The 115,343-nt window shown below is 62.0% G+C and carries 103 protein-coding genes (2 of these 103 only partly in view); 59 read left to right on the top strand and 44 right to left on the bottom strand.

What is annotated here, in order from left to right:
- The 3 genes from AC1DWZ_RS08685 to AC1DWZ_RS08675 all read left to right on the top strand — a co-directional run.
- Positions 1-217, top strand: partial view of a PAS domain-containing protein gene (locus AC1DWZ_RS08685; RefSeq protein WP_477168482.1) — the final stretch only. 287 nt of this gene lie to the left of the window's left edge; 217 of the gene's 504 nt are visible here — the last part of the coding sequence; its start codon lies beyond the left edge, outside the window; its stop codon occupies positions 215-217.
- A 184-nt stretch (positions 218-401) separates the two neighbouring features.
- Positions 402-2,084 (top strand): methyl-accepting chemotaxis protein, encoded by a 1,683-nt coding sequence (locus tag AC1DWZ_RS08680; protein WP_477168481.1) that lies wholly within the window; start codon positions 402-404, stop codon positions 2,082-2,084.
- 210 nt (positions 2,085-2,294) lie between these two features.
- Positions 2,295-3,977 carry a methyl-accepting chemotaxis protein gene (locus AC1DWZ_RS08675; protein WP_477168480.1) on the top strand — a complete coding sequence of 561 codons (1,683 nt, stop codon included), beginning with the start codon at positions 2,295-2,297 and terminating at the stop codon, positions 3,975-3,977.
- Here the strand turns inward: AC1DWZ_RS08675 and msrP are convergent.
- From msrP to AC1DWZ_RS08655, 4 genes are all read right to left on the bottom strand, one after another.
- Positions 3,974-4,951, bottom strand: a complete 978-nt coding sequence (gene msrP / locus AC1DWZ_RS08670) for a protein-methionine-sulfoxide reductase catalytic subunit MsrP (protein WP_477168479.1) — start codon at positions 4,949-4,951, stop codon at positions 3,974-3,976. The genes AC1DWZ_RS08675 and msrP overlap by 4 nt on opposite strands.
- 167 nt (positions 4,952-5,118) lie before the next feature.
- The gene (locus tag AC1DWZ_RS08665; protein WP_477168478.1) at positions 5,119-5,589 is read right to left on the bottom strand and encodes a Dps family protein; all 471 of its coding nucleotides are present in this window, start codon (positions 5,587-5,589) and stop codon (positions 5,119-5,121) included.
- Between the two features lie 141 nt (positions 5,590-5,730).
- Entirely contained in the window at positions 5,731-6,933 is a 1,203-nt protein-coding gene (locus AC1DWZ_RS08660; protein ID WP_477168477.1) for an aspartate transaminase, read from the bottom strand.
- 121 nt (positions 6,934-7,054) lie between these two features.
- On the bottom strand, positions 7,055-7,948 hold the full coding sequence (locus AC1DWZ_RS08655; RefSeq protein ID WP_477168476.1) for a DMT family transporter: 894 nt from the start codon (positions 7,946-7,948) through the stop codon (positions 7,055-7,057).
- A gap of 111 nt (positions 7,949-8,059) precedes the next feature.
- Here AC1DWZ_RS08655 and AC1DWZ_RS08650 point away from each other — a divergent pair, with 111 nt between their 5' ends.
- The 3 genes from AC1DWZ_RS08650 to AC1DWZ_RS08640 all read left to right on the top strand — a co-directional run bounded on the left by AC1DWZ_RS08650 (position 8,060) and on the right by AC1DWZ_RS08640 (position 11,748).
- On the top strand, positions 8,060-9,499 hold the full coding sequence (locus AC1DWZ_RS08650) for an aminotransferase-like domain-containing protein (RefSeq protein WP_477168475.1): 1,440 nt from the start codon (positions 8,060-8,062) through the stop codon (positions 9,497-9,499).
- A 148-nt stretch (positions 9,500-9,647) separates the two neighbouring features.
- Positions 9,648-10,562: an EAL domain-containing protein gene (locus AC1DWZ_RS08645; RefSeq protein ID WP_477168474.1), complete on the top strand. Its 915-nt coding sequence runs from the start codon at positions 9,648-9,650 to the stop codon at positions 10,560-10,562.
- Between the two features lie 115 nt (positions 10,563-10,677).
- On the top strand, positions 10,678-11,748 hold the full coding sequence (locus AC1DWZ_RS08640) for a patatin-like phospholipase family protein (RefSeq protein ID WP_477168473.1): 1,071 nt from the start codon (positions 10,678-10,680) through the stop codon (positions 11,746-11,748).
- Here the strand turns inward: AC1DWZ_RS08640 and AC1DWZ_RS08635 are convergent.
- Together AC1DWZ_RS08635 and AC1DWZ_RS08630 are read right to left on the bottom strand one after the other, a co-directional pair.
- The gene (locus AC1DWZ_RS08635; RefSeq protein WP_477168472.1) at positions 11,729-12,514 is read right to left on the bottom strand and encodes a hypothetical protein; all 786 of its coding nucleotides are present in this window, start codon (positions 12,512-12,514) and stop codon (positions 11,729-11,731) included. The two genes, AC1DWZ_RS08640 and AC1DWZ_RS08635, sit on opposite strands and share 20 nt — an antisense overlap.
- 90 nt (positions 12,515-12,604) lie before the next feature.
- The gene (locus AC1DWZ_RS08630; protein WP_477168471.1) at positions 12,605-13,339 is read right to left on the bottom strand and encodes a TerC family protein; all 735 of its coding nucleotides are present in this window, start codon (positions 13,337-13,339) and stop codon (positions 12,605-12,607) included.
- A gap of 315 nt (positions 13,340-13,654) precedes the next feature.
- Here AC1DWZ_RS08630 and AC1DWZ_RS08625 point away from each other — a divergent pair, with 315 nt between their 5' ends.
- Entirely contained in the window at positions 13,655-14,533 is an 879-nt protein-coding gene (locus AC1DWZ_RS08625; protein WP_477168470.1) for a DUF2189 domain-containing protein, read from the top strand.
- On the opposite strand, the gene AC1DWZ_RS08620 is transcribed toward AC1DWZ_RS08625, so the two are convergent.
- Both AC1DWZ_RS08620 and AC1DWZ_RS08615 read right to left on the bottom strand, forming a co-directional pair.
- Positions 14,514-16,217: a SulP family inorganic anion transporter gene (locus tag AC1DWZ_RS08620; protein WP_477169489.1), complete on the bottom strand. Its 1,704-nt coding sequence runs from the start codon at positions 16,215-16,217 to the stop codon at positions 14,514-14,516. The genes AC1DWZ_RS08625 and AC1DWZ_RS08620 overlap by 20 nt on opposite strands.
- Positions 16,218-16,339: 122 nt before the next feature.
- A complete protein-coding gene (locus AC1DWZ_RS08615) occupies positions 16,340-17,041 on the bottom strand; it encodes a helix-turn-helix transcriptional regulator (protein ID WP_477168469.1) in 702 nt (233 codons plus the stop codon).
- A gap of 100 nt (positions 17,042-17,141) precedes the next feature.
- On the opposite strand from AC1DWZ_RS08615, the gene AC1DWZ_RS08610 reads away from it, so the two are divergent.
- Positions 17,142-17,882, top strand: a complete 741-nt coding sequence (locus AC1DWZ_RS08610) for a glutathione S-transferase family protein (protein ID WP_477168468.1) — start codon at positions 17,142-17,144, stop codon at positions 17,880-17,882.
- A 136-nt stretch (positions 17,883-18,018) separates the two neighbouring features.
- Positions 18,019-20,142 carry an excinuclease ABC subunit UvrB gene (uvrB, locus tag AC1DWZ_RS08605; RefSeq protein WP_477169488.1) on the top strand — a complete coding sequence of 708 codons (2,124 nt, stop codon included), beginning with the start codon at positions 18,019-18,021 and terminating at the stop codon, positions 20,140-20,142.
- 14 nt (positions 20,143-20,156) lie between these two features.
- Here the strand turns inward: uvrB and AC1DWZ_RS08600 are convergent, their stop codons facing one another.
- The 5 genes from AC1DWZ_RS08600 to AC1DWZ_RS08580 all read right to left on the bottom strand — a co-directional run bounded on the left by AC1DWZ_RS08600 (position 20,157) and on the right by AC1DWZ_RS08580 (position 28,119).
- Positions 20,157-21,302, bottom strand: a complete 1,146-nt coding sequence (locus AC1DWZ_RS08600) for an ABC transporter permease (protein ID WP_477168467.1) — start codon at positions 21,300-21,302, stop codon at positions 20,157-20,159.
- Between the two features lie 3 nt (positions 21,303-21,305).
- Positions 21,306-24,098, bottom strand: coding sequence for a ribosome-associated ATPase/putative transporter RbbA (rbbA, locus tag AC1DWZ_RS08595; RefSeq protein ID WP_477169487.1), 2,793 nt, complete (start codon positions 24,096-24,098; stop codon positions 21,306-21,308).
- Between the two features lie 5 nt (positions 24,099-24,103).
- A complete protein-coding gene (locus AC1DWZ_RS08590) occupies positions 24,104-25,117 on the bottom strand; it encodes an HlyD family secretion protein (RefSeq protein WP_477168466.1) in 1,014 nt (337 codons plus the stop codon).
- 116 nt (positions 25,118-25,233) lie between these two features.
- A complete protein-coding gene (gene ettA / locus AC1DWZ_RS08585; RefSeq protein WP_477168465.1) occupies positions 25,234-26,910 on the bottom strand; it encodes an energy-dependent translational throttle protein EttA in 1,677 nt (558 codons plus the stop codon).
- A 99-nt stretch (positions 26,911-27,009) separates the two neighbouring features.
- Complete coding sequence (locus AC1DWZ_RS08580) at positions 27,010-28,119, bottom strand: hypothetical protein (RefSeq protein ID WP_477168464.1); 1,110 nt, start codon at positions 28,117-28,119, stop codon at positions 27,010-27,012.
- A 206-nt stretch (positions 28,120-28,325) separates the two neighbouring features.
- Between AC1DWZ_RS08580 and AC1DWZ_RS08575 the strand changes: the two genes are divergently transcribed.
- From AC1DWZ_RS08575 to AC1DWZ_RS08550, 6 genes are all read left to right on the top strand, one after another.
- Positions 28,326-29,195: a hypothetical protein gene (locus AC1DWZ_RS08575; RefSeq protein WP_477168463.1), complete on the top strand. Its 870-nt coding sequence runs from the start codon at positions 28,326-28,328 to the stop codon at positions 29,193-29,195.
- A 68-nt stretch (positions 29,196-29,263) separates the two neighbouring features.
- Positions 29,264-30,184 (top strand): DMT family transporter, encoded by a 921-nt coding sequence (locus tag AC1DWZ_RS08570; protein WP_477168462.1) that lies wholly within the window; start codon positions 29,264-29,266, stop codon positions 30,182-30,184.
- Between the two features lie 96 nt (positions 30,185-30,280).
- Positions 30,281-30,661, top strand: a complete 381-nt coding sequence (locus AC1DWZ_RS08565) for a hypothetical protein (protein ID WP_477168461.1) — start codon at positions 30,281-30,283, stop codon at positions 30,659-30,661.
- Between the two features lie 117 nt (positions 30,662-30,778).
- Complete coding sequence (locus AC1DWZ_RS08560) at positions 30,779-32,356, top strand: DNA-3-methyladenine glycosylase 2 family protein (protein WP_477168460.1); 1,578 nt, start codon at positions 30,779-30,781, stop codon at positions 32,354-32,356.
- A complete protein-coding gene (gene ogt / locus AC1DWZ_RS08555) occupies positions 32,349-32,876 on the top strand; it encodes a methylated-DNA--[protein]-cysteine S-methyltransferase (RefSeq protein ID WP_477168459.1) in 528 nt (175 codons plus the stop codon). Before AC1DWZ_RS08560 ends, ogt begins: the two co-directional genes overlap by 8 nt.
- A 30-nt stretch (positions 32,877-32,906) precedes the next feature.
- Positions 32,907-33,722 (top strand): isocitrate lyase/PEP mutase family protein, encoded by an 816-nt coding sequence (locus AC1DWZ_RS08550; protein ID WP_477168458.1) that lies wholly within the window; start codon positions 32,907-32,909, stop codon positions 33,720-33,722.
- A 98-nt stretch (positions 33,723-33,820) separates the two neighbouring features.
- On the opposite strand, the gene AC1DWZ_RS08545 is transcribed toward AC1DWZ_RS08550, so the two are convergent.
- A complete protein-coding gene (locus AC1DWZ_RS08545) occupies positions 33,821-35,446 on the bottom strand; it encodes an MFS transporter (RefSeq protein ID WP_477168457.1) in 1,626 nt (541 codons plus the stop codon).
- A gap of 214 nt (positions 35,447-35,660) precedes the next feature.
- Between AC1DWZ_RS08545 and AC1DWZ_RS08540 the strand changes: the two genes are divergently transcribed.
- Positions 35,661-39,431, top strand: a complete 3,771-nt coding sequence (locus tag AC1DWZ_RS08540; protein ID WP_477168456.1) for a sodium:solute symporter family transporter — start codon at positions 35,661-35,663, stop codon at positions 39,429-39,431.
- Here AC1DWZ_RS08540 and AC1DWZ_RS08535 read toward each other — a convergent pair.
- Entirely contained in the window at positions 39,397-39,678 is a 282-nt protein-coding gene (locus AC1DWZ_RS08535; RefSeq protein WP_477168455.1) for a hypothetical protein, read from the bottom strand. The genes AC1DWZ_RS08540 and AC1DWZ_RS08535 overlap by 35 nt on opposite strands.
- A gap of 292 nt (positions 39,679-39,970) precedes the next feature.
- Between AC1DWZ_RS08535 and AC1DWZ_RS08530 the strand changes: the two genes are divergently transcribed.
- On the top strand, positions 39,971-40,849 hold the full coding sequence (locus tag AC1DWZ_RS08530; RefSeq protein ID WP_477168454.1) for a sugar phosphate isomerase/epimerase family protein: 879 nt from the start codon (positions 39,971-39,973) through the stop codon (positions 40,847-40,849).
- 142 nt (positions 40,850-40,991) lie between these two features.
- On the opposite strand, the gene AC1DWZ_RS08525 is transcribed toward AC1DWZ_RS08530, so the two are convergent.
- On the bottom strand, positions 40,992-41,420 hold the full coding sequence (locus AC1DWZ_RS08525; RefSeq protein WP_477168453.1) for an organic hydroperoxide resistance protein: 429 nt from the start codon (positions 41,418-41,420) through the stop codon (positions 40,992-40,994).
- Positions 41,421-41,698: 278 nt separating this feature from the next.
- Between AC1DWZ_RS08525 and AC1DWZ_RS08520 the strand changes: the two genes are divergently transcribed.
- Positions 41,699-42,163, top strand: a complete 465-nt coding sequence (locus AC1DWZ_RS08520; RefSeq protein WP_477168452.1) for a MarR family winged helix-turn-helix transcriptional regulator — start codon at positions 41,699-41,701, stop codon at positions 42,161-42,163.
- 30 nt (positions 42,164-42,193) lie between these two features.
- Here the strand turns inward: AC1DWZ_RS08520 and AC1DWZ_RS08515 are convergent, their stop codons facing one another.
- Positions 42,194-42,943 (bottom strand): response regulator transcription factor, encoded by a 750-nt coding sequence (locus tag AC1DWZ_RS08515; protein ID WP_477168451.1) that lies wholly within the window; start codon positions 42,941-42,943, stop codon positions 42,194-42,196.
- 300 nt (positions 42,944-43,243) lie between these two features.
- Between AC1DWZ_RS08515 and AC1DWZ_RS08510 the strand changes: the two genes are divergently transcribed.
- From AC1DWZ_RS08510 to AC1DWZ_RS08475, 8 genes are all read left to right on the top strand, one after another.
- Positions 43,244-45,010, top strand: coding sequence for an ATP-binding SpoIIE family protein phosphatase (locus AC1DWZ_RS08510; protein WP_477168450.1), 1,767 nt, complete (start codon positions 43,244-43,246; stop codon positions 45,008-45,010).
- 3 nt (positions 45,011-45,013) lie between these two features.
- Positions 45,014-45,349 carry an STAS domain-containing protein gene (locus tag AC1DWZ_RS08505; protein WP_477168449.1) on the top strand — a complete coding sequence of 112 codons (336 nt, stop codon included), beginning with the start codon at positions 45,014-45,016 and terminating at the stop codon, positions 45,347-45,349.
- Between the two features lie 31 nt (positions 45,350-45,380).
- Entirely contained in the window at positions 45,381-46,190 is an 810-nt protein-coding gene (locus tag AC1DWZ_RS08500; RefSeq protein WP_477168448.1) for an MlaE family ABC transporter permease, read from the top strand.
- A 4-nt stretch (positions 46,191-46,194) separates the two neighbouring features.
- Positions 46,195-47,055 (top strand): ABC transporter ATP-binding protein, encoded by an 861-nt coding sequence (locus AC1DWZ_RS08495; RefSeq protein WP_477168447.1) that lies wholly within the window; start codon positions 46,195-46,197, stop codon positions 47,053-47,055.
- Positions 47,056-47,079: 24 nt separating this feature from the next.
- Entirely contained in the window at positions 47,080-48,099 is a 1,020-nt protein-coding gene (locus tag AC1DWZ_RS08490; protein WP_477168446.1) for an MlaD family protein, read from the top strand.
- Positions 48,096-48,707 carry an ABC-type transport auxiliary lipoprotein family protein gene (locus AC1DWZ_RS08485; protein WP_477168445.1) on the top strand — a complete coding sequence of 204 codons (612 nt, stop codon included), beginning with the start codon at positions 48,096-48,098 and terminating at the stop codon, positions 48,705-48,707. The genes AC1DWZ_RS08490 and AC1DWZ_RS08485 overlap by 4 nt, the downstream gene beginning before the upstream one ends.
- Positions 48,708-48,829: 122 nt before the next feature.
- Positions 48,830-49,309, top strand: a complete 480-nt coding sequence (locus AC1DWZ_RS08480) for a peptidylprolyl isomerase (RefSeq protein ID WP_477168444.1) — start codon at positions 48,830-48,832, stop codon at positions 49,307-49,309.
- 189 nt (positions 49,310-49,498) lie between these two features.
- Positions 49,499-49,744: a hypothetical protein gene (locus AC1DWZ_RS08475; RefSeq protein WP_477168443.1), complete on the top strand. Its 246-nt coding sequence runs from the start codon at positions 49,499-49,501 to the stop codon at positions 49,742-49,744.
- 7 nt (positions 49,745-49,751) lie between these two features.
- On the opposite strand, the gene AC1DWZ_RS08470 is transcribed toward AC1DWZ_RS08475, so the two are convergent.
- A complete protein-coding gene (locus AC1DWZ_RS08470; RefSeq protein ID WP_477168442.1) occupies positions 49,752-50,447 on the bottom strand; it encodes a substrate-binding periplasmic protein in 696 nt (231 codons plus the stop codon).
- 429 nt (positions 50,448-50,876) lie between these two features.
- Between AC1DWZ_RS08470 and AC1DWZ_RS08465 the strand changes: the two genes are divergently transcribed.
- A complete protein-coding gene (locus tag AC1DWZ_RS08465; RefSeq protein WP_477168441.1) occupies positions 50,877-52,835 on the top strand; it encodes a sensor histidine kinase in 1,959 nt (652 codons plus the stop codon).
- A gap of 21 nt (positions 52,836-52,856) precedes the next feature.
- On the opposite strand, the gene AC1DWZ_RS08460 is transcribed toward AC1DWZ_RS08465, so the two are convergent.
- The 3 genes from AC1DWZ_RS08460 to AC1DWZ_RS08450 all read right to left on the bottom strand — a co-directional run bounded on the left by AC1DWZ_RS08460 (position 52,857) and on the right by AC1DWZ_RS08450 (position 55,692).
- Entirely contained in the window at positions 52,857-54,026 is a 1,170-nt protein-coding gene (locus AC1DWZ_RS08460; protein WP_477168440.1) for a hypothetical protein, read from the bottom strand.
- A gap of 253 nt (positions 54,027-54,279) precedes the next feature.
- Positions 54,280-55,122 carry an EamA family transporter gene (locus AC1DWZ_RS08455; RefSeq protein WP_477168439.1) on the bottom strand — a complete coding sequence of 281 codons (843 nt, stop codon included), beginning with the start codon at positions 55,120-55,122 and terminating at the stop codon, positions 54,280-54,282.
- 126 nt (positions 55,123-55,248) lie between these two features.
- Positions 55,249-55,692 carry a CreA family protein gene (locus AC1DWZ_RS08450; RefSeq protein WP_477168438.1) on the bottom strand — a complete coding sequence of 148 codons (444 nt, stop codon included), beginning with the start codon at positions 55,690-55,692 and terminating at the stop codon, positions 55,249-55,251.
- Between the two features lie 263 nt (positions 55,693-55,955).
- Here AC1DWZ_RS08450 and AC1DWZ_RS08445 point away from each other — a divergent pair, with 263 nt between their 5' ends.
- Positions 55,956-56,495, top strand: coding sequence for a superoxide dismutase family protein (locus tag AC1DWZ_RS08445; protein ID WP_477168437.1), 540 nt, complete (start codon positions 55,956-55,958; stop codon positions 56,493-56,495).
- A 173-nt stretch (positions 56,496-56,668) separates the two neighbouring features.
- Positions 56,669-59,029 carry a diguanylate cyclase domain-containing protein gene (locus AC1DWZ_RS08440; protein ID WP_477168436.1) on the top strand — a complete coding sequence of 787 codons (2,361 nt, stop codon included), beginning with the start codon at positions 56,669-56,671 and terminating at the stop codon, positions 59,027-59,029.
- Here the strand turns inward: AC1DWZ_RS08440 and ftsY are convergent.
- The 3 genes from ftsY to dapF are packed head-to-tail and all read right to left on the bottom strand — an operon-like array spanning position 58,993 to position 62,135.
- Positions 58,993-59,931 (bottom strand): signal recognition particle-docking protein FtsY, encoded by a 939-nt coding sequence (gene ftsY / locus AC1DWZ_RS08435; protein ID WP_477168435.1) that lies wholly within the window; start codon positions 59,929-59,931, stop codon positions 58,993-58,995. The two genes, AC1DWZ_RS08440 and ftsY, sit on opposite strands and share 37 nt — an antisense overlap.
- A 25-nt stretch (positions 59,932-59,956) precedes the next feature.
- Complete coding sequence (gene mtaB / locus AC1DWZ_RS08430; protein WP_477168434.1) at positions 59,957-61,264, bottom strand: tRNA (N(6)-L-threonylcarbamoyladenosine(37)-C(2))-methylthiotransferase MtaB; 1,308 nt, start codon at positions 61,262-61,264, stop codon at positions 59,957-59,959.
- The gene (gene dapF, locus AC1DWZ_RS08425; RefSeq protein WP_477168433.1) at positions 61,257-62,135 is read right to left on the bottom strand and encodes a diaminopimelate epimerase; all 879 of its coding nucleotides are present in this window, start codon (positions 62,133-62,135) and stop codon (positions 61,257-61,259) included. Before dapF ends, mtaB begins: the two co-directional genes overlap by 8 nt.
- Positions 62,136-62,398: 263 nt before the next feature.
- On the opposite strand from dapF, the gene rpsT reads away from it, so the two are divergent.
- The 6 genes from rpsT to gyrB all read left to right on the top strand — a co-directional run bounded on the left by rpsT (position 62,399) and on the right by gyrB (position 70,484).
- A complete protein-coding gene (rpsT, locus tag AC1DWZ_RS08420) occupies positions 62,399-62,662 on the top strand; it encodes a 30S ribosomal protein S20 (protein WP_298681810.1) in 264 nt (87 codons plus the stop codon).
- A 672-nt stretch (positions 62,663-63,334) separates the two neighbouring features.
- Positions 63,335-63,763: a rhodanese-like domain-containing protein gene (locus AC1DWZ_RS08415; protein ID WP_477168432.1), complete on the top strand. Its 429-nt coding sequence runs from the start codon at positions 63,335-63,337 to the stop codon at positions 63,761-63,763.
- A 59-nt stretch (positions 63,764-63,822) separates the two neighbouring features.
- Positions 63,823-65,250, top strand: a complete 1,428-nt coding sequence (dnaA, locus tag AC1DWZ_RS08410; protein ID WP_477169486.1) for a chromosomal replication initiator protein DnaA — start codon at positions 63,823-63,825, stop codon at positions 65,248-65,250.
- A gap of 320 nt (positions 65,251-65,570) precedes the next feature.
- Positions 65,571-66,689, top strand: a complete 1,119-nt coding sequence (gene dnaN, locus AC1DWZ_RS08405; protein WP_477168431.1) for a DNA polymerase III subunit beta — start codon at positions 65,571-65,573, stop codon at positions 66,687-66,689.
- A gap of 4 nt (positions 66,690-66,693) precedes the next feature.
- Complete coding sequence (gene recF / locus AC1DWZ_RS08400; RefSeq protein ID WP_477168430.1) at positions 66,694-67,992, top strand: DNA replication/repair protein RecF; 1,299 nt, start codon at positions 66,694-66,696, stop codon at positions 67,990-67,992.
- Between the two features lie 62 nt (positions 67,993-68,054).
- Positions 68,055-70,484, top strand: coding sequence for a DNA topoisomerase (ATP-hydrolyzing) subunit B (gene gyrB, locus AC1DWZ_RS08395; RefSeq protein ID WP_477168429.1), 2,430 nt, complete (start codon positions 68,055-68,057; stop codon positions 70,482-70,484).
- Between the two features lie 36 nt (positions 70,485-70,520).
- Here the strand turns inward: gyrB and AC1DWZ_RS08390 are convergent, their stop codons facing one another.
- The 3 genes from AC1DWZ_RS08390 to AC1DWZ_RS08380 all read right to left on the bottom strand — a co-directional run bounded on the left by AC1DWZ_RS08390 (position 70,521) and on the right by AC1DWZ_RS08380 (position 72,724).
- Positions 70,521-71,054: a GNAT family N-acetyltransferase gene (locus tag AC1DWZ_RS08390; protein ID WP_477168428.1), complete on the bottom strand. Its 534-nt coding sequence runs from the start codon at positions 71,052-71,054 to the stop codon at positions 70,521-70,523.
- 252 nt (positions 71,055-71,306) lie between these two features.
- A complete protein-coding gene (locus AC1DWZ_RS08385) occupies positions 71,307-71,975 on the bottom strand; it encodes a hypothetical protein (protein ID WP_477168427.1) in 669 nt (222 codons plus the stop codon).
- A gap of 335 nt (positions 71,976-72,310) precedes the next feature.
- Positions 72,311-72,724, bottom strand: coding sequence for a GFA family protein (locus tag AC1DWZ_RS08380; protein WP_477168426.1), 414 nt, complete (start codon positions 72,722-72,724; stop codon positions 72,311-72,313).
- A gap of 149 nt (positions 72,725-72,873) precedes the next feature.
- Here AC1DWZ_RS08380 and AC1DWZ_RS08375 point away from each other — a divergent pair, with 149 nt between their 5' ends.
- On the top strand, positions 72,874-73,383 hold the full coding sequence (locus AC1DWZ_RS08375; protein WP_477168425.1) for an N-acetyltransferase family protein: 510 nt from the start codon (positions 72,874-72,876) through the stop codon (positions 73,381-73,383).
- A gap of 11 nt (positions 73,384-73,394) precedes the next feature.
- On the top strand, positions 73,395-73,796 hold the full coding sequence (locus tag AC1DWZ_RS08370) for a hypothetical protein (protein ID WP_477168424.1): 402 nt from the start codon (positions 73,395-73,397) through the stop codon (positions 73,794-73,796).
- Here AC1DWZ_RS08370 and AC1DWZ_RS08365 read toward each other — a convergent pair.
- Together AC1DWZ_RS08365 and AC1DWZ_RS08360 are read right to left on the bottom strand one after the other, a co-directional pair.
- Positions 73,782-74,441, bottom strand: a complete 660-nt coding sequence (locus AC1DWZ_RS08365; protein ID WP_477168423.1) for a hypothetical protein — start codon at positions 74,439-74,441, stop codon at positions 73,782-73,784. The genes AC1DWZ_RS08370 and AC1DWZ_RS08365 overlap by 15 nt on opposite strands.
- The gene (locus AC1DWZ_RS08360; RefSeq protein ID WP_477168422.1) at positions 74,438-75,283 is read right to left on the bottom strand and encodes a GGDEF domain-containing protein; all 846 of its coding nucleotides are present in this window, start codon (positions 75,281-75,283) and stop codon (positions 74,438-74,440) included. The genes AC1DWZ_RS08365 and AC1DWZ_RS08360 overlap by 4 nt, the downstream gene beginning before the upstream one ends.
- 274 nt (positions 75,284-75,557) lie before the next feature.
- On the opposite strand from AC1DWZ_RS08360, the gene purE reads away from it, so the two are divergent.
- Both purE and AC1DWZ_RS08350 read left to right on the top strand, forming a co-directional pair.
- Positions 75,558-76,091 (top strand): 5-(carboxyamino)imidazole ribonucleotide mutase, encoded by a 534-nt coding sequence (purE, locus tag AC1DWZ_RS08355; RefSeq protein WP_477168421.1) that lies wholly within the window; start codon positions 75,558-75,560, stop codon positions 76,089-76,091.
- A 5-nt stretch (positions 76,092-76,096) separates the two neighbouring features.
- A complete protein-coding gene (locus AC1DWZ_RS08350; RefSeq protein WP_477168420.1) occupies positions 76,097-77,185 on the top strand; it encodes a 5-(carboxyamino)imidazole ribonucleotide synthase in 1,089 nt (362 codons plus the stop codon).
- A gap of 217 nt (positions 77,186-77,402) precedes the next feature.
- Here the strand turns inward: AC1DWZ_RS08350 and AC1DWZ_RS08345 are convergent, their stop codons facing one another.
- The 5 genes from AC1DWZ_RS08345 to AC1DWZ_RS08325 form a co-directional block, all read right to left on the bottom strand.
- Positions 77,403-78,410 carry an ABC transporter substrate-binding protein gene (locus tag AC1DWZ_RS08345; RefSeq protein WP_477168419.1) on the bottom strand — a complete coding sequence of 336 codons (1,008 nt, stop codon included), beginning with the start codon at positions 78,408-78,410 and terminating at the stop codon, positions 77,403-77,405.
- 54 nt (positions 78,411-78,464) lie between these two features.
- The gene (locus AC1DWZ_RS08340) at positions 78,465-79,220 is read right to left on the bottom strand and encodes an ABC transporter permease (protein ID WP_477168418.1); all 756 of its coding nucleotides are present in this window, start codon (positions 79,218-79,220) and stop codon (positions 78,465-78,467) included.
- 200 nt (positions 79,221-79,420) lie between these two features.
- Positions 79,421-80,521: an ABC transporter permease gene (locus tag AC1DWZ_RS08335; protein ID WP_477168417.1), complete on the bottom strand. Its 1,101-nt coding sequence runs from the start codon at positions 80,519-80,521 to the stop codon at positions 79,421-79,423.
- Complete coding sequence (locus AC1DWZ_RS08330; RefSeq protein WP_477168416.1) at positions 80,518-81,312, bottom strand: ABC transporter ATP-binding protein; 795 nt, start codon at positions 81,310-81,312, stop codon at positions 80,518-80,520. Before AC1DWZ_RS08330 ends, AC1DWZ_RS08335 begins: the two co-directional genes overlap by 4 nt.
- Before the next feature lie 165 nt (positions 81,313-81,477).
- Positions 81,478-82,716 carry a Zn-dependent hydrolase gene (locus AC1DWZ_RS08325; protein WP_477168415.1) on the bottom strand — a complete coding sequence of 413 codons (1,239 nt, stop codon included), beginning with the start codon at positions 82,714-82,716 and terminating at the stop codon, positions 81,478-81,480.
- 461 nt (positions 82,717-83,177) lie between these two features.
- Between AC1DWZ_RS08325 and AC1DWZ_RS08320 the strand changes: the two genes are divergently transcribed.
- Positions 83,178-85,919, top strand: coding sequence for a beta strand repeat-containing protein (locus AC1DWZ_RS08320; RefSeq protein ID WP_477168414.1), 2,742 nt, complete (start codon positions 83,178-83,180; stop codon positions 85,917-85,919).
- Positions 85,920-85,948: 29 nt separating this feature from the next.
- On the opposite strand, the gene AC1DWZ_RS08315 is transcribed toward AC1DWZ_RS08320, so the two are convergent.
- From AC1DWZ_RS08315 to AC1DWZ_RS08280, 8 genes are all read right to left on the bottom strand, one after another.
- Positions 85,949-87,229, bottom strand: coding sequence for an amidohydrolase family protein (locus tag AC1DWZ_RS08315; protein WP_477168413.1), 1,281 nt, complete (start codon positions 87,227-87,229; stop codon positions 85,949-85,951).
- 16 nt (positions 87,230-87,245) lie between these two features.
- Positions 87,246-88,184, bottom strand: a complete 939-nt coding sequence (locus AC1DWZ_RS08310) for an ABC transporter permease (RefSeq protein ID WP_477168412.1) — start codon at positions 88,182-88,184, stop codon at positions 87,246-87,248.
- Between the two features lie 3 nt (positions 88,185-88,187).
- Positions 88,188-89,237 carry an ABC transporter permease gene (locus AC1DWZ_RS08305; RefSeq protein WP_477168411.1) on the bottom strand — a complete coding sequence of 350 codons (1,050 nt, stop codon included), beginning with the start codon at positions 89,235-89,237 and terminating at the stop codon, positions 88,188-88,190.
- Complete coding sequence (locus tag AC1DWZ_RS08300; protein ID WP_477168410.1) at positions 89,227-90,786, bottom strand: ABC transporter ATP-binding protein; 1,560 nt, start codon at positions 90,784-90,786, stop codon at positions 89,227-89,229. Before AC1DWZ_RS08300 ends, AC1DWZ_RS08305 begins: the two co-directional genes overlap by 11 nt.
- Entirely contained in the window at positions 90,786-91,796 is a 1,011-nt protein-coding gene (locus AC1DWZ_RS08295) for a BMP family protein (protein WP_477168409.1), read from the bottom strand. The genes AC1DWZ_RS08300 and AC1DWZ_RS08295 overlap by 1 nt, the downstream gene beginning before the upstream one ends.
- A 212-nt stretch (positions 91,797-92,008) precedes the next feature.
- A complete protein-coding gene (locus AC1DWZ_RS08290) occupies positions 92,009-93,712 on the bottom strand; it encodes an ATP-binding protein (RefSeq protein ID WP_477168408.1) in 1,704 nt (567 codons plus the stop codon).
- A 257-nt stretch (positions 93,713-93,969) separates the two neighbouring features.
- Positions 93,970-95,262, bottom strand: a complete 1,293-nt coding sequence (preA, locus tag AC1DWZ_RS08285) for an NAD-dependent dihydropyrimidine dehydrogenase subunit PreA (protein ID WP_477168407.1) — start codon at positions 95,260-95,262, stop codon at positions 93,970-93,972.
- A 141-nt stretch (positions 95,263-95,403) separates the two neighbouring features.
- Positions 95,404-96,762, bottom strand: coding sequence for an NAD(P)-dependent oxidoreductase (locus AC1DWZ_RS08280; RefSeq protein WP_477168406.1), 1,359 nt, complete (start codon positions 96,760-96,762; stop codon positions 95,404-95,406).
- A 339-nt stretch (positions 96,763-97,101) separates the two neighbouring features.
- Between AC1DWZ_RS08280 and AC1DWZ_RS08275 the strand changes: the two genes are divergently transcribed.
- From AC1DWZ_RS08275 to AC1DWZ_RS08195, 17 genes are all read left to right on the top strand, one after another.
- A complete protein-coding gene (locus AC1DWZ_RS08275) occupies positions 97,102-97,305 on the top strand; it encodes a DUF1127 domain-containing protein (protein ID WP_477168405.1) in 204 nt (67 codons plus the stop codon).
- Between the two features lie 155 nt (positions 97,306-97,460).
- Positions 97,461-98,453: an ABC transporter substrate-binding protein gene (locus AC1DWZ_RS08270; RefSeq protein ID WP_477168404.1), complete on the top strand. Its 993-nt coding sequence runs from the start codon at positions 97,461-97,463 to the stop codon at positions 98,451-98,453.
- A gap of 208 nt (positions 98,454-98,661) precedes the next feature.
- Complete coding sequence (locus AC1DWZ_RS08265) at positions 98,662-99,648, top strand: ABC transporter permease subunit (protein WP_477168403.1); 987 nt, start codon at positions 98,662-98,664, stop codon at positions 99,646-99,648.
- Entirely contained in the window at positions 99,645-100,436 is a 792-nt protein-coding gene (locus AC1DWZ_RS08260; RefSeq protein ID WP_477168402.1) for an ATP-binding cassette domain-containing protein, read from the top strand. Before AC1DWZ_RS08265 ends, AC1DWZ_RS08260 begins: the two co-directional genes overlap by 4 nt.
- Positions 100,433-101,551 carry a hypothetical protein gene (locus AC1DWZ_RS08255; protein WP_477168401.1) on the top strand — a complete coding sequence of 373 codons (1,119 nt, stop codon included), beginning with the start codon at positions 100,433-100,435 and terminating at the stop codon, positions 101,549-101,551. Before AC1DWZ_RS08260 ends, AC1DWZ_RS08255 begins: the two co-directional genes overlap by 4 nt.
- Before the next feature lie 10 nt (positions 101,552-101,561).
- Complete coding sequence (locus AC1DWZ_RS08250) at positions 101,562-102,557, top strand: LacI family DNA-binding transcriptional regulator (RefSeq protein ID WP_477168400.1); 996 nt, start codon at positions 101,562-101,564, stop codon at positions 102,555-102,557.
- A gap of 12 nt (positions 102,558-102,569) precedes the next feature.
- Positions 102,570-103,790 (top strand): AGE family epimerase/isomerase, encoded by a 1,221-nt coding sequence (locus AC1DWZ_RS08245; RefSeq protein WP_477168399.1) that lies wholly within the window; start codon positions 102,570-102,572, stop codon positions 103,788-103,790.
- Between the two features lie 303 nt (positions 103,791-104,093).
- Positions 104,094-104,774: a TetR family transcriptional regulator C-terminal domain-containing protein gene (locus AC1DWZ_RS08240; protein ID WP_477168398.1), complete on the top strand. Its 681-nt coding sequence runs from the start codon at positions 104,094-104,096 to the stop codon at positions 104,772-104,774.
- A 10-nt stretch (positions 104,775-104,784) separates the two neighbouring features.
- On the top strand, positions 104,785-105,348 hold the full coding sequence (locus AC1DWZ_RS08235) for an NAD(P)H oxidoreductase (protein ID WP_477168397.1): 564 nt from the start codon (positions 104,785-104,787) through the stop codon (positions 105,346-105,348).
- 179 nt (positions 105,349-105,527) lie between these two features.
- Positions 105,528-106,151, top strand: coding sequence for a LysE family translocator (locus AC1DWZ_RS08230; RefSeq protein ID WP_477168396.1), 624 nt, complete (start codon positions 105,528-105,530; stop codon positions 106,149-106,151).
- A gap of 5 nt (positions 106,152-106,156) precedes the next feature.
- The gene (locus AC1DWZ_RS08225) at positions 106,157-106,528 is read left to right on the top strand and encodes a Rap1a family protein (protein WP_477168395.1); all 372 of its coding nucleotides are present in this window, start codon (positions 106,157-106,159) and stop codon (positions 106,526-106,528) included.
- On the top strand, positions 106,518-107,483 hold the full coding sequence (locus AC1DWZ_RS08220; protein ID WP_477168394.1) for a DMT family transporter: 966 nt from the start codon (positions 106,518-106,520) through the stop codon (positions 107,481-107,483). Before AC1DWZ_RS08225 ends, AC1DWZ_RS08220 begins: the two co-directional genes overlap by 11 nt.
- Positions 107,484-107,613: 130 nt before the next feature.
- The gene (locus tag AC1DWZ_RS08215; RefSeq protein WP_477168393.1) at positions 107,614-108,048 is read left to right on the top strand and encodes a hypothetical protein; all 435 of its coding nucleotides are present in this window, start codon (positions 107,614-107,616) and stop codon (positions 108,046-108,048) included.
- A 66-nt stretch (positions 108,049-108,114) separates the two neighbouring features.
- Positions 108,115-109,017: an AraC family transcriptional regulator gene (locus tag AC1DWZ_RS08210; protein WP_477168392.1), complete on the top strand. Its 903-nt coding sequence runs from the start codon at positions 108,115-108,117 to the stop codon at positions 109,015-109,017.
- 171 nt (positions 109,018-109,188) lie between these two features.
- Positions 109,189-109,521, top strand: coding sequence for a hypothetical protein (locus tag AC1DWZ_RS08205; protein ID WP_477168391.1), 333 nt, complete (start codon positions 109,189-109,191; stop codon positions 109,519-109,521).
- 84 nt (positions 109,522-109,605) lie between these two features.
- A complete protein-coding gene (locus AC1DWZ_RS08200; protein ID WP_477168390.1) occupies positions 109,606-110,295 on the top strand; it encodes a helix-turn-helix transcriptional regulator in 690 nt (229 codons plus the stop codon).
- Between the two features lie 68 nt (positions 110,296-110,363).
- Positions 110,364-110,879: an SRPBCC family protein gene (locus AC1DWZ_RS08195; protein ID WP_477168389.1), complete on the top strand. Its 516-nt coding sequence runs from the start codon at positions 110,364-110,366 to the stop codon at positions 110,877-110,879.
- Positions 110,880-110,882: 3 nt separating this feature from the next.
- Here AC1DWZ_RS08195 and hydA read toward each other — a convergent pair whose 3' ends face one another.
- Positions 110,883-112,343: a dihydropyrimidinase gene (gene hydA, locus AC1DWZ_RS08190; protein ID WP_477168388.1), complete on the bottom strand. Its 1,461-nt coding sequence runs from the start codon at positions 112,341-112,343 to the stop codon at positions 110,883-110,885.
- An 852-nt stretch (positions 112,344-113,195) separates the two neighbouring features.
- On the opposite strand from hydA, the gene AC1DWZ_RS08185 reads away from it, so the two are divergent.
- Both AC1DWZ_RS08185 and AC1DWZ_RS08180 read left to right on the top strand, forming a co-directional pair.
- The gene (locus tag AC1DWZ_RS08185; RefSeq protein WP_477168387.1) at positions 113,196-113,867 is read left to right on the top strand and encodes a PadR family transcriptional regulator; all 672 of its coding nucleotides are present in this window, start codon (positions 113,196-113,198) and stop codon (positions 113,865-113,867) included.
- 86 nt (positions 113,868-113,953) lie between these two features.
- On the top strand, positions 113,954-114,274 hold the full coding sequence (locus tag AC1DWZ_RS08180) for a DUF2218 domain-containing protein (RefSeq protein WP_477168386.1): 321 nt from the start codon (positions 113,954-113,956) through the stop codon (positions 114,272-114,274).
- A 78-nt stretch (positions 114,275-114,352) separates the two neighbouring features.
- On the opposite strand, the gene AC1DWZ_RS08175 is transcribed toward AC1DWZ_RS08180, so the two are convergent.
- Positions 114,353-115,343, bottom strand: partial view of an adenylate/guanylate cyclase domain-containing protein gene (locus tag AC1DWZ_RS08175; RefSeq protein WP_477168385.1) — the 3' portion only. It continues 113 nt past the right edge of the window; only the last 991 of its 1,104 coding nucleotides appear in the window; the start codon falls outside the window, past its right edge — the gene reads right to left on this strand; it ends in the stop codon at positions 114,353-114,355.

The following is a 115,343-nucleotide window of genomic DNA, read 5'->3' as shown; positions in this document are numbered from 1 at the left end:
GCACGAGGTTTATGAAGATCAATATGAACTCGACCAGACGCTGGGCAATTTCCAGCGCCTGCTCGACACAAGCGCGCCGGTTTATGGGCGCACCGAGAACACCTTCCTGCCGATCGGCACCAGCCAGTTCGCCTGGGCGATCTTCCCGCTCTCGGATGATGGCGTGACCATCACCCACGCCTTGGGCATCGAGGATTACACCGCGCTCCGTCGCTGATATTGAATGCCCTTGCCAGGCCTCAACGCGCATTCCACCCGAATTCGCAAAAAGATGGATCTGAAATGAATTCATTCAGGCCTTGGTAACATGTCCACCCTATTGTCGTGGGAATATATTCCAATTCGCGCGGTCCAATGACGTGCGATTTCCGGCCTTGCCGGACGACCTTCAGGAGTGACTCATGCTGGCCAACACAAAAATCTTTGTCCGCTTAATCGCCTTGCTGGTGCTGATGTTGGTCCTTATGGGCGGTATCGCCGGTGTCGGCTTCAAGGGAATCTCGGACATCGAAAGCGAGTTGAGCACGGTCTATCTCGACCGCGTGATCCCGATGCAACAATTGCGCAAGATCTCGAACGACTATTTCAATGTCCGTATCCAGGTCATGGCGGCGGTGAGTACGACCGATACGCAGGTCATCGCGGACGCTACCCGGCAAATCGAAGCGTTGGTCGCAGAGTCTGACAAGGAATGGCAGGCTTATATAGCAACCTTCCTGACGCCAGACGAAAAGCGCCTCGTTGCAGACGCAATGGCGAAATTTGCCAGCTATGACGATGTGCGCGGCAAGGTCCTGGCAGCACTCAAGGCAGGCGATTTCGATGGTGGCCGAGCCCTGGCAAAAAGCGAGGGCGGCCCGGCTCTCGCAGCTCTGATGGGTGCCTTGGATAAACTCAGCTCCTTGCAGGTCGATGTCGCCGCGACGGAATATTCAGACGCGCAGGATGTGTCTGCCCGCAACAAGATAACCTTGCTGGGCGGCTTCGGCATGGCCTTGCTCTTGGGCAGTCTTGGCGCCTTCGTCATCGCCCGGTCCATCACCAAGCCCTTGCAGAACATCATCGGCGTCATGGGGGAACTGACCACCGGCAATCTCAATACCGAAATCAGCGGCAGCCATCGCAAGGATGAAGTAGGTGACGTATCCCGGGCGGTCGTGATCTTCAAGGACGGCTTGCTGGAAACGCAGCGCCTGCGCGCGGAACAGGAAATAGCCAAGAAGCAGGCGGAAGAAAATAGGCATAAAGCGATGATCGGCATGGCGGACCGCTTCGAGGCGACCGTCGGCAATGTCCTGGGCGCCGTCACGGATTCAGCCAGCAAACTTCAGGTGACCGCCCAGACAATGTCGGCAACTGCCGAAGAGACAGCGCGCCAATCGTCGGCCGTCGCCGCTGCCTCCGAACAGACGACTTTGAATGTCCAGACAGTGGCATCCGCAGCCGAGGAACTTTCAGCATCGATTTCCGAAATTAGTTCACAGGTCAATGAATCCAATCGGGTCGTCAGCGGCGCTGTCACCCAGGTCAATGATACGAACGCCAATGTCAGGAATCTGGCCGATGCCGCGCAGAAGATCGGCGCGGTCGTGCAATTGATCAACGACATCGCCGGGCAAACGAATTTGCTCGCTCTCAATGCCACCATCGAAGCCGCGCGCGCTGGCGAGGCCGGGCGAGGCTTCGCAGTGGTGGCGTCCGAGGTAAAAGCCCTGGCAACACAGACCTCAAGTGCCACGGAAGAAATCGCCGGCCAGATACGCTCGATCCAGGACGCATCGAATGGATCGGCGCAGGCGATCCTCGGGATCACGCAAACGATCAGGCGGGTGAGCGAGATTTCGACGGCGATCGCATCCGCCGTCGAAGAGCAGGGGGCTGCAACGCAGGAAATATCACGCAGCGTTCAGCAGGCCGCACAAGGCACCACCGAAGTATCGGCCAACATATCAAACGTTACGACAGCTGCGCGGCAAACCGGCCTGGCTGCCAGCGATCTGCTCGTCTCCGCCGGCGAACTCTCCAAGAATGGTGTGCTGCTCAAGCAGCAAGTTGGCGAGTTCCTGCGCGAGGTCCGCGGCTAGCAGCTCATCATCGCCGCGGCGCGGAAATTTGGCACGGCCGAAGCGTCAGTGCGGCCCTTTTTGCCTGGATCGGTAAAATAGATGGATTTGAGATGAACCCATTTAGCCCTTGGTAATAATTCCACATTATGATTGTGGGAATAAAGTCCGAGCGCCTTCCGCGCGCGCCCTTAGCGGCCCGCGGTTTGGTATTAAAGTGGAGAGTAGATCATGCTCGCCAACACAAAGGTCTTTGTCCGCCTGATTGCCTTGCTGGTGCTGATGCTGATCCTCATGGGCGGCATCGCTGGTGTCGGCCTGAAAGGACTTTCGGATATCGAGGCCGGTTTGCAGACCGTCTACAATGATCGCGTCATCCCGATGCAGCAATTGCGGACCATCACCAACGCCTATTTCAATGTCCGCATCCTGGTCGTGAGCACGGTTAACACGACTGATCCTGCGGTCGTCACCGAGAACACGCAGAAGATCAACGCCCTCGTGGCGGCCGGCTACAAGGAATGGCAGGCCTATATCGCGACTTTCCTCACGGATGAGGAAAAGGCGCTGGTCGCAGATGCGACGGCCAAATTTGCCACCTATGACGAGGTCCGCGGCAGGGTCCTGGGGGCTCTCAATGCCGGCGATTTCGAGGGTGGCCGGAAACTGGCCAAGAGCGAAGGCGGACCGGCTTTGGCCGCCCTGATGGGAGCACTCGATAAGCTGAGTGCGCTGCAGGTCAATGTCGCGGCGCAGGAATTCGCCGACGCACAGGAGCTGTCCTCCTGGGACAAGATGACCCTGCTGGGTGGCTTTGGCCTCGCGCTGGTGCTTGGCAGTCTCGGCGCCTTTGTCATCGCCCGCTCCATCACCAAGCCACTGCAAAACATCATCGGCGTCATGCGGGAGCTGACGGCCGGCAATCTCAATGCCGAAGTCAGCGGTGGCAAGCGCAAGGACGAAGTAGGCGACGTGTCGCGCGCGGTAGCGATCTTCAAGGATGGATTGCTGGAAACGCAGCGCCTGCGGCAGGAACAAGAGGATGCCAAGAAACAGGCAGAGGAAAATCGCCGCAAGGCGATGATCGGCTTGGCCGATCGGTTCGAGGCCACTGTCGGCAATGTGCTGAGCGCCGTCACCGATTCCGCCACCAAGCTGCAGGCAACCGCCCAGACCATGTCGGCAACCGCCGAAGAAACCGCCCGGCAATCGGGCGCGGTCGCGACAGCTTCGGAACAGACCACCGCCAATGTGCAGACGGTGGCATCGGCTGCGGAGGAACTCTCGGCCTCGATCGTCGAGATCAGCTCCCAGGTCAATGAATCCACGCGCATCGTCACGGGTGCCGTCAATCAGGTGAATGACACGAACAAGAGCGTACAAAGCCTTGCGGACGCCGCGCAGAAGATCGGCGCGGTCGTGCAACTGATCAACGATATCGCCGGGCAGACCAATCTGCTGGCCTTGAATGCGACGATCGAAGCGGCGCGCGCTGGCGAGGCCGGCAAGGGCTTYGCCGTGGTGGCCTCGGAAGTGAAAGCCCTGGCCACACAGACCTCGCGCGCAACGGACGAAATTGCCGGACAGGTCCGCTCGATCCAGGACGCCTCGGCCGGATCCGCCCACGCCATTGCCGGTATCACGGACACGATCAACCGGGTCAACGAGATATCGACCGCGATCGCGTCAGCGGTCGAGGAACAAGGTGCGGCGACACAGGAGATTTCCCGCAGCGTCCAGCAGGCCGCCCAGGGCACTACTGAAGTGTCGGCCAATATCTCAAGTGTCACCACGGCCGCCCGTGAAACCGGGGTTGCTGCTTCGGACCTGCTGGTATCTGCCGGTGAACTCTCGAAGAACGGCACACTGCTGAAGCAGCAGGTCGAGGACTTCTTGCGCGAGGTCCGCAGCTAGTAGAAATAGTTCCGGTCGTTGAGGTCGGGATAGAGGCTGGCCACGTAATCGCCATAGCCGTTGAAGATCTGTGTCGGCACCCGTTCGCCCGAACCCAGCACGCGTTCCGATTCCTGGCTCCAGCGCGGATGCGAGAAGGCCGGATTGACGTTGGCATAGAAGCCATACTCGCTGCTCTGCAGTGCCTGCCACAATCCCACCGGCTGTTCATCGGTGAAAGTGATGCGCTGGATGCCCTTGGCGGATTTGAAGCCATACTTCCAGGGCAGCGCGATGCGGAACGGGGCACCGTTCTGCTTGGGCAGCGCCTTGCCGTAGACGCCCGTCACAACGAAGGCGAGTTCGTTGGTGGCTTCCGCCAGCGTGAGACCTTCGAGATAGGGCCAGGGATAGATGGGGTCACCCTGGCCGGGCGCCACATCGGCGTTCATGAAGCTTTCAAAACGCAGGAACTTGGCGCCGGATTGCGGCTGCGCCAGCTTGACCAGGGAGGCCAGCGCGAAACCGCTCCATGGCACGGCCATCGACCAGGCTTCGACACAGCGATGGCGGTAGTTGCGCTCCTCGAGCGGCATCTGCTTCAGAAGATCGTCGATGGCGATGGTCTGCGGCTTGTCGATCAGGCCGTCGATGGTGATCGCCCAGGGACGGATCGGCAATGCTTGTGCCGCGTCCTTGATGTCCTTCGAGGTGCCGAATTCATAATAATTGTTGTAGGAGGTGGCGTCGGCCTCCGGCGTCAGGTCGCGGTCGAGCGTGAACTTTTCATTGCGCTTCACCGGATAGAGGCTGGCCGAGGGGTCCGGCGTCAGATCGCCTTCCGCAGCCGCCTTTTTCTCGCAGGCAAGGAGCGCCGGGGCGAACATGGCGCCAGCCGCCCCAATCAGGAAGCGCCGCCGGTTGCGGAAGACATGCTCGGGCGTCAGTGCCGATTCCTTCAGCTCCCAGCCACGGTTTTTCCGGATCCACATCATCTTTCTCCCTGAAGCATCACGCCCGCCCGACAGACCTGCCCGACAGGTCGGTCTAGAGGTGATACGCGCGAGGCACGGGATAGATTACAGCCGATCGGCCGGCCGAACAAAGAAAGACCGGCGCCGGATTGGCCGGCGCCGGTCCTAAATCATTGAAATACCAGGACTTACTTGCTGAGCAGCGCGCGCAGCATCCAGGCATTCTTTTCATGAAGCTGCATGCGCTGCGTGAGGAGGTCCGCAGTCGGCTCGTCGCCGGCCTTGTCGGCCGCGGGGAAGATGCTGCGCGCAGTCTTCGAGATCTGCTCCTGGCCGGAGACCAGCTGCTTGATCATGTCTTCGGCGGAAGGGACACCCTGCTCTTCCTTGATCGAGGAGAGTTTCGAATAGGCGGCATAGGTGCCTGGCGCCGGATAGCCCAAGGCACGGATGCGTTCGGCGATGAGGTCGACCGCGAGCGCCAGTTCCGTGTACTGCCCCTCGAACATCAAATGCAGCGTGTTGAACATCGGGCCTTCGACGTTCCAATGGAAATTATGGGTCTTGAGGTAAAGCGTGTAGGTGTCCGCCAGCAGACGCGACAGGCCATCGGCGATGGCCTTGCGGTCCTTCTTGGAGATGCCGATATCGATTTCCATGTGCATGACCCTTGATTGGTTTTTAGAAGCTAAATTTGGCCCTAAGCCCCGGCGATCGCAAGGCTTTAGAATGGGTCTAAACGATGAAATTCTCTGCCGCGGTTGATCGATTGGCTCGATCAGCCGCGGCAGATTTGTAGATTACTTCAACTTTTCACAGGCCCGGATGATGCGCGTGCAGGCGTCTTTCAGGGCCTCGGTCGAGGTGGCGTAGGAAATGCGGAAATGGGGGCTGAGGCCGAAGGCTGAGCCCTGCACGGCTGCGACACCTTCCGATTCAAGCAGATAGGTTACAAAATCGTCGTCGGTCGCGATGCGCTTGCCTTCCGGCGTGGTCTTACCGATGGCGCCGGCGCAGGACGGATAGACGTAGAACGCCCCTTCCGGCTTGTGGCAATGGAGGCCCTTCGCCTTGTTCAGCATCTCGACCACCATGTCGCGGCGTTCCTTGAACGAGACATTGTGCTTGGCGATGAAATCCTGCGGGCCGTTCAGGGCTTCGACCGCCGCTGCCTGGCTGATCGAGGACGGGTTCGAGGTCGATTGCGACTGGATCTTGGCAATCGCCTTGATGAGATTGGCAGGTCCCCCCGCGTACCCAATGCGCCAACCGGTCATGCAATATGATTTCGAGACGCCGTTCATGGTCAGCGTGCGGTCGTAGAGCTTGGGCTCGACCTCGGCCAGGGTTGCGAACTCGAAATCGTCATAGACGAGATGTTCGTACATGTCGTCGGTCAGCACCCACACATGTGGATGCTTCAACAGCACGTCGGCAAGCGCCCGCAATTCCTTGGCGGTATAGGCGGCACCGGTCGGGTTGCTGGGCGAGTTGAGGATCAGCCACTTGGTCTTGGGCGTGATCGCTGCTTCCAGCATTTCCGGCTGCAGCTTGAACTGATGATTCTGGCCGCATTCGACGGCGACCGGCGTGCCTTCGGCGAGATGCACGATGTCCGGATAGGAAACCCAATAGGGTGCCGGAATGATCACTTCATCGCCCGGGTTCACGGTGGCGATGAGTGCGTTGTAGAGTACCTGCTTGCCGCCGGTGCCGACCGTGATCTGGTCGATCTTGTAGTCGAGATTGTTCTCGCGCTTGAACTTGGCGATGATCGCCTTCTTCAGCGCATCGGTCCCATCGACATTGGTGTATTTGGTGTCGCCCGCATTGATGGCCTTGATCGCCGCCTGCTTGATATTGTCCGGCGTATCGAAATCCGGCTCGCCGGCACCCAGGCCGATGATGTCGCGGCCCTGCGCTTTCAGTTCGCGCGCCTTCATGGTCACGGCGATGGTGGGCGACGGTTTGATACGGTCGAGGCGGTCGGCGAGGAAAGCCATTCTGGGTCACCTTTGGGTGGGTCAAACGAGGCTGGAAAATCGGGCGGGAAGATAGCCCCCGCCCCCAACCCCCGCAACCCCCGCGAATGCAAACCAGCAATGCCTGCCGACCGGCAACGTTTCAGGCGTAGCGGCGCGCTTTCGCCACCGAAATTGTCACCATGACACTTCCCAGAAGCAGCCCCCAGCCAACCTCTTCGCCTAAAAAAGCGGCAGCGAGGCCAAGACCGATAAACGGCTGGAACAGCTGGATCTGGCTGACTCGTGCCGTTCCGCCCAGGACCAGGCCGCGGTACCAGAACAGGAAGCCGATGAACATCGAGAACAGGGTGACGTAGCCCAGGCCGATCCAGGCTGATCCGGGAACGGTTCCAGGTGCCGCCGGCCAGGCGAGGATCATCGCCGGCAGGCTCAAGGGCAGGCTGACGATGAGGGCCCATGAAATGACCGCGGCAGGTGGCATCTTCTGCGACAGTCGCGCCCCTTCCGCATAGCCGATGCCGGTGGCGATGACGGCGCCCACCATCAGGAGATCGGCACTGCCGAACTGGCCACCTCCTTCATAGACCACATAGCAGGCGACCGAGAGCGCGCCGAACACCGCCCAGAACCAGAAGAGCGCACGTGGCCGCACCGTGCCGATGATGGCGCCGACCAGGCAGGTGGCGAGCGGGATGAGGCCAACGAACAGGATGCCATGGCTCGCCGGCACGTAGCGCAAAGCAAGGCCGGTCAGCACCGGAAAGGCGATGACGACACAGAGACCGACCAGGGCGAGACGCAGGAGGTCGCGGCGGCTCGGCGGGGCCTGGCGTGTGGCCAGCAGCCACAAACCACCCAGAACAGCTGCACCCACGGCACGCGCCGCACTGACGAACCACGGATCGAGCGCCAGGACGGCAGCCCGCGTCGCCGGTAGCGAGCCGCCGAAAATGGCAACGCCGATGGCGCCGTAGATGAGGCCGCGGGTCACTGGCGTGAGGAACGGGGTGGCTGGCAAGGCAGTATCGGTCATGCGGGCGGATCCTTGGTGAATGTCGCCCGATCCTCGCAAACGGGGGCTGGCCAGGACAGGCACACATCCGATACAATCTGCCAATCTATACCAGCACAAATACCAATACAGATGGATCTCGACCTCAGCACGGAAACCGGCACCCTCACGCAGCGCATCGCCCAGGCGCTGGGCCGCCGCATGGCAAGCGGCGCGCTGGGGGCTGGTGAACGCCTGCCGTCCGTCCGGCGCCTCGCGGACCGGCTGGCGGTCAGCCCCTTCACCATCGTCGCGGCCTATGACCGGCTGGTGGCGGATGGGTTGGTGCTGGCCAGGGCGAAGTCCGGCTTCTTTGTGGCGCCACGCGCTGCCGTGGCACGGCCCTTGACGCTAGATCCGCTCCCCAGTGCCCGGACTGGTGTCAACCCGATCTGGATGATGCGCCGGTCGCTGACCCTCGATCCGCAGCAGCCCAAACCCGGTTGTGGCTGGCTGCCCCAGGATTGGCTGCCGGAGGCGGCCCTGCGCGCTGCCCTCCGGGCCTTGGCGCGGGCGCCGGAGACAGGTCTCCTTGATTATGGCGTGCCGCTGGGCTTCCGGCCGCTGCGCGAGTTGCTGGCGCGGCGCATGAACGAGCTGGAAATTCCGGCAGCCCCCGAACATGTGCTGCTGATGGACGGTGCCAGCCAGACCATCGATCTGGTGTGCCGCTATCTCATCGAACCGGGTGATGCGGTCCTGGTCGACGATCCGGGCTATTTCAACTTCCACGCCGCCGTGCGCGCCCAGCGCGGGACGCTGCTTTCCGTGCCGATGACCGAGACCGGCCCTGATCTTGCCGTCCTCGAAGAGCTCGCCATAAAGCACCGGCCGAAGCTTTATCTGACCAATGCCGGCCTCCAGAACCCGACCGGCGCGCGGTTGGGACTTGCCACCGCGCACCGGCTGCTGGCACTGGCGCAGCGCCATGATTTCCGCATTCTCGAAGACGACATCTTCCGTGATTTCGAAGCGCGGCCGGGCTTGCGCCTCGCTGCCCTCGATGGACTGCAGCGCGTCATCCATATGGGCAGCTTTTCAAAGACCCTGTCGGCGGCAACCCGGATCGGCTTTCTGAGCACCGATCCGGCAACGCTGGCCGATCTCATCGACCTCAAGCTCGCCATGAGCTTTGGCAACAATGAACTGTCGGCGCAGCTGGTCTATCGGCTGCTCAGCGACGGATCCTACCGCAAGCATGTCGGCGCCATCCGCGACCGGCTGGCCCGCACGCGCTTCCAGGTCGGGAGGAAGCTGACCAGCCTCGGCTTCAAGCCCTGGCTGGGCACCCAGGCGGATGGTGGCGAAGGGATGTTCCTGTGGCTGGAATTGCCTCAATCCGTGCGTCGGGGCCGGAATGCCGGTTGGCACAATGCCGAGGATCTGGCGGTCCTGGCCCAGGACCAGGGGATCGTCCTGGCTCCCGGCAATGTCTTCAGCCCACAGGCCGCCTGGCCCCGGCACCTGCGCTTTAATGTGGCGCAAAGCCTGGACCCCCGGATCTATACTTTCCTAAAAGCGCAGTTTTCCTGAACCGATAGTTTCCTGGCCGGTATGTTCCAGGCCTGATACCACCTTGGCGGTATTCAGTGACGTTTTTTAGTCACCCTTGACCATTTGTACTTGTATCCGTCACTTTGCGCCTGGGGACGATACACAATTCGCAGGTCCGGAAGTAGCAATGTCAGGTCGACTGAAGCTGAAGCTGCTGGTGTTTGTGATCGCTTTCGTGCTTGGCATGGCGGCGCCCCTCATCGGTCCCCACCCCAATATGCTGCTGGCCTTCGGTGCCATGATCGGCGTCATTCTCGGCCTGGTCGCCGCCATGGCGGTCGAGCGGCCGGAGCCGCTTGCCAAACAATTCACCCGTGCGATCGAGGAAGGCGGCCTCTCCATGGCCTACCAGCCGATCGTGACGCTGGATGCCAACCACACCGTCATTGGCGCCGAACCGCTGCTGCGCTGGACGACACAGGTCGGCGATGCGATCTCGCCCGGCGACTTCCTGCCTATGGCCAAGGCGATGGGCCTCGCACCCGTTCTCAACCAGCGCATCCTCGATATGGTGCTGGCCGATCTCGGGCCCGTGTTGAAAGGCGAACGCGAAATCTGCGTGACCCTCAATCTGGAACCTGATGAGTTCGCCGACCTCACCAAACGCGAAGCGCTGGCGGCCCGGGTGACGGCAGCCGGCATCCCGCCGCACCGGATCGCCATCGAGATGAACGAGATCGATGCCGCCGACCGGCAGATCCGTCCCGCGATCTGGGACATGAAGCAGCGCGGCTTCCGCATCTCGATCGACGATTTCGGTATCGGCGGCGGGGACAGCGAATATCTCTCCTCGCTCAACCCCGATCTCATCAAGCTCAACCGGCGCTTCGTGGCGCTCTCGGGGAATGGCGGGCCGGTTGCTGGATTGGTCGCCGAACTCGTGCGCCTGGCCAAGAAATGCAATGCCCGCATCGTCCTGGTCGGCATCGAAAGCCCCGATGTGGCACGCCGCGCCAGCGCCTTGGGCGCCGATCTCGGCCAGGGCTTCTATTGGCACAAACCCATGCCGGCCAAGGAATTCCTGGATCTGCTGCGCGGCTAGACGGCCGCACCCGCCAAGCCCTCAAATCCGGGCCTTTCATTAAATATAAACCATCCTTGGGGATCATGGCCGGCGCGCTGGTGATGACATCCGCGCCGCGCCCCGAAGGTTCCCGATGAACGTCAAGATTGCAGCGCCCGCAACACCGACCGCAACGCCCCGGATTCACAAGCCGGGCGTGAAGCGGATCAGCCTTGCCTTGCAGGGCGGCGGCTCGCATGGCGCCTTCACCTGGGGCGTCATGCACCGGCTGATCAGCGAGCCCCGGATCTATATCGACGGATTGAGCGGGACCAGCGCCGGCGGCATGAATGCCGCAGTCTTTGCCGACGGATTCCTGAAGGGCAAGCGCCAAGGCGCCATTGATGCGCTGCAGGCCTTCTGGATGGGTGTCTCGGCCCTTAATCCGATCCCGCGCGCCATCCCGCGCGGTATCCCGGGCGTGTCCGAAGGTTGGGACGTCGACAAGGATCCGACCTTCATGTGGTTGGATTTCACCACGCGCCTGTTCGCACCCCGGCAGGTGAATCCGATGCGGCTCGATCCGCTGGGCGACCTGCTGTCAGACCTCGTCGATTTCGACAATCTGCGCAATCATCCGGAAGTGAAATTGTTCGTCACCGCATCCAACGTGCGCACCTGCCGTTCGCGCACCTTCCGCACGCCGGAGATGTCGGTGAAGGCGCTGATGGCCTCCGCCTGCCTGCCCTTGATGTTCGAGGCGGTCGAGGTCGATGGCGAGTTCTATTGGGATGGCGGCTATCTCGGCAATCCGGCGATCCATCCGCTCATCCACGAATGCGACAGCTCCGATGTGGTGATCGTGCAGATCAACCCGATGAACCGGCCGGACGTACCGGTCACGGCCCGCGACATCCTCAACCGCATCAATGAAATGACCTTCAATGCCAGCCTGGTGCGCGAGATGGAGGGTTTTGCCACCCTCACCCGGCTCATCGAGAATGGCGAATTGCAGAACGACCGCTACACCGCCGTTCGCTTCCATGAAATCAGCGCCGAAGCGGAACTGGCCGATATGGGCTCGCTCAGCAAGATGAACACCGAGCGCGCCTTCCTCGAACATCTCCATCAGCTCGGCTATGAAACCGCCGACAAATGGATCACCCAGAATTTCGAGCGCATCGGCTGGGAAAGCACCATCGATCTCAACGAGCGGTTTGGCTGAGCATCGCTATAGGCTGCCCACCACAATCGACACCACCGCTGGCCTTGATCCTGGCCAGTCTCGCCGCCGCGTCACCGGGCACGTCGGCTTCGATCGGCCATATGATTTCCGGTGCCACTACGTGGTCTTCGCCGGTGGCGCTCAAACCATCAAAGATCGGCCCAGCGACGCAATAAGCCCACACCCGCGGGCGCTCCCTGCTGCCATAGCCGACGACGAAGATGTTCCCGATCATGATGCCGGTTCCGACATAGCTGGGGTTTGGCGTCGCCCAGTCGACCTGGTAGGTCTGGTCGGTCTTGCGGATCGTGACTGAGCCCGAATAGCGCGTCAGGTTGTTGTTGAGGCCCAAGGTGATCGCATATGTCCCATTGAGCCCGGTAGGACCCGACAGGTCCTCGCGCCCGTGGCTGCCGGTGTAATTGCCGAATCCGTTCCAGATTCCTTCGAGACGACCACCCGTGACGCGATAAAGGACGATACCCAGCCCCTCGCCTGGCGGCGCCATGATCCCGCCGATGACGTTGTCCAGCTGCAAGGCATAGCCCTCGCTGGCCGCCTTGCCGTCAGGTAGCCAATGGACTGAGAGGGCGTCATTGGCGCGGTCGATGTCGAGGCTGCCGCCATAGGGGCCAGTGGCCGGGTCGAGCCCATTGAACAGATATGACCCGCTGAGTTCCTGCGCCCACAGTGCGGTCGGCATGGCCATCAGCCAGACGGCGGCAGCGGCAATAGCGCACGCCTTTTTCAGATATGTGAACGGCATCGGCGGTCGCACGGGCTGCCCTTGCTGTTGCGCGGTCCAAACCTTGCGGAGTGGCGTGAACGAAGTCAAGCAAGAGCAATCCGGTTCGACTCAGGCCTTCGCCTTCTTCTTCCTGGCCCAGAGATTCAGGAACTCGACCAGCGCGGAGAAGGCGATGGCGAAGTAGAGATAGGCTTTCGGGATGTGGAAGTGCAGGCCTTCGCCGAGCAACGCCACGCCGATCAGGAGCAGGAACGAGAGGCACAGCATTTTCACAGTCGGATGTTCGTCAACGAAATTGCCGACCGGGCCGGCCGCCAGGATCATGACGATCATCGCGGCAACGACGGCCGCCACCATGACCGAGAGATGGTCCGCCATGCCGACGGCCGTGATGACGCTGTCCAGCGAGAACACGATATCGAGAATGGCGATCTGCACGATGGCCGCCGCCAGGCTGAGATATTTGCCGCTCTTGGCGCCGCCCTCGCCGCCTTCGATATGGTGATGGATTTCGGTCGTCGCCTTGGCCAGCAGGAAGAGGCCGCCGCCCAGCAGGATGACATCGCGCCAGGAGAGGTCATAGACCAGTTCCGGGCCGAACCAGTCGATGGTCAGGATCGGGGCCGTGAGGCCGGCCACCCAGGCGATCGAAGCCAGCAGCAGCAGCCGCGTACCCAGCGCCAGCAGCAGGCCGATACGGCGCGCCAGCATCTGCTTGCTGGGCGCACAGCGGCTGGCCACGATCTGCACGAATAGAAGATTATCGATGCCAAGCACGATTTCCAGCGCCGCAAGCGTCAAGAAACTGAGGATCACGGCGGGGTCGGTCAGAAGCTCAAGCATGTGGCTGAATATCCCTGATTGACATGATTTCCCCGCACCAGCCCCGTTTTCCGGGGGGCGCGAAATGACCGGCAAGAGATGGGAAAGCCACGCGGAAAAGTCAATGCTGCCCAGAACGAAAGGCATAGGCCGGAACAAAAGGCATAGGATTGCGAGCATAGGGGAACGAAAGACATCGGCCACCATTTCGCGTATGGTGCTGATGTTAGCGTTGCACCAATGGGTCGCGGTCTTCACATGTCCGGCGTCCGCATTCGGCACCTGCCATGTCCAGCAATCCCGGCCCTTCGTCCGCGATGATCGAGGAGGCAGATAATGGCTACGACGATCCGCAATCCCCTGGAATGGGGCTGGGACCAGGTCAGGCATGCAGCACACGCCCTGGAAACCCTGGAAGAATCCGCAACCCGACCCCATGACGATGTCGCCGCATCTCCGCCCATTGTGCGCCCCATCGCCGTCAGCGATTTCCGCGAGATTTTCCAAAAAGCATTTGCCGATTTCGGCGCCTACCGGACCGATGTATTTTTCCTGTGCATCATCTATCCGGTGATCGGCATCATGATGGCCCGGGTTGCCTTCGGCTATGACATGCTGCCGCTATTATTTCCGATGGCATCGGGTTTTGCCTTGGTGGGTCCCTTCGCCGGCATTGGCCTCTACGAGATGAGCCGGCAGCGCGAAATGGGCGTCAACGTCACCTGGCGCAATGCTTTTGCCGTCTTCCGCTCACCGGCGCTGGGCAGCATCGTGCTTCTGGGGCTCATGCTGGTCGCCGTGTTCGTGTTGTGGATCGCCACCGCAGCAACATTGCACACCGCCATCCTGGGGCCAGAGCAGCCACTCTCCATGGCAGGCTTCGCCCATGACATCTTCATGACGCAGGCCGGCTGGACCATGATTGTGGTCGGATGCGGTGTCGGCTTCCTGTTTGCTTGCCTGGCGTTAGCCGTGAGCGTGGTGTCGTTTCCGTTGCTGCTCGACCGCGATGTCGGGTTGGGGACCGCAATTGAGACCTCGTTCCGCGCCGTGGCGGTGAACCCGGTGCCGATGGCGGTCTGGGGCATCATCGTGGCGGCGAGCCTGGTGCTCGGGTCGATCCCCTTCTTTGCCGGCCTCATCATCGTCATGCCGGTTTTGGGGCACGCGACCTGGCACCTCTACCGCAAGATGGTCACGCGGAAGGCTGGATAGCCGGTGGCTGGATAGCCTTGCGCGCGGCGGCGAGTGCCGCGGCGAGGTTGGCAGAAAACCGCACCGCGGGCCTGGTGACGCCGAACGATTTCAGCGTGCGCCTGACGGGGGCGGCTGCGGCCGCGATGACGATATAGGCGCCGCGCTTATGTGCCTTGTGCACGAAGGCCTCGATCGTCGCGGCAGCGGTTGAATCGAGCATCGGCACGGCATCGAAATCGAAGATGACGGCTTTGGGCTGCTCGCCGATGCGGTCAAGGGCAGCCGCCACGCTGGCTGCTGCGCCGAAGAAGAAGGCGCCCGAGATCCGGCAGATGACGATGTCGCGGTCGGTTCCCTGTGCCGGTTGATAGCGCGTGCGCTCGACGCCGTCTGCCTGGTCTTCATTGAGCAAGGGCGTTGCCGTCTCGACCGCCACGGCCTGTGCCAGGCGATGCAGCATCAAGAGCGCGCTCAGGCAGAAGCCGGTCAGGATGCCGTTCATGAGGTTGTTGAAGATGGTGACCAGGAAAGTCGCCATCAGCACCAGCGCATCGGCACGCGACGCCCGCAGCAAGGCGGCAAAGGCCGGCTTCTCCGCCATGTTCCACGCGACCGTGGCGAGCACCCCGGCAAGTGCCGCCAGCGGAATGTAGGACGCAAGTGGTGCCGCCAGGACCATGAAAGCCAGCAGGAACAGCGCGTGGAGCATGCCGGAGACGGGACCACGCGCGCCGGCACGCACATTCGTCGCCGTCCGCGCAATCGTGCCGGTGACGCAGATGCCGCCGAACAAAGCGGAGGCAATATTGGCGACACCCTGTGCGACCAGCTCGCAGTTCGAACGATGGCGCCGCCCGGTCATGCTGTCGGCAACGACGGCCGAGAGCAGGCTTTCGATGCTGCCGAGCAGTGCAAAGGACAGCGCAGCGGGCAGCATTTCGACAATGCGATCATAGCTGATGGGCGGCAGTTGCGGCCAGGGCAGGATGTGCGGGATGCCGCCGAAGCGCGTGCCGATGGTCTCGACCGGCAAGCCCAGGAGGGCAGCACCCACGGATGCAGCGGTGACGCCGATCAGCAGGCCCGGCCAACGCGGCCGGTAGCGGCGCAGGGCCACGATGAGCAGGATCGTCAGCAAGGCCAGCGCACAGGCGGCCATGTTGATGCTGGGCAAGGCCAGTACCAGGGCCGGCACCTTGTCAATAAGCTCGCCCGGCTCGCCACCCGGCATCGCCAGGCCAAGAAGATCCTTGATCTGGCTGGCGAAGATGATGACCGCAATACCCGCCGTGAAACCGACCGTCACCGGATAGGGGATGTATTTGACGAAGGTGCCGAGCCGCAGCAGACCGGTTGCCAGCAGGATGACGCCCGACATCAGCACCGCGAGCAGCAGGCCATCGACCCCATGCACCGTCACCGTGGCTGCCACCAGCACGATGAAGGCGCCCGCTGGCCCCCCAATCTGGAAGCGGCTGCCGCCGAGCAGCGAGACGATGAAACCGCCGACGATCGCCGTATAGAGGCCCCGATCCGGCGTGACGCCGCTGGCGACCGCAATCGCCATGGAGAGCGGCAGCGCCACGATGGCAACCGTCAGGCCGGCAATGGCATCGGTTCGGATGTCGGCCAGCCCATAGCCTTCGCGCAGCACCGTCGCCAGCTTCGGCGTGAAGAGTTCAACGAAACTGGGCTTATGCACTGTGTTCAAGGGCGGCTTTCGCGGGGTGGCTGGGTTTTGCAGGCCGGAGCTGTATCTACACTTATTTGGTGTTGAAGATAGATGTCAAGCAGCATCCTGACGCAGGGCGTCGCCGCATGAATTCATGAACCGGGGGTCGGCACCTGATAATGGAGCGTCTTGCGCCATTTGACGCGGAGCGCCGCGGGACGTTCGGGAATGCGTTCGTCGAGCACGGTCACGGCGTGGATGCGGTCGGTACGGAAATGGCGGAAATCCTGCCGGAGCTCGCACCAGCCCACCAGCATGCGCACGGTTTCAAGATAGCCGATGGTGACCGGCCAGACCGTGCGGTTGGTGGCGCGGTCCTGTTCATCGCGGTAATCCAGCAGTACCTTGTTGCCGCTATGGATCGCCGCACGCACGGAGGCCATATCGACCCGGTCGACCGGCATGTTGCGGCCAGGCGCCGTCAGGCTGGCAGGATCCAGCACAATGGGGCGCAGGCGCTCAGGGACAGCGGCGGCGATCTTTGCCAGAAGATCCTGGGCCGCCCGCGCCAGGGTCGGATCGCCACGGCCGGTAACCCATTGCGCGCCGATGACCGCTGCCTCGATCTCGTCGGCGGTCAGCATCAACGGCGGCAGGTCGAAACCGCCTTCCAGCACATAACCCACCCCCGCCTCGCCGCGGATCGGCACGCGCTGGGCCATCAGGGTGGCAATATCCCGGTAGATCGAGCGTTTGGACGTCTCCAGCTCGGCCGCAATGGCGTCCGCCGTCAGCGGTTTCCGGTGACGGCGCAGGATCTGGATGATCTGGAAGAGCCGGTCGGCCCGCCGCATGACTTTTTCCTACCCGTTTCGTTCGCTGCTGACACTAGGCTGGCAGCAGGGTGGCAGTAAAGAGAAGGCATCGCAACGCCCGCTCAAGAGGACATCAGCCATGTTGAAGCCGACCGCCCCCATCACTCTCTTCGCCTTCGGCCCGGCCTTTGATCTGCCGGAAGGCAGCCCCTATGTCATGAAGACGGAAACCCAGCTCCAGATGGCTGGCCTGCCCTACCAAAAGGACTTCACCGGCTTTGCCGCAGCGCCCAAGCGCAAGCTGCCCTATATCAAGGACGGCACCACCATCGTGCCGGATTCGACCTTCATCCGGCAGCATCTGGAATGGACCTACAATGTCGATTTCGATGCCGGGTTGGATGTCCGCGAGCGGGCACTGGCCTGGGCCGTGGAGCGCATGCTGGAAGATCATCTGGGATGGACATCGGTGAAGTCGCGCTGGCTCGACCCGGTCAATTTCGCCAAGGGCCCGGCCCATTTCTTCGATGGTGCTCCGGCGGAGATCCGCGAGCAGCTGAAGGCCGACACGCAGGCGAAGATCGTGCGCAACCTCGATGGCCACGGTATCGGCCGGCATTCGGACGAGGATATCCTGTTCCTCGGCACCCGCTCGCTCTACAGCTTTGCGCAGCTGCTGGGGGACAAGCCCTATCTGATGGGCGACAGACCGTGCGGCACCGATGCCACCGCCTTCGGCCTCCTCGCCCATATCATGAACCCGTTCTTCGACACGGACCTGTGCAAGGCGGCGGAGGCTCATGCCAATCTGCGGCCCTATGTCGACCGGATGATGGCACGCTATTACCCCCAGCATCACCGGGAACAACAGGCGGCCTAGGAGACTTGAAGAAGAGGGGTGGAGATCATATCTCTACCCCTCTTTCCCTCTTTGTTCTATAACCGGGCGCATGAAACCGCAGCAATCAGATCCCGTCATTGAGGAACGCCCGATCGGCGCCACCGAGCAGCTGCCGATGAAGCCGTTCAAGCTCGTCTCCGATTACGTCCCGGCCGGCGACCAGCCGCAGGCAATTGCCGAACTGATCGCCGGCGTCAACGCGCAGGAGCGCGACCAGGTGCTGCTCGGCGTCACCGGGTCGGGCAAGACCTTCACCATTGCCCATGTGATCCAGTCGGTGCAGCGCCCGGCTTTGGTGCTGGCACCCAACAAGACATTGGCGGCGCAGCTTTACGGAGAGATGAAAAGCTTCTTTCCCGAGAACGCGGTCGAGTATTTCGTCAGCTACTACGATTACTACCAGCCGGAAGCCTATGTGCCCCGGACCGATACCTATATCGAAAAGGAAAGCTCGCTCAACGAACAGATCGACCGGATGCGCCATTCGGCGACGCGCGCTTTGTTTGAGCGGCGGGACGTGATCATCGTCGCCTCCGTCTCCTGCATCTACGGTATCGGTGCGCCGGAAACCTATTCCACCATGACCATCACCTTGAAGCCCGGCGACAGCGTCGACTTCAACGCGCTGGTGCGGCGCCTCATCGAACTTCAATACAAGCGCAACGAGACAGCGTTTTACCGCGGCACGTTCCGCATCAAGGGCGATGTCCTCGAACTCTTCCCGGCCCATTTGGAAGACCGGGCCTGGCGCCTCTCCTTGTTCGGCGACGAGATCGAGACCATTGTCGAGTTCGACCCGCTCACAGGCCAGAAAAGCGCGGACCTCGCCGAGATCAAGATCTACGCCAACAGCCATTACGTGACGCCGAAGCCCACGCTCCATCAGGCCGTGAAGCTGATCCGCGAGGAGTTGAAGGTGCGCCTCAAGCAGTTTGAGGCGGACGGGAAATTGCTGGAGGCGCAGCGACTGGAGCAGCGCGTCAATTTCGACATGGAAATGATCGAGGCCACGGGGGTCTGTGCCGGCATCGAAAACTATTCGCGCTATTTGACCGGCCGCAACCCCGGTGAGCCGCCGCCGACATTGTTCGAATATCTGCCGGCCGATGCTCTCCTCATCGCCGATGAAAGCCATGTCTCGATCCCGCAGATCGGTGGCATGTTCAAGGGCGATTGGCATCGGAAATCGACGCTCTCCGAATATGGCTTCCGCCTGCCCTCCTGCACCGACAACCGGCCGCTGAAGTTCGAGGAATGGGAGCAGATGCGCCCACAGACCATCGAGGTCTCGGCGACACCCGGCAAATGGGAGTTGGAGCAGACCGGCGGCGCCTTCATCGAGCAGGTCATTCGCCCGACCGGTCTTATCGACCCGGTCTGCATCATCCGTCCGACCGAAACCCAGGTCGATGATGTGACGGCCGAGTGCAAGGAATGTGCCCGCAAGGGCCAACGCGTCCTCATCACCACACTGACCAAGCGCATGGCGGAGGATCTCACCGAATATCTGCACGAAGCCGGTGTGCGCGTGCGTTACATCCATTCCGATGTCGAGACCCTGGAACGCATCGAGATTATCCGCGATCTTCGGCTCGGTGCCTTCGACGTGCTGGTCGGCATCAACCTCTTGCGCGAAGGGCTCGATATTCCGGAATGCGCCCTGGTGTGCATCCTCGATGCCGACAAGGAAGGTTTCCTGCGCTCGCGCACCTCTCTCGTGCAGACCATCGGCCGCGCAGCACGCAATATCGATGGCCGCGTGCTGCTCTACGCCGACAAGATGACCGACAGCCTCGAATATGCGCTCGCTGAAACCAATCGGCGGCGCGAGAAGCAGCAGGCCTATAACGCCGCCAACGGCATCACGCCGGAATCGATCAAGAAGAATATCGGCGACATCATGGGTTCGGTCTATGAATCCGACCATGTGACTGTCGATACCGGTGTGCTCGGCGACAAGCATCTGCTCGGCCACAATCTCAAAGCAACCCTGGCCGAGCTGGAAAAGAGGATGCGCAATGCCGCCGGCAATCTCGAATTCGAGGAAGCCGCGCGCTACCGCGACGAGATCAAGCGGCTGGAAGCCATCGATCTCGAAATTCCCATCACCACCAGCGGCATCAAAGGCGGGCTCGATGCCGCCGGCAAACCTCTGCCGGAACGCCCCCGCGCCCGTTCGACCGCCGGAAGGCCGGGTGAATCCCCAAAGTTCAAGGACAAGGCAAAGCGGCGCAAATAGGCCAGCCTGCTGCCTCAGCTTTGCCTGGCCAGCATCGCCTTGAAGCGCCGCAGAGCCAGCGCCAGGAAGACGGCCCCCTGTGCAGCAATGATCAAGAGCTGCGGCCAGATGATATCGAGGCCGGCACCGCGATAGAGCACGGCCTGCGATACCGCCACGAAATGTGTGGAAGGCAGCGCCTTCATCGCGACCTGAAAGAACTGCGGCATGGATTCCACCGGTGTCGTGGCGCCGGACAGCAGATTCATCACCACGAAGCAGGGAATAGCCATCAGGCCGAACTGCGGCATGGAATTGGCGACCGTCGCCAGCAACACGCCAAGGGCCGTGGTGGCAAACAGATAAATGGCGGTTGCCAGCAAGAACACAGCCGTCGATCCCAGCACCGGAACGCCAAGGAACATTTTCACGACAAAATGCAAGGAGAGCGCGACGGCGACCAGGATGACCAAGCCATTGGCCCAGATCTTGGCAGCGGCAATTTCGCTCGATGTTATAGGCATCACCAGAAGGTGCTCGATGGTACCTCGCTCGCGCTCGCGGATCACCGCGGCACCTACCAGGATGATGGAGAGAATGGTGACATTCTGGACCACCTGCATCACCGACATGAACCAGGCGGAATCGAGATTGGGGTTAAAGTAGGCACGGATCACGACCTCGACCAAGGGCGTCGCAACGGCGCTTCGCTGCCCGAGAAAGGCTGTGACCTCGCGGTCGATGATTTCGCTGATATAGTTGGTGCCGATGCCGGCCTGGGTCATGGCGGTGGCATCGACCGCAAGGCCGATGGTGGGCCGCCGGCCCGCAGCCAGATCGGCTTCCATCCCCGGCGGCAGATCGAGGGCGAAGGTGAACGTACCACGATCGAGACCAAGCTCGACCGAGCTACGGTCAATCTCTTGTGGCTTCAGAAAGTAAGGCGGCTGCAGGGCCTGCACGATGCGGCGCGAGAGTTGCGAGCCGTCGCCGTCCACCACCGCGACGGCAGCATTGCGCACCTCGGTCCGCACGCCGTGCGCCACGGAGTAGATCGAGAAGGTGAAGGAGAAAACCATCAACCCCAGCAGCACTGGATCACGGGCAAGTGCCGCCAGTTCCTTAAGGCCGAGGCGGTAGACGTTTTTGAGCCAGAGGCCGAGGCCGGAGGATCGCTGCATCGCCTACGCCTCCTGCTTTGAGACGCAGAGGCGCGCGAGAACCAGGAACAGGACCGCAAAGCCTGCCAAGGCCAGATATTCCTGGGTGAATGCGGAAAACTCCAGATCCTTGGTAAACACACCCAGACTGACGGTCTGATACCAGGATGCCGGAAAGCCAAGCCCGATCCATTTGGCCACACCTTCCAGGGTCGCTGTGGGGTAAAGCAAGCCGGAGAAGTTCACTGCCGGAATGATCGCGAGGATCGCCGCCGCAAAAATAGCTGCTACCTGGCTGGAGCAGAAGGCGGAAATCAGCAGGCCAAAGCTCGTAACCGCCGCCTGATAGAGCGGGACAGCCAGCAGCAGGGCGAACAGACTGCCCTTGGGATAGATGCCAAAGACCGGGATGGCCGTGAGTGTCATCAGCAGGAAGGCCAGGCAGCCGATGCCGATATAGGGCAGCTGCTTGCCAATGAGATATTCGCCGATGCCGGCTGGCGAAGCGTAAAGGTTGGCAATCGTGCCCAGCTCCTTTTCCCGCACAACGCCAAGGGCAGTCAGCATCGCCGGAATCAGAATCAGCAGCAGCATCATGATGCCGGGCACGATGGCAACGACGCTTTTGAAATCCTGATTGTAGCGGAAGCGAGGCGCCAGGTCGTAAGCGGTCGGGTCGGGAAATTTGCCAATGGTCTGGCGCGCTTGCTCCAACGCCTGCTTCAGCGCGATGCCTTGGACATAGCCGCGCGCCGTCTCGGCCCGGAACGGAAAACTACCGTCGATGAAGACGCCAACCTGCGGGCTGCGACCTTGCAGTAGATCGCGGCCGAAATCTGGCGGGATCTCGATCGCCACTTGGATATCGCCCGCGCGCAAGCGCTGATCGAGCGCATTGAAATCATCGATTGGCGCCTGCTCCCTGAAATAGGGCGAGCCGCCGAACCCTTCCATGATTGTTCGGCTTTCCAGGGACCGGTCCCGGTCGAGGACCGCATAGCGTAGATTTTCGACATCGAAGGACAGGCCGAAGCCGAAGCTCACCATCAGAAAGAGCGGTGCCAGCAGGGCAAAGGCGAGGCGAATCGGATCGCGCCGCAGCTCCAGTGCCTCGCGCCGCGCAAAGACGCCGATGCGGGACAACGAGGCTGCCCGCGGCGACCCAGGCGACAATCGTTCTGGCGACAGTTGCTCGGGCGATGCCTGCTCGGACGGCATCTCAGGCACCATCATACCGGCTGGCGCAGGTCGCTCCGCCGCCTCAATCAGCCTGACAAAAGCTTCTTCGAGGTCCCCGTCGCCATGGGCCGCCGCGAGCTCGGCTGGAACACCTACCGCCAGGGTGCGACCGCGATGCATGAAGGAGATGCGATCGCAGCGCGCCGCTTCGTTCATGAAGTGAGTCGAAATAAAGATGGTAACGCCCTCGTCCCGCGACAACTTGCCAATCTGGTGCCAGAAAGCATCGCGCGCTTCCGGATCGACGCCAGAGGTCGGCTCGTCGAGGATCAACACCTTGGGCTTGTGCAGGCAGGCCGCGGCAAGTTGCAGCCGCTGGCGCTGGCCCAGCGACAGATCGCCCGGCATGCGGTCGGCAATGGCGACAAGATCAAAGCGCGTCATGGCATCGCGCAACCGCGCGGGAATGTACGCCGCCGGCACCTGATAGAGGCGTGCATGCAGCGTCAGATTGGCTCTGACGGACAGTTCCTCGTAAAGGGAAAAGCTCTGCGACATGTATCCGATATCGAGCCGTGTCGTCCGGTCCTGGGCTGCCACCGGCCGGCCCAGCAATTTGGCGTCACCGCTGCTGGCCGGCAGCAAGCCGGTCAGCATCTTCATGGTCGTCGTCTTGCCGCAGCCGTTGGAACCAAGAAAACCGAAGATCTCGCCGGCTTCGATGCGGAAGCTCACCCGGTCCACCGCCACGAAATCGCCGAAGCGGCAGGTGAGATCCTGTGCCTCAATGGCCGGCGGGCCGTCATGCTGCTGGCGTGGTGGAAGCTGCATGTCGCCCGCAGGCAATTCCGTGGTCGCGATGCCGGCGCGGTGACGCAGCACGACGAAAGCCTGTTCCAAGGTCTGCGTCGCTGTCTCGGCAAGAATGGACCCGGTGGGCCCCGCCGCCAGCAGGCGTCCGCCGTCAAGGGCGATCAGTTGATCGAAGCGCATCGCCTCTTCCATATAGGCGGTGGCGGTGATGAGCGTGAGCATCGGCCGATCGGCGCGGATCTCGTCGATCAGCTGCCAGAACTGCCGCCGCGAAAGAGGATCGACGCCCGTCGTCGGTTCGTCGAGGATGAGGAGATCCGGATCATGTACAAGAGCACAGCAAAGACCCAATTTTTGCTTCATGCCGCCGGACAATTTGCCGGCCGGGCGATCGGAAAATGGGGCAAGTCCCGTCGCCTGCAGCAGGCGCGCTCGGCGCTGCGCCGTTTGCGTCGCGTTTAAGCCGAACAGGCCAGCGAAGAAGTCGATATTTTCACGCACGGAGAGGGTGGGATAGAGATTCTTACCCAGGCCCTGCGGCATATAGGCGATACGCTCGGCAATGGCGTTGCGATGCTTGGCCACCTGCATGTCACCACCCAGCACGGTGACCGTTCCCTGCTGGATCTTGCGCGTGCCCGCCATAAGCGACAGCAAGGTCGATTTGCCGACGCCATCGGGGCCGATGATCGCCACCGAACTGCCTGACGGTACCGTGAGGCCGATCTCGCTGAGCGCGAAATGCTTATTGGGACGGTGATAAACCCCCGCCAGTTCGACCGCGACCGCTAGACCTGCCTCCAATCGTGTCGACTGGCCCGGCATCGCCGTCACAGGTTGGTACTGGTGGTTGCCGTGCTCGATTCCGGCGGCAGCCTGGGCGTGAGGAAATCGGGCCAGCTCACAGCTGTTTCGACCTTGAGATAGGCGTTGCCGGTAAGGCCTGCTTTGACATAGTCGCGATACCTCACCAGCAGGTCATGGGCGATGGCCACCTTGATGCGGTAAGTGAGCTTGTCACGCTCGGTCTTGGTCTCGACGAATTTGGGCGTGAACTGGGCCTCGGCCGCCACGAAGCTGACCGTGGCCGGGATGACGAATTCGGGTGCCGCGTCGAGCACGATGCGCGCCTCGGAGCCGATGCCCACGCGCCCGGCAACCGCGGTTGGGAAGAACACCACCATATGCACATCAGCAAGATCGAGCAGCGTTGCCACCTGGCCGCCGGCCGCCAGCACCTCGCCCGCTTTCACCAGCCGGTACTCGACCCGGCCGTCCGTGGGTGCCTTCAATTCCATATCGGCCAAGATGGCCTCCAGCCGCTGCACGCGTGCCGCTGCCGCCAGCGTTGCTGCCTTGGCGTCTTCCACGCCCGCGATGGCGCCTTTGAGCGACGCCGCAGCGACATCGCGCTGGGCGTGGCGTCGCTCGACCTCGGCCACCGAGCCCGCATTCTTGGTCTGCAGGGTATTGGCACGCGTGAGCTCGATTTCGGCAAGCTTGAGGTCCGCTTCACGAATGCCGATCTCAGCCTGGGCCTGGCCGATGCCCTCCTCGGCCTGGCGCTGCCCCGCTTTCGCCTCAGCCAGTTCCGCCAATAGTTCGGCGGTGTCCATGCGGGCGATCACCGCCCCCTTGGTCACGAAATCGCCTTCATCGGCCAGGATCTCGGCAACACGGCCGGCATATTTGGTGGCGACGGACACGCGCTCGACTTCGATCCGCCCATTGGCGACGGCAAGGCCGCTCAGGGCGATCTCGCTCTGGTGTTGCTGCCAGAACATGTAACCGGCCACACCGCCCCCCAGCAGGATCAGACCGGCGATGACATAGGTGAAGCGCATGGAAAACCGCCTGTCTCGAACAAGGAAGCAAGGTTGGGATTGAAACCTTATCTTCTCATGCCCAGGACGGGCGGTCAGCATATTGATCCAGATCAAATACCGGCCTTTGCCGGCAATCAGGCCCGGATCAGCGGCTTGTATTTGATGCGGTGTGGCTGATCGGCATCGGTGCCGAGGCGCTTGTGGCGATCGGCCTCGTAATCCTGGTAATTCCCTTCGAACCATTCGACATGGCTGTCGCCTTCGAAGGCGAGGATATGTGTCGCGATACGGTCGAGGAACCAGCGATCGTGGCTGACCACGACCACGCAGCCGGCAAATTCCAGCAGCGCTTCTTCAAGTGCCCGCAACGTATCGACGTCAAGATCGTTGGTCGGTTCATCGAGCAGCAGGACGTTGGCGCCGCCTTTGAGCATCTTGGCGAGATGCACACGGTTGCGTTCGCCGCCGGAGAGTTGGCCAACCTTCTTCTGCTGGTCGGTGCCCTTGAAATTGAATCCGGCGACATAGGTGCGGCTCGGCATCTTGCGCTTGCCGAGCTCGATTTCATCATGTCCGTTGGAGATTTCCTCCCACACCGTCTTGCCGTCGTTGAGGCTGTCGCGCGACTGGTCGATGTAACCCAGCTTCACCGTCTCACCCACTTTGAACGAGCCGCCATCGGCCTTCTCGATGCCGGTGATCATGCGGAACAAGGTGGTCTTGCCGGCGCCGTTCGGGCCGATGACACCGACGATGCCGCCCGGCGGCAGGCGGAAGGAAAGATCCTCAATGAGCAGCTTCTCGCCGAAGCCCTTGTTGAGATGTTCAGCCTGGATGACGAGATCGCCAAGGCGGGGTCCGGCCGGGATATAAATCTGCGCCGTATCCTGCGACTTTTCGTTCTGCTGGGCGAGCAAGGCTTCATAGGCCGTGACGCGGGCCTTCGATTTCGCCTGGCGCGCCTTCGGTCCCTGGCGGATCCATTCCAATTCCCGGTCGAGCGTGCGCTGGCGCGAGCTCTCAGATTTCGATTCCTGCTCCAGACGCTTCGATTTCTGCTCCAGCCAGCCGGAGTAATTGCCTTCGAAGGGGATGGTCTGGCCGCGGTCGAGTTCCAGGATCCAACCAGCCACATTGTCGAGAAAGTAGCGGTCGTGGGTCACGGCCACGACCATGCCCTTATAGCTTTCCAGGAAATGCTCCAGCCAGGCCACGGACTCGGCGTCCAAATGGTTGGTCGGTTCGTCGAGGAGCAGCATGTCCGGGTTGGAGAGCAGCAGACGGCAGAGCGCCACGCGGCGGCGCTCACCACCCGAAAGCTTGGTCACGTCGGAATCGCCCGGCGGGCAACGGAGGGCATCCATGGCGATCTCGACCGTGCGCTGGATATCCCAGGCATCGGCGGCATCGATCTTTTCCTGCAACTCGGCCTGCTTGGCGAGCAGCGTGTCGAAATCCGCGTCCGGATCGGCCATGGCATTGGAGACCGCTTCGAAATCCTCGAGCAGTTTTGCGGTGGCACCAACGCCTTCCATGACGTTGCCGAGCACGTCCTTCTTGGGGTCGAGCTCCGGCTCCTGCGCCAGGTAGCCGACCGTGACACCGTCCGCGGCCCATGCCTCGCCGTTAAATTCCTTGTCGATGCCGGCCATCATCTTCAGTAGGGTCGATTTACCCGACCCGTTATGGCCAAGCACACCGATCTTGGCGCCGGGCAGGAAGGACAGCCACACATTGTCCAGGACCTTCTTGCCGCCCGGATAGACCTTGGAAAGGCCCTTCATCACGTAAATATATTGATACGCCGCCATTTTTTAAGCTCCGACCCACTTTGTTCCAACTGCCCACAAGGGGCTTTGGCGCCTTCTTAGACGATTGAGGCGGGTGGCGGAAGGGGTGCTTGTGCGGCCTCAGGGCAAGTACCAGGACTTGAATACGGCCGCGCTGTCGTCGGGCGGCAGGGTCAACGTGCTGCGATAAAGACTCAACGACACCCGGCAGCCGGTTTCCGGGGCAAGATTCGGGTCCGCCGTCTGCTCGAGCAGCGCACCATCGGGTCCCATCTTTTTGACGATCTCTTCAAAGAGTGCATCTGTGCGTGCCTTTTCCGGCAAGGGGCGCGCCGGATCGGCACTTTCGAAGATATCGGCCAGCAGGTCCGGTTCATGGCGACGCAAATCTGCGGGAATGAGTGCGACGGCGCGCTCGGCGCCCGGGACGGCACCTCCGCTCAGAAAAGCGTAGCAAGCTGCCTGATCCTGGGCCGCGACACTTTCGGCCGCGGCGAGCATATGCTGGATTAACGCGTTGACGGCCCGATCATCCGCATAGGGGACATATTTTGCCCGAAGGCCGCCGAGCCAGTTGATACCCGTCAACCTGATTTGCTCGACTGGCATGCCTTGCGCCGCGGCGTGCTGCAGCTTATCGATCAATGCGGAGAATTGCTCAGGCTCACGCAGCTTGATGACCTGAAAGACACGCAGTTCAAGCAGATCTTGTTCAATGCCCGCCGCATCAATGGCAACGCCGCTGGCGGCAAATTTTTCGCCATTGACGATCTCCGTGACGGCACCACTGGCCATTAGCTCATCGTTGCTGGGGACCCATAGTTTACCGGGCGCCATGGCAACCGCCTTGGCTGCGAAATCGTCGAGCAGCTGGACTTTGTAAAGCATCTGCCAATGCTGGACGTCGAGCAGACCCGTTTGAGGAATCTCATAATTCGTGTACCCCAGCTTCGCACCATCGCGCAGATAGCGGTTGATCCCGCCAGACACCACGATCGTACAGGCTGCGCCGCAGTTTCGCGGCACATAGGTATCGAGCCCGGCTTGATGAATAAGGTCGGCAATCTTCCAGGCCTCCTTGAGCAGCCCACCACGCCCGACATTGACATGCACCATGCGCAGACCGGGATTTGCTTCGAGGGCATGGGCGAAATCGGCAGCGATTCCCTTTCCGATCATGCCGGCAAGGTCGATCTCCTCGGCATTCAAGACCCGGATGGTCCATTCCATGGCCGGAGCATTGGTATTCTGAGCAGCGGCACTGCCGGATCCAGCAACAGCGCATAGAACAACGAATGCCAAGAGCCTCAAGCACCTTGCAAACACAGCTTGCATCCTCCAAGAATGGAACTAAAGAGGAACAAACGCTACCATTCCGACTACGAACCATCAATTAAATTATTTATGCGAGTTCATCATTTTTTCTGGAGACCTGCGTGCAGCGACTTGGAATGCTGGATAGCCTGTTTGCAACGATGACCCTACCCATGCGTCGTTATCGCGTGGCGGCACCTCTCGCGGCAGCGACATCGGTCGCCTTGCTGGCGTGTGTTTTCTGGTTCGACGACTGCGCCGTCTTCGGCTATCCGATCGACTATGCCGTGATCGGCATGAGACTGCCGTACACTGTCTTCAAGGACCATGGATGGAGCGGCCTCGCCGTTTGGGTCGCAAGCGCCTTCCTGTTTTCGGCCGCCTTGGCATTTTGGAGCATCGCACTTTACGAAGGGGCGGCGCTTCACCTGGGGCGGGTCGCCCTTCTAAAGCGGAGCTTGCCGTTCTTTGCCGCAAATCTTGTCGTGCCGACTCTTTATGTGCCTGTCGCCGCCACCGTCTATTGCGGCATCATCGAGGAGACGATGCTCGGCAATGATCGGTATGGATTTACCTCGCTGGGCGACATCTCTCGAGAGCTGTTCAGCATCGCAGGGATCCTTGCCATACCGCTAACCTGGCTCTTTCTGCGTCTGGCGCTGTGGCCAACGATGATCCTCTTGACGGGTTGGCGCGGTGCTTTGCGCCGGAGCTGGGCGGCTGGACGCGGTCTCTCTCTGCGCATTCTATGTCACATTGCGGTCATGGCATTCGCGATGGCGAAGATCTTCGATATGCTGTCGTTCCTGTTCTACCGGCTGCAATTTGCCCTTATCGACTATGCCGCTTTCGATACCATGATACTGGTGGCGATCAGCAGCATCGGCATCGTCTGCACGATCCTGCTGGGATATTGGGTCAGCGCTCTGATGGTGCTGCATATGCCACGCGATCTCTCGGCAGGCGAACCATCGCCGCCTGATCCGATCTAGAAGATCGGGGCTGTTATGGGCGGCTCGGCCCCGCTATGCTGCCGGGCGCCCTTCATCCCGGATCACCCATGTCCCCCCAGCCTATTCCTAACGAACGCCCCACCCAAAAGCCCCTGCTCGGCATTGCTCTCATGTTGGGCGCCATGGGAATTCTGCCGTTTCTCGATGTGGTCGCCAAAACGCTCGGCCAGCAGAGCGTGCCGGTGGTGGAGATCGTCTGGGCGCGTTTGTTCTTTGGCATGCTGATCACGCTGCCGGTCGCCTGGAAGGTCGTTGGCGTCAAGGGCCTGGTACCGGACCCCTTCTGGATGCATACGATGCGCGGGATTTTCCTGTGCAGTGCCACTTTCTTCTTTTTCTGGGGTCTCAAATTCCTGCCCATCGCCGATACGCTGGCGATCTTTTTCGTGCAGCCGCTCATCGTCACCATGCTCTCTCCGGTGATGCTGGGCGAGAAGGTCGGTATCCGGCGCTGGAGTGCCGTCGTGGTCGGCTTCATCGGCACGCTGATCATCATCAGGCCCGGCTTCCAGGAGTTCAACCCGGGCATGTTGATGGCACTCACCGCCGGCACGTCGCTTGCCATCTACATGCTGCTCACGCGCAAGATTTCCGGCCGGGCCAATGCCATGGTGACGACCTTTCACACCAATGTCGTAGGCTCGCTGATCACGACAGTCGCGGTCCTGTTCTTCTGGCAGCCGCCGACCCTGGAGCAATGGCTGCTGTTTCCGCTCCTCGGCCTCATCGCGACGATCGGGCATTCCCTCATCGTCAAAGCCTATGACCATGCCGAGGCATCGCTGCTGGCGCCCTTAGCCTATGCCGAGATGATCATGGCCGTCGTTGCCGGCTGGTATTTCTTCGGCGATTTTCCCGACCGCTGGACCTTCGTCGGTGTCGGCATCCTCATCGCCTGTGCCATCTACATTTCCTATCGCGAACGCGTGCGCAAATTGCCGCCGGGAATTTCGGGCGAGCATTCGTAACGCCTTTGTCGCAAGCGCACATTCATCTTGCTGGTCGCGTTTTAATTGTCTAAATTTGACAATAGGAATTTTTAACGTGTGCCTTTGGGGAATAGAATGGCGTTTGTGCGTATGATGAAGCCGCTGCTGGCGCTGGCTGCTGCGGTATCTCTACTTGCGGCCTGCGCAGGTGGTCCCGGCGACCTGCAATATCCGGCTGGCAAGACACTTAAGATCACGAAAGAAGTCTGGTCATATTATCAGGCATATCTCGGGACACTCGGTGGCACCATGCCCGGCGTCTTCCTGGTGGCCATGGATGGCGATGTCGGCCGAGGTGCCCGGTACATGTATTGCCCGCCGAAATATGATCGTTGCGCGCCCAAAGGCGGCGGTGCGATCAATGAAACCAATCGGATGTGCAAGAAAGACCATTTGACCTGTGTGCTGTTTGCCCGCGATTCACACATTGTGGTGCCCTACAAAATCATCGACTGATAAACAGCGGCGACATCGGTCGACGCCGTCCAGTTGCCCCCATCCAATTGACCCCGTCCAATTGACCATGTCCGAAAACCGCGAGCGTCGTGCGCGGGGCAGTGGCATGATCGGGACATGGACCATCTGACACGCGACATCGGCACAAGCGGCCGGACCGACATATCCAGGCCAAAGACATCCGGGCCGGAGGCGATGCCCCTGGACCCGGAAGCCTGCTACCGTGCGCTCGCTTCGCGCGACGCGCGGTTCGATGGAAGGATCTTCGTCGGCGTGACCTCGACCGGGATCTATTGCCGGCCCATCTGCCCGGCGCCCAGCGCCAAGTTCAAGAATTGCCGCTTCTTTCCATCCGCGGCAGCGGCACAGGAAGCAGGCTTCCGCCCCTGCCTGCGCTGCCGGCCCGAAACGGCGCCGGATCTCGGCGCCTGGCACGGCACGTCGAATACTGTGACGCGGGGCCTCGCCCTGATCGCCGAGGGCGCGTTGGATGGCGATGACAGTTTGGTCGATCATCTGGCTGCGCGCCTCGGGCTCGGCGAGCGGCAATTGCGGCGGTTGTTCAAGGAACATCTCGGCGCCTCGCCCATCGCCGTCGCCCAAACGCGTCGCGTGCTGTTCGCCAAGCAGCTGATCCACGATACCAGGTTGCCGATGGCGGAGATTGCATTGGCCGCCGGCTTCGGCAGCGTGCGCCGCTTCAATGAGACCTTCCAGCAGCTCTATCAACGGCCGCCCTCGGCATTGCGCCGCAAAGCGGTGACGGCATTGGCACAGGGATCGGTCGCGGTGAGCGGTGTCGTCGTGCGGCTGCGTTACCGGCCGCCCTATGACTGGCCGTTCATGCTGTCTTATCTCAAGGCACGGGCCATTCCAGGCATCGAATATGTGGCGGATGATTGCTATGCGCGGAGCGTTGCGCTGGACGAAAAATTCGGCAGCATCGAGATCCGCCACGAACCGGCGCAGAACAGCCTGGCGGTGACGATCCGCTTCCCCTGCGTCCGCGCCTTGCCGGCGATCATCGCGCGTATCCGGCGTGTGTTCGATCTTGGCGCCGATGTCGCCACGATCGGCGCGCATCTTTCGCAGGACGCGTGCTTGGCACCCCTCGTCGCCGCGCGCCCCGGCTTGCGTGCCCCGGGCGGCTGGGATGGATTCGAGCTTGCCATGCGCGCGATCCTGGGCCAGCAGGTGACGGTCACGGCGGGTCGACAGCTGGCCGGCAAGCTGGTCCAGCTGTGCGGTACTCCCCTGCCCGCTGCATCTCGCGGCGATCCGGCTTTGACCATGACCTTCCCGACACCGGCACAGGTGGCTGCCGCCGACCTCAGCACACTCGGCATGCCGGGCGCCAGGCGCCGGGCCTTGGCCAACATGGCGCTTGCGGCGTTGCAGGATGCCGACCTGTTCCGCGCCGGCGGCAGCATTGAGGAGACCATCGCCAAGCTATGTGCGATCAAGGGGATCGGCGATTGGACCGCGCATTATATCGCCCTCCGCGTGGTGCGGGAAACCGATGCCTTTCCTGCAAGCGATATCGGCATCCTGCGGGGTGCGACGCTGCCTGGTCGTACCCGGCCAACACCCAAGGAACTGTTGCAGATGGCCGACATGTGGCGACCCTGGCGCGCTTATGCAGCACAACATCTCTGGGCTGCCGATGAAGCCTTGCTGGAGCAGAAGAATGCGTAAAGCCGAACCTGCCATCCTCCAGATCGATCGTATTGCGACGCCGATCGGCGAACTGGTCCTTATTGCCGATGCCAAGGGATATCTCCGTGCCATCGACTGGCAGGACCATGAAAAGCGCATGCTGCAGCAGCTCGGCCGCTATTGCGGCAAGGCCGGCTACGTCTTGCAGGATAAACGCAACCCAGGCGGGCTCTCCACCACGATGCGCGCCTATTTCAAGGGCGATCTTGGCATCCTCGACCAGATCAAGGTCGAAACCGGCGGCACCGATTTCCAGCAGAAGATCTGGCGTGAACTGCGCCGCATCCCCTGCGGCAAAACCATTTCCTATGCCGAACTGGCCAGGCGCATCGGCAAGCCGCAGGCGATCCGTGCCGCCGGCACCGCCAATGGCGCCAACCCGGTCAGCATCGTGGTGCCCTGCCACCGCGTTATCGGCGCCGACGGCTCCCTGACTGGCTATGGCGGTGGCCTCCATCGCAAGCAATGGCTGCTTGAACACGAAGGCGCGATCGGCTGAAATCCCGCCACACATCAACAGGAGCTCATCATGGCGCCGCGTCCAGACGCTGCTGCGATCTTTCACCAACTGCATCGCAGCCCAGAGATCTTGAAACTCGCCAACGCCTGGGATGCTGGGTCGGCACGCCTCTTTGAAAGCCTGGGCGCCAAGGCAATCGCCACGACCAGTGCCGGCTTTGCCTGGGCGCTTGGCTATCCCGACGGCGATGTGCTGCCGCTGGAACAGCTCGCCGACAGCGTGGCGCTGATAGCCCGGGCGATCCAGGTGCCACTGTCCGTCGACATGGAGAGCGGCTTCGGGCGCGACGCTGCTGCGGTCGGCGAGGCGGTCGCACGAATCATCAATGTCGGCGCCATCGGCATCAATATCGAGGACGGCTCCAGCCCACCGGAGCTGCTCGCCGGCAAGATCGCCGCGGCGCGGGCGGCCGGTCAGCGCCTGGGAATCGACCTTTTCATCAATGCCCGTACCGATGTCTATCTGCGCGGCCTCGTGCCCGCGGGCGGGCGCGTCACAGAGACGCTCAAGCGGGCGAAGATCTATCGCGACGCCGGTGCCAGCGGCATTTTCGTGCCGGGCATCGTGATCCCGGACGAGATCAGATCGGTCGCCAGTGCCATCGACCTGCCGATGAATGTGCTTGCCTGGACGGGACTGCCGCCGGCCGCAGAGCTTGCCAAATTGGGTGTCCGGCGCCTGTCGGCCGGGTCGGGCATTGCCGAGGCAGTGTGGGGTCGTGCGGCCGAACTGGCCAAGGCCTTCCTGCAGGACGGCGCATCCGATCCCCTGTCCGAGGGCGCCATGGATTACGGCGCCATCAACACCCTCACCAAGATCGCATAGAACGCCAGATAAGAAGAGGGCCCGGCCKTGCGGCAGGGCCCGGAGGGGGAACTTCTTGCACAAACGCTGGCAGCAAAACTACCAGCGCTGCGCAGGATCTAGTCTTCGATCGTTGTCGTGTGTTTCTGGCGCAGGAACAGCACGCCGATCACCAGCGTCATCACGGCGACTGTGATCGGATACCATAGTCCCTGATAGATATTGCCCGAGGCAGACACCATCGCTGTCGCCAGCAAGGGAAGCATGCCGCCAAACCAGCCGTTGCCAATGTGGTAAGGCAATGACATCGAGGTATAGCGGATCTTGGTCGGGAATAACTCAACCAGATAAGCGGCAATCGGGCCATATACCATGGTGACGTAGATCATCATGATCGCCAGGATGAGTACAACCATCGGCTTGTTCATTTGCGCTTCGTCGGCCTTTGCCGGGTAGCCGGCATCGGTCAGAGCCTGCTTGTAAGCATCGACGTTGAAGCCTTGCAGCACGGTCGTGCCGATCGTGGTCTGCACGACCTGACCTTCCACCGCAGGGATCGATTCGAACGACAGGCCGGCTTTGGTCAAGAAGTCCTTGGCCTTGTCGCATTCCGTGAACGACGACCAGGGGCCGACAAAGATGTGGAAATTGCAGTCGGTGGCGGCAACCTGGATCGACGTCTTGGACTGGAATTCCTCGAGCCCCGGATTAGCATAATGTGTCAATCCCTGGAACAGCGGGAAATAGGTCAATGCCGCGATCAGACAGCCGGCCAAGATAATCTTGAGACGGCCGATACGATCCGACAGTGCCCCGAAGATGACGAAGAACGGCGTACCTATAAGCAGCGAGATCGCGATCAGCATGTAGGCGATCTGGCCATCCACCTTCAACGTGATCGTCAGGAAGAACAGGGCGTAGAACTGGCCCGTGTACCAGACAACACCCTGACCTGCGGTGGCGCCGAGCAAAGCAAGCAAGACGTACTTGTTGTTGGGATAACGCAGGAAGCTGTCGGTCAGCGGCGACTTCGACCCCTTGCCTTCTGCCTTCATCTTCTGGAACACCGGTGATTCATTGAGCTTCATCCGGATATAAACCGAGAAGAGCAACAGGATCAGTGAAACCAGGAACGGAATACGCCAGCCCCAGCTCGCAAACTCCTCGGCTGTGAAGATGCCGGAGAAGCGGCAAATACCAATGACCAGCAACGACAGGAAGAAACCAAGCGTGGCAGTGGTTTGAATCCAACTGGTCGCATAGCCGCGGCGATTGTCGGACGCGTGCTCGGCCACATAGGTGGCAGCGCCGCCGTATTCGCCACCAAGCGCCAGGCCCTGCAGCAGGCGCAACGACACCAGCAACAATGGGGCCAACCAGCCGATAGTCTCAAAGGTCGGCAGCAGACCAACGGCAAATGTCGAGAAACCCATGACCAGGATGGTTACGAGAAAAGTATACTTGCGGCCGACCAGATCGCCGATGCGGCCGAAGAAGATTGCGCCGAACGGACGAACCAGGAAGCCTGCCGCATACGTTGCGAAGGCCGCGAGCAGGGCGGCCGTCGCATTTTCCTTGGGGAAGAACAGGACGGCAAAGAACGGGGCTAATGTTGCGTACAGATAGAAATCGTACCATTCGAATACGGTGCCCAACGACGATGCGAACACAACCTTTCGAACTTCTGCGGGCGGAACCGATGCCGTGACGCTGCCGCGCCCCATAGCTGCATCTTGAGTGCTCATGCTCTACTCTCCCCTTTTGTTGCCGACCCCGTGCCGTGTTGCCGGCATCTTTTCGGGTCCCCATGACTTTGATCCAGCACGCGACCGACCTGGACTCGCACCAGATTCCAGGATTCCTCTTAAGCCCGTCCTTGTCCGAATTGACCCCAGACTTTGGTCGTAGCGACCTTGGCCCAATGGACATGCCCTTGAAGCCCATGCATTAATTGCCGGAATGTCGCAGAGCAGCCTCATCCTCCTTCTCTCGCTGGCCTATCTCGGCCTGCTCTTCGTGATCGCCCATGCTGGCGAGCGGCATGCGATCAACTGGTCGCGCGGCCGACTGGGACCGCTCATCTATGCGCTGTCGCTGGCGATCTATTGTACGTCCTGGACTTTTTACGGATCGGTCGGGCGCGCAGTCAGCAATGGGCTCGATTTCGCCTTGATCTATGTCGGGCCTGCCTTGGTGATCGTGCTGGCCTGGCCGGTAATGGTGCGCATTGTTGCACTTGCGAAGCAGCAGAACGTGACCTCGATCGCCGACATCCTCGGTGCCCGCTATGGCCGCAGCCGGGCGGTGGCCGTGATCGCGACGCTGATCGCGGTGATGGGCGCCATGCCCTATATCGCGCTCCAGCTTCAGGCCGTGTCATTCAGCTTCGAGGCCTTGTCGGGCACCGTCACCCTGCCCACCGCAGCCGGTGCACCACCAGTGCCGCTCTGGCAGGACACCGCCCTCATCGTCACCTTGTTGATGGCGGCCTTCACCATCCTGTTCGGCGTGCGGCATGTGGAAGCGAGCGAACAGCATCGCGGCATGATGCTGGCCATCGCCATCGAAAGCCTGGTGAAGCTCTGCGCCTTGCTGGCAGGTGGCATCTTCATCGTCTGGGGCATCTTCGACGGGCCCAGCGCCCTCCTCGCCCAGGCGCGCGACATCCCGGCCGCAACCCACATGCTCAACCCGCAGCCGAATGCCAACTGGCTGGCGCTTACCGTCCTGTCCGGCTTTGCCTTCCTCTGCCTGCCGCGGCAATTCCATGTGGCCGTGGTCGAGCACAATCATCCAAAGAGCCTGATGACGGCACGCTGGATGTTTCCGCTCTATCTGGTCTTGATCAACCTCTTCGTCGTGCCGATCGCCATGGCTGGCCTCGTCAAGCTCGATGCCGGCCATGTGCCGGACTTCTTCGTACTCAATCTCCCGCTCTCGGCAGGGGCGGATTGGCTGACCGCCTTCATCTTCATTGGCGGCCTCTCTGCATCGACCAGCATGGTGGCGGTGGCCTGCATGGCGCTCTCCGGCATGGTCGGCAATGAACTGGTGATGCCCTGGCTGCTGCGTCGCCGACAAGAGGAAGGCGCCAATCTCGGCCAGCTGGGCCTGCTGGTCCGGCGCCTTGCGGTCGTCGTCATCCTGCTCGCGGCCTACGCCTATTACCGCACCATCGCGGGCCTCTTGCCGCTGGTGACGATCGGCCTCATCTCCTTCTGTGCCGTTGCCAATTTCGCGCCACCCTTGCTGCTTGGCCTTTACTGGCGCCGCGCTCATCGCCACGGTGTGATCGCAGGCTTGCTTGGCGGCTTTGCGGTCTGGTTCTGGGCCATCCTGTGGCCGACCATCCAGCCCACAGAGGCCTCGACCCTGCCACCCTGGGGACCGCTCGTCTGGTTCGATCCGCTGTTGCGCGGCTTCGTCACGGCGATGGCGGTCAACATCGCCTTGCTGGTGGTGGGCTCGCTGCTGGCCAAGCCCATGGCCCGCGACCGGCAACAAGCAGAGGCCTTTGTCGGCGACGACAGAGCCAAGGATCGCAGCAAGCCGGTCTCGCCGGCACGCACCGAGCTTGACCAATTGATGGAGCTGGCAGCCCGCTTCATCGGCATCGAGCGCGCGGAAGAGGCGTTCCGCGAACTGACGCTATCCGGCGCTGCCGCGGTCGAGTTCACCGAACGGCTGCTCTCCGGCACGATCGGTGCCGCGTCCGCCCGTGTCGTCGTCACCACGGCAAGGCGCAAGGGCCTGTGGATGCCAGGCTCGATCCGCGACATGCTGGACGAAGCCACCGCCGCCATCCGCTACAATGCCGATCTCCTGCGTCGCACACTGGATCATATGGGATTGGGCCTTGCTGTGTTCGATGCTACCGGCAAGCTGGAGGTCTGGAACGAACGCTTTGCGATCCTCAGTGGGCTGGACCGTGACCAGCTTTCGGTCGGTGTCAACATTGCCACATTGCCGGCACATATTCCCTCGCTCGCAGCAGCCCTCGGCACCGATCAGATCGCCATGCGCGAACTCAAGCTCGCCGACGGATCGGTGACGGAGTTGCGCGTCGATCCGTTGCTGGGGGGCGGTGTCATCGTCACCGCCAACGACGTGACGGCCCGGGTGCGCACTGCCGAGGCTCTACGTGACAGCGAGCGGCGCACCCGCATTGTGACCGACAATGTGCCGGTGCTGATCGCCTATATCGACCGCGACGAGACCTATCGCTTCACCAACCGTCCCTATCAGGCATCGCTGAAGGGCGGCGCCGGAGCAACCGAGGGCCGTCACGTGAGCGAAGTGCTGGGCGCCGCGCGCTATCAGCAGTTGAAGCCCCATATCGATGCGGTGCTGGCGGGCCAGGAGCAGGTGTTCGAGATCGACTTCCCGACCAACGATGCCAAGATCGAGGTGGCACGCGGCACCTACATCCCACATGTCGATGAAAGCGGGCAGGTGCTGGGCTTCTTCCTGCTCTATGTCGACATCACCGAACGACGCCGGGCGGAAGAAGCTTTACGGAATGCCAATGAAGGTCTGGAGCGGCGCGTTGCCACCCGCACCGCCGAATTGGAAGCTGCCCGTGCCCGCGCCGAGGATGCCAATATCGACAAGACGCGCTTCATTGCCGCCGCCAGCCACGATCTGCTGCAGCCCTTGCATGCCGCAAGACTATTCGTGGCAGCCTTGGCGGAACGTCATGTCGCCGATGAATTGGTGGCCAAGGTGGATCTCGGTCTCTCGTCGGTAGAGGCGCTGCTGGATGCGCTTCTCGACATTGCCAAGCTCGATGCGGGTGCCATCAAGCCGGAACCGCGCAGCATTCCGCTGGGGCCGTTGCTGCAATCGCTGGCCGACGCTTTTGCACCGCTGGCCGAACGCAGCGACATCGAATTGCGCGTGGTGAACAGCCATGCCTGGGTCATGACCGACCCGGCCCTGTTGCGCCGTGTGCTGCAGAATTATCTGTCGAACGCCATTCGCTATGGCCGTGGCAGCGTGCGGCGGCCTCGCGTCGTGATGGGATGCAGGCATGTCAGCGATAAAAGCGGTGGCAACAAGATCCGTATCATGGTGCGCGACAATGGCCCAGGCATCGCCGCCAACCAGCAGACCAACATCTATCAGGAATTCATCCGCCTGAAGCCGGCCAGCGTCGGTGGCGAACGTGGGCTGGGACTGGGCCTCGCCATCGTCGACCGCATCGCCCGCATGCTGGGCCATGAGCGCGGTCTGGTCTCGGCACCGGGCAAAGGTGCGGCCTTCACCATCGATCTGCCGCTGGCCATGGCCGACATCGCGCGGCCCAAGGATGTGGAGCCCGACCAGGCACGCACCGGCGCCTTGGCGCGGGCACCCTTCGTCATTTGCGTTGACGATGAGGAACAGGTACGCGAGGGGATGGAAGTCCTGCTGCAAAGCTGGGGCTGCGATGTCATCACCGCAGCCAGCGCCGATCTTGCTTTGGCAGCCTCAGCCGGACGCGTGGAACGGCCAGACCTGCTGCTGATCGACCTTCATCTGGGCGACGACCAGCCGGACGGCATCCTGGAAATCGGCAAGCTGCGCGACGCCTGGGGCGAGTCGGTGCCAGCGGCCTTGATTACCGCGAACCGGGATCCCATCGTCATGGCACGCGCCCGCACGCTGGGGCTCGACGTGCTGCATAAGCCCGTCAAGCCCGCGAAACTACGCGCTCTTATCGCCCAGCGGTCCCAACGGTCGGTCGCCTGAATTCAGCGATCGTCGCCTCCATCTTGGCGCGGTTCCCACTGGTCAGGGCACCAAGATGACGGAACATCTTGCCAGCGCCAGCCAGCAGGTTGTTCGCCAGGCCAGCCATGGTTTCCCGGCGCAACTCCCGCGCACGCTGTTCATGGAAGGCGATCAGTTCTGGGGTGATTTGGACCAGCCCGGTTGCGTTACCGAGGGCAGAATTCTGCCCGAGCCAGCCATTTTCGTCGTCGTTATACGGCCACATGGAAGACCTCCTTAAAGGTGGATATCTTCCTCCCGTGCTTCGATGGTTCTGAGCCATCGATTGCTGCACTGCAGTAACGAGTATATGGCTTGATTCTGCCGATCTTCAATATCTCTTTCGCATTGCAGCAATGCGAAAGCGTCGCACCCCCTAAACGAAACTGGCGCCGGCGGCCGGCAATGCGACCGAATCTTGCCGAAACGCTCTTTCAGGCCCTGTTCAGGACAGTGTGCCCAGCCTAATTTCCTCTCCTGCTAACGCTATCATTCACCATCATCTGGGAGAGAACGGGATGAACAAGATCGGTGCCCATGCCTTGGTCTGGGTCGGCGGCTGGAGCCATGCGGAAGCCACTCAGGCCATCGAGAAGACAGCTTCCCTGGGCTACGACATCATCGAGATTCCGGCCCTCGACCCCACCACCATCGATGCAGCTCATACCCGCCGCACGGCTGAGGCCAACAAGCTCGGCATCACCGTGTCATTGGGGCTCGACGGCAGCGCCGATATCTCCAGCGAGGATCCGGACAAGATCAAGCGCGGCGAAAAGCTGCTGCGCGATGCGCTGGCGGTCACCCGCGACATGGGTGGCACGCATATGTGCGGCATCCTCTATTCCGGCTTCATGAAATATGCCGATCCCACCACCGAACGTGGCAAGGAAAATTCAGCCGAGGTGCTGCGCAAGATCTGCGCCGAAGCCGCCAAGAGCAACATGACCATCGGCCTCGAGGTCGTGAACCGCTATGAAAGCAACGTCCTCAACATCGCGGCGCAGGCGGTCGATTTCTGCAAGCGCATCGGTGCCCCCAATGTGAAGGTGCATCTCGATACCTATCATATGAACATCGAGGAAGCGGATATCGAGCAGGCGATCGTCGATACCGGCGACTATCTGGGCTACTTCCATATCGGTGAGTCGAACCGCGGCTATCTTGGTGCCGGGTCGATCGATTTCGACAAGATCTTCCGCGGCCTGGCGCGCGCCAATTACAAGGGCCCAATCACCTTCGAGAGCTTCTCCTCGACGGTCGTCAACAAGCAGCTCTCAGGTATTCTGGCGATCTGGCGCAATCTGTGGGAGGACAGCACCGACCTCGCCCGCCACGCCCACGACTTCATCCACGCCAACCTCAAGGCCGCACAGGAAGCCCAGATCAGGCGCGGGTAGTTTTATCCTGAAAACGTGGATGGCCGGCCCCTTTTTTTAAGCAAAGCTGGGCCCGGCCATGACGGCATTATTTAGAAACAGCGCTATTTAAGTTCGTCATCCCCGGGCTTGACCCGGGGATCCACTCTTGCCGGTTTGCCCCTTACTTCACGTTCAACTTCACATCGATGTTGTTACGCGTGGCGTTCGAATAGGGGCACACCTGGTGGGCCTTGGCGACGAGGGCTTCCGCATCCGCCTTGGCGACGCCCGGCAGCGAGATATCAAGCGAGACTTCCAGGCCGAAGCCACCTTCCGAGCGCGGGCCGATGCCGACTTCGGCGGTGACCGTGGCGTCGGCCGGTACCTTCACGGTGCCGCCCTGGGAGGCCACGAACTTCATGGCGCCGATGAAGCAAGCGGAATAGCCGGCGGCGAAGAGCTGTTCGGGGTTGTTGCCGGCACCACCGCCGCCGCCCAATTCCTTCGGGGTCGCGAGAGTGACGCTGAACGTACCGTCCGCGGTCGCAGCTTTGCCGTCGCGGCCGCCGGTGGCGGTGGCTTTGGTCCGGTAGAGAACATTGACGCTCATGGTTCGCTTCCTTTCTGCTCGCCCTGTCCCACGCTGGATTGCCGGGGGGCCGATGGCGGCTGGGCTTCATTGCCCGCCGACTCTGGGGTGGATATTGGCATAAATTAGATTGTGCACAATCTAATTTTTCATGCGACCCGCGCATACCTGGATTGCGCAATTAAATTTTACACAATCTATTTCCAGAATGAGCCGGAGGGATTAGATTATTACTGACCGCGATTGTTGAAATGAGCGGGGGCCGATCTCGTTCCCTGCAGCCCTTCCCGAGGCCGATCATGGCGCGTAACGACGACCAAAATCATGACAGGGACATGCTGCTGCTTTCCCAGCAGCTCTGCTTTGCCCTCTATTCGACCGCCCATGCCTTCAACCGGGCCTACAAGCCCCTGCTGGCCCCGCTCGACCTCACCTATCCGCAATATCTGGTGATGCTGGTGCTGTGGGAGGCGGACGATCTCACGGTCAAGGAGATCGGCGCCCGCCTGCAGCTCGATTCAGGAACGCTGACCCCGCTGCTGAAGCGACTGGAGGCGGCGGGGACGGTTGAACGCGTGCGCGACACCGTCGATGAACGCCAGGTCCGCATCAGGCTCACGGACAGCGGCCGCGCCTTGCGCAGAAAGGCCGAAGGGATTCCAAAAAAACTGACCCAGGCGATCGGCCGCCCGATCCCCGACATCGTCGCACTGCGCGAACAGCTGAGCCAGCTCCGCAGCCGGATGGATGCCGTCACGGATTGACTAATTTTTGCCCGACTAGTTTTTGGCCGACTATTCTTCCGGCGATGCAGGAACGGGCCTGGTCACCGGTTCCAGCGCCAGGCGCTGCGCCAGGATGACGGCCTGGGTACGTGAGGTGACGCCCAGCTTGCGCAGGATTTCGGTGACATGTGCCTTCACCGTGGGCTCACTGATCTGCATTTCATAGGCGATCAGTTTGTTCGCCATGCCTTCCGCCAGCAGCGACAGCACCCGGTGCTGTTGCGGCGTCAATTGTGCCGCGCGTTGTGCGAGGTCGCGGTCGCGCGACGTCAGCACATCATCCTTGGCTTCATCCGGTAGCCAGATAGCGCCGGAGAGGATCGCCCGCACGGCATCCAGGAACCGGTCGGCAGCGGCCAGTTTGGGAATAAAGCCGGCAGCACCCATTTCAACCGCTTGCCGCATGGCAGCCGAATTCGTGCTGGCCGACACGATGGCGATGGGCAGCGCCGGATGTGCTGCCCGCAAGGCCGCAAGACCCGCAAGGCCCAGCATCCCCGGCATATCGAGATCCAGCACCAGGAGATCGGTGTCCTGGGTGGCCTCGATCGCCGCCTGGGTTTCGGCGAGCGTGCCTGCAAAGGCGATCCGGGCACCGTCGAAGCCGCCTTTCAAGGCTGCCGCCAGAGCATCGCGCACCATCGGATGATCGTCCGCGACAACGAATGCCAAGGCGCCCGCTGCATGCGCCGGCACCGGTTGGGCAGCGTCGGGGACGGTGAACCCTATGTCCTGCGATGACCCGGCCTTACCCGCCATATGGTCGCTTCCCCCAGTTCAGACTTCTTTTATGGGACGCCTTCTGGCGCCTGCCGCGTTATTAGGACAGCATACACGCTCGGATGCGGATCGGAAATCATCCAGCGCCGGGCGCCCATCCTGGCGGGACGCCCGGTGCACGCACTGGGCCTCCGCCTTCCGTGGTGCCTTTATGTGACGGGGCCCTCTTGACCGCGGGTAAGCCGGCCGGAAGCCGGCGGCGCTGTTGCTGCGCCGTAAAGTTGCGCGCTAGAGTGCCGGCCACCCAATACCCGGCAATTCGGCAATCAGCGCGGTAGGATGACCATCGATCAATCAGAATCAGGGGCGCTCAATTTTGCAGCCTCCCTCGCCCGCTCCTTCGCGGCCTCGCTCAATGTCGATGCGACGGTCGGCCAGGCCTTGGGCAGCATCATCCAGTTGCTGGAAACCGAGGCGGGCTCCCTGTTCCTGCTCGACGATGCCGGGCAGATGCTGGTCTGCCGCGCCAGCGTCGGGCCGGTCAAGATCGATGGGCTGGCGGTCCCCATGGGCCAGGGCATCGTCGGCCGCGCAGTCGCCGAAGACAAATTGCTGGCGGTCGAGAACGCCTATCAGGACAAGAATTTCTTCAAGGGCGCCGATGAGCGCACCGGCTTCGTCACGCGCTCGATCCTGTGCGCACCGATGCGCGTCGGCGACAAGCTGATCGGCGCGGTCCAGGTTCTCAACAAGCGGTCCGGCCACCCCTTCGACGGCACCTCCGGCAAAGACGCCAACATGCTGCAGGTGATGGCCAACGCGGCAGCGCTCGCCATTTCCAATGCGCGCCTTGCCGACCAGCTGCTGGAGCAGGAGCGCATCAAGCGCGAGCTGGAACTGGCCTCCGAAATTCAGCGCAGCCTGCTGCCGGCACAGGATGACGATCTGCCGATCTGTGGCATCAATCGCCCGATCCGCGAGGTTTCCGGCGATTTCTATGACTATTTTGAACTGCCCGACGGCACGATCGCCTTCGCGCTGGGCGATGTGTCCGGCAAGGGGATGAACGCTGCCCTGCTGATGGCCAAGACCGCGAGCCTGTTCCGGTGCCTTGGCAAAACCATCCGCGATCCGGCGCGACTGCTTTCCATTCTCAACCGCGAGATCTGCGAAACCACCAGCCGCGGCATGTTCGTCACCATGCTGGCCGGGCTCTATGAACCAGCAACCGGCCTGCTGCGCTATTCCAATGCCGGCCACCTGCCGCCGCTCATCAAGTTTCCCGATCACCTCTATGAACCCGTCATGCCGGATGCACCGCCGCTCGGCATCCTGCGCGACATTCATTTCGAGGATCACGAGATCAATCTGACCGGCGGCCTGTTTGTCGTCTTCTCGGACGGCCTTACCGAGTTCCGCTATGGCGATGAGGAACTCGGCGTCGACGGGCTCAATTTGCTGCTCGAATACGCCCATGACGGGCCGCTGCGGCAGCGCCTGGAAATGGTGCTGGCGGAACTTGACCAGGGCGGCTGGCAAGCCAAGGACGACCTCACGATCCTGGCCATCGACGACCGCGCTGCCGGCAAGGCGTGGCAGCGGGAACATCCGCCGATGGTGGCGGCACCGGCTGAGGCAGAATTCCTGTTCGGCCTCTCCTTCCCGGCCGATCCCAGCCGTCTCAAATTCATGCGCCCGGCGCTGGAGGGGGCTGCCAAGGCCTGCCAATTCGCCGAGGACGAAATCCAGGATCTGGTGCTGGCGGCCGGCGAGGCCATCGAAAACATCATGATTCACGCCTATGGCGGCCAGGCGAAGGGCGAAATCACCCTGGCGGTGCACCGCCTGCCGGACGGAATTATGCTCCGGTTGCGAGATTTTGCACCCCGCGTGGATACCGGTAAGATAGAACCAAGACCGCTTGACGAGGTCAGACCCGGTGGATTGGGGACGCATTTCATCCGGGCCATCATGGACGATGCCAGTTTCATTCCCTTGCCGGACGGCGAGGGAAACCTGCTGGAACTTGTCAAACGGCGCCGAAATACCGCTGATTCCACCGGAAACCCGGTGCCGAGCGGTGCGGACAGCAAGGGTGGGAATTAGGGGATGTCTGTGGCCAACATCAAGGAAGAACAGGGCAAGATCGTCATCGCCCTCGAGGGAGAAATCGATCTCGAGAACGCCGGCGATGTGCGCAAGGCGCTCCTTAACAGCCTGAAACAAAAGAAAGATCTGCTGATCGACCTGTCCGCGGTCAGCTATATCGATTCGTCGGGCATCGCCAGCCTGGTGGAAGGGCTGCAGGTCGCACGCAAGCAGAAGAACGAATTGTCGCTGGTCTCGGTGAGCGCCCGCGCGCTCCGCGTCCTGGAACTGGCCCGCCTCGACAAGGTCTTTGCGATCCATGCCGACGTGGCCGCCGCCTTGGCGCCAAAGGCGTGAGAGCGAGAGAAAAGAGGCGAGATCCTTCCTGATGGCGAATCCCGCAAAGCTCCCCGCAAAATTCTTTGAGCTCATCGGCCGGCGCACCATCGCCGGGCTCGACGAGATGGGCTATGCCGCCGCCATCTTTTTTGAAGCGATCTATTGGACGCTGACCGGCTGGCGCTACCGGCAGCCCGTGCGCATCACCGCAACCTTCGGCGCCATGATGCAGTTCGGTGTCGCGGCCTTGCCGATCGCCACCCTGCTTGCTGCCACCATCGGCCTGATGCTGGCGATCCAGAGCCTCTACAGCCTCGGCATCTTCGGCGCCGAGCAGTATGCCTATATCGGCATCGCCCTTTCCGTGGTGCGCGAATTCAGCCCGATGATCATGGGCATCCTGATCGCCGGCCGCTCGGGCTCTGCCATTGCGGCACGGCTCGCCACCATGAGCATCAACCAGGAAGTCGATGCCCTGCAGGTGATGGGGATCAATCCTGTACGCTTCCTGGTGTCGCCCGTGCTGATCGCCCTGGTGCTGATGATGCCGTGCCTTGCCATGTGGGCCAATCTGGTCTCGCTGCTGTCGGCCGGCCTTTATGTTTCGGCGCAGCTCCACCAATCCTTGGGCGCCTATTTCAACGATACCATCGCCGTGCTGAAGACCGGCGATGTCTGGCACGGCCTCGGCAAGGCGACCCTGTTCGGCATCATCATCGCGCTGGTCGGTGTCATCAACGGATCGATGGTGCAGGGCGGTGCCGAAGGTGTCGGCAAGGTAACGACCCGCTCGGTCGTCATCTCGATCACGCTCATCGTCGTTGCCGACATGATCTTTGCCTATATGACGACGCAGTAGCACCATGGCATCCCCCACCGCCCTTTCCGCTGAAGCAACCAACCAGGCCAACCGGCCCAGTGCCGAGGACATCGCCGCGCGCCGCAAGGTGATCGAGGTCGACCATCTCGACTGGTCTTTCGGTGCCCGCCAGGTCCTGTTCGACATCAATCTCGATGTGCGCGAAGGCGAGATCATGGTGATCATGGGTGGATCCGGCTCAGGCAAGACCACCTTGCTGCGCCACCTCGTGGGCCTGATGCCGCCGATGCCGGGCAAGGTCAAGCTGCTCGGCAAGGATATGGGCGCACTCTCACGCATGCAGCTGCTGGAATTGAAGCGGCGCATCGGCGTCGCCTTTCAGTTCGGTGCCCTCTTCTCCTCCATGAGTGTGGCCGAGAATGTGAAGCTGCCTTTGCGCGAGCTCACCGATCTCGAAGAGCGCACCATGGACATCATGGCCAATATGAAGCTCGAGGTGTGCAACCTCTCCGGCTTCGGCCATCTGATGCCGGCCGATCTCTCCGGCGGCATGATGAAGCGTGCCTCGATCGCCCGTGCCATCGTGATGGACCCGAAGCTCATCTTCCTCGACGAGCCATCGTCGGGCCTTGACCCGGTGGTCTCCTCGGCACTTGACGATCTCATTCTGAAATTGCGCGATGCCATGGACATCTCGGTGGTCGTGGTCAGCCACGACGTCGAAAGCGCCTACAAGATCGCCGACCGGATCACCATTCTCGACAAGGGCCAGATTCTGATCTGCGACCGTGTCGAGGCCGTCCGCAATTCGACCAATGAACGGGTGCAGAATCTGCTGCACCGCCGGTCCGAACAGGCCGAAATCGACCCAACCGAATATCTGCGCCGCCTAGCTGGCGATTGAACTTCCCCGGGGGATTGAAGATCGATGCGTAATCACTTTCTCAATTACACGGCCGTCGGCATCTTTGTCGCCGCCATGATCGCGGCGCTGGTGGTGTCGCTCTCGATGCTGGCCGGCCGTACTGGACCCACCGACAGCTATTCCGTGGTGCTGGATGACGTGACCGACGTCAAATACGGAACCATCGTCCGGTTCGCCGGCTATCCGATCGGGCAGGTCGAAAAGATCAGCCCCGAATACAACGAAGGCAGATACCGCTTCCGCCTGCACATTGCGGTGAAGGAAGGCTGGAAGTTTCCCCAGGATTCGGTGGCCCGCATCGCCGCCTCCAGCTTCCTCGCCGGCAAGACGCTGGAAATCAATGGCGGCCTTGCCAGTGCCACCATCGCACCTGGCGGCGAGATCGCCGGCGGGACAGCTGCCGACATGTTCTCGCTCATGGCCCAGGTCGCAGCCGAGATCGGCGATCTCTCCAAATCCTCGCTGAAGCCGCTGGTCGCCAAGATCGGCGATATCATCGACCGGATCGGCAACACCACCGAAGTGAACCTCAAGGAATTGATGGGCTCGCTCAACGCCATCGCCCATGAGGTCAATGCCAAGACACCCACCATCGTCGGCAATGTCGAGACCTTCTCCAGCCAGATCAATGTCGAGATGGCCAAGGTCGACCAGCTGCTGTCGGAGAAGAATATCGGTGCCGTCAACAATTCACTGGGGCACATCGAGAACGCCACCGCCAACGCGGAGGTCGCGAGCAAGGATCTACGCCAGATCGGCGCCCAGATATCCAAGGTCGCCGACCAGATCAGCGCGTTGGTGGCCGACAACCGCAAGGGCGTCGACAAATCCGTGGCCGATCTCGAATATACGTTGCGCGCCGTCGCGCAGAACATCGATTCCATCACGCATAATCTGGACGGAACCACGCGCAACATGAACGAGTTCAGCCGACTCATTCGCCAGAATCCTGGCCTGCTGCTGTCTGGCAGCAATCCGGAAACCGACAAGGGCCTCAGCCCGAACAGTGGGGATGAGCAATGATGACGACCCGCCGCACACTCTTTACCGTGATCGGGCTTGGCCTCAGCCTTGCCTTGAGCGGCTGCTTCGGCTCGGCACCGCCGGTGCCCAAGGAACAATATTTCCGCCTGATCGCCAGCAGCGATCCGGCACCGGTTGCCAATCCGCTGAGTGGCATCGTCGAAGTGCCGCCATTCCAGGCCGAAGGTGTGATGGGCGAGCGGCCGCTCTTGTTCACCCAGGATAACGGCATGAAGCTGGAACAGCGCAACTACGCCTACTGGACCGATCCGCCGCCGGCCATGCTGCGCGACCAGATGGTGGCCTTCCTGGGAGCGGCGAAGCTTGCCGACCAGGTGGTGCCGAGTGAATTGCGGGTTGCGGCCAAATACAGGGTCGAAGGGCGCATCAAGCGCCTGGAGCAGGTTGCCGGTGCCAAAAACGGCGGTGTCATCGCCCTGGAGCTGGCCCTCATCGACAAGACCAGCGACAGCATCGTCGCCTCGGGGACCTATGAGGTGGCCAAGGATGCAAGCGGCCCCAACATCGATGATGCCGTCCATGCCCTCAATGCCGGTCTCAACGAGATTTTTGCCAAATTCGCCGCCGATCTCGGACAGCGCGGCTGAACCGCAAGCGGGGTTGCGGGGAATGCTTGAATTCGGGAGCCGATCGCCATAGATAGGCCCCCATCCATCACGAGCGGCCTGCGCCCAGAATAGGTGCGGGGTCAAAACGAAAGGAATTTTCTATGTCGCGCGGCGCCCTCAAGGTCCACGATCTCAGCCCCGAGAAGATCAAGAGCCTGACCCATTGCACCATTTCAACCAGCAAAGGCGATATGAAGCTGGAGATGTTCCCCGAGGACGCCCCCAATTCGGTCGCCAATTTCTATGTCCTCGCTGAGGACAAATTCTATGACGGGCTCAACTTCCACCGCGTGATCCCCGGTTTCGTGGCCCAGGGCGGCTGCCCGGAAGGTACTGGCACCGGCGGTCCGGGCTGGCGTATTGCCTGCGAAACCAAGGGCAACCCGCACAAGCATATCGAAGGCGCCCTCTCCATGGCGCATGCCGGGCGCGACACCGGCGGCTCACAATTTTTTCTCGTATTGGAGAAGCAGCCGCATCTCGATGGTGGCCATACGGTGTTCGGTCAAATCGTCGAAGGGCTCGATGTCCTACAATCCCTAGAGATGGGCGATGAGATTAACCACATCCGCTTCGAATGATGGCAAATTCCTAAAAATCCGGACTTCCAATATCGCTCAATAACTTAGCTGCGCTCCTGAAACTTGTTGTTAAGAAATAGGGCCTAAAGTCCCAATGTCAGGTGTCTGGCATTGGGCCGGCACTCGCATGGTTTCAGGGGCGCAATTATGGGGCGGGCTATATTGAACTGGTTGCCATGGCATCGCGATGTGAACGTTCTGGCGGATGAAGAGATCGACCGCCTCGATGTCGGCACGGTCCTCATTGAAATTTCCGACAAGCTGCCGCAGCACATGTACGCGCATTGGCGCGTTGAAAAGCGCTTCAAAGGCCCGGGCGATCAACCGCACGTCTCCTTGCGCAATGTCAGCGATCCCTATGCCCACAAGCTGCTGTCGATTTCGTCGCTGATTTCGGCGCGCCGCTTCCAGCTCGAAGGCGCTGCTTCCCACTAACTAACCGCTAGCCGATCTGCTGCAGCATCTCGCTGACGAGTCTTGCCCGCAGCTGCTCCAGCTCGCCGCTCTTGGTCATGTCCAGGATCACCGCTTCGATGCTCGGGACCAGGGCGCGGTGGCTTTCATGCAGGTAGTGATAGACGTAAATCCGGCTGAGGGGCGGCAGGACCGGTGCGATACGCGATTCCAGATGCTGCTTCTTGATTTCCACCTGGCCGCTGAACAAATCGGTGACCAGCAAATCGAAACGCTCGCGGTCGAGCATCTTGACGAGCTCAGCGAGGCTGTTGGCACGCTGCACATGCGGCATGTCGCGGGTACCCGCCTCTGACGAGCCGACACCGCGAACAATCCCGACCTGATAGTCCTTGATCGATTCCCAACCCTGCACGTCGAACTTCAAGCCCGTGGTAAAGGCCGTGGGCTCAATATAGTTGATCGGCGGGGATAGCTGAATCAGCGCCGGATAGTCCTTGCTGATATTGGCAATTCTCTGGATCTCGCCATCCGTCTCACCGGCATTGCTCAGAGCAAGCGCACGTTTTGCCTCGACGTCGATGAAGTCGAGCTTGATATTGAGCCGCGCGTAGACCTCGCGCAGAATCTCACCGCCGACATGCTGATCCGGCACATTCGCCAAGCGCGACAGCGTGATGGTCGCCGGTGTTGTGGATGATTGCGCGAGCGCCAGCCTGGACAACCAACCTGTCCCGCACAGAGCAGCAGGTACACCGAGGACAAGCATCCGTCGCGCTATGTCTGTCTGTTTGGCCATATCCGCCATGACTCGTTCGTGGTTCGCTGACGCGCGCCCAGAACACATACTAGGTTGGCGTCACATGGATCGCCGCAGGCGGCCACCATCAACTCGACCAATGAACCAGCAATCAGGTGCAGCTCATTTGGCAGAACCACCTGAAGGAAGCACGTCACTCAACTATCCTCTCCATGCCCGGCCCCGTCCAATGAATTTCGATAGGATTGCCATGTCCGCCGAGAATAGGCACGCAATCCGCTGCCAGCGCATGAGAGCCTTCGAGCCGCATGTCATCAAGAACTATGCTATGATTTCCATGCCGGCTCATCTGAGCCGCTCATGATCGGCGTTCGCGGCAGGATTGGGCAGCGATTGGCAACCAAAGATAGCAACGGACAAAGCGGCGCAACGCAGGCGATGGTGGCGAAAAGCCAGCCCTCTCCTGTGGATCGCGTAAGGCGCGGAATCGGTGCGCGGCTTCTGATCCGCGTGGTCCTGTTCAGTTCGGCCGTGACTCTTGTTCTCACCACGATGCAGCTCTATCTCGACTATCGCCGCGATGTCAGCATCATCGACCAGCGCCTCAATGAGATCGAGCACAGCCATCTTGCCAGTATCGGCGAAAGCCTGTGGCAGCTCGACGAACGACAGCTCGCTCTGCAGCTCGAAGGTATCCTGCGCCTGCCGGATATCAGCGCCGTGGAGGTGCGTGAATCCACCGACCGCGGCAATTCACTGCAGGTGGCAGTCGGACAGCCGCAAACACATTCCGTGATCGCGCGCAAATTTCCGCTCACCTATGCGGTACGCGGGACCAACCTCACCATCGGTACGCTCTATGTCGAAGCGACACTGACCGGGATCTATCGCGAGCTGGTGAACAAGGCGGTCGTGATTCTGGTCAGCCAGGGCACCAAGACCTTCCTGGTATCGCTCTTCATCCTTTACATGTTGCACAATCTCGTCACCCGGCATCTCGCATCCATGGCTGGCGCGCTCAGTGTTTTCGATCCAAGGCGGGAGTCGACACCGCTGACGCTGCAGCGGCCGGCGCCACCGACACCCGACGAACTTGATCAAGTTGTCAGTGCCTTCAACAGTGTCTATGCCCGCCTGCGCAACGCCTATGACGATCTGCGCGCCGCCAATCAGGAACTGGCGCGCGACAACCTTGCCCGCCGGCGCGCGGAGACCGCCCTACGGGAAAGCGAACATCGCTTCCGCGACTATGCGGAAACGGCCTCGGACTGGTTCTGGGAAACCGGGCCGGACCACCGCTTCACCTATCTCTCGGACCGCGTCGCCGATTTTGGCGTTATCACGGCGGACCTGATTGGCCAGCGGCGCTGGGATGCCGCAACCGATCTGGAGCAGGATCCGGAAAAGTGGCGGCTGCATTTCCAATCCCTCGACTGGCGCGAATCGTTCCGCGACTTCACCTATCAGATTCGGCTGGCCGGCAATGCGCTGGGCTATGTCTCGACCAGCGGCAAGCCGGTCTTCGATGGCGCGGGGGCCTTCCTCGGCTATCGTGGTGTCGGGCGCAGTGTGACCGCCCAAGTCCACGCCGAGCTCGCCCTCCGCGAGGCGATCAAGCAGGCGGAACTCGCCAATACGGCAAAAAGCGACTTCCTCGCCAATATGAGCCATGAATTGCGGACACCGCTCAATGCCATTATCGGCCTCTCTGAGATGATCGAGAGCGAGATGCTGGGGCCGATCGGCAACGAGCATTACCGCGGCTATGCGGGCGACATCAATGCCAGCGGCCGGCACCTGCTTGGCATCATCAACACCATCCTTGACCTTGCAAAAGTCGAAGCTGGCAAGATGGAACTGCAGATGCAGGCGCTGCCGCTTGACGAGATCGTTCTGGCCGTCGTGCGCATCATGACGACGCAGGCAGAAGCCGCCGGGCTGCATCTGGAGACGGTCATATCGCCGGACTTTCCGAATGTGCGCGCCGACGCACTGGCCATTCGCCGCATCCTCTTCAACCTCATCTCAAACGCCGTGAAATTCACCCCGCGCGATGGCCGCATCACCGTTTCCCTGCAACGCACGGCCGCCGGCGAAATCGAACTGTCGGTGGCCGACACCGGCATCGGAATTGCCGCTGAGCATTTGCCTAAGCTGATGCAGCCTTTCGTGCAGTTCGACAATGTCTATCAACGGAAGTTCCAAGGTGCCGGGCTGGGCCTCGCACTGGTGCGGTCGCTGGTGGAGCCGCATGGCGGGACCGTGACCATCAGCAGCGTGGTGGGTCAGGGAACCTGCGTCCGGGTCCTGTTGCCGTCGGAGCTCGTTGTGGCGGCCGCAACAGCTGATTGACGACGCGCCCCACTCCGACGATCAGTCGTTTGAACCGTAGCCCTTCTTGTCCGGATCTCCACTGCCTGGGAAGCGGCTTTTGCCGGGCCCATTGGCCGACGTCGTCATCTGCCCCAGATCGTCGAACAAATCCTCCAGGAAGGACGGCAGGATGGATTGTTTCCTGGTAACCGGCTTCGGCGCCTTTGCGGTGGACGTCGCTGCGGATTTCTGCGCACCAGTCGGCGCCGGTTTAGCAGCCGTCCCATTGGCTTTTGCAGGATCGCTGGCCCTGGCAGAGGGTTTGATCACAGGCAGCAATTCCACTGCCGGATCCACGGTCGCTACAGAAATCGCCGGCAAGGTTGCCGGCTTTTCCTGATCCTTGAGATCAGCCGATATCTGCATGCTATCCGCCTTCGTGGCTGCCAGCGCGGCCGGACCTTCCGGGATCTCGGATTGCGACGGCGTGATGAAATCCGCTGACAGGGCCGGCAACGGATCCATGGGCGGTGCCGCCAGTAACGATGCCGGCAACGCCGCCTGTGTGTCGCTCCCCGGGGTCAGCGCCACCGCGATCGGTATTGGCGGCAGATCGTCCGTGTCGGAGGCAACACTTTCCGGCAGCGGCATGGTGGTTGGCGGCTGGGCGGCTGGCGGCTGGGCCGGGGCAATCACCTGCGCCATAGCCGGTTGGACCGCGGTCACCGGCGGGCTAGATTGGCCGTCATAGATCGTTGCGATCAGCAAGGCGCCCACAAGCGTCGCCGCACCGATTCCGACAGCGAGAACTTGCCGATGGCGGCCCGGCTGCGCCAGCTCGGCTACCGCGCGAACGGCGAGGGTCGCGATCGCGGCTGCCCCACGTTGCGCAGCGCTGATGCTCCGGTCGGCTGCCTCCTGCAAGGCGCCATCGGCCTTGGCTATGCCGATCGCAAGCAAGCGGGACGCGGCAGGGCCAGAGGCGGGCTGTTCGGATTGGGCCGGCTGCGACTTCCCACCGAAGGCCGCCAGATAGGCTTCGTAGGACAAGTCTCGGGCAGGTGGCAGGCCAGCGGCCATGAGCACGCTATCGCTGATCCCATTTTTGACCCGGAGATAGCCTTCGTAGGACAGTGCCGATTGAGGGTCTGTGCGCGATGGCGGCGCAGACGTCTCCGGCCGCCGCGCAAAACGGTCAATGATTCCAAACTCCAGACCCGACGTGGCCATGTTCCGCCCCCAACGCTTAGCCCACCGCGCTTAGCCCGCTACACATCCGGAAATTAGGACTAAATCCAGATTCACCAAGGGAGGCGGCTTACCTTGGCCCCTACGAGCCAGTCCGGCTACCACCCAGACGCGGCGCCATAACACCGCAGCGGGTCAAACGATCCCTGGATTTCTGGGGGTGCATAAAATTTCCCGAATCGAAGATCAGGGCGCAGGTCCGACCAAGGGCACGCGCGATCTGGATCAAGGACTGTCAGTGGAGGAGGACGGCCCCCAGGGCGACCAGGCTCACCGACGCATAGCGCCGCTTGCGGAACTTTTCCTTCAACAGGAAGGCGCTCATGATGGCGGCGAAGATGACGCTGGTCTCGCGCAGGGCGCTGACCTGGGCAAAGGCGCCGTCCTTCATCGCGAAGATCGAAATGGCATAGGCGCCGGCCGAGAGCGATCCCCCCGCCAGACCCAGCTTCCAGGCACCCGACCAATAGCTGAAGGCCGGCCGCATGCCACGCCGCCACAGGCAGAACAGCACCAGCATGGGCGCATCGAGCGCGAACAGCCAGGCGATATAGCCGAATTGCTGCGCCTCCGTAGTCCCGGCATGGCGGACACCGAGGCCGTCGCACAGCATATAGCCCATGATGCAGACACCGGTGAGAAGGCCAAAGGCGACCGGTTCCCATTTATGCTTGCCGGCCAGCGGCTTTTCGACCGAGAGGCTGAGAATGCCGATGGAAATGGCGGCGACCCCCGCCATCTGCCAGACCGCCAGAATCTCATAGGGCGGCAGGACCCAGGCCGATACCGCCACCAGCAGCGGCGCCGAGCCGCGCGCGATCGGATAGACCTGGCTCAGCTCGCCATGACGGTAGGCGAGGACCAGAAACAGATAGTAGCCGAGATGTGTCAGCAGCGATCCCAGCAGATAGATCCAGCTGGCCGGTTCCGGCACGTCGGTGAAGAACAGGAACGGGACGGCGATGAGGCCCGCCAGACCCATGGTCAGGCCCATGTTGAGCAGCGTGTCGTTGCCGATCTTGACCATCACGTTCCAGCTGGCATGCATCACGGCAGCCAGCAGAACGAGCAATGTCATGGAGAAAGAGAGTGTATGCATGATGCCCGCGACCATGACAGATGCATGACGCCCTGCCCAATCGCTTGTTTCGATGGGGGCATAGATAAAACCGCATAGGTCGCGGGTAAACGATAGACAGGACCCTTAGTTCAGCGGCACGACCGAGATCGAATTATAGGGTGATCCATCGATCAATTTGGTCGACCAGACGAGATAAACGAGGACGTTCTTCTCGGCATCGAGGAAGCGGCTGATGCGCAACTCCTTGAACAAGGCAGAGGAGCTTTCGGAAAACACGACCTCGCCATCCTTGTCGGTCGGGATCTTGCCGGTGATCTTGGTGGGGCCAACAGCGCGGCAGGCGATGGAAAAGCGGCTGGGATCTTCGGCAAGGCCCACGGCACCGCTCCAGCCGCCGGTCTCTGCCCGGCTGAGATAGCATGATACATTCTCGACCTTGGGATCGTCATAGCGTTCGATGACCACCTTGTCGTTGGGACTCATCATGCGGAAGGTCGTCGAGACCGCGCCGATTTCCTCCTGCGCTGCTGCCGGCACCACCATGGCGCTGGAGGCGCCCAAAACCATTAAGCATGCTGCGCACTGAATCCAATTCATGATCTTCTCGTACCTCAGGAGTGTGGACGCCAACTGAAACCCGCACCTCGAAATGGGGTTCCCTGACCAGCACAGCAAGAGTCCGCCGGAAAGGATGAGAATGCCAGCCGGACAGCGTCCCGCAAGTCAACTGCGACAATATCGACGCTGCGTTCGGCGGCAAACACGGTAACATGCCGCACGAACAACCTGCGAAGCCGACGTCTAGAAGTCGATGTCTTAAGGAGATGATGATGCGCCGATCTGGTCTGGTTTCGCTGGCAGCGATGCTTTTTCTGTCCACCGCTGCCTTTGCCGAGACACCGCACAGCGTCGAGGCCATGCTGCAGGGCGCCGAAGGCGTCAATTTCGGCAGCGTGACCGTGACCGCGGCACCGAAAGGCGTCCTTGTGCATATCGAGGCTTCCGGCTTGCCCGCCGGCTGGCACGGATTGCATTTTCACGAAAAGGCCGACTGCTCGGATCCCAAATTCGCCAGTGCGGGCGGCCATGTGCATGCCGGCGCCAAAATTGTCCATGGCCTGCTCAATGCCAAAGCGAATGATTCCGGCGATCTCCCGAACGTCCATGTCGGTAGCGACGGCACGCTGGCGGTCGAGCTCTATTCGACACTGGCATCACTCACCAAGGGCAATAAGGGCATCATGCTCAACGATGCGGACGGTTTCGCCATCGTCCTTCACGCCGCACCCGACGATTACCAGTCGCAGCCGATCGGCGGTGCCGGCGCCCGCCTGGCTTGTGCCGCCTTCAAATCCACAGCTCCCCTCTAACATGCAAAGCGTCGCGAGAAATCTCCCATAAGTTTTCTTCGCCAGCGCAAATCGGCTGTTTTCCGCATCCAAATGCCGGTTCGTCGCAAAAGCGCCCGGTTATTAACCTTGCACTAAGCTTAAGCCCCTTAATCTGACACCGTATTTCAGCGTGTTTGACGGGGAATTATCCGGTGGCCTCCATCGGCGCCATCATTTTCCAGCTACTGCAGAATGTCAGCCTGTTCGCCCTGGTAGCGGCCGGCTATGTCGCCATTGCGCGCGTCACTATCGTCGACAATAGAATTCGTGACCTGGCGATCGGCATCGCCTTCGGTATCGGCGCCTTGCTGGCCATGTCGAACAATATCGTGCTGGCCCCCGGTGTTGCCGTCGATGGGCGCAGCGTGATGACGGGCTTGGTGGGCGTCTTCGGCGGCCCGATCGCCACCGCCGTTACCGTCGCCTGCGTCATCTTCTATCGCCTGTGGCTGGGTGGTGGTGGCGCGCTCGCCAGCGTCTTCGGGTCCATCTCCGCCGGCCTTTTAGGCATTGCCTTTGCCACCCTCTCCCACCGCGGACAATTCAAGTTCGGCCTGCTGCCGCTCCTGGCCCTGGGCGTTGCCGTGGTCAGCCAGGGTTTCGTCTGGTTCATGCTGCTCCACCCCAGTGCCACCGTGGCGCTGGCGTTGCGGGCGGCCATCCCGGTCTATTTCGTCATACCGCTCGGCATGGCGCTGCTGGGCATCGTGCTTCACCGCGAGGATCAGCGGCTGGCGCTGCAAAAGCGCCTCCACGAGCAGACGCAATTGTTCGAGGCGATCTTCAATTCCATGAGCGAAGGCGTCACGGTGGTCGATGCCGAAGGCAAGATCATCATGGTCAACCCGATGTCCATGGCCCTTGCCGGCGTCGCCGCCAACGACACGCCCTCAGAAGAATGGCCCGACAAGTTCGGTGTCTTCACCCCCAACCGGCAGGCGTTGTTCGATCCCGAGAAAATGCCCTTGGTGCGCGCCATCAGGGGCGAAGAAACCAACGATGTGGAAATACTGGTCCACAACCAGGCCAATCAGCGCGCCCGCTTGCTGAGCGCCAGCGGCCGGCCCTTGCGCGATACCGCGGGCGCCATCCAAGGTGGCGTGGTCGTGTTCCGCGACGTGACCGACCAGCGCGAAACCCAGGAAACATTGCGTCGCAGCGAAGAGCGCTTTGCCTTGGCCATCGCCGGCAGCCAGGACGGCATCTGGGACTATAGCCCCGTGACCGGCGCCGCCTGGTTTTCGCCGCGCTTCAAGGCATTGCTCGGCTACCGCGACGATGAGTTTCCCAACGACATCCAGTTCTGGAAGAGCCGCATGCTGCCGGAAGACCATGCGGCATCAACGGCGCAGTTCTTCGACTATGAGGCCGGGCGCTGCGACCGGATCGAAAACATCCAGCGCTTCCGCCACAAGAACGGGCAACTCGTCTATTTGAGCAACCGTGCCACCGGTATCCGCGGCGAAGACGGCAAGATCCACCGCCTGGTCGGCGCGGCCACCGATATTACCAGCCAGAAGGAACGTGAGAACGAGCTTGCCGAGCTGCTGAACCAACTGACCGGGACCCAGGCGCAGATCAAATATGCCCATGATGAAATGGAGCGCTACGCCACTTTGCTGCGCTCATTGACCGATGCGATGCCGGCACTGGTGTCTTTCATCGACCGCCAGGAACGCTATGCCTATTGCAACAAGGAGTATCAGGACGTCTTTGGCGTCGAGCCGGATGCCATCATCGGACGGACGATCGAGGACGTGGTCGAAGCCGAGATTTACGAGGTCGTGAAGCCCTATCTTGAGAAAGCCTTGAAAGGCCAGGAAGTCACCTTTGTCCGCCCCCTGATTGCGCAGGGTGAACGGCGCTATATCGAGCAGCGCTATATTCCCGAGATCCGCGCCGACGGCAAGGTGATGGGCTTCTACGCCATTGGCTGGGATATCACGGAGCGTCACAAGCGCGAACAGCATCTGAGCACCGAGGCCGCCACCGATCCATTGACCGGCCTTCTCAACCGGCGCGCCATGATGGCGGCGATGAACGAGGAAGCTCTGCACTGGAAGGGTGGCGATATCAGCGGCGCTGTTCTCTATCTCGACATCGATCGTTTCAAACAGATCAACGACCGCATGGGGCATGATGCCGGCGACGGCGTGCTCAAGATCTTTGCCGAGCGCGTCCGCGCCATCGTGCGCAATTCGGACAAGGTGGCACGGTTGGGCGGCGACGAATTCGTCATTCTGCTGACCGCCCGCGACGGCGAGGATTCAGCCAAGCGTATCGCCAACACGCTGCTCACCCGCATGCTGACTCCCGTTGAATGGGGCGGTGCCGCGATCACCGTCACCACCAGCATCGGCATCGCACTGATCAACCAGCCGGATCTCAGTGCCCAGCAGATGTTGAAGGAAGCCGATATCGCGCTCTATGAAGCCAAATCGGCCGGACGCGCCACCTTCGCCTTGCGCCGGGTCGGCTATGCGACATCCATCAGCGAGCGTGCGAATTCCTGAGCTGCGAAGGGCTTGAGATCGTCCTGGCCTTCGCCGACGCCGATGGCCACGACCGGCAGCCCGAAGCGCTCAGCGAGCGCCACCAGCACACCACCTTTGGCCGAACCATCCAGCTTGGTGACGACCAGGCCCGTCACCTGGCAGATCTGCTTGAAAATATCGACCTGAGAATGTGCGTTCTGGCCCACCGTAGCGTCGAGGACCAGCAGGCAATCATGCGGGGCTGCGGGATCGACCTTCTTGATCACGCGGACGATCTTGGCCAATTCCTCCATCAGCCCCGCCTTATTCTGTAAGCGACCAGCGGTGTCGATGAGAAGAAGATCGATGCCCTGCGCCTTGGCGTCGGTCAGTGCATCGAAGGCGAGGCCGGCTGGATCGGCACCTTCGCCGCGGGCGATGACGGGCACGCCAGCGCGCTCACCCCAGATTTTCAATTGCTCGACGGCAGCGGCGCGAAACGTATCGCCAGCGGCCAACATGACCTTCTTGCCCTGGCCCTGATAGAGCCGCGCGAGCTTGCCGATGGTGGTGGTCTTGCCGGAGCCATTCACACCGACAACCAGCACGACATGCGGTCGGTGCGCGGCGATGGTGAGCGGTCTTGCCACCGGTTCCAGGATGGTGGCGATCTCGTCAGCAAAGAGTTCACGCACTTCCTCAGATGTCACTTCCTTGTCGAAGCGATCCTTCGCGAGGGCCGCCGTGAGCTTCGCCGCCGTGGCCGGGCCGAGATCGGCGGCAATCAGCGCCTCCTCCAGCTCATCAAGCAGAGCACGGTCGAGCTTCCGCTTGGTGAAGAGGCCCGTGAGACTGTCGGTGAGCTTGGCGGAGGAACGGCTGAGGCCGGATTTCAGGCGCTGGAACCAGCCCCGCTTCTCAGGTGTCGTGCTGTCGGTCATGAATGATCGGAACTGCGAAAAAGACTCATGCGGCGATGGCGGTGAGATGCTCGTCTGTCGCCCCATTGATACGGGTGTCGATGATGCTGCCCGGGACGGCGCTGAAACCCAGCGACACGGGTGCAAAATGGTCGCTATGGCCGAAGGCGAAGTTGCCCTCCGACTTTTCCACGAGGACGCGCGTGGCAGCACCGAACTGCCGGGCAAAATAGGCACGTTGGGCGGCGAGGCCGCGTTCACGCAGGGCCTGGGCGCGCGCCTTGCGCACCGGCCCTGGGACCTGCGGCATCTTCGCGGCCGGTGTCCCACTGCGGGCGGAATAGGGGAAGACATGCAGGAAGGTAAGATTGCAATCTTCAACAAGACGCAGCGAGTTCTCGAACATCGCATCGGTCTCGGTCGGGAAGCCGGCAATGAGATCGGCACCGAATACCAGATCGGGCCGTGCCGCCAGCATCTCCGAGGTAAAGCGGATCGCATCGTCGCGGCTGTGGCGGCGCTTCATGCGCTTCAGGATCATGTCATCACCGGCCTGCAGCGACAGATGAAGGTGCGGCATCAGCCTTTCTTCGGCGATGATGAGGCGGCGGAGTTCGTCATCCACCTCGACCACGTCGATGGAGGAGAGACGCAGGCGCGGCAATTCCGGCACCAGGGTCAGGATCCGGCGCGTGAGCGCGCCAAGGCCGGTATTGCCCGGCAGATCACCGCCATATGATGTGATGTCGACACCGGTCAGCACCACTTCACGGACGCCGTTGGCAACCAGCTGGCGGATCTGATCGACGATGGCGCCGGTCGGTACCGAGCGGCTGTTGCCGCGGCCGAACGGGATGATACAGAAGGTGCAGCGGTGATCGCAGCCCTGCTGGATCTCGACAAAGGCGCGGGCTCTTGCGGCGAAACCAGAAATAAGATGCGGCGCCGTTTCCGTCACCGTCATGATGTCGGCGACCGCGACATGTGGTTCATGCGAGAGGCTGAGTGCTGCAAAGCTCTCTGCCTTCAGCTTCTCTTCATTGCCGAGGACGGCATCGACTTCGTCCATCGCCGCGAACTTCTCCGGCGAAATCTGCGCGGCACAGCCCGTCACAATGATGCGGGCCGCCGGGTTGAGACGGCGCGCCTTGCGGATCGCCTGGCGCGCCTGGCGCTCAGCTTCCGAGGTGACGGCGCAGGTATTGATGATGATGGCATCGTTCAATCCGGCAGCGGTGGCGTGATTGCGGATGACTTCGCTCTCAAACGCATTCAAGCGGCAGCCGAACGTCACCAGCTGCGGTTGGCCGGGGATCGCGGTGTCGATGACGGGTGTGACGGTTTCCTCAGCCATGGCCGTTTGCGAGACCGGACCCGTTCACGAGACTGTCCAGATCGATCACCCCTTCATAGGACAGGGTCCAGGGACCGGTCATGCGCACATGGCCGTTTTCCAGCCATTCGATGGTGAGCGTGCCGCCATCGACGATGACCTCGCCCTTGCGGCTGCTGAGGCCACGCCGAGCTGCGGCCACCAACGTGGCACAGGCGCCCGAGCCGCAGGCCAGCGTGATGCCGGCGCCGCGCTCCCAGACCCGCATGCGCATGCGGTCCGGCGAGAGGATCTCCACGAATTCGATATTGGCGCGCTTGGGGAAGAAGGGATGGTTTTCCAGCTGCGGTCCGATGACCGGCAGGTCGATCGCATTGACGTCTGGCACGAAGAAGACCGCGTGGCTCGACCCCACATTGACACCGACCGGATCGGAGAGCGCCCCCAAAGAAACCGGCATGTGCAGCGTGTCGCAGGCCGACGCCACCGGGATCTCGGCCCAATCGAGATTGGCCGGCCCCATATCCACCGCAATGTGACCATTGGGCAGCGCTTCGGCGGGCAGCAGGCCCGAAACGGTTTCGATCACCGCATGAGCTCCGCCCTTACCATTGGCGGCCTTTTCACCCATGATCCGCGCCGCGATACAGCGGGTGGCATTGCCGCAGGCCCGGGCTTCCGATCCGTCGGCATTGTGGAGGCGCATGAAGACGTCTGCCCCCGGGGTCACCGGATTTTCCAGCGTCACCATCTGGTCGAAACCGACACCCAGATGCCGGTCCGCCAAGCGCCGGCGCTGCTGTTCCGACAAGGTCAGCTTCTGCCGACGCGCATCCAGCACGACAAAATCATTGCCGAGGCCATGCATCTTGAGGAACGGAACTGCCGTCATTGCCGTCATCTTTGCCGTCTTCTTTACGGGCGTCCTGGGTGAATCTTGCTTGGTTATGCCGGTGGGCTGGCCCCAAGTCCAATGATTTCAGTAGGATCGGCCCCTGCAGTCAGCGCAGGGCACACACTATTGTCGTGGCCTATATGGGGGCCTGGGACCGGCCCGCAAAGGCCCGGTCACGGCACTGGTTGACGGGCCCCCATCCCCTCTGTATAACCCGCCGCCAACAGCATTTTCTTACGTTTCAAAGCAGGTATTGCCCCATGGCTCATCATAAATCCGCGGAAAAGCGCATTCGTCAGGCCGTTGTCGCCACGGCGCGCAACCGCACCAACAACAGCCGCATGAAGTCGGCCGTGAAGAAGGCCGAAGTGGCCATCGCCAGCGGCAACAAGGCCGAAGCCGAAGCAGCCCTTAAGGCAGCGATGCCGGAATTGGCGCGCGGCGTGGTGACCGGCGTGGTGCACAAGAACACCGCCGCCCGCAAAATGTCGCGCCTGACCAAGCGTCTTCGCACGCTGGCCTAAGACACAGACTCAGCCGGGACCCGTAAGGGTCTGGGAGTTATCGCGTAAGCCGCGGCCCTCACCAGAAGGCCGCGGTTATCGTTTGTGCCTGTCCGCGCTCAGCGCCACCATCCGTTGTAATGAATAGGTCTATTTGTGCTGTTGAATCTGTGACGATTCGGCAACAGCAGGGGTGCCAAGAGTCGATTCCCTATTGTTCTCGATTCGGACTTGTTGCATGCCTTAAAAGGCGCGCGTACAGTTCGATCCGGCCACGAGACAGGGCGTTGGCCGGGGCTCGGAAAGAGCTCGATCACGGGAAAATTAGCTATAAAAAACAAAGACCTATGATGCGTGACGACACGTTTCATCAGTTCTCTTGCCAAAGCATTGGTGGTCTCTCCACCATGCGCGCCAGTGAACGCCGAAAAGCCGCTAGATCAGACCGATCTGGCCCCTTCGCAGCGTCCATTTTCCCCCACTCTCACCTGTGGCAACCAAGTCACGGTTACATTGCGCGCCTTCATGGAATAATCGCGCATTGGTTGCAGCCTTACTCACCCGATCCCAACAGGTTCGGCGGCCGGGCTTAAGTTAATTATTAAGACCGCCGCCGATCCGGGTGCCACGCCGCCTTTTGGCGCGTGATGCCTATGCGGTGGCGGAATCGATGATTGTCGGGGGTATGACATTATGAGCAAGACTGGCACCTATGCAGGCGATGTGACGCCGCAAACCACCTGGGAAGCCCTCGTCAAAGATCCCACCGCACGCCTCATCGACGTCCGTACCCAGCCGGAATGGAGCTTTGTCGGCATTCCCGACCTGTCCCCGATCGGCAAGAAGGTCGTCCTGACCTCCTGGCAGGTCTATCCGAACATGGCGGTCGACCCGGATTTTGCCGGCAAGGTGAAGGCGCAGCTGGGCGACCAATCCGGCCCGCTCTATTTCCTGTGCCGTTCCGGCGCGCGGTCGCGGGCGGCAGCCATTGCCCTGACCGAGGCCGGCGTCGGCCCCTGCTTCAATGTCAGCGGCGGATTCGAGGGCGACAAGGATGCCAGCAGCCATCGCGGCCGCGCCAACGGCTGGAAGGCCGCTGATCTTCCCTGGGTGCAGGACTGATGAGCAGCATCATGAGCCGGAATGACGATGTGAATCTGGGCGGTATCGGGGGCAAGGTCATGATCGAAGCGGGCAGCGATTCGCTCCTCAATGCGCAATGGGCCCGTGTGCGCGGTCGCCTGCGCGCCGAGTTCGGCGAAGCGACCTTCCGCTCGTGGCTGAAGCCCCTGACCTTGGCCGGTCGCCGCGGCCAGGATTTGCGCGTGGCCGTCCCGTCGCGATTCATGCGCGATTGGGTGGCGACGCATTACGCCGACCGGATCATGGCGCTGTGGAGCAGCGAATGCCCGGAGATCCGCTCGGTCGAAGTCATTGTCGACAGCCGTGAAGCCGTCGCCGATCAGGCCAGTGACGATGCGGCCTTGGAAGATTTCGCGGGCGCCGACACGCAGGTACAGCCGGTGGCCGAAGCCGCAAGCAGCTTTGCCTCTGCCAATACGGTCGAAACCGATGGTCTTGCCGAAGTGAGTGCGACGCTGGATCCCCGCCTCACCTTCGACAATTTCGTGGTCGGCAAGTCCAACGAACTGGCGCATGCAGCTGCCCTGCGTGTGGCTGAATCCGATGTTGTGCCGTTCAATCCGCTGTTTCTTTATGGTGGTGTCGGCCTCGGCAAGACGCACCTGATGCATGCGATCGCCCATCACATCAAGAAGAAGCAGCCGCAAAAGCGGGTGATCTATCTCTCGGCCGAAAAATTCATGTACCAGTTCATCCGGGCGCTGCGGAACAAGAACACCATGGCGTTCAAGGAATTGTTCCGCTCGGTCGATGTGCTGATGGTCGATGACGTGCAGTTCATCATCGGCAAGGAATCGACACAGGAAGAATTCTTCCACACCTTCAACGCGCTCTTTGACCAGAACAAGCAGGTCGTGCTGTCGGCCGACAAATCGCCTTCGGACCTCCAGGGACTGGAAGAGCGCATGCGCACCCGCTTCGGCTGGGGCCTGGTCGCCGATATCCATCCCACGACCTACGAACTGCGCCTTGGCATCCTGCAGGCAAAGGCCGAGCAGGCGCCGATCACGATTCCCTCCAAGGTGCTCGAATTCCTGGCGCACCGCATCTCGTCGAATGTGCGCGAGCTGGAAGGGGCGCTCACCCGGATCATCGCCCACGCAACTCTGGTCGGCCGCCCGGTCTCGGTGGAATCGGCCCAGGAGCTGCTCAAGGATCTGCTGCGCGCCAACGACCGGTCGGTCACGATCGAAGAGATCCAGCGCCGCGTCGCCGAGCATTACAACATCAAGCTTGCCGACATGAGTTCACCGAGGCGCGCCCGCCAGGTCTCGCGCCCCCGCCAGATCGCCATGTATCTGGCGAAACAGCTCACCACCAAGTCGCTCCCCGATATCGGCCGTTCCTTCGGCGGGCGCGACCATACGACGGTGATGCATGCCGTGAAAAAGGTCGAGGAACTGGCCACTGGCGACATCTCCTTTGCCGAGGATATCGATCTTCTCAAGCGCATGCTGGAAGGCTGATTTTCGACCCAGATTCGACCGGGTGTTTCGCCCTGATTCTGGGGGCGCTTTATCCAGGATTTCTGCGGGGTTGCCGGGGGTCGCCGGCCCCCGCCCGGGGCCATAAAACCCTGTTGCCCCGGTCCTAACCTGCTATAATCCCTGACTTGCTGGAAACCAGAGGCCGATTCGGCTATTTCCGCCCGCCGGCTACTCGGGGCGCGGGGGACCTTCAGGCAAGGTGGAAAAGATCGGACCGACGGCGTCGGAACTCGAATCTGGGGCGTTCCGCCCCGATTGGAGGCTACCGCCAGCGGCCAGAAACAGGGTTGAGTTAGGCCATGAAACTGACCATCGAACGGACCCTCCTGCTCAAGGCATTGGGGCATGTGCAGAGCGTTGTCGAGCGCCGCAACACCATTCCCATCCTGTCCAACGTGCTGGCTGAGGCCAAGGACGGCCAATTGTCGCTGACCGCCACGGATATGGATCTGGCGGTGGTTGAGAAGGTGGCCGCCGATATCAGCGCCCCCGGTGCTGCCACGGTCCCGGCCCATACGCTCCACGACATCGTCCGCAAGTTGCCCGACGGCGCCCAGGTGCAGATCGAGYTCGCCGCCGACGGCCAGCAGGTGACCGTGAAGGCCGGCCGCTCGCGCTTTGCCCTGGCGACGCTCCCCAAGGAAGATTTCCCGGCCATCCATGCCGGCGACCTGCCGCACAAATTCCCGCTCTCCGCTGCCGACCTCAAGGGGCTCATCGATCGCACCAAGTTCGCGATCTCGACGGAAGAGACCCGCTATTACCTCAACGGCATCTATGTCCATGCCTATGCCGCCGGCAAGCAGACCAGCCTGCGCGCCGTGGCGACCGACGGCCACCGCCTGGCGCGGGTCGAGATGCCGCTCCCCGAAGGCGCCGAGAGCATCCCCGGCGTCATCGTGCCCCGCAAGATGGTCAACGAGGTGCGCAAGCTCATCGAGGATTTCGAGGGTGCGGTCGACGTCTCGCTCTCCGACAGCCGCATTCGCTTTGCCTTTGCCGATGTGGTGCTTACCTCGAAACTGATCGACGGATCCTTCCCGGACTATCAGCGCGTCATTCCCACCGCCAACGACAAGGTGCTGGAAGTGGACCGCAAGGAATTCCGTGACGCAGTCGACCGCGTCTCGACCATTTCCAGCGAAAAATCGCGTGCCGTGAAGCTCAGCCTGAAGCCCGGCACCCTCACCCTCTCCGCCACCAGCGCCGAAAACGGCAGTGCATCGGAAGAGATCGAGGTCAAGTATGACGGCCAGGCGATGGAGATCGGCTTCAATTCGAAATATCTTTTGGATGTCGCCGACGAGATCGAGGGCGAGGGTCTGGAATTGAAGCTTGCTGATTCCGTGGCCCCCACTCTGTTGCGCGACATGGCGGACGCTCAGGCACTCTATGTGCTGATGCCGATGCGTGTGTGAGGCAATGGCGGTCGCCGAGCGCGGAACCGACATCGCCCATATCACGCCACACCAGGATACGCAGGTGGCGAACGGATTTTCGTATCTCTCGCTGACGTCGTTCCGCAATTACCGCGAGATCGGCATCGAGACCGGGCTCGACCGGGGCCTGGGCGCGATCGTGCTCACGGGTCACAATGGCGCCGGCAAGACCAATCTCCTCGAAGCACTCTCCTACCTCTCGCCCGGCTCCGGCCTGCGGCAGGCGACCATTGCCGAGATCGAATTCCGCAATGCCGGCAATCACGCGGCGGCTCAGTCAGCCGACACGCAGGAAAGTTTCGCACGCCAAGGCGGCATCGCCTGGGCGGTCCATGCGCGCTATCAGGGCCGTGGCGGTGAACATGCGCTGGGCACCGGCCGCGATCCGCTGGCCCAGGCACAGACAGGTCGCGAACGACGCATCTCGCGCATCAACGGCGCCAATGTCCGCAGCCAGGCGAGCTTTGCCGAGATCCTGACCGTGCTGTGGCTCACCCCGCAGATGGACCGGCTGTTCAGCGAAGCCACCTCGTCGCGCCGCCGCTTCCTCGACCGGCTGGTCTATGGCCTCGATCCGGCCCATGCCGCCCGTGTGGCTGCCTATGAACAGGCGATGCGCGAGCGGGCCCGGCTGCTGCGCGGCGAAGGGCCATCGACACCCGGTGGCGACATGAATGCCTGGCTCTCGGGCCTTGAAGCCGAGATGGCGGCACAAGCCATCGCCATCGCAGCGGCCAGGCTCGATGCCAGCGCCAGCCTCAACGCTGCCATGGCCGAGGCCGTGGGGCCGTTCCCACAGGCCGACCTCGCCGTCGCCGGCGCGGTCGAGGCCTCGCTCGATACGATGCCGGCGCTGGAAGCCGAGGATCTGCTGAAATCACGCCTTGCCACCGCCCGCCAGACAGATGCCGAAAGCGGCGTCACCCAATGGGGCACGCACCGGTCGGACCTTGTGGTGACGCTCTCGGGTCGCCATCTAGGTGGGGTGCCCCTGCGTGCCGGCGATTGCTCGACCGGCGAGCAGAAGGCGCTGCTGGTGGCAATCATCCTGGCCGAGGCGCGGCTTTCGACCAAGCGGCGCGGCGAGGCCCCGGTGCTGCTGCTGGATGAAGTGGCAGCTCATCTCGACCGCCATCGGCGCGATGCCCTCTTTGCCGAATTACAGGCGCTGCGCGCCCAATGCTGGCTGACCGGCACGGAACGCGAGACGTTCCAATCCCTGGATGGCTGGGCTCAGTTCATGACCGCAGGCGATGGCCGCCTGCTCCCAGATGCGCCCTGAGTGCATGAATTGAGCCCAGTTATCTCCAACCGACTTACTTTTGCAGTAACGAGACCCAGACAATGAGCGACGAGACCAAAGATACAGGCAACCATGGCGCCGATGATTACGGTGCCGATTCCATCCGCGTGCTGAAGGGCCTCGATGCCGTCCGCAAGCGGCCAGGCATGTATATTGGCGACACTGATGACGGGTCGGGCCTGCATCACATGGTCTATGAAGTCGTCGACAATGCGATCGACGAAAGCCTCGCCGGTTGGTGCGACCGCATCGATGTGAGCCTCAACGGCGACGGGTCGGTGACGGTGCGCGACAATGGCCGCGGCATTCCAGTCGACATCCACAAGGAAGAAGGCGTCTCGGCGGCCGAGGTCATCATGACCCAGCTCCATGCCGGCGGCAAATTCGACCAGAACAGCTACAAAGTCTCCGGCGGCCTGCATGGTGTCGGTGTCTCGGTGGTGAACGCGCTCTCGGAACGCCTCGATCTGCGCATCTGGCGCGACGGCAAGGAGCATTTCCTGCGCTTCCGTCATGGCGATCCGGAAGCACCGCTGGCAGTGACCGGCGAAGCCGGCAGCAACCGCGGCACCGAGGTCACCTTCCTGGCCTCCAAGGAAACCTTCACCAAGACCGACTATGATTACGCGACCCTGGAGCATCGCCTGCGCGAACTGGCTTTCTTGAATTCCGGCGTGCGCCTGATCCTCACCGACAACCGCACGGTCGAGCCGAAATCGGTCGAACTGCATTATGAAGGCGGGCTCGAGGCCTTCGTGCGCTATCTCGACCGCGCCAAGAATCCGCTGCACGGCGCTGCCATCACCCTGATGCAGGAAAAGGACGGCATGACCGTCGAGGCTGCGCTGGAGTGGACGGACAGCTATCACGAATCCATGCTGTGCTTTACCAACAACATTCCGCAGCGCGATGGCGGCACCCATCTGCAGGGCTTCCGCGCGGCATTGACGCGCCAGATCAACAAGTACGCGGAAGAAAGCGGCATCGCCAAGCGTGAGAAAGTGACGCTGACCGGCGATGACGCCCGCGAAGGCCTGACCTGCGTGCTCTCGGTCAAAGTTCCCGACCCGAAATTTTCGTCACAGACCAAAGACAAGCTGGTTTCGTCGGAAGTCCGGCCTGTGGTCGAGAACATCGTCAACGAGCGCCTGCAGCAATGGTTCGAGGAACATCCGGCGGATGCCAAGCGCATTGTCGGCAAAGCCGTCGAAGCCGCGGCCGCGCGCGAGGCCGCAAGGAAGGCCCGCGACCTCACCCGGCGCAAGGGTGCGCTCGATATCTCGTCGCTCCCCGGTAAGCTTGCCGATTGCCAGGAACGCGACCCGGCCCTTTCGGAACTCTTCATCGTCGAGGGTGACTCGGCAGGCGGGTCCGCCAAGCAAGGCCGCCACCGCAAGAACCAGGCGATCCTGCCGCTCCGTGGCAAGATCCTCAATGTCGAGCGCGCCCGCTTCGACAAGATGCTGTCCTCGGACCAGATCGGCACGCTCATCGCGGCACTCGGCACCAGCATCGGGCCGGAAGAGTTCGACATCGCCAAGGCGCGCTACCACAAGATCATCATCATGACCGACGCCGATGTCGACGGCTCGCATATCCGCACGCTGCTGCTCACCTTCTTCTACCGGCAAATGCCGGAATTGATCGAGAAAGGCTATCTCTACATCGCCCAGCCGCCGCTCTACCGCGCGGCCAAGGGCAAGTCCGAGCATTATCTGAAGGACGATCTCGCGCGCGAGGATTACCTCATCTCGCTCGGCCTCGACAACGCCGTGCTGACGCTGGGCAACGGCGAACAGATTGCCGGCCCGGATCTGCGCCGCGTGGTCGATCTCGCCGCCCAGGCGAAGCATCTCATGGAACCGCTCATCCGCAAGGTGGGTTCCGCCGCCGTGGTCAGCCAGGCAGCCATCCGCGGCGGCCTCAACCCGCAGGCCGCCACCAACCCGGAACTCGCCGCCGCCATCGCTGCCGAGCTCGACAAGATCTCGCCCGCGGCCGAACGTGGTTGGTCCGGTCTCTCCGACCAGCAAGGCGGCCTCGCCTTCAAGCGGCGCCTGCGTGGCGTCACCTCGGGCCATGTCATCGACGCAAGCCTCATCCGCTCGGCCGAGGCGCATCGCCTCGACCAGATGAAAGACGGCTTGCTGGAAAGCTTCGGCACCGCCGCCACCCTGGTTGCCAAGGACCGGACCGCCAACATCAATGGCCCGATCGATCTCATCGACGTCGTGACCGAGATCGGCAGCAAGGGCATCGACATCCAGCGCTATAAGGGTCTCGGCGAAATGAACCCGGAACAGCTCTGGTCGACCACCCTCGATCCCGCCGTGCGCTCGCTCCTGCAGGTGAAAGTCAACCATGTCGACGAAGCCGAAGAAATCTTCTCGACCCTGATGGGCGACCTCGTCGAACCTCGCCGCGACTTCATCCAGCAGAACGCGCTGAATGTGGCGAATTTGGATGTGTAGATAGGTTTCTGTCGGCCCGAAGCCGGCGTGCCGCTGTTAGCTGCCGTTCCATTCCGCGCGCATCAACTCGTACCAAACTTCGCCATGCTCGCTACCCGGAATGGGATTGGGCAAGTCGACGGGAACTGTGCGCGCGTAGGTCATGCCGGTCTTTTCCATCACGCGGCGCGAGCCCTGGTTCACCGCCATCGTGCACGCCACGATCTTTTCATACCCACAGCTTCCGAACCCCCAGTTGACGAGAGCCGATGCCCCTTCCGAGGCTAACCCCTGGCCCCAGTCCATCCGGCGCAGGCGATATCCGAGTTCGGCCAAGGTGTCACTCTCCGGCCACAAACAGAACCATCCGACGAATGCACCGTTGCTTGTACGACGCGCCGTCCAAACGTAAGGCTCTGTTCCTCTGGGCATGAGGAACGACGCATCCGGATCGACCTGGTCATGGTCGACGGCATGTCCGCCGTTCAGAAAGCGCATGACCTCCGGATCAAGCTCGAGGTTGATGAAGTCAGCACAGTCACTCGGACAACAAGGACTGAGCGTGAGGCGCATCGTCTGCAAAACCGCCATTTCGGAACATCCATCTTTACCTTGGCAATGCTCGATGACGGTACATGGCGGCCAATGCGCTCACAAGTGCTGTGGGAAATACCTGACGAAGGGGCTGTTCAAAAATCAGGAATGACGCGACAGAGCGACAACTCTCAGCACTCAGTCGCTCGATGCCAGGGAGCGTCGCTGGCGTTCTGCGTCAGTTTGCTCTGATCAAAAGCCGCCTTTGTCGCGTTTTTGAATCAGGCTTCACTTTGGAGGCACCTGATTCTATCGCATTCCACGATCGGCCGCATCTGAGCCTGCACCGGGTGTCCTTGCAGACACTGAAAGCGCCATCTCATCTGCAGGAACGCAAACCAGCCGGTCCGACGTATGAAAGGTCGAACGCCATCTGATAGGCCAACCGACCTTGTAGTAGAACTTGCCGTGGACATGGGCGAAGGCGGCCGAGGCCGCGATGTCGGCCACATAAGAATAACGGACGGTCGTTCTCGGTTCGACATAAGTGCGGACCCACTTCTTATCCTTGGCCGTGACTTTGTCCTCCGGGGGCAGCCAGTGGCCCCGTCTCGGAACACCTGAATACGAACCCTCTCCAATTCTCGTTTGTCCGTTGTGAGCATCGTCATGATGCACCGGGTCTTTCGGCATCATCGTTTTCAGGGTGAAGCCCAGCTCATGCATCGCGAGCCGCGTCGCGCCTCTGTTGCTGATAATGGCCAGTACTTCGACAAGCCAGCGATCGCCCTGGCGGCCGACAAATTTGATGTCGGTGTCGAACTCGCTATAGGGCGCATATTCACGCCTGATCCAGAAGAGATAGCAGCCCCAGAACGCACCCACAGCTACGCCGAGGGTGATCAGCAAACTTTTCAGGCCATCGAGAGAATCCTTATTGTCGTCGAGCCAGGCCCAGCTTTGCGCGATCCACTCCATTGCGACCTCTCCCACAACAGTTTGTGTCCAGCGTGCTATCTCTCTATTTTATGACATCTGTGCTATTTTTAAGAGATTATTAAACTGTATTTCATCTATGCAGATTATATTCTAATAACTGAATTATATAATAGTATACACGTAAAAATTTATAACATTCAAGAGTGGAGATCAAGATCGAGGATGCAGCCAGGATGAAGGCAAGGACCGAGAATCCTTCTCAGCCCTGATGGGCGAACTCGTCGCCCCCCGCCCGCGGCTTCATCCAGCAAAAGCGCTCAACCTGGCCAATCTGGATGTGTGAGGGTTCATTTTTGGATCACACATCATCCACTCTACTCCGGCGGCTCCTGATCAAATTGACGAGCCAGTTCCGGAATGACGATGCCGGGCAATTTGCGGCAGGTCCAGATGTGATGAGCCTGGCTGAGGTCGAGCGGCTCGTCGATTGAGCCACCCTTGACGGAGATACTGTCGTCCACGGCACGGTCACCATGGAAGACGCGCGAACCACATTGTGGACAGAAGAAGCAATGCAGGATGGCCCCGCTATCTGTCGGACGCGACCACCGGCGCAGGTCCCCCGACACCAGATGCACATCGCTGCTGCGCATAATGACCGAGATGCCGAACGCTGAAGCCGACTGCTTCCGGCATTCGCGGCAATGGCAAATATATGTCTGCAAAGGCGGCGCCGTGAGTTCGTAGCGCACGGCGCCACATTGACAACCGCCGACCTTAAGAACCATCACACCCTCCATCGCTGCGAATATCCTTGCAGACGTGGCGGGCGAACTCAAGGTCTCGGCGGCAGGACCTATTTTTCGATCTCACGCTTTCCCCGACATCGCGATAGACTTGTCATAGCAAGAGCGCCATTGCGCTTCCGGGAGGGACTGTGTCTGTCGCCAAGGTAAACATTCGGAACGCTACGCCCGCCGACGCCGCCGTGCTGGACGCCATGATCCGGCTGTTGGCCGCGCATGAGGGGGCGGACGACCTTGTTTCATATTCGCAGGATCAGCTGGCGGCTGCTTTGGCCGGCGATCCACCGCGGCTCCATGCCATTCTCGCCGAGGATACCGATGGCATACATGGCTTCGTCACCTATACCATCGACTTTTCCATCTGGAACGGCGGCGATATCCTGCGCATCGACGATGTGTTCGTCGGCGACGGCGCAAGGCGGCGTGGCATCGGCCGGCAGATGATGATGCGGATCGCCGAATTGGCTCTCGCCGGCGGCATGATCGCGCGCTGGGAGGTTGAGCCGGTGAATATCGCCGCGCAGAAATTCTATCGCGGCCTCGGGGCGACAGTCCGCGACAAGATCGTGGCGCGCTGGGAAAGGCCGGCGATGGCGGCAGCACTTGATCATCCCGTCGAACGACCGCGAAAAACGACCTAGGAGACGCGCGCATGAGCACGGAAAAAATCGCGGAGGAAGGCGCCATCATTGCCGAGAACCGGCAGATCGTCTTTTCCAAGATGGCGCTGCTGGAGGCGGTTCTGATGCAGTTGAAAAAACTGCAGCAAAAGATCCCGGTCGGCAAGATCGAGGATATTGAGGCGCAGGATGGGGCGGTGGTCGCCGTCACCCTGCAGCTCCGTGATCTTCACACCAACAAGCTCCATGGCCTGCCGGTGGCGCCCGAAGCGCTGGCTGCCGGGCTCATTGCCTTTTGTCTCGACCACCGCATTCCGGTGCCGCGCCGCGCGGCAAAGTCGCTGCGCATGATCGACGGGCAGGTTGCGCTGATCCTGGAACTGCCACCGCGGTCGGCGCGGCTACAGCGCCGTGAAGCGCTAAGAATGGGATGACGCTACCGGCAGTGCCGCCCGCAAGGCCGCCTGGGGACTGGTAAGCGGCTTTGCCGCGCGGCAGAGCGCTACCGCCGGCGCCATCGATGCCTGGGCGAAAGCGATGCTGGCAGCGCCCGCCGCAAGAGCGTCGTCGGCGGCCGCAGCGATCACAGCGCCGTAGCGCTGCTGATCGCCAACCTGGAACAGGTCCCAGGCGCCTGCCACCAGTTGCATGTCGATGATGGCGTTCGTGCCCGATGCCACCTCGCAAAACAATTCCTCAGTCGCCTGCCGCGTGCCCGGAAATGTGTAGAGAACAACCACGCGCCCACCTGGTGCGGCGGCAGCCACCGCCACCGCCAGCTCCGCCAAAGCGCGGTCGATGCGCAGCATCGGCACAGGGCTGGTGATCCGATCGGCGATCGGCCCCAATGTCGAGCAGGCCAGCAGCACGAAATCGGCACCCTTCGCCGCATCCCTCAAGACTGTTTCGGTGTCGCGGATGACCGCGGTGTCGAGGTCGCCGGCCTCTATTGCGGCAGCCAGCAGGTCGGCGCGCACGATATGGTGAAGATCGAGGTTGAGCCCGGTGGCGGCCTCTTCAAAGATGGCAACATTGCTGGCAGCCGTATGCAGGCAGGYAACGCGGCGCGGGGGCGTCACGAGGCCGCACTGCCTTCGTCGCGCTCATCCTCCTCATCCTCATCGTCGAAGATGCCGGCTTCCTTCTCGCCGCCATTCTTCACAGCGTAATGTTTGCGCTTGGCCTGATACATCGAGGCATCAGCCTGGCTCAGCGCATCGTCGGCGGATTGCTGGCCATGGAACTCATGCATGCCCACCGCACAGGATAGCTGGATGTCGACACCTTCCCAGATGAGCGGCGAGCGGGCGATGACCGAGAGCAGCTGATTGGCCTTGTCTTGGGCCTGCGCCACGTCCGCCTGTGCGAGGATGATGCCGAATTCATCGCCGCCCAACCGGCCGACCACATCGGAATCGCGCACATTGTTGAGCAGCATGGTGGCGAAATGGCGCAAGGCGGCGTCGCCGGCCGCGTGGCCGAAGCGATCGTTGATCTGCTTCATGCCGTTGAGATCAAAATAGAGCACCGACCCCGGCGAACCATAACGTTCCGAGAAGGAGATGAGGCGCGTGAGCTCGCGCACGAAAGCGCGACGGTTGGCGATCGGCAGCATGGCATCTTCATCGGCCACGCGCTCAAGATGCGAAATGCGCTTCCTGGTGCGATCAAGCTCGTCGCGCAGATGCCGCACTTCGTCGAGCAGGGCCGTGAGGGCTGCGCGGACATTGGGCGAGAGTTCGGTCTCAGTGAGCCCGAGGAACGTTGCTTGATCGACCGGCGCTGCATGCGTGGCAGAGCTGGCTGCATCGACGCTGGCGGCAGCGGCGGACTTGCCGACCTTGCCAACCTTGGAAACCGGCCGCGCGCCTCCCGCGGGCCCTAGCCCGGTCGGCCCGCCAGCTCGATCTCTGATCTTCATCCTGCCGCCTTTCGCGCCCCGCACCAGACCGACCTCAGGTCCGGCTGCAGAGGGTCTTTATCGTTGGCTCCGGATGTTGGCGATCCGGGATTACACTCGCAACCTCTTTTTGGCGTTGCACCCAGGCCCGTCTGCATTGCCAAAAAACAGCGCCGAATCATGACGCTAACTCAGTTAAGGTGGCGTTAATGCGGGACCAGGGTCATGCTTGCCAAAGGGTTCGCAGAACCTATAATCGCGGCCCTTCACCGGGGTTCCAGGAAGGCGTAAGGCCATGGCAACAAAAGAGAAACGCAAATCTGCCGCCGCTGCTTCCGGGGGCCAGCCGAAAGTCGGCATTATCATGGGCAGCCAATCCGATTGGGCGACCATGCGCCACGCCGCCGAAACCTTGGACGCCCTCGCCATCCCGGCCGAAACGCGAATCGTCTCCGCCCACCGTACCCCGAAGCGCATGTTCGACTACGCGCAGAAGGCGAAATCCCGCGGCTTGCAGGTGATCATCGCCGGTGCCGGCGGGGCTGCACATCTTCCCGGCATGACGGCGAGCCTGACCGAACTGCCGGTCTTCGGCGTCCCGGTCGAAAGCCAGGCCTTGAAAGGGCAGGACTCGCTCCTCTCCATCGTTCAGATGCCGGCCGGCATTCCCGTGGGAACACTTGCCATCGGCAAGGCAGGCGCCATCAACGCCGCATTGCTGGCAGCCGCCGTGCTGGCCCTCAACGACGCGGCCCTTGCCAAGCGCCTTGCCGCCTTCCGCCAGAAGCAGACTGACGCGGTGGCCGACAAGCCGGCGCGCGAGGGCTGATCTTCATGAGTGCAGAAAACGGTCAGATCCTGCCGCCGGGCTCAGTCATCGGCATTCTGGGCGGTGGACAATTGGGCCGCATGTCGGCGCTGGCGGCCGGCAGGCTCGGCTACAAGGTGCACATCTTCTCACCGGAAAAAGATGGTCCGGCCGCCCAGGTCTCCTGGCGCAACACGGTCGCCAATTATGATGATCTCGCGGCTCTCGAGGCTTTCGCGAAATCTGTCGATGTGGTGACCTTCGAATTCGAGAACATCCCGGCAGCCGCGGCCGAAGTGCTGGCCAAGGTAAAGCCAACTCGCCCCGCCCCGCGTGTTCTCCATATCACGCAGGAGCGCCTGCGCGAGAAGCGTTTTCTGGAAAACATCGGCGTCCCGGTGACGGCGTTCCGCGAAGTCAGAAGCGCCGAGGAATTGCCCGCCGCCGTAGCAGCCTTAGGCACGCCCTCGATCCTCAAATCGGCCAGCTTCGGCTATGACGGCAAGGGCCAGGTGCGTATCGAAGCCGGCATGGATTTGGCCGACGCCTGGAAGAAGATGGGCGGCACGATCGCGATCCTCGAAGGCTTCATCGATTTCGCCTGCGAGATTTCCGTCATCGTTGCGCGCAACCCGGCGGGTGACGTGGCTCTCTTCGAACCGGCGCTCAACAGCCACAAGCACCACATCCTCGATACCAGCACGGTGCCGGCCGGTGTGGCACCCAAGGTCGCCCACGCGGCCGAAGCGATCGCGCGGCGCATCGCCGGCGAGATCGACCTCATCGGCCTCCTCGCTGTCGAGATGTTCGTGACCAAGGACGGCCGCGTGCTGGTCAATGAACTGGCACCCCGCCCGCACAATTCCGGCCATTGGTCGCAGGACGGCGCCATCACCAGCCAGTTCGAGCAACATGTCCGCGCCGTCTGCGGCCTCGACCTCGGCAACCCGGCACGGCACTCCGATACGGTGATGACCAATCTCATCGGCGACGAGGTCGAGACCTGGCCGCAACTACTGTCGGATCCCGACGTGAAACTCCATCTCTACGGCAAGGCCGAAGCGCGGCCGGGGCGGAAGATGGGACACTGGAACAAGCTCTCGCCGAAGAGCTGAAGCGCGGAGAGATACCCCCCTCCCCGACCCTCCCCCTCAAGGGGGGAGGGAGAAGAAATGACTCCGCACAGCCGACACTCTCGTTCCAGTCCTCTCCCCCCTTGAGGGGGAGAGCTAGAGAGGGGGGTAGCAACTGAAAACTCTCGGCACCCCCCCAAACAAAAACCCCGCCGATCTCTCGGCGGGGTTTCCAGTTTGGAGGAACGAAACCTGACGATTACATCCCAGCCTTTTCGATCACGGCGTGGGTCCACGCACCTTCCGGCTTCTTGGTGATGACCGGATCGGAACCGCCCGACATCAAGGTCTCCACCGTGCGGTCGGCCGCGGCATCATCCAGCCAGCCGGTGCCCTTCGGGTTCTTGCCGACGAGCTTGGCGATTTCCTTCATCATGCGCAGCTGGTGCTTCTCGGTCTGCGCGCCGGTGGTGTCGTTGGCGAGCACGATCTTGACCGAATCCTTCGGGTTCTTCACGGCCCAATCCCAGCCCTTCTTCGAGGCCCGCACGAAGCGCGCGAGCTTATCGACCATGGCCGGATCCTGGAGGCTCTTATCCAGCGTATAGAGGCCGTCCTCGAGCGTCGCCACACCTTCCTTCTCATACTGGAAGGTCACCAGTTCCTTGGCCTTCAAGCCGCCATCGATGACCTGCCAATATTCGTTATAGGTCATGGTGGAGACGCAATCGGCCTGCTTCTGCAGCAACGGGTCCACATTGAAGCCCTGCTTCAACACCTTGACGCCGCCGGCCGAACCGTCGGTCTTGAAGCCCAATTTGTTCATCCAGTTGAGGAACGGATATTCATTGCCGCCGAACCAGACGCCCAGCGTCTTGTCCTTGAAGTCAGCCGGCGTCTTGATGCCGGAATCCTTGCGGCAGGTCAGCATCATGCCCGACTTCTGGAAGAACTGGGCGATATTGACCAGCGGCACGCCCTTCTCGCGCGTGGCCAAGGCGGACGGCATCCAGTCGACCACCACATCGGCGCCGCCGCCGGCGATCACCTGGCTGGGATTGATGTCCGGGCCACCGGCCTTGATCGTGACGTCGAGGCCTTCGGCGTCATAGAAGCCTTTGTCCTTGGCGACGTAATAGCCGGCGAACTGCGCCTGCGTCACCCATTTCAGCTGCAGGGTCAGGGCATCCTTGGCTTCCGCCGCGGCAGCACCACCCAGCAAGAGCCCCGCGATGACCGCGGAACCGAACAGTTTCTTGAGCACCATTTAAGCCTCCATTATCGTTATGTTTAACGCTCAGAAATCCTTCAACCAACGCACTCAGCGGCCCCGGAATGACGCGTGCCATGACGTGAGGCGTCGTTCCATGAGAGCCAGCAGACCGTAAGAGAGCGACCCCGCCAAAGCCGCCATGGCAATTGTCGCCCACACCACATCCACGTTCATGCGCGCCACTTCGACACTGATGCGGAACCCCATGCCGGAAATGGGCGAGCCGAAAAACTCCGCCACGATGGCACCGATCAAAGCCAGCGTCGAATTGATCTTGAGAGCATTGAACAGAAAGGGCAAGGCGGCCGGGAGGCGCAATTTGAGGAGCGTCTGCCAATAGCCGGCAGCATAGGACCGCATGAGATCCCGTTGCATGGCATCCGCCGCATTGAGGCCGGCCAGCGCATTCACCAGCATGGGAAAGAAGATCATGAAGACGATCACCGCCGTCTTCGATTCCCAGCCGAAACCGAACCACATCACCATGATGGGGGCGATGCCGATGATCGGCACAGCACTCACCATATTGCCCAAGGGCAGCAACCCGCGCTGCAGAAACGGCACCCGGTCGACGATGAGGGCGGTGGCGAGGCCCAAGGCATTGCCGATGACGAAGCCGGCGATGACGGCCTTCATGAAGGTCTGCCGGAAATCGTCGATGAGGGTCGGAAGCTCGCGGAAGAACGCATCCCAGATCTGACTGGGTGCGGGCAACAGCACCTTCGGCACGCCATAGCCGCGGCAGATGAACTCCCAACCCAGCAGTAAAGAAAGGCCAAAGATGGCAGGGATCAGCCAGATCACGAACCGCGTATCCTTCAACGAGCTTAAATAGCCAAGTAACCGCCAAGAGCATTGAGTGCAGATGAAAATCAGAATCGTTGTCGGGAAGACGCCAATTGACTTCCCAGCCGATTCCGCGGCGCTAATATCATGAAGCCCATACGCAGCAAGGGCTATCAGCAGCGCCGCCCAAATCACGCTCCGCTGCAAAGCGCGTCTTGTCATGCCCGCACCCCGGCATTTTTGAGGACCAGCCGCTCAATGCCACCGATGCCATAGACCAGCAACGTGCCGAGCAGGGCCGAGGCCAGCAATGCCGACCAGATCTGCACTGTCTGGCCGTAATAGCTGCCCGAGAGCAGCCGTGCGCCTAATCCCGCCGAGGCGCCGGTCGGCAGTTCGCCGACGATGGCGCCCGTCAAGCTGATCGCCACCGCGACCTTGAGGCTCGCGAACAAAAATGGGATCGAGGCGGGCACGCGCAGCTTCCAGAACACCTGCGCCGTGCTGGCATTGTAGGAGCGCATAAGGTCGAGCTGCATCGGGTCCGGCGAGCGCAGGCCCTTCACCATGCCGATGGTGACCGGGAAGAAACAGAGATACATCGAGATGATCGATTTCGGGACCAGCCCGGTGATGCCGATATTCCCCAGCACAACGATGATCATGGGGGCGATCGCCAGGATCGGAATGGTTTGCGAGGCGATGATCCACGGCATCAGGCTGCGGTCGAGCGTCTTGATATGGACGATGCCGGCGGCCAGCATCATGCCGAGGAACGCGCCGAGCGCAAAGCCGACCAGGGTTGCCGAGGCAGTGACACCGGCATGATAGACGAGAGATTTATTCGAGGTGACCGGCTCCTCGACCGTCGTCGCCAGGAATTCGGTGAGAATCTGTCCCGGACTCGGCAGCACCGGCCGGTCCATCGCCCAGGTACCGCGCAAGACACCCATGAAAGGTGGCTTTTCCGCCGGAGCGGTCTCCACGGTTGCCTGCGCGCCCTCCGTCGTCACATCGGATTCATCGCTGCCGGCGCTGTCTTCTTCCGCCGGCGCCGGGTCGGCCGTGGCGGAATCATAGGACTGGCTTTCATCATCCTCGGCGGCGGGCTCGTCCCCACCCGGGCTGGCGTCACCGTTCAGCGCCGCCTCGGCTTCCGCTTCAGCCGCCGCATCGCCGGCGGCACTCATCAACCGTTCGCTCACCTGGGTCCAGTTGAGCAAGGCGGCGAGGCCGTACCACAGCACGATGATGAGTGCTACCACCGCCAGCACCGGCAGCGCCTTCTGCTTCAACCCATGAAGCACATCGCCGCTCATTTGACCTCGTCATAGGAATGGCCGGCCTTGAGGCCAAGGCGAATGCGGTGCGCGAGGTCCTGCGCTTCCGGTGATTCCCGCGTCTCCAGCGTACGCTCGGCCGGCAGGTTGCTGTCGATGACATCGATGATGCGGCCGGGCCTGGCACTCATGATGACGATACGCGTCGAGAGCAGCACCGCTTCGTCGATCGAATGGGTGACGAAGATCACCGTCTTCCTGGTCTTGGCCCAGATTGAGAGCAGCTCTTCATTCATGCGGTCGCGGGTGATCTCATCCAAGGCGCCGAACGGCTCGTCCATCAGCAGGAGATCCGGATCGAAGCTAAGCGCGCGCGCGATCGAGGCGCGCTGCTGCATGCCGCCCGAGAGCTGGAAGGGAAACTTCTTCTCGAAGCCCTTGAGTCCGACGAGGTCGAGATAACGCTGCGCCTTCTCCACCCGTTCCGCCTTGCCGACGCCCATGATCTCGTGGGGCAGCTCGACATTCCGCTGGATGTTGCGCCAGGGATAAAGCGCCGCCGCCTGGAAGATATAGCCATAGGCACGCTTCAACCGCGCCTCGCGCGGTGACACGCCATTCACCGTGACGGTGCCCGAGGTCGGCTGCTCGAGATCGGCAATGATCCGCATCAACGTCGTCTTGCCGCAACCCGACGGACCGATGAAGGTCACGAACTCGCCGCGGCGGATCTCAAGATCGATATCCTTCAAGGCATGAACTGGCGCGTCCGGCGTCTCGAACGTCAGCCCCAGATTGCGGACGTCAATCACGACGTCGGATGTGCTCATTTCATTTCCTTGCGGACTCTCCGCGTCATGCTAGTGACACCCCTCACCCCGACCCTCTCCCCACTTCGTGGGGCGAGGGAGTTTCTACCGAGCGCGCACAAAGCCCCTCGCCCCTCTGGGGAGAGGGGTTGGGGTGAGGGGTTATTCTGGCAAATCATGAATTACTTAGGCCGCATTCGCACGTTCGACCATGGCCCGCAACAGGACGTCGCAGCCATCTCTGCAATCCTCCTTGGTCGCGTTCTCGATCTCGTTGTGGCTGATGCCGCCTTCGCAGGGGATGAACACCATGGCGGTGGGGGCGACGCGGTTCATGTAGCAGGAATCGTGCCCGGCGCCGGAGATGATGTTGAGATTGGAAAGGCCAAGCTCGTCGGCCCCCTTCTTCACTGCCGCCACGCAGGATTCATCGAACTTCACCGGCGGCGAATACCAGATTTCCTTGAAATCCATCTCCAGCCGGTTCTTGGCCACTGCCTCGTCGCAGGCGGCTTTCGCTTCCGCCGCCATCTTCGAGAGGATCTTGTCGTCGGGATGGCGGAGATCGATGGTGAAGAACACCTTGCCCGGGATGACGTTGCGCGAGTTCGGGCTGTTGTTGACCATGCCGACCGTGGCGCAGGCGAAGGGCTGGTTATCGAGGCCGATCTTGTTGATGGCGCTGATCACGTGGGCAGCCCCCACCAGCGCATCCTTGCGGACGCGCATGGGCGTGGGCCCCGCATGGGCTTCCTGGCCGGTCATCACGACCTCGAACCAGCGCTGGCCCTGGGCGCCCTGCACGATACCGATGGTTTTCTTTTCCGCTTCCAGGATCGGGCCCTGCTCGATATGTGCTTCGAAGAAGGCATGGACCGGGCGGCCACCCACCTCATCATCGCCGTAATAGCCAATGCGCTTCAGCTCATCGCCCATGGTCTTGCCGTCCTGGTCGGCGCGGGCAAGGCCGTAATCGAGATCAAACACGCCGGCGAAAACGCCAGATGCCACCATCGCCGGGGCAAAGCGCGAGCCTTCCTCATTGGTCCAGATGGCGGCTTCCACCGGGCGCAGCGTTTCATATTTCATGTCGTTGAGGCTGCGGATCACTTCCAAACCGCACAGCACGCCATAGACGCCGTCGAAGCGGCCACCGGTCGGCTGGCTATCGATATGGCTGCCGGTCATGACCGGCGCCAAGGTATTGTCCTTCCCCGGACGGCGGGCAAACACATTGCCCATCTTGTCGATGCGAATCGAGCAGCCGGCTTCCTTGCACCACTCCACGAAAAGATCGCGGGCCTGGCGGTCGAGGTCGGTCAGGGCCAGGCGGCAGACGCCGCCCTTTTCCGTGGCGCCGATCTTCGCCATTTCCATCAGGCTGTCCCACAGCCGGTCGCCATTGATCTTGAGATTGGTCGCCATCTTCTCCCTCCGGGTACCACCGGGCGCCCCAGGGTCTTTCCCAGGAGGACGCCGGTTATGCCTACAGAACAGGGAGCGGAGACACGATTCGCCCGCCCCCGATCATCCCGCACGCGCGAGATTTAGCATGAGGCGACACTTATCGCAGCCCAAACCAGCCCTGTTTTTGCCAGCCCATTCCTTGCGGGCAGACTTCTTTAGATGGCCTTTGCGGCCTTAAGGGAAATCCTGCCTAATCCTGACTGCTTGGTCAAGCTTGCTGTGGGCAGCCCGGTGCGGTGACAAGGCCGTGATAGGCCAAAAAATGGGGAATCCTCCCGATGTTGAGGGACACGCCCTGACTAGCCTGCACAGGCCGGGCTCACAGGGATGGAGCGGCTTCGGACCGCGCGCCGCGACGGTTATCGCGGGCGTGAAAACACCTATCCGCACAGAAACCCCTCCAGCAAGGATACCGCCATATGACTCAAGCGATTGTGCCCGGCTCCGCTCATTGCCAGCCGCATCACCCTGCCCCGAACCCGACGGTCCACGCCACCTTCCTCAGCGAACTTGGCTTTCTCACCGTCTTTGCCGACGACAGCGCGCAGCAGGTCACCATCTCACGCGACGCGCGGGGCCACATTTTCATCAATGGCGGTGCCGTTCCGATCGAGAGCGATCCGGCCGACAGCAGCCGGCCGACCGTCGCGAATACCAAGCTCATCCAGATATTGGGCCAGGGTGGCGACGACCGGATCGTGCTGGACGAATCCCACGGCCCCCTGCCGCCGGCACATCTCTTCGGTGGCGACGGCAACGATCTCGTCACCGGCGGCTCGGGCAATGACATCATCTTCGGCCTTGCTGACAATGACACGCTCAATGGTCGCGGTGGCGACGATGCCCTGTTCGGTGGCGAGGGCAATGATGTGCTGACCGGCGGCACCGGCAACGATCAGCTGTTCGGCGAGGGCGGCGACGACCGCTTCCTGTGGAAGACCGGTGACGGCCAGGACAGTGTCGATGGCGGCACCGGCATCGACACGGTTGAGATCACCGGCACCAAAGGCGCCGACCATTTCGCCGTCACCTCGAGCGGGAGCATAATCCACATTGACCGGGCGGGTGATGCACCCTCCGGCGTCGATGTCACGGGCGTTGAGAACATCCACATCAACGCCAGGGGCGGCAATGACACGATTGATGCCAGTCAGATGCGCGATGCTGCCGTCCAGTTGACGATCGACGGCGGCGGCGGCAATGACACGCTGCACGGCGGCGACGGCGCCGACACCCTCCTCGGTGGCAATGGCAACGATACCATCGACGGTAACCGTGGCAACGACACAGCCCTGATGGGTGCGGGCAACGATACCTTCGTCTGGGACCCGGGCGATGGCAGCGATATTGTCGAAGGCCAGGGCGGGATCGACACGCTGCTGTTCAACGGCTCTAACGCCAGCGAAGAGATCGACATTGCGGCCGATGGCGAGCGTGTGCACCTGTTCCGCAACATCGCCAACATCACGATGGATCTCGACGGCACCGAGCATGTGACGGTCCGCGCGCTCGGCGGATCGGACCAGGTCACGGTGGGCGACCTCCGTGGAACCGACGTCACTCATGTCTCAGTCGATCTCGCCTCATCTCTTGGCACCGGCGACGGTGTCGCCGACGATGTGATCGCCCTTGCGACCGATGACGCCGACACTGTCCGTGTTTCCAGCATCGGCGATACCATCTTCGTCAATGGCCTACGGGCGCAGATCGACGTCACCCATGCAGAAGCCCTCAATGACCGGTTGACGATCAATGCGCTGGGCGGCGACGATGTCCTGGATGCGACCGGCCTCGCGCCGGACAAGATCAGCCTCAGCCTCCACGGCGGCGAGGGCAACGACACCCTCGCCGGCGGTGGCGGCAATGATCAGTTGTTCGGCGATGGCGGCAACGACCGGTTCCTGTGGAAGTCCGGCGAAGGCCAGCATTCGGCCGACGGCGGCGCCGGCATCGACACGGTCGAGATCACGGGCGCCAGCACGGGCGATCATTTCATCCTTAGCTTCAACGGCAGCTTGACCCATGTCGACCGCACCGGTCCGGTGCCGGCCGGCATGGATATCACCGGTGTCGAGAACATCATCGTCAACGGAGAAGGCGGCAATGATCTCATTGATGCAAGGTTCCTGCGCGACATCGCCGTCAGTCTCACCATCGATGGCGGTGCCGGCAACGACACGGTCTTTGGCGGCGACGGGGCGGATACCCTCCTTGGCGGCACAGGCGACGATACTATCCGCGGTAGCCGCGGCAACGACATAGCCCTGATGGGCGCCGGCAACGACACCTTCATCTGGGATCCGGGCGATGGCAGTGACATTGTCGAAGGCCAGGGTGGCATCGACACACTGCTGTTCAATGGCTCCAATGTGGGCGAACAGATCGACATCGCAGCCAATGGCGAGCGTGTGTTCCTGTTCCGCAATGTCGGCAATGCCACCATGGACCTTGATGGCATCGAACATGTAACGGTCCATACGCTTGGCGGACCCGATCAAGTTACCGTGGGCGATCTTAGCGCCACCGACGTCACCCATGTAACGGTCGATCTGGCCGCGACCAACGGCACCGGTGACGCCGCGGCCGATGACGTCATCGTCAATGCGACCAGCAAGGACGATGTCATTCTTGTCGCCTCGATCGACGACAGCATCGTCGTCAATGGGCTCCACGCGCAGATCACCGTGGAACATGCCGAAGGCGCCAATGACCGGCTGACGATCCATGCCCTGGATGGCGACGACGTGATTGACGCCACCGGCGTCGCAGCAGGCAAGATCGGCCTCATTCTCGATGGTGGGGCCGGTGATGATGTGCTGATCGGCGGTGATGGCGACGACACGCTCATGGGTGGGATCGGCAATGACGTGCTCATTGGCGGCAACGGTCATGACACGCTGATCGGCGGCGGCGGCGACGACATTTTCATCGGTATCGGCGACGTCATCATCGACGGCTTCCAAGCGGGCGCCGGTGGCGGTGACCGCGTCGATTTGCGCGATGTCGATGGCGCACTCGACTTCGCCTCGGTTATCTCCCACGCGCAGAATGTCGGCAATGGTGTGGTGATCGATTTCGGTCCCAACGATTCGATTACTCTGCGCAACGTGCAGATTTCATCCCTGCACGACGACGACTTCCTGTTGCAAGGCGCAGCCTGACGAATGCGGGTGAGCGGCGGCAGCGCCGCTTACCCGCCTTTGTGATGGAATGAAACATCCTGCGGCCGGCCGGGGAGCTTCAGCGACATCGCGCCGCCCGGCCCCTCCGCCACCACCTTGCCGCGGCGCAGGACCTTCAATCTCGCGGCTTTGAGACGGATCGCCTCGATCGGGTCGCCGGCATCGAGAAGGACGAGGTCAGCATAGCAGCCGGGCGCCAATCCATAGCCGTCGAGATGGAGAATCTTCGCCGGCGTTTCGGTCACCGACTGGAAGCAGGCGCGCATCGCCTCCACACCGGTCATCTGCCCGACATGGAGCGCCATGCCGGCCACCTCCAGCATGTCGCCCGACCCCATCGAATACCAGGGGTCCATCACGCAATCATGGCCGAAGGCCACCGGAATGCCAGCCGCCATCAATTCAGGAACGCGCGTCATGCCTCGGCGCTTCGGATAGGTGTCGTGCCGACCCTGGATGGTGATGTTGATGAGCGGGTTGGCGATGGCAGCGACACCGCTCTCCGCCATCAGCGGAATGAGCTTGCTGACATAATAATTATCCATCGAATGCATGGAGGTAAGATGCGAGCCAGTGACACGGCCCTGCAGCCCCAGACGATGCGTCTCCGCCGCCAGCGTCTCGATATGGCGCGACATCGGATCGTCGGTCTCGTCGCAATGCATGTCGACCAGCAGGCCGCGATTGGCAGCGAGTTCACACAGCGCCCGCACCGAAGCCGCCCCATCGGCCATCGTGCGTTCAAAATGCGGGATACCGCCCACCACATCGACGCCGCGATCAAGTGCTGCCTTGAGAAGATCGACGGCGCCCTTGCTGCGCAGATAGCCGTCCTGTGGAAATGCCACCAATTGCAGATCGAGATAGGGCTTCACGCGCTTCTTCACCTCAAGGAGCGCATCCACCGCCAGCAATCTTGGATCGCAGATATCGACATGGGAGCGGATGGCAAGCAGGCCGCGCGCCACCACCCAATCGCAATAGCGGAGCGCCCGCTCCATGATCGCCTCCTGGGTGAGATGCGGCTTCAACTCGCCCCAGAGCCCTATCCCCTCCAGCAAGGTGCCCGATTGGTTGAGCCGCGGCAGGCCCAGGCTCAAGGTCGCATCCATGTGGAAATGCGCATCCACAAAGGGCGGGCTCACCAGCAGGCCGCGTGCCTGGATGGTTTCTTCGCCAGCGTCAGGCAGATTCGGTTCGACCGCGACGATCTTCTCGCCCTTGATACCGATATCGATATCCTGGCGCCCGTCGGGCAGGGTTGCATGGCGCACGATCAGATCGAACATGGACTCACCTTTGTCATCAGCGTTCGCCCTTGCGATAGGGCAGCATGAGCGCGCGCGGATAGCCGGCCCGCCGCGCCATGGTAACGAGTGCCAGGATCGAGAGGATATAGGGCAGCATCAGGAAGAACTGATAGGGCACACCTGCCACGATCTGCTGCAGCCGCAGCTGATAGGCGTCAAACGCCGCGAACAGGATGGCTCCCAGCAGCGCCTTGCCGGGACGCCACGAGCCGAACACGACCAGCGCGATGGCGATCCAGCCGCGGCCATTCACCATGTCGAAATAGAATGAGTTGAAAGCCGACATGGTGAGGAAGGCACCCCCCAGCGCCATGAAGGCACTGCCTGCCATGACGGCGCCGATGCGCAGCAAGGTGACATCGATGCCCTGGGCCTCGACGGCGGAAGGATTCTCGCCGACCATGCGCACCGCCAATCCGACCGGCGTCCGGTAAAGGATATAGGCCACCAGCGCCACCGAGACGAAGGCGAGATAGGTGAGCGGCGTCTGGTTGAACAGAGCCTCGCCCAGGAAGGGCAAATGGCTGAGGCCCGGAATCGGCAAGGCTGCGAACGGTTCGATCTTGGGCGGGCTGGTCACTTCCGGCAAGGCCACGCGATAGACATAGGAGGTGAGCGAGGTTGCGAGCAGCGTGATGCCGATGCCCGTCACATGCTGCGACAGGCCCAAGGGCACGACGAGGAGCGCATGCAGCAGGCCGAAGGCCGCACCCGAGGCCGCCGCCACTGCAACACCCACCCAAAGATCGCCACCCATATAGACCGTGAACCAGCCGGTGAAGGCGCCCACCGTCATGATGCCTTCGATACCGAGATTGAGGACACCGGCGCGCTCACAAATGAGCTCACCCAGCGTCGCAAAGATGAGCGGCGAGGCGATGCGGATGGCAGCCGCCCACAGGCTCGCGGTGAAGATGATCTCAAGCGCCGCCATCCCTCACCTCCACTTCAGGCGAAAGCGGGTGAACAGCATCGCGACCACCATGGTGAGAAGTGCGGTCGCCACCATGACCTGGGCGATATAGCTGGGGACACCGGCCTGCCGGCTCATGGCATCGGCGCCGACGAACATGGCGGCGACGAAGATCGAGGCTGCCACAACACCCAGCGGATGCAACATGGCCAGCATAGCGACCACGATGCCGGCATAGCCGAAGCCGGGCGAGAGATCGAGGGTGAGATTGCCCTTGAGCCCGATCACCTCCGAGACACCGGCCATGGCGGCAAGCCCGCCCGAGAGCAGCGCCACCTTCACCATCACGAAATCGACCTTCATGCCGGCAAAGCGCGCAGCCCTCGGGTTGAAGCCGACAGCGCGCATCTCATAGCCATGGATGGTACGCGTGTTGATGAACCAGACGATGAGCGCCATCGCGACGGCGATGAGGAAGCCGAGATGCAGGCGCTTGCCGGTAATGATCTTGGGCAGCTGCGCCGCCTCGACGATGTGCCGCGATTGCGGCCAGCCCATGCCCATCGGGTCCTTCAAGGGCCCTTCCAGCAGGAACGAGACGAACAGCAGCACGATGAAATTGAGCAGCAAGGTGGTCACCACCTCGTCGACGCCAAAGCGCGTCTTCATCAAGGTCGGACCGAGCAGCAGCAAGGCACCCGCCAAGGCACCGGCAACCAGCAGGATGGGAACGAGGAGCGGACTGGGGAGCGGCAGCAGGCCGGTGCCGAGCAAGGCTGCCATGATGGCGCCGCCATAAAACTGCGCCTCGCCACCGATGTTCCACAGGCGCGCCCGAAAGGCCACTGCCGCGGCAAGGCCGGTGAAGATGAGCGGCGTGGCCCGGGTCAGCGTTTCGAAGATCGCAAATTGCGAGCCCAATGCGCCCTTCAAGACCAGGCCGAAGACACCGAATGGATCGGCACCACTCCACAACACCAAAAGGGCCGCGATCATCAGGCTGGCGCCGACGGCAGCTGCCGGCGCCGCCAGCCACAAGACCCAGGGCGTTTCCAGGCGCGGTTCAAGCCGCATGGCTATCGCCCTCGCGCACAAAGCCATGCCCAGCCATCATCAAGCCGATCTGCTGTACCGAGAAATCGGCACGCGCCATGGGCGCCGAGAGCTGCCCGCGATAAATGACGGCGATACGGTCGCTCAAGGTCAGCAATTCGTCGAGATCTTCCGAGATCAGCAGGATGCCGGCACCCCGCCTGCGCGCGGCCAGCAGCTGTTCATGCACATAGCCCACCGCACCGATATCGAGACCGCGTGTCGGCTGGGCGGCCAGGATGAGCCTCGGGTTGCCGGCCATCTCGCGGCCCAGGATCAGCTTCTGCATGTTGCCGCCGGACAGCAGCCGCGCCGTCGCCTGCGGCCCCGGGCAACGCACATCGAAACCAGCGATGATACCTTCGGCGAATGTCCGCGCCGCTTGCCAATCGATGAGATGATGCTTCGAGAAGGGCCGTTCGCGGTAGCGCTCACTGATCATGTTCTCGGTGATCGGCATGTCGCCGATGAGGCCCACCGCATGCCGGTCTTCCGGAATGCGGCCAACACCTCGCCGCACCATCGCGGCCGCATCGGCATGGACGATCGCCTCACCGAACAGGGAGAACTGACCGGCACTGGCCGCGGTAAGGCCGCCGAGAAAGTCGGCGAGTGCCGCTTGCCCGTTACCGCTCACCCCGGCAATACCGAGAATCTCGCCAGCACACAAAGAGAGATCGACCGCATCGAGATCGTTGCGGCCATGGCTGCCTTTGACGGTGATGGACGCGAGATGGAGAAGCTCGTCCCTCGCCGCCTGCGGCTCGACCTTGGGGACCGGAATCGGCCGGCCGACCATCAGCTCCGCCAGTTCCTGGCGCGTGGCACCCTTCGTGTCGCGGCCCGCGACCAGCCGGCCTTGGCGGAGCACCAGCACTCGGTCGCTCACCGCCAGCACCTCATGCAGCTTGTGCGAGATGAAAATGATGGCAAGGCCCCGCGCCACCAGCTTTTCCAGGGTCGCGAACAGGCCCTCGCTCTCCTGCGGCGTCAACACCGCCGTGGGTTCGTCGAGAATGAGGATGCGGGCGTTGCGATAGAGCGCCTTCAAAATCTCGACCCGCTGCCGCTCGCCGACCGAGAGAGCGCTCACCCGCGCGTCCGCGTCGATGGCAAGACCGAAATCCGACGCCAGCTGCGCGATCCGCTGACGCGCCGCGGCCGCCTGCGATCGCCACGACCAGAGCGATTCCGTGCCGAGGGCGATATTGTCGAGCACACTCAAATTGTCGGCCAGGGTGAAATGCTGGTGCACCATGCCGATGCCGGCATCGAGCGCCGCGCGTGGACTGCCCGGCGGCAGGATCTTGCCAAAAGCCGTGACCTCGCCTGCATCGGCCACGTAATGGCCAAAGAGAATGTTCATGAGCGTCGTCTTGCCGGCGCCGTTTTCACCGAGCAAGGCCAGCACTTCGCCTTGGCAAAGCTCAAAGCCGATATCGTCATTGGCCTTGAGATCGCCGAAGCTTTTGGAAATGCCGGCCAGCCGGAGGACCACATCCCCCGACTGGCCATCCATCGCTTGTGGCATCAGCTCGATTTCGGCTCGTTATCGTCGATGGCGACTTGGAACGCGCCGCTCTTGATCGCGGCCTCGCGCTCCTTGACCTTGGCCACGATGTCGGCCGGCACCTTGGCCTCGAACGTGCCCAGGGGGGCGAGGGAACAGCCACCCGGCTTCATGAACGAGAGGGCACCGTAATCCTCAGCCGTGAAGCTTTTCGCCTTCACCTTGGCGATGGCCTGATCGAGCGTCGGCTCGAAATGCCACAGCGCCGACGCCACGACGGTATCGGGATAATCGGCTTGGGTGTCGATGACGTTGCCCACCGCCAGCACACCCTTTTCCTTGGCGGCATCGGAGACGCCGAAGCGTTCGGCATAGAGGAGATCCGCCCCGGCATCGATCTGCGCCAGCGCGGTTTCCTTCGCCTTGGGCGGATCGAACCAGGAGCCGATAAAGGCCACCTGGAATTTGGCATCCGCCTTCACTTCCTTCACACCTGCCATGAAGGCATTCATCAGCCGGTTCACTTCCGGGATCGGATAGCCACCAACCATGCCGATATTGCCGCTCTTGGTCATGGCACCCGCGATCATGCCGGTGAGGTACGAAGCATCCTGGATGTAATTGTCGAAGGTCGCAAAGTTCGGCAGGGCCGCATCCGGCTTGAAGCTCGACCCGATGAGGAAGGCGACACCCGGATAATCCTTGGCGACCGCGCGTGCGGCGTCTTCCACCGCAAAGGCTTCGCCGACGATCAGCTGATGGCCGGCCTCGGCATATTCGCGCATGACGCGTTCATAGTCGGTGTTGGAAACCTTCTCGGAGAACACATATTCGATATCGCCGCGCTCCTTCGCGGTGTTGGCCGCCTTGTGGATGCGGCTCACCCATTGCTGTTCGATGGGCACGGTATAGATGGCCGCCACCTTGATGGCATCCGCCGCGCGCACGGCGCGTGGCAACACCGTGGTGACGGACAGGGCCGACATCGCGGCCGAAGCATGCAGAAAAGCACGTCGAGTTACCCGGATCATAGCCTTCTCCTGCGATAGAATTATGTCGCGTTTTTTGCTGTACCCCTTGAGTACGAGCCCACCCGACGGCCAGGGGGTATGAGTGGCCGAATATTGGTCGGGTGCAAGTGCAGCGCGTGAGCCTTCAGACTCCGGCCGCCTATCAAACTCGCGTCACGATAGTTTCATAATCGCAAGGAGCGGGCAACGATTTTTCGCAGCTGCGAATACGCTCAAACCGTCGGTGCGGGTGGGAAACTGATCCGCACGCTGGTGCCCTTGCCGGGCGCGCTGGTGATCGAGAATTTGCCGCCATGCATTTCGGCCAGGCGCAGCACGATGGAAAGGCCGAGGCCCGTGCCGCCCTGATGCTTGCGGCCAGCACCCGTCTGCTCGAACGGAACCAGCGCCTGCGCCAATTCCTCCTCGCTCATGCCGATGCCCGTGTCCGCGACCTCGACAACACCGCCACCTTCGGCATGGGCCGTGAGATGGATGTCGATGCTGCCATGGGGGTCGGTGAACTTCACGGCATTGGACAGCAAATTCAGCATGATCTGGCGCAACGCCAGCTCATCGGCATAGAGCGCCACCGGACCGGATGCCTTGACCCCCAGCTGCAGGGATTTTTCCGCAGCGCGCGGCGCGATCATCTCCAGGCAGGCGCCGGCAATGTCGCTGGCATCCAGCATCTGCGGCGCGATCCGCCGTTTGCCGGCCTCGATCTTGGCATGATCGAGGATCTCGTCGATCATGCCAAGCAGCAGCGAACCGCTGGCATGGATGTGCCCTGCATAGTCCCGGTAGCGATCTTCACTCATCGGCACCCGGCCGGACCCGCGCATCAGATCGGCAAAGCCGATGATGGCATTCAAGGGTGTGCGAAGATCGTGGCTTGCGGTCGCAAGCAGCATGCTCTTGGCGCGTGTCGCCTCTTCCGCCGCCCGCCGTTCCCGGTACAAGGCGACAATGGTGAGCGTCGTCATGGTGAAGAGGACGATGAGCTCACCGGCCAGCTGCAGCGGATTGATCGCGGCCGGTGCATGGAACGGGCCCACGCCGGCAGCCGTCCCCGCCATCGCAATGACCGAGGCCAGGGAGACCAGCGTATAGGCCGCCCGCAACGAGGTGTTGAGCGCGATCCAGGACAGCGGCACCACGAGGAGGAAAGGCAGGCTGGCAAAGAGGGCGATCGGTGCCGGCGGCAAGGCAAAGAGACCGATGACGACGATGGCGACGACGCCCCAGACAATCCTGTCCTGGCGTGTCAGCTTCCGTGTCGCTTCTTCCGGCATCTTTTCGCCGCCCAGCCACAGCAGCAGGCAGGGGGCAAAGCTCAGCGTGCCGCCGCTGTCGCACAGCCACCAACTGACCCAGGTCCGGGTAACGGCGGTCAGATTCCACGGGCCATCCAGGTTAAGCGCCAGCGTGCCGCCCGCCGCCGTAATGGCCGGATGCAGGATCACCGCGCACAGGATGAACAGAACGACGCCGGAAAAACTGCTGAACAGGATCGGGGCCGGCCGCAGGCGCCGCAGCAGCGCGATGCTCAGGATCGGCCCCATTGCATTGGTGAGCGAGATGAGAACCGCCACCAGCAGGCTCGACTCGAAATAGCCGTAATTGATCAGGAACGAGCCCAGGAACAGGCCGGGCAGATAGCGCCAGCCACCCAGCATAGCCGCCACCACGGCAACACTGGAGGGCAGCCAGATGGGTGCAGGAAACAAACCATAGGCCGCGAAATAATGGCCGACGGCCAGTCCCAGCAGGAAATAGAGCGCCGCTGCCGCGAGATTGCTGCCGATCTGCTGCCGGAATCCGCCCTCCGCCCGCAGCCAGTCGCTCCAGCGCGGCGCAATGCGCGGCGATGCCGCCATGCCCGGCCCGGAGCCGAGCATGGGAACCGCTTCCGAAGGAGATGCAACCGACGACATGACGACCAGCCACTCCGCGAGTCTGCAACCAACGCCGATTCTGCCACCAGTGCGGATCGATAATCGCGCTATTGCAATGAGATAGTTAGGGTACCACGCATACTGATGATATTTCCCTTAAGATCATTAAATAGGAATGAACGTCCAAGCAAGCCGCCTGGCATAAAAACCCGATTCGCTTCCTGCGCACACCGAGATGGCATGAAAAAGGCCGGCGATTTAGCGCCGGCCTTTGTCGTCCAGGGGACAATTCCGCCCTATTCCGCCGCGTTCTTGCGCATCGGATTCCGGGGGTCCTGGGTCCAGTTGAGATAGGGCTTGCCGGTATTCTGCGGCACCATCGTGATCACGTTCGGCACCGGGCAGGCGTGGTAGCAGAGATTGCACCCCACACACTCCTCATCGATCACCTCATATTTGCGCTTGCCCCCACCCTTTCCATCGCTGACGCGCTTGGCGCTGATCGACTGATGCGACGTGTCCTCGCAGGCGACATAGCAGAGCCCGCACTGGATGCATTTCTCCTGGTCGATATGGGCGATGGTCTTGAAGTTGATGTTGAGCTGCTGCCAGTCGGTGACGTTGGGTACCGCCTTGCCTCGGAAGCCCTCGATGGTCCGGTAGCCCTTCTCATCCATCCAATTGGCAAGGCCGCTCACCATCTCCTCGACGATGCGGAAGCCGTAATGCATTGCAGCCGTGCAGACCTGCACATTGCCGGCCGACATCGACATGAACTCGGCCGCATCGCGCCAGGTGCCGATGCCGCCGATGGCGGAGATCGGCATTCCATGGGTCGCCGGATCACGTGCGATTTCGGCCACCATGTTGAGTGCTATGGGTTTCACCGCCGGGCCGCAATAGCCGCCATGGGTGCCCTTGCCGTCGACCACGGGCGTGGGTGCCATTTGGTCGAGATCGACTGAGCAGATCGAATTGATGGTGTTGATGAGCGAGACCGCATCGGCCCCGCCCTTCTTCGCCGCTTGGGCGGGCTTGCGAACATCGGTCACGTTGGGCGTCAGCTTGACGATGACCGGCATGCGCGTGTTCTGCTTGCACCAGCGCGCGACCATCTCGACATATTCCGGCACTTGGCCCACGGCCGCCCCCATGCCGCGTTCCGACATGCCGTGCGGGCAGCCGAAATTAAGCTCGATCCCGTCGGCCTCCGTCTCCTCGACACGCGCCAGGATGTTCTTCCAGGCCATCTCCTCGCACGGCACCATCAGCGAGACGATCATGGCGCGGTCTTTCCAGTCGCGCTTGACCCGCTTGATCTCCTGCAGGTTGATGTCGAGCGGCCGGTCGGAGATGAGCTCGATATTGTTGAAGCCGATCATGCGGTCGGGGCCAAGATGCATGGCGCCGTAGCGCGAACTCACATTCACCACGGGCGGATCTTCGCCCAGCGTCTTCCACACCACCCCACCCCAGCCGGCCTGGAAGGCGCGCACGACGTTATATTCCTTATCCGTCGGCGGCGCCGATGCCAGCCAGAACGGGTTCGGCGATTTGATACCGATGAAATTGGAACGAAGGTCAGCCATGTGTCCCTCCTTAAGGGAAGTCCGACAGATCAATTTCAATGTCATCCCCCGCGAAGGCGGGGGATCCACGAGTTTCTTTCTTCAACGGCAACCAAACTCGTGGATGGTCCGCCTACGCGGACCACGACAAATTAAGAGTAGCTACTCACCCCGCAGATACGCGTCGATCGAGATCGCGGCATCGCGGCCGTCGGCGACAGACTGCACCGTGAGATCGACGCCGGATGTCACGCAATCGCCGCCGGCAAAGACACCCTTCACCGAGGTGGCGAAATCATCATTGACCGCGATCTTGCCGCCCGCCATGTCGAGTACATCCTTGGCCTTGCCGTTCAATGGATCCGCAACCAAGGTCTGCCCGATCGCCTTGAACACCGTGTCGCACAGAATCGAGAATGTCTCGCCGGTACCCATCAACCGGCCCTTATCGTCGAGCTGGGTATATTCAAACGCGATCTCGCGCACCGCGCCATTGTGCCCGTGCAGCTTCGTCGGTCGCGCCCAATGCTTGATCTTGACGCCGTTCACCTGGGCGAATTCCTGCTCATGGTGTGTCGCACTCATATTGTCCGGGCCGCGGCGATAGACCAGGGTCACATCCTCGGCCCCTAAGCGCTTCGACTGGATCGCGATGTCGATCGCGGTATTGCCGCCGCCGATGACGACGACCTTGCGCCCCACGGGCAGCGACTTCTTGTCCGTGGCCTGGCGCAGGCGCGCGATGTAGCCCACCGCATCCTCGATGCCCGCCATCTCCTCGCCATCCACCCCCAGCGCGTTGACGCCGCCAAGGCCCATGGCCAGGAACACCGCGTCGTAATCCTTGCGCAAGGCATCGAGCGTCACGTCGCGGCCGAGGCTCACACCGGTCTTCACACTGATGCCGCCCAGCGCCAGGATGAACGAGACTTCCGTCTGCGCGAAGTCATGCACCGTCTTATAGGCCGCGATGCCGTATTCGTTGAGACCACCCAGCTTGTCGCGCGCTTCATAGACGGTGACGTCATGGCCGAGGCGCGACAGGCGATGCGATGCCGACAATCCGGCCGGCCCCCCACCCACGACCGCGACCTTCTTGCCGCTCGACGGCGCCCGGGTGAAGGGCTGCTTGCCGGCCGCCACCAGGGCATCGGTCGCATAGCGTTGCAATGCCCCGATCCGCACCGGCTTGTCTTCGGAATGATTCCGCACGCAGGCGTCTTCACAGAGAATCTCGACCGGACAGACGCGGCTGCACATGCCGCCCATGATATTGGCTTCGAGAATGGTCTCGGCAGCGCCGATGGGATCGTTGGTCCCGATCGAGCGGATGAAGCTCGGCACATCGATGCTGGTGGGGCAGGCCTCGATGCAGGGCGCATCATAGCAATAGAAGCAGCGGCTGCTTTCGACGAGCGCGCGCTTGTGATCCAGCGGGGGTTTCACATCGTTGAAATTGGCCGCAATTTCTGCGGCTGTCAGGCGGCCCGCACGGATATCTGGCGCGGCGTACTCGCTCATCGGCTTCCCTCCCAGTTGGCTCAAAAAAGCACTTCCCTGGCCGGATCGCCGTGTCGTCCTCATTAATCTGTGCGGGACGCGACTTCATAGGATGGCGATCGGCTACCTATGGCGGTCATCAGAACACATTCTTTTCATATGGTCAATTAAAGCTGACCGATTGGAAAGATTTATTCCGTTCAACGCTTATGTGAACCCGCTCACAGCCAGCGCCGACAAAAGGCCCTATCTCCAGACCGTCGAACCGAGAGTGCCTGATGGCTGCGCAAGTTCTGCCAAGCCCCGGCACTGGGCCCGTCCCTAGACTGACCCCATCGGTCCTTAAAGTTGGAGACCAACATGTCCAGTACCGTTCTGCCGCGCAGCCTGCGCCACACTTGGTTGATCCTGCTGGGTCGCTTTCTGATGAAGATGATCGGCGCCTATCGTCGCCGGCGCGCGACCCAGGCCCTGCATCAACTGCCGGACCATCTCTTGCGCGACATCGGCGTCAGCCGTGGGCAGATCGAGCATATCGTCGAAAAAGGCCGCTTCGACCAATAGGCAGATACTTGTTTAGTTAGATTACTAAACTGCATGCTGTTTATTCTCATCGGTTGACGGCACTTCCCGAAAGGTCCCAGTATTCTTGCATGGTTGCCGCGAAGAGCGACCTGGACTGGGACCATTTCTGTTTATTAAACAAGGGGAGAAATCCGATGATGAAGCGTCGTACTCTGCTGCAATCGCTGACCGGCGTGGCTGGCCTCGGCGTCCTGGGCGCCACCCTGCCGCTGGGTTTTGCGCGCGCCGCCGGCAAGCCGGTCGTGGCCTTGCTGCCCGGCGTCGTGGATCCGTTCTATTTCACCATGAAGCGCGGCGCCGATCAGGCTGCCGCCGAAGAGGGCATCGAGCTCCTGTTCCAGATCCCCAAGGCCTGGAACGTCACTGACCAGGTGCCGATCCTCAAAGCGATCATCGCCAAGAAGCCCGACGTGCTGCTGATCTCGCCGGTCGACAAGGACCAACTCATCCAGCCGCTGAAGGAAGCGGCCGATGCCGGGATCAAGGTGATCACGGTCGACACCTATATCGGTGAAGGCAAATACCAGACCGGCAGCGGCAAGGCCGACTTCCCGCTCTCCTATGTCGCTTCGGACAATACCGAAGGCGGCCGCATCGCCGCCCGGGCACTCGCCAAGGCGATCGGCGAGAAGGGCAGTGTCTATTGCGAAAACAACAAGCCCGGCATTTCCTCGACCGACGCGCGCATGGTCGGCTTCGAAGAGGAAATCAAAAAGTTCCCGAACGTGAAGGTCCTCAAGACCCAGTATAACGAGGATGACGCCAACAAGGCCGCGGCTCATGTGGCCGCTGTCCTCGCCCGCGAACCGGACCTCGCCGGCATCTTCGGCGTCAACACCTTCTCCGGCATGGGTGCCTCGGAAGGCGTCAAGAAGGCCGGCAAGACCGGTGCCGTGAAGATCGTCGTGTTCGACGCCGTGCCCGGCATCGATGCCAGCCTGAAGAGCGGCCTCGTCGACGTGGCAATCGCCCAGAAGCCGTCCGAGATGGGCTATGTCGGCGTCAAATTCGCCTCCGACCTCATCAAGGGCAAGACCATCCCGACCTGGCAGGGCACCGGCTTCGTCGTCATGGACAAGTCGAACATCGATCAAGAGGATGTGCACAAGTACATCTATTCGAACTGATGTGCCCGAACTGATGTGCCCGAACTGATGTGATTGGCGGCCGAGCATGTCGCTCGGTCGCTCCCTCTCCCCGCTTGCGGGGAGAGGGTGGGGGTGGGGGGCCACATTCGGTCTCACGGATAGAAAGCCCCCTCACCGCTCGCTTCGCTCGCCGCCTCTCCTCGCAAGCGGGGAGAGGCAAGAGATCGCTGTTTTAAGGACTTTGCGCGTGACCGATATCTCGATCGACGATCAGCTGGGGCGGATTGCCTTGCTGACCCGCCTGTGGCCATGGCTGTTTCTGGCTGTCCTGCTTGCCTTCTTTGAAATCTGGGCGCAGGTCGAGGTGGGCCGGTCCTTCCTGTTCAATGCCTATAACGCCCAGGCCATCCTGCTGGCGGCGAGTGCGCCGCTGCTCCTTGCCACTGGCCAGACCTTCGTCATCATCACCAGCGGCATCGATCTCTCGGTCGGCTTCGTCATGGGATTGGCGGCCGTGGTCGTGGCCCAGGTGACGCTCATGACCGGCAACACGGAAATTGCGCTGCTCGTCGGCATCGCAGCCACGCTCATTGTCTGTGCGATCTCCGGCTGGATCAGCGGCACGCTGGTGGCGCGCCTTGGCGTCCCCGCCTTCATCGGCACGCTCGGCATGTACGGTGTCGCCCGCGGTGCCGGCTTCCTCTCCGCCGGCAGCGGCATGACGGTCTCGATCGACAATCCGGGCCTGGTGTGGCTCGGCACCGGCTGGATGCCGATCATCGTCACCGGCCTCCTGCTCCTCGTCATGCATTTCGTCCTGTCGCAGACCAGGTTCGGCCAATACACCTATGCCATCGGCGGCAATCTGCAATCGGCAGCGCGCGCCGGCATCGACGTGAAGCGCCACCTCATCAAGATCTACATCCTGTCCGCGGCCTTCGCAGGGATCGGCGGCATCGTCTACACCGCGCGCTATGCGGCAGGTGCCGCCAATGCCGGTGAATCGATGCTCCTCGATTCCATTGCCGCCGTGGTCATCGGTGGGGCCAGCCTCTTCGGGGGCACCGGCAATGTCATCGGCACGCTCATCGGCGCGCTCATCATCGCCGTCATCCAGTTCGGCCTCATCTTCATCGATGTCGATGCCTTCTGGCAGTTCATCGCGGTCGGTGTCGTCATCATCCTCTCTGTGCTCATCGACCAGTACAAAGACAAGCTGGTGAGGGCGGCATGACCCCCATGCTTAAGACGGGCCCAATCCTTGAAGCCAAAAACATCTCGATCCGCTTTGGCGGTGTCGAAGCCCTGAAAAATGTCTCCTTGAGCGTGTCGCCCGGCGAAGTTCTGGCGCTGGCCGGCGACAATGGCGCCGGCAAATCGACGCTCATCAAAGTGATCTCCGGCGTCTATCATCCCCATGCCGGCGAATTGTTCTTCGATGGCGCACCGCTCATCTTGCGCGATCCGCAGGATGCCCGCGCCAAGGGAATCGAGACGATCTACCAGGACCTGGCTCTCGCCGACAATCTCGACGTTGGCAGCAACATCTTCCTTGGCCGCGAACCGATGCACCGGCGCTTCGGTGTCAACGTGATCAACCGGCCGCAGATGCGCAAAGTTGCGCGCGAGGTGCTCGACCGGCTCGATATCGTCGTGCCCGAGAAGAAACTCGTCGGCCCCGTCCGCACGCTCTCCGGTGGCCAGCGCCAGGCCATCGCCATTGGCCGCGCCATCTATTGGGATGCACGCGTCCTCATCATGGACGAACCCACCGCGGCCCTCGGTGTCCCGGAACAACGCAAGGTGATGGAACTCATCCATGGCCTGAAAGCCGAAGGCGTTGCCGTCATATTGATCTCCCACAATCTCCACGACATCTTCGGCGTCGCCGACCGCATTCTTGTCCTGCGGCGCGGCGAGCTTGCCGGAGAACGCATGGTCAAGGAGACCGACGGCGATGAAGTGGTGCGCCTGATGGTCGGCGACACCTATGCCGCCACCAAGACACCCGCATCAAAATGAGCAGCTGGCAACTCGACTGGCAGTTCGGCCGCGCCGAGTTGCTGGCGATGGGTGGCATGCTGGGCCCGGTCACCTTCAAGCTGCCGGATGGCCGCAGCATTCAGCCCATGTACGTGGCGCCGTGGGCGGACGATCCAGCCGCCCAGGATCTGCCGCCCTTGTTACGCGACCTCCGCGGCGAGTTGCCCTGCGTCCCCTTCGGCCGCACGGATTTTCCGGAGGGGCTGGCGCAGGCTCATGCAAATTTAAATTCGTCATCCCCGGGCTTGACCCGGGGATCAGCTTCCACCGCCGAGTTGTTGCAGGCAGATCCCCGGGTCAAGCCCGGGGATGACGATAAAAGTGGGCATGACACCAAAAGCAGGCATGACGAAAAGGGGTGGCGCGCTATCACGCCCACCGACCATTGGGAACATGGCTACAGCGCCAACCAGCCCTGGTTGCTGCTCTCCGCCGACAAGCATCACATCCGCATCGGGATCGATTATCCCGAGACCTCGCCGATCCATCGCCTGGAGCGGCAGGTCAGCGCCGATGCGGATGAGCCGGCTCTCGACATCTCGCTCACCATCTGGGCACGCGTGGATGTCGTGATGCCGGTAGCACTCCACCCGACTTTCCGCGTGCCGAAAGACGGCATCAATGTGAGGCCCGGTCCCTTCACGCGCGCTGTCGCCTATCCCGTGCCGACCGAAACCAATGTCTCGCGCCTGACGCCCGGCGGCATCAGCACCGATCTTGCCAACATGCCGGCCACCACCGGCACAATCGACCTCACGCACCTGCCCTTGAACCTCAAGACCGAGGAATTGCTGCAACTCGAGGATTGCGCCCCGCCTTTTTCGCTGTATTACGAGAAGGAGGGGGTCGAGATGTCTTTGTGGTGGGATCAACAGCAATTGCCCGACGTGATGCTCTGGGTCAGCAATGGCGGGCGCGGCGCGTTTCCGTGGAACAACCGCAACTATGCGCTGGGCGTGGAGCCCGTGAACGGCGTCTTCGATCTCGGCCGCGTGGCATCGCCGCCCGCTGGCCACCCGCTGGCGGCAAGACGCGGCCTGGCCTTGAAGAAAGGCCAACCTTTGCGCATCGATTACCGGCTGGCGGCAAAATGAGGGCGCTCTCATGGCCGTGACCGTGCGCGATATCGCCCGTGCCGCCGGTGTTTCCATCGGCACGGTGTCGCGCGCCTTGAAGAACCAGCCGGGTCTCGCCGACGAGACCCGGCGCCATGTGCGCAGCGTTGCCAATCAGCTCGGCTATGATTCCGCAAAGCTCCAGGCGCGCAAGGTCCGGAAGCTCGCATTCCTTCTGCACCGGCAGCACAACACGCTGGCCAACACGCCCTTCTTCTCCGCTGTCCTCCATGGTGTCGAGGAAGCCTGCCGCGCGGAGGGCATCGTCCCCTCCTTCCTTTCCGTAGGACCGATGGACCCGGTCGCCGATCAGCTCCGCCTCCACGATCCGGACGCGCTCCTCTGTGCCGGCTTCTTCGAGCCGGAACTCCTCTCCGTGTTCCGCGAGACCGGCAAGCCGGTGGCGCTCATCGATCTCCTTGCCGACGGGTTCCTCTCGATCAACCCCGACAATCAGCGTGGTGGCTATCTCGCGACCCAGCATCTCATCCGCCAGGGCCGGACGCGCATCGCCTTCCTCTCCGGCTCGCTCGCCCATTACAGTATCCGCGAACGTTTCCGCGGCCACCGCCAGGCCTTGTTCGATGCCGGTGTGCTGGCCGATCCCACGCTCGAGGCCATGACGCCGCCCGGCATGGATGTCGACCCCGGCGCCTATCTCGCCATGCAACAGCTTCTCAAGCTCCCGCAACCGCCCGACGCAGTCTTCGCCTTCAACGACAGCGCCGCCTTGAACGCCATGCGCGCGATCCAGGAAGCCGGCCTCAACATGCCACGCGACATCGCCATCGTCGGCTTCGACGATATCGCCCAGGCGGCGCTGTCACATCCGCCCTTGACCACCTTGCGGATCGACAAGGAAAGATTGGGCCGCATCGGCGTCGACCTGCTGCTGCACGGCGCCGATGACAATCGCGAAAACCATGTCCTGCCGGTCGAACTGGTGATCCGCGAAAGCACCGTCGCCGCGAAAATTCCAGCCTGAAGGAAAAGTCTCTTGAGCACGCCTGTTCCACCCGTCACCAGCTTCCGCGACCGTACCTTCCTGATGGGCCATATCGCCAAGACCATGGCATTCTATCATCCGCGCGCCATCGACAAATCGGGTGGCTTCTTTCACTTCCTGCGCGATGACGGCAGCATCTATGACGCGACCACGCGACATCTGGTGAGCAGCACGCGCCTGGTCTTCACCTACGCCATGGCAGTCCGCAAACTCGATGACGCAACATATCGGCCGGGCCTGAAGCACGCTCTTGCCTTCCTGCGCGACGCGCACCGCGATCCCAAGACGGGTGGCTATGCCTGGACCTTGAAATGGGAGAACGGCCGCAAGGAACTCCTCGACGGCACCAACCATTGTTACGGCCTGGCCTTCGTCGTCCTCGCCTATGCCCATGCCATCATGGCCGGCGAGGAGTCGGCGCGGCCGCACCTGGCCGAGGCGTTCGATCTCATGGAACAGCGTTTCTGGGAACCAAAGCACGGCCTCTATGCCGACGAAGCCAGCGCCGATTGGTCCCTCACCTATCCCTATCGCGGGCAGAACGCCAACATGCATGCTTGCGAGGCGATGCTGGCAGCCTTCGAAGCCACGCATGACACACGCTATCTGCACCGCGCCGAAACCTTGGCGCACAACATCACGGAGCGCCAGGCGGCCAAGGCCCACGGCATGATGTGGGAGCATTACCACGCCGATTGGTCGGTCGATTGGGATTACAACAAAGACGACAAGACCAACATCTTCCGCCCCTGGGGCTATCAGCCCGGGCATCTCACCGAATGGGCGAAGCTTCTCCTCATCATGGAACGCCACAAGGCGCATCTCAAAGGGTCAGCGGATTGGCTGGCACCGCGCGCCAAGCAGCTTTTCGACACCGCCCTCGCCAAGGCCTGGGACAAGGATCATGGCGGCATCTTCTATGGCTTCGGGCCACAGGACGAGATCTGCGATGCGGATAAATATTTCTGGGTCCAGGCAGAGACCCTGGCCACTGCCGCGTTGCTCGCCACACGCACGGGCGACGCCCTCTATTGGGATTGGTACGACCGGATCTGGGCCTATAGCTGGCGGCACTTTGTCGACCACGAACACGGCGCCTGGTACCGCATCCTCACCCACGACAACCGCAAATACTCCGACGAGAAGAGCCCCGCCGGCAAAGTCGATTACCACACGATGGGTGCCGCTTACGAAATTCTGAGCGTGGTGTAGAAAAGACCCCAAATAAGCCCCCCTCGCCCCGACCCTCTCCCCGCAAAAGCGGGGCGAGGGAGTTCCGACCGAGCCCGGCCTAAAGCCCCTCGCCCCTCTGGGGAGAGGGGCGAGGGGGCGTTTTGAAAAACTCCGCCATATCTAACCCACTCCAAAACCATCACTTTCCGAAATCTGACCGATGAATTGTCCGGCCGGTTAAACAATCCGGTTGAGACATGAGCCCGATCCGGTTTTACTGGCATCAAGCCCGAGCGGGGAAAATCGGGCATCCGGTTAAAACGTGGATGGGGGAATTGCGCGATGAGCGGGTCGCCGGGCGACGAGTCGAATCTGGATTCCGATGACGGGTCTGTCGGCATCCGTGCGAAATCGCGCGCCCGGATCGAGGCCAGCATCCGGAAGGCCGCCGAAGAGGTGTTCGCCGAAATGGGCTTCGAGGGTTCCTCGACCAGCCTCATCGCCAAGCGCGCTGGCCTGCCCAAGGCCAACCTCCACTATTATTTCAAGACCAAGAACGACCTCTATCAGTTCGTGCTGCGCGACATCATCGAACTGTGGCTGAACACCGCGCAGGAAATCCAGCCCGATGCCGATCCCGCGACGGCGTTGGCGCATTATATCGGGCAGAAGATCGACCTCGCCCGCGACCGGCCGATAGCAAGCCGCGTCTTTGCCAATGAAGTGCTGCACGGCGCACCGCGCTTCGATCGGTTCATGCGCCAGGACCTCAAGGATTGGGTCGACCGCAAATCCGGCATCATCGAGGAATGGATCGACGCCGGGCGCATTGATCGGATCGATCCCAAGCATCTCTTCTTCATGATCTGGTCGACGACGCAAACCTATGCCGATTTCGCGACCCAGATCGCCGCGGTGCTGGGCCGCCGCGAACTCATCGAGGCCGACTACCAGCTGGCCGCCAAACAGATCACCACCATCATCCTCAAAGGCTGCGGCCTTAAGGTGCCGGCGGAAGGCTGACAGGTCCGATATGAAAGTCCTCACCGTCTTCGATCATCCACGGCGGGACTCCTTTGCTGGTGCCATCCTCGACCGGTTCGTGACAGGCCTCAAGGCGGGAGGGCATCAGGCGGAGATTGCCGATCTCCGCGCCGAAGGGTTCGATCCGCGCCTGCCCATCGCCGACGAACCGGATTGGGACGATGGCAACAAGGTCTACAGCGCCGACGTGCTCCAGGAACAGCAGCGGGTCGGCCGCAACGAGGCGCTGGCCTTCATCTTTCCCGTCTGGTGGTGGTCCTTTCCGGCGACCACCAAGGGCTGGATCGACCGGGTGTGGAACAATGGCTGGGCCTATGGCGATCGCAAGCTGCCGCACAAGAAGGCCCTGCTGATCGGGACAGCGTCTGGGGACGAAGCCGGCTATCTCAAACGCGGCTACGATAGCGCCATGCGCACCCAGCTGTTGACCGGCACCATGCATTACTGTGGCATTGCCGAGGCAGAACTCCATCTCCTCTACGACGTAATGGCCGGCGCCCCCACCCGCGCCGCGCATCTGGCAAAAGTGGAAGAGTTGGGCAAGAGTTTCTGATCAAAGATGCGTGATGCATCTCGAGTTTACAGCGGCACTCGTGGATACCGTCATCCCCGGGCTTGACCCGGGGATCTGCCTGCAACAGCTTGGCGGTTGAACCTGATCCCCGGGTCAAGCCCGGGGATGACGACCGGGAAGCGGCCTAGCTGTCTCTTTCCTAGAGAAGGGAACCCACCGTGTCCGTGCATCTCTACGCCGCTTTCCTCGCCACCTGCATCATCATGGCGATCATCCCCGGCCCGACCGCGACCCTCATCGTCGCCAACGCGTTGCGTCATGGCACCGGTGCCGGCCTCCGCAATGTGGCGGGCACGCAATTGGGTCTCGCCATCATGATCGCGGTCGCCGGCATCGGACTCACCTCGCTCATCGCCGCCATCGGGCAATGGTTCGATATCCTGCGCCTCGCCGGTGCGGGCTATCTCATCTATTTGGGTTGGAAGATGTGGCGGATGCCGGACATCGATCTGCTGGCGAAAACAGATACGCCAATAGCTAGGGGCCCCTGGGGCGGCTTCTTCCTGCAAGGCAGCCTGGTGGCTCTGAGCAACCCGAAGATGCTGTTGTTCTTCGGCGCCTTCTTCCCGCAATTCATCGATCCGGCGCGCCCCTATGCGCCGCAGATCGCCATCATGGGCGTAAGCTCGATGATCGTGGCAGCCCTGAGCGACGGCACCTACGCACTCCTCGCCGGCACACTCGGCCGCGCCCTCTCCCGCACCCGCCTTCGTCTCGTCACCAAAGCCAGCGGCGCCTGCCTCATCGGCGGCGGCCTGTGGCTGGCAGCAGCACGCAGATAATGCCGATGCGAAGCACCTTGCTGCCAACGCTCCTGCTGCTGGCCGGCACGATCTCAGTGTCGGGGCCGGCCTTCGCCGAAACCGGGCAGACCTGCATCGCTAGCGACAATGAAAGTCAGGCGACCTGCCTTGCCATGGTCAGCACGGTGCGGGAATTGCTGGAGAGCGACAATAACAAGGACCCTGCCTGTGCCACCCGGAATACCAACGATGCCCGCATCACGAATGACGTCATCGACTGGATCAAAGGACACCCCGAACGCGCGGGCGACGATCTCGGCGGCCTCATCCGCGAAGCCCTGATCGAAATCGATCCCTGCGCGCAAGGCCCGCTCATTCCGACACCAAGCACACCCAGCGATATCGATGTCGATTGAGATGCCCGCACAAACGCGTGGTGCGTTCACCCGAGCCCTCCTTGCCATGATCGTCACCACCGCGCTGTGGGCGCTGGCGTTCATTGTGCCGGTGATGGTGCCTGCGGCATCGGCGCTCGACATTACCTTTGGCCGCTATTTCGCCTATGGCATCTGTTCGCTGTTTTTGTTGTGGCGTTTTGGCAGCGTCAGATTCTCGACAGCCGATTGGGTGCTGGCCGCTGGCTTCGCGATCTTCGGCAATCTGCTTTATTACGCGCTGCTGGTCTTAGGCATCCAGCTATCCGGCCCGGGGCTCGCGGTGCCGATCATCGGGCTGCTGCCGGTGACGGTGGCCCTCTGCGGCAATTGGCGCGAGCGGGCGATTCCGTGGCGGCGGCTGGCCCCATCTTTGCTCGCCGTCTTTGTCGGCCTGATGCTGGTCAATTTGTCGCGTGGCGGATCGTTTGGGGGAAGCGGGCATGCGTCGACCCTCGGCCTCCTGTGCCTCGCAGCCCCCGTCATCATGTGGACCTGGTATGCCATCGCCAATGCATCGTTCCTGAAACGGCGGCGCGATGTCAGCGCCAGCAGCTGGGCCAGCGCCATCGGCGTTGCCACCCTGGTGCTCACCTTGGCGCTGTTTCCGCTGCACCTCATGTTCGGCGACGGTGCCACCTCGATCCCGCACCTCTTCGCGACGGGGGATGTTTTCCTGGTGGCCTTCTGGAGCACGGTGCTGGGCCTTGGCGCCTCCTGGGGCGCTGCCATGCTGTTCAACATCGCCTCGACACGCCTGCCGGTCACCCTCACCGGCCAGCTGATCGTGTTCGAGACGATCTTCGGTGTCGCCTATGTGTTCCTGGCGGAAGGCCGCCCACCGGCACCTATCGAGTTAGTGGGGTTTGGGTTATCGATCCTGGGAATCTGGCTGTCGATCCGGGTTCTGCAGCAGCAGCCCGTTATCAACTTGTGACCAAGCGTACAAATTTTAGCGGCGCCGACATCGCAGCATAACGCTTTTTGCCGGGGCTTTTCGGTCAATCGCTTGTTAAACTGTTTGCGCGCCCGTGACTTACATCTCTTCCAACCTGAGTATCATCTTCATGACCACCAGCGACATTCGGACCTTTTTCGACGGTTATGCCCGCGCCTTCACAGCGCAGGATGCCGCCGCCATTTGCGATCATTATGCCTTTCCCGTGCAGATCCTGTCGGAGGACACCGGTTACGTGTTTCGCGACCGGGCCGAGATGATGGCTGACATGACCGGCTTCGTGGCATTTTACGACAAGGTCGATTTCGCCGCCGCCACCATCACCAAATTCGACTTCCAGCCTTTGTCGAAAGTGTTCGGCCAGGCCCATGTCGATTGGGCGCTGATCAACAAAGCCGGCGGCCATATCATCGACTTCCACACCACCTATACCCTGCGCATCGATGGCAAGAACGGCTCCGCCGGCCAGCCCTCCATCATCGGCATCCTCGCCCATTCCGAGGACAGCGCCTGGAAGAAGCGCGGCGTGCCGATTGATTGGTGAGGGGCAAACTTCGCAAGCGCGATCAAATCCACTCCGGCTAGATTCGTCCGCGTCGGAGGAGATTTCATGAAACAGACGACCAACCTGGATATGAGCCGCCGCCTCGAAAATGTGATCCGCCATATGGGATCGCATCTCGATGCGGATATCGACCTTGCCGCCTTGGCGGAGATCGCGTGCCTGTCGCCCTATCATTTCCACCGCATCTATGCGGGCATGACGGGCGAGACGGCGGCGGAGACCTTGCGGCGGATGCGGCTGCACCGGGCGGCCAGCGATCTGTTAGCGAGTGATCTGTTGGCGGGCGATAGCATGCCGATCCCGCGTGTCGCCAAGCGGGCGGGCTATGGCAGCGTCGCCGCCTTTACGCGGGCTTTCCAATCCAGCTACGGCATCGCGCCGGCGGCCTATCGCAAGCGCGGTTTCCTGGTCGCCGATTATTCAGAAGCACTTCCGGCATCCCGATCACAAAAGCCGGAGACCATCATGTTCAGCGTTACCGTCCGCGATACCGACCCCGTGCGCCTCGCCGCCCTTCGCCATGCCGGCCATTATCTCGAGATCGGCCCCGTCTTCGAGCGGCTCTATGCCTGGGCCGGCGGCCGCGGTCTCATGGGACCGCAGACGCGGAGCATCGGCATCTATTACAGCGATACGAAATCGACCCCGCCTGCCGAGTGGCGCTCGGATGCCTGCATCAGCTTGGGCGCCACCGTCACGGTCGATGCCGGCAAGGAGGATGGCCCGCGTCTCATCGATCTCGCTGGTGGACGCCATGCCATCCTGCGCCACAAGGGGCCCTACGCCGAACTCCACAAGGCCTATGACTGGCTGTTCGGTCACTGGCTGCCGCAGAGTGGCGAGGAACCGGCCGACCGGCCCTGTTTCGAGGAATATCTCAACAATCCGCGCGACCTGCCGCCGGAAGAGTGGCTGACCGAAATCTCCCTGCCGCTCGTCGCGAAGTAACCGGGCCGCTAAGTAGACACGAACCTGTGAGCGATGGTGACAGGGGTCCTGCTTGTGACCCCTGTCACTGGCCGCTTGGCCGTGGCGGTCCAATTCTCATCCCCAGAACGCGATCCCGGGCAAAGCCGATGGGGTTCTGCCTGGCGGGGTCGGTATCTTCGGAGAAGTGCCATGACCGTTTCTCTTGGGACCGCCAAGTTTCGCCCGTCTTTGTTCAAGCAGCTCAGCGTCGCTATCGCCGTCGCCGCCATCGCCAGCCTCGCGCCGCAGATGGGTTTTGCCGAGGAAGTCGGTCCCTATGTCAACGTCACAAAGCCCAAGCTCAATGCCGGCCAGTTCGTCAGCAACTGCCAGAATATCGGCGGCACGGTGAGTGACGGCGGCAGCTCGGGCAATGGCGGGCGCATCGTCAATTGCGATAAAGATAACGGCCTCGGTGTATCCTGCTCCTTCGATGCCAACCACCCGACCACTTGCGTCGGCACCGGCCCGCGCCCGCAATAAGACCGCATCCTTCTTCAGGCGGCCGGACCGCGCAACGGGTCCGGCCGCTTGCGTTGGGCGCGCCAATATGTTGCCTTCTCTATCATGTCACGCAGCGCCCGCCTTCTCGATCTTGTGCAAATCCTGCGCCGCCACCGGCAGCCGGTGAGCGGCCAGGCGCTGGCTGAGGAATTGACGATCAGCCTTCGCACACTCTACCGCGACATCAACACGCTCATCGGCCAGGGTGCCCCGATCGAGGGCGAGGCCGGCATCGGCTATGTGCTCAAACCCGGCTTCGTGCTGCCACCCTTGATGTTCGCCGAGGATGAGATCGAGGCGCTGGTGCTGGGCTCGCGCTGGGTGGTGAAGAATGGCGACAGGAAACTCGCCGACGCCGCCACCAATGCCCTGGCCAAGATCAGCGCCATCCTGCCTGAGCATCTGCGCGACGAGGCGGATGCCTCCGGGCTGGTGGCGGGTCCCAGCCGCATCGATCCGCCACCGGTCGACCTTGGCGATCTGCGTGACGCGCTGCGCCGTGAATGCAAGGTCGATTTCACCTATCGCGATGCCGAAGGCAAGCCCAGCATGCGCATCGTCTGGCCGATCGCCGTCACCTTCTATGACCGCGCGCGCGTCCTCGCCGCCTGGTGCGAGTTGCGGCAGGATTATCGCCATTTCCGCCTCGACCGCATGTCCGATCTTCACCTGCAGGACGGCCGCTATCCGCGCCGCCGCCGGGTGTTGATGAAGGAATGGCGGGCACAGGACGAAACCCCCAAAATCGGTTGATTCACTGCTGACAGAAACTGTCACGGCGAGCGACTAGTCTCCTCTTCCAAGAGAGAAGGAGAACCGCCATGCGCCGCTATTGCTATGAAACCAAAAGCGATTTGCCGCCGGAGCTTCTGTATCGGACGATTGCCGACATTAAGCGCTGGTCCGAATGGGACGACGAGATCGAGGGCATCGAGATGAACGGGCCGGTCGAGGCCGGGCGCGCGTTCGTCCTGAAACCGAGGGGCCGCGATGCGGTCAAGCTGCGTGTCGAGACGATGGTCGAGCCTTATCGTTTTGCCGATGTGGCCTATCTGCCGCTGGCGCGCATGCGCACGGAACACGCCTTCATCCCGACGCCCGACGGCACGCTGGTGCGCAGCACGATCGAATGGCGCGGTCTGCTGGCGGCCTTCTGGGATCGGCCGCTCGCGCACAATTATGCCGAAGGTGCCGCGCGACAGACACGGCGCTTCCTCGCCTTCGCCGCCGTGCGGCAGATATCCATTTCAAACGAGAACATCCCGCAAAAACCGGCAGCCGTTCCCCCAAAGGCAGCGGCCAAGGAAGTGCCGCTACCCAATTTCGTGTTTTGTTGACGCCTATTCGGCAGCCTTCTCCTGCTTGCGCTGGACGGCCTTGGGTGCACGGATGGCGTTGACCTTGGCCACCGCATCGAACATCGCCGGGAAGGTCGGGCGGTCGATATAGCGGCCGGCGCCGCGCTCGACCTTGAGCTCGCCCTTCTCATAGACGACCTTGCCTTGAGAAATAGTGTGGCTGGCATTGCCGGTCACGGACATGCCTTCGAAGATGTTGTAATCGACCTTCTGATGATGGGTCTTTGCCGAGATGGTGCGGGTGGCCTTCGGGTCCCACACCACGATGTCGGCATCAGCACCGACGGCGACCGCACCTTTGCGCGGATAGATGTTGAAGATCTGCGCGGCGGCCGTCGAGGTCACGCGCACGAATTCTGACGGCGTGAGGCGCCCGGTGCCGACACCGTGATGCCACAGGACGGACATGCGGTCTTCGACACCGCCGGTGCCGTTGGGGATCTTGGTGAAATCGTTGCGGCCCGCCGCCTTCTGGTCGGCACAGAAGCAGCAATGATCGGTCGCTGTGGTGTGGAGGTTGCCCGATTGCAGCGCCCGCCACAGGATTTCCTGATTCTCCTTCGGGCGGAAGGGCGGGCTCATGACATGGGCCGCGGCCACGTTCCAGTCCGGGTGACGATAGACGCTGTCGTCGATGAGGAGATGCCCCGCCAGCACTTCGCCATAGACGCGCTGGCCTTCGTTGCGGGCGCGGGTGATCGCCTCGACCGCTTCCTTGCAGGAATTATGGACGATGTAGAGCGGGTTGCCGATGACCTGTGCCACACGGATCGCCCGATTTGCGGCCTCACCCTCGACCTCGGGCGGACGCGACATCGGATGGCCTTCGGGACCGGTGATGCCCTTCTTCAAAACCTCGGCCTGCAAATGATAGACAAGCTCGCCATTCTCGGCATGGACCGTGGGGATGGCGCCCAATTCCAGGCAGCGCGCAAAGCTCAGCACCAGATTTTCATCGGGCACCATGATGGCGTTCTTATAGGCCATGAAATGCTTGAAGGAGTTGACGCCCTTCTCGCGGGTGAGCACGCCCATCTCTTCCTTGACCTTGTCCGACCACCAGGTGACGGCGACGTGGAAGGAATAATCGGCGCAGGATTTCTCGGCCCATTCGCGCCATTGATCGTAGGCGGAGAGCAGCGAGGTCTGCGGTGCCGGGATGACGAAATCGATGATCATCGTGGTACCGCCGGCAAGGCCCGCCGCTGTCCCGCTGAAGAAATCCTCGGACGCCACGGTGCCCATGAAAGGCAGCTGCATGTGTGTATGGGGATCGATGCCGCCCGGCATCACATATTGGCCGCCGGCATCGACAATCTTGGCACCTGAGGGCGCCTCGAGGTTCGCACCGACCGCCTTGATCTTGCCGCCCTCGCAATAGACGTCGGCGCGGCTCTCGCCCTCGGCATTGACGACGGTTCCACCACGAATCAGCAACGACATCGCGCGCACTCCCTTGGCTTCACCCCTTCGCGCGCGCCATCCGCGACCGCGTCCCTCGGGGTCCTGGCTCATCTCCTGCGGCTGAGTATGTCAGCTCGCCCCCGCAGCGGCGAGATGCCGGCCCGCGGGTTTATTTGATCGATTGGTCAAAGATGGTACCGGAAATGACCGGGGCTGTGAAGCGCCGGATTGGGCATTTGCGATATCGCGTCATCTCGTTTGCCTCATCTTGTTCGGCTCATCGGCCGTCATGGTCATCTGCAAGAACTCGCCATTTGCAATCACAGCCATTTGCAATCACTCGGGCAGCATCGCGGCCGAGACGGCGACCGCATCCGCGATCGGCTTTCCCGGCCGATCAGGGGGGCCGGCATTTCCCAGGCGGCCCGCGGGAGATCGCTTTTCCCAGGGATCCACGGGAGGCCACTTTTCCCAGGGGCCCACGGGAGACCGGTTGCCCGCCCCGGTCCTGGCGGTGATCGCGTGCCCCCAGCGATCATGGGGGCCGGTTCTTGCACCGGCCGGGCATGGGTGACGGTCCCGCATGGGCGCCGACACCCCGAACCGGCCTGCGCCGCAATGCCCCGGACGAGGCACAGCCAGCTTGCGCCGGGAGACAACCGAGTGATTGCAGATGGCGAGTCATTGCAGACCCGAGTCATTGCAGATGGCCGGCAGCTACCCGGCTGCTCTGCGGTTATGCACGCGCCAGTGTATTAGTATCATATTCCTATGTTCTTGTCAAGAACAAATAGGAAACATCTGGGCGCGAAGATTTTTGGCGAGTCAGGACTTGATCTTAGACAGTCTAAGATATATCTTAGTCATGTCTAAACATACAAAGGAACAGACATGAGATTTACGGAAACACACGAAAACGGCCGCGAACGCGGCCATGAACGCGGTCGCGGCGAACGCAGCTGGGGCCAGCACGCCGGGGGTGATTGCGGCCGGGGTGAGCATCGCTTCGGCCCCCGAGGTGGTGGACGGGACGGCGGCTTTGGGCGCCACGGTCATGGGCATGGTTGGGGCGGTGAGGATGGCGAGGGTCGCGGCGGTGGCCGCCGGCGCATCTTCGATAGCGGCCAGCTGCGCCTGGTGCTCCTCAAGCTGATCAGTGACCAGCCGCGCCACGGTTACGAACTCATCCGTGCCATCGAGGAATTGACCGGCGGCGCCTATGTGCCCAGCCCCGGCATCGTCTATCCGACGCTGACCTTGCTGCAGGAAATGGGGCAGATCGACGAAACCAAGTCCGAAGGGCCGCGCAAGGATTTCGCCGCGACGGCCGAGGGCATCGCGCATCTCGAAGCCAATAAGCAGGAAGTCGAGCGGCTGTTCGCGCGGCTTGCCGATCTTGCGGCCCAGCGTGAGAAGGCCGACGCGGGTCCGGTGCGGCGCGCCATCGAGAATCTCCGCACCGTGTTGCGGCAGAAGACCGCCGCTGGCGAGATCGCCAAGGACACGCTTCATGACATCGCCGCCATCCTCGACGAGGCGGCACAGCGCATCGAGCGTCTTTGATCATGACGCGGATCGAGATTTTACGGAAACGGTTCGGCATCCCGGCACCCGTCGCCCATGGGATGCCGGACGAGAAAGATATCAGCATGACATTCAGCAGCATCTCGAACGTACCGACCCCACATGGCAGCCGCTATCTGCAGCAGCTGTGCAAACATTGGACCCACAATCTGACGGTCGAGTTCACGCCACAAGCCGGCAAGGTCATCTTCCCCCGCGATGCGCGCGGGGCCGATTGGCCGGGCGATGCGACGCTCCATCTCACAGCCCATGAAGATGCGTTGGAGTGCCGCCTCGACGCGAGCGCCGAGGGACAGCTCGAGGGATTGAAAGGCGCCGTCGAACGGCACCTCGAGCGCTTCGCGTTTCGCGAGGGGAAGCTCCAGTTCGAGTGGCGGGATGCTTGAGGAGTGCGCGGACGTCTCAATGCATCAAGATTGGGCGGACCATGACGATATAAAGTATGGGCCGGCCACAGGAGCCGCTCACGCATCCGGCAGGGTGAAGACGGTGCAGGGGGCCGAGATGCCGCGCAAGGTGTGATCGCCGAGTGGTAGCAGCGGCGTCGTGATCTCGGTGGCGAAGGGGCCTGAGATCAGGACCGATCGGCCGAGCGGCCGGCACAAACCTTCCAGCCGGCTGACGAGGTTGACCGCGGGACCGATGGCGGTGAAGTCCAGCCGGTCGACCGCGCCGATATTGCCCCACAGCATCTCGCCGACATGGAGTGCGGCACCGAAGGGCAGCGGTGGCAGACCCTGCGCCTGCCGTGCCACATCGAGATGAGCCATGCCGGCGCGGGCAGCGATGACAGCACGCAGTGCCGCCTCGCAGGCCGCGGCCGGCTGCCCGGTGACCGGGAAGATCGCCAGCGCGCCGTCGCCGATGAATTTCAGCACCTCACCGCCGAAAGCATGCACCGCGCCAGCGACGCGGTCGAACCAGGCATCGAGGGCGGCAATCACCACTGCCGGTTCCGCCACCTCTGAAAGAGCGGTGAAGTCACGGAGATCGGCATAGAGGAGGGCTGCGCGGATGGTTTCGCCGGTGCCGCGGCGCAGGGCGCCGGCCTGCACCCGGGCAGCACTGCGCCGGCCGAGATAGGCTTCGAGCAACGCATCGAGGGTCGCTCGTGCGGCGAGGGCAGCCAAGGGTGCCACAACGAAGCGCGCGGCCTGGCGCAGCCGTGCAGTCTCGGCGGGGCCGAACGGCCGGGTTCCGGCCCAGCCCAGCATGGGACTGCTCGATATGGGGCCGCTCGACATTGGACCGACCATGTCCTCATGCACCGGGCCAATCCCAGCCAGCCAGTCGCGCCCGGCCTGCCAGCCATGTCCAGCTTGATCAAGCGAACCCACGGGTGGACCGCCGGCGACGCCCAGTGCCTCGATCACCGCCCCGGTCTCCGCGCGCCAAAGCCAGGTGCGGCGGGCGATGATCGGATGCGGCACGGCGAGCGTCAGGGCACCGCCGGCC

It is taken from the genome of Dongia sp. P2_B8, from assembly GCF_056404715.1.
The sequence above is the reverse complement of the archived record's forward strand: the minus strand, read 5'-3'. Positions and strand labels throughout refer to the sequence as shown.

Excerpts from the sequence above, each read along its gene's own strand:
- AC1DWZ_RS08680 (WP_477168481.1), top strand. The coding sequence starts at position 402 with ATGCTGGCCAACACAAAAATCTTTGTCCGCTTAATCGCCTTGCTGGTG.
- msrP (WP_477168479.1), bottom strand. The coding sequence starts at position 4,951 with ATGATGTGGATCCGGAAAAACCGTGGCTGGGAGCTGAAGGAATCGGCA.
- AC1DWZ_RS08665 (WP_477168478.1), bottom strand. The coding sequence starts at position 5,589 with ATGGAAATCGATATCGGCATCTCCAAGAAGGACCGCAAGGCCATCGCC.
- AC1DWZ_RS08660 (WP_477168477.1), bottom strand. The coding sequence starts at position 6,933 with ATGGCTTTCCTCGCCGACCGCCTCGACCGTATCAAACCGTCGCCCACC.
- AC1DWZ_RS08655 (WP_477168476.1), bottom strand. The coding sequence starts at position 7,948 with ATGACCGATACTGCCTTGCCAGCCACCCCGTTCCTCACGCCAGTGACC.
- AC1DWZ_RS08650 (WP_477168475.1), top strand. The coding sequence starts at position 8,060 with ATGGATCTCGACCTCAGCACGGAAACCGGCACCCTCACGCAGCGCATC.
- AC1DWZ_RS08645 (WP_477168474.1), top strand. The coding sequence starts at position 9,648 with ATGTCAGGTCGACTGAAGCTGAAGCTGCTGGTGTTTGTGATCGCTTTC.
- AC1DWZ_RS08640 (WP_477168473.1), top strand. The coding sequence starts at position 10,678 with ATGAACGTCAAGATTGCAGCGCCCGCAACACCGACCGCAACGCCCCGG.
- AC1DWZ_RS08635 (WP_477168472.1), bottom strand. The coding sequence starts at position 12,514 with ATGCCGTTCACATATCTGAAAAAGGCGTGCGCTATTGCCGCTGCCGCC.
- AC1DWZ_RS08630 (WP_477168471.1), bottom strand. The coding sequence starts at position 13,339 with ATGCTTGAGCTTCTGACCGACCCCGCCGTGATCCTCAGTTTCTTGACG.
- AC1DWZ_RS08625 (WP_477168470.1), top strand. The coding sequence starts at position 13,655 with ATGGCTACGACGATCCGCAATCCCCTGGAATGGGGCTGGGACCAGGTC.
- AC1DWZ_RS08615 (WP_477168469.1), bottom strand. The coding sequence starts at position 17,041 with ATGCGGCGGGCCGACCGGCTCTTCCAGATCATCCAGATCCTGCGCCGT.
- AC1DWZ_RS08610 (WP_477168468.1), top strand. The coding sequence starts at position 17,142 with ATGTTGAAGCCGACCGCCCCCATCACTCTCTTCGCCTTCGGCCCGGCC.
- uvrB (WP_477169488.1), top strand. The coding sequence starts at position 18,019 with ATGAAGCCGTTCAAGCTCGTCTCCGATTACGTCCCGGCCGGCGACCAG.
- AC1DWZ_RS08600 (WP_477168467.1), bottom strand. The coding sequence starts at position 21,302 with ATGCAGCGATCCTCCGGCCTCGGCCTCTGGCTCAAAAACGTCTACCGC.
- rbbA (WP_477169487.1), bottom strand. The coding sequence starts at position 24,098 with ATGCCGGGCCAGTCGACACGATTGGAGGCAGGTCTAGCGGTCGCGGTC.
- AC1DWZ_RS08590 (WP_477168466.1), bottom strand. The coding sequence starts at position 25,117 with ATGCGCTTCACCTATGTCATCGCCGGTCTGATCCTGCTGGGGGGCGGT.
- ettA (WP_477168465.1), bottom strand. The coding sequence starts at position 26,910 with ATGGCGGCGTATCAATATATTTACGTGATGAAGGGCCTTTCCAAGGTC.
- AC1DWZ_RS08580 (WP_477168464.1), bottom strand. The coding sequence starts at position 28,119 with ATGGAATGGACCATCCGGGTCTTGAATGCCGAGGAGATCGACCTTGCC.
- AC1DWZ_RS08570 (WP_477168462.1), top strand. The coding sequence starts at position 29,264 with ATGTCCCCCCAGCCTATTCCTAACGAACGCCCCACCCAAAAGCCCCTG.
- AC1DWZ_RS08565 (WP_477168461.1), top strand. The coding sequence starts at position 30,281 with ATGGCGTTTGTGCGTATGATGAAGCCGCTGCTGGCGCTGGCTGCTGCG.
- AC1DWZ_RS08560 (WP_477168460.1), top strand. The coding sequence starts at position 30,779 with ATGGACCATCTGACACGCGACATCGGCACAAGCGGCCGGACCGACATA.
- ogt (WP_477168459.1), top strand. The coding sequence starts at position 32,349 with ATGCGTAAAGCCGAACCTGCCATCCTCCAGATCGATCGTATTGCGACG.
- AC1DWZ_RS08550 (WP_477168458.1), top strand. The coding sequence starts at position 32,907 with ATGGCGCCGCGTCCAGACGCTGCTGCGATCTTTCACCAACTGCATCGC.
- AC1DWZ_RS08545 (WP_477168457.1), bottom strand. The coding sequence starts at position 35,446 with ATGAGCACTCAAGATGCAGCTATGGGGCGCGGCAGCGTCACGGCATCG.
- AC1DWZ_RS08540 (WP_477168456.1), top strand. The coding sequence starts at position 35,661 with ATGTCGCAGAGCAGCCTCATCCTCCTTCTCTCGCTGGCCTATCTCGGC.
- AC1DWZ_RS08535 (WP_477168455.1), bottom strand. The coding sequence starts at position 39,678 with ATGTGGCCGTATAACGACGACGAAAATGGCTGGCTCGGGCAGAATTCT.
- AC1DWZ_RS08530 (WP_477168454.1), top strand. The coding sequence starts at position 39,971 with ATGAACAAGATCGGTGCCCATGCCTTGGTCTGGGTCGGCGGCTGGAGC.
- AC1DWZ_RS08525 (WP_477168453.1), bottom strand. The coding sequence starts at position 41,420 with ATGAGCGTCAATGTTCTCTACCGGACCAAAGCCACCGCCACCGGCGGC.
- AC1DWZ_RS08520 (WP_477168452.1), top strand. The coding sequence starts at position 41,699 with ATGGCGCGTAACGACGACCAAAATCATGACAGGGACATGCTGCTGCTT.
- AC1DWZ_RS08515 (WP_477168451.1), bottom strand. The coding sequence starts at position 42,943 with ATGGCGGGTAAGGCCGGGTCATCGCAGGACATAGGGTTCACCGTCCCC.
- AC1DWZ_RS08510 (WP_477168450.1), top strand. The coding sequence starts at position 43,244 with ATGACCATCGATCAATCAGAATCAGGGGCGCTCAATTTTGCAGCCTCC.
- AC1DWZ_RS08505 (WP_477168449.1), top strand. The coding sequence starts at position 45,014 with ATGTCTGTGGCCAACATCAAGGAAGAACAGGGCAAGATCGTCATCGCC.
- AC1DWZ_RS08500 (WP_477168448.1), top strand. The coding sequence starts at position 45,381 with ATGGCGAATCCCGCAAAGCTCCCCGCAAAATTCTTTGAGCTCATCGGC.
- AC1DWZ_RS08495 (WP_477168447.1), top strand. The coding sequence starts at position 46,195 with ATGGCATCCCCCACCGCCCTTTCCGCTGAAGCAACCAACCAGGCCAAC.
- AC1DWZ_RS08490 (WP_477168446.1), top strand. The coding sequence starts at position 47,080 with ATGCGTAATCACTTTCTCAATTACACGGCCGTCGGCATCTTTGTCGCC.
- AC1DWZ_RS08485 (WP_477168445.1), top strand. The coding sequence starts at position 48,096 with ATGATGACGACCCGCCGCACACTCTTTACCGTGATCGGGCTTGGCCTC.
- AC1DWZ_RS08480 (WP_477168444.1), top strand. The coding sequence starts at position 48,830 with ATGTCGCGCGGCGCCCTCAAGGTCCACGATCTCAGCCCCGAGAAGATC.
- AC1DWZ_RS08460 (WP_477168440.1), bottom strand. The coding sequence starts at position 54,026 with ATGGCCACGTCGGGTCTGGAGTTTGGAATCATTGACCGTTTTGCGCGG.
- AC1DWZ_RS08455 (WP_477168439.1), bottom strand. The coding sequence starts at position 55,122 with ATGACATTGCTCGTTCTGCTGGCTGCCGTGATGCATGCCAGCTGGAAC.
- AC1DWZ_RS08450 (WP_477168438.1), bottom strand. The coding sequence starts at position 55,692 with ATGGTTTTGGGCGCCTCCAGCGCCATGGTGGTGCCGGCAGCAGCGCAG.
- AC1DWZ_RS08445 (WP_477168437.1), top strand. The coding sequence starts at position 55,956 with ATGCGCCGATCTGGTCTGGTTTCGCTGGCAGCGATGCTTTTTCTGTCC.
- ftsY (WP_477168435.1), bottom strand. The coding sequence starts at position 59,931 with ATGACCGACAGCACGACACCTGAGAAGCGGGGCTGGTTCCAGCGCCTG.
- mtaB (WP_477168434.1), bottom strand. The coding sequence starts at position 61,264 with ATGGCTGAGGAAACCGTCACACCCGTCATCGACACCGCGATCCCCGGC.
- dapF (WP_477168433.1), bottom strand. The coding sequence starts at position 62,135 with ATGACGGCAGTTCCGTTCCTCAAGATGCATGGCCTCGGCAATGATTTT.
- rpsT (WP_298681810.1), top strand. The coding sequence starts at position 62,399 with ATGGCTCATCATAAATCCGCGGAAAAGCGCATTCGTCAGGCCGTTGTC.
- AC1DWZ_RS08415 (WP_477168432.1), top strand. The coding sequence starts at position 63,335 with ATGAGCAAGACTGGCACCTATGCAGGCGATGTGACGCCGCAAACCACC.
- dnaA (WP_477169486.1), top strand. The coding sequence starts at position 63,823 with ATGATCGAAGCGGGCAGCGATTCGCTCCTCAATGCGCAATGGGCCCGT.
- recF (WP_477168430.1), top strand. The coding sequence starts at position 66,694 with ATGGCGGTCGCCGAGCGCGGAACCGACATCGCCCATATCACGCCACAC.
- gyrB (WP_477168429.1), top strand. The coding sequence starts at position 68,055 with ATGAGCGACGAGACCAAAGATACAGGCAACCATGGCGCCGATGATTAC.
- AC1DWZ_RS08390 (WP_477168428.1), bottom strand. The coding sequence starts at position 71,054 with ATGGCGGTTTTGCAGACGATGCGCCTCACGCTCAGTCCTTGTTGTCCG.
- AC1DWZ_RS08385 (WP_477168427.1), bottom strand. The coding sequence starts at position 71,975 with ATGGAGTGGATCGCGCAAAGCTGGGCCTGGCTCGACGACAATAAGGAT.
- AC1DWZ_RS08380 (WP_477168426.1), bottom strand. The coding sequence starts at position 72,724 with ATGGTTCTTAAGGTCGGCGGTTGTCAATGTGGCGCCGTGCGCTACGAA.
- AC1DWZ_RS08370 (WP_477168424.1), top strand. The coding sequence starts at position 73,395 with ATGAGCACGGAAAAAATCGCGGAGGAAGGCGCCATCATTGCCGAGAAC.
- AC1DWZ_RS08360 (WP_477168422.1), bottom strand. The coding sequence starts at position 75,283 with ATGAAGATCAGAGATCGAGCTGGCGGGCCGACCGGGCTAGGGCCCGCG.
- purE (WP_477168421.1), top strand. The coding sequence starts at position 75,558 with ATGGCAACAAAAGAGAAACGCAAATCTGCCGCCGCTGCTTCCGGGGGC.
- AC1DWZ_RS08350 (WP_477168420.1), top strand. The coding sequence starts at position 76,097 with ATGAGTGCAGAAAACGGTCAGATCCTGCCGCCGGGCTCAGTCATCGGC.
- AC1DWZ_RS08345 (WP_477168419.1), bottom strand. The coding sequence starts at position 78,410 with ATGGTGCTCAAGAAACTGTTCGGTTCCGCGGTCATCGCGGGGCTCTTG.
- AC1DWZ_RS08335 (WP_477168417.1), bottom strand. The coding sequence starts at position 80,521 with ATGAGCGGCGATGTGCTTCATGGGTTGAAGCAGAAGGCGCTGCCGGTG.
- AC1DWZ_RS08330 (WP_477168416.1), bottom strand. The coding sequence starts at position 81,312 with ATGAGCACATCCGACGTCGTGATTGACGTCCGCAATCTGGGGCTGACG.
- AC1DWZ_RS08325 (WP_477168415.1), bottom strand. The coding sequence starts at position 82,716 with ATGGCGACCAATCTCAAGATCAATGGCGACCGGCTGTGGGACAGCCTG.
- AC1DWZ_RS08320 (WP_477168414.1), top strand. The coding sequence starts at position 83,178 with ATGACTCAAGCGATTGTGCCCGGCTCCGCTCATTGCCAGCCGCATCAC.
- AC1DWZ_RS08315 (WP_477168413.1), bottom strand. The coding sequence starts at position 87,229 with ATGTTCGATCTGATCGTGCGCCATGCAACCCTGCCCGACGGGCGCCAG.
- AC1DWZ_RS08310 (WP_477168412.1), bottom strand. The coding sequence starts at position 88,184 with ATGGCGGCGCTTGAGATCATCTTCACCGCGAGCCTGTGGGCGGCTGCC.
- AC1DWZ_RS08305 (WP_477168411.1), bottom strand. The coding sequence starts at position 89,237 with ATGCGGCTTGAACCGCGCCTGGAAACGCCCTGGGTCTTGTGGCTGGCG.
- AC1DWZ_RS08300 (WP_477168410.1), bottom strand. The coding sequence starts at position 90,786 with ATGCCACAAGCGATGGATGGCCAGTCGGGGGATGTGGTCCTCCGGCTG.
- AC1DWZ_RS08295 (WP_477168409.1), bottom strand. The coding sequence starts at position 91,796 with ATGATCCGGGTAACTCGACGTGCTTTTCTGCATGCTTCGGCCGCGATG.
- AC1DWZ_RS08290 (WP_477168408.1), bottom strand. The coding sequence starts at position 93,712 with ATGTCGTCGGTTGCATCTCCTTCGGAAGCGGTTCCCATGCTCGGCTCC.
- preA (WP_477168407.1), bottom strand. The coding sequence starts at position 95,262 with ATGGCTGACCTTCGTTCCAATTTCATCGGTATCAAATCGCCGAACCCG.
- AC1DWZ_RS08280 (WP_477168406.1), bottom strand. The coding sequence starts at position 96,762 with ATGAGCGAGTACGCCGCGCCAGATATCCGTGCGGGCCGCCTGACAGCC.
- AC1DWZ_RS08275 (WP_477168405.1), top strand. The coding sequence starts at position 97,102 with ATGTCCAGTACCGTTCTGCCGCGCAGCCTGCGCCACACTTGGTTGATC.
- AC1DWZ_RS08270 (WP_477168404.1), top strand. The coding sequence starts at position 97,461 with ATGATGAAGCGTCGTACTCTGCTGCAATCGCTGACCGGCGTGGCTGGC.
- AC1DWZ_RS08260 (WP_477168402.1), top strand. The coding sequence starts at position 99,645 with ATGACCCCCATGCTTAAGACGGGCCCAATCCTTGAAGCCAAAAACATC.
- AC1DWZ_RS08255 (WP_477168401.1), top strand. The coding sequence starts at position 100,433 with ATGAGCAGCTGGCAACTCGACTGGCAGTTCGGCCGCGCCGAGTTGCTG.
- AC1DWZ_RS08250 (WP_477168400.1), top strand. The coding sequence starts at position 101,562 with ATGGCCGTGACCGTGCGCGATATCGCCCGTGCCGCCGGTGTTTCCATC.
- AC1DWZ_RS08240 (WP_477168398.1), top strand. The coding sequence starts at position 104,094 with ATGAGCGGGTCGCCGGGCGACGAGTCGAATCTGGATTCCGATGACGGG.
- AC1DWZ_RS08235 (WP_477168397.1), top strand. The coding sequence starts at position 104,785 with ATGAAAGTCCTCACCGTCTTCGATCATCCACGGCGGGACTCCTTTGCT.
- AC1DWZ_RS08225 (WP_477168395.1), top strand. The coding sequence starts at position 106,157 with ATGCGAAGCACCTTGCTGCCAACGCTCCTGCTGCTGGCCGGCACGATC.
- AC1DWZ_RS08220 (WP_477168394.1), top strand. The coding sequence starts at position 106,518 with ATGTCGATTGAGATGCCCGCACAAACGCGTGGTGCGTTCACCCGAGCC.
- AC1DWZ_RS08215 (WP_477168393.1), top strand. The coding sequence starts at position 107,614 with ATGACCACCAGCGACATTCGGACCTTTTTCGACGGTTATGCCCGCGCC.
- AC1DWZ_RS08210 (WP_477168392.1), top strand. The coding sequence starts at position 108,115 with ATGAAACAGACGACCAACCTGGATATGAGCCGCCGCCTCGAAAATGTG.
- AC1DWZ_RS08205 (WP_477168391.1), top strand. The coding sequence starts at position 109,189 with ATGACCGTTTCTCTTGGGACCGCCAAGTTTCGCCCGTCTTTGTTCAAG.
- AC1DWZ_RS08200 (WP_477168390.1), top strand. The coding sequence starts at position 109,606 with ATGTCACGCAGCGCCCGCCTTCTCGATCTTGTGCAAATCCTGCGCCGC.
- AC1DWZ_RS08195 (WP_477168389.1), top strand. The coding sequence starts at position 110,364 with ATGCGCCGCTATTGCTATGAAACCAAAAGCGATTTGCCGCCGGAGCTT.
- hydA (WP_477168388.1), bottom strand. The coding sequence starts at position 112,343 with ATGTCGTTGCTGATTCGTGGTGGAACCGTCGTCAATGCCGAGGGCGAG.
- AC1DWZ_RS08185 (WP_477168387.1), top strand. The coding sequence starts at position 113,196 with ATGAGATTTACGGAAACACACGAAAACGGCCGCGAACGCGGCCATGAA.
- AC1DWZ_RS08180 (WP_477168386.1), top strand. The coding sequence starts at position 113,954 with ATGACATTCAGCAGCATCTCGAACGTACCGACCCCACATGGCAGCCGC.